This window comes from Aeribacillus sp. JST-2, assembly GCF_056032925.1.
In genome coordinates, this window is the sequence record NZ_JBVVUU010000003.1 from 105,925 (window position 1) to 188,675 (window position 82,751).

At 40.4% G+C, this 82,751-nt stretch carries 87 protein-coding genes, 1 tRNA gene, 1 pseudogene and 1 riboswitch; of the genes and pseudogenes, 14 read left to right on the forward strand and 75 right to left on the reverse strand.

The features are described from left to right. The 9 genes and pseudogenes from AC0KTX_RS02790 to AC0KTX_RS02830 form a co-directional block, all read right to left on the reverse strand. Positions 1–359, reverse strand: a 359-nt coding sequence (locus tag AC0KTX_RS02790) for an ATP-binding cassette domain-containing protein (protein ID WP_474250711.1), incomplete at its 3' end; no start/stop codon positions are given. A 31-nt stretch (positions 360–390) separates the two neighbouring features. Further along, on the reverse strand, positions 391–1,269 hold the full coding sequence (gene pstA / locus AC0KTX_RS02795; protein ID WP_474250712.1) for a phosphate ABC transporter permease PstA: 879 nt from the start codon (positions 1,267–1,269) through the stop codon (positions 391–393). Then, complete coding sequence (pstC, locus tag AC0KTX_RS02800; RefSeq protein WP_474250713.1) at positions 1,270–2,211, reverse strand: phosphate ABC transporter permease subunit PstC; 942 nt, start codon at positions 2,209–2,211, stop codon at positions 1,270–1,272. A gap of 67 nt (positions 2,212–2,278) precedes the next feature. Beyond that, the gene (locus AC0KTX_RS02805) at positions 2,279–3,265 is read right to left on the reverse strand and encodes a PstS family phosphate ABC transporter substrate-binding protein (protein WP_474250714.1); all 987 of its coding nucleotides are present in this window, start codon (positions 3,263–3,265) and stop codon (positions 2,279–2,281) included. A 153-nt stretch (positions 3,266–3,418) separates the two neighbouring features. Then, the gene (locus AC0KTX_RS02810; RefSeq protein ID WP_474250715.1) at positions 3,419–4,693 is read right to left on the reverse strand and encodes an MFS transporter; all 1,275 of its coding nucleotides are present in this window, start codon (positions 4,691–4,693) and stop codon (positions 3,419–3,421) included. A gap of 108 nt (positions 4,694–4,801) precedes the next feature. Beyond that, entirely contained in the window at positions 4,802–5,410 is a 609-nt protein-coding gene (gene sodA, locus AC0KTX_RS02815; RefSeq protein ID WP_474250716.1) for a superoxide dismutase SodA, read from the reverse strand. 143 nt (positions 5,411–5,553) lie between these two features. Beyond that, a tRNA-Ile gene (locus tag AC0KTX_RS02820) sits at positions 5,554–5,627 on the reverse strand. A 62-nt stretch (positions 5,628–5,689) separates the two neighbouring features. Next, positions 5,690–6,172: pseudogene (locus AC0KTX_RS02825) on the reverse strand (DUF456 domain-containing protein). An 83-nt stretch (positions 6,173–6,255) separates the two neighbouring features. Beyond that, positions 6,256–7,881 (reverse strand): Na/Pi cotransporter family protein, encoded by a 1,626-nt coding sequence (locus AC0KTX_RS02830; protein ID WP_474250717.1) that lies wholly within the window; start codon positions 7,879–7,881, stop codon positions 6,256–6,258. A 213-nt stretch (positions 7,882–8,094) separates the two neighbouring features. On the opposite strand from AC0KTX_RS02830, the gene AC0KTX_RS02835 reads away from it, so the two are divergent. Next, a complete protein-coding gene (locus AC0KTX_RS02835) occupies positions 8,095–8,895 on the forward strand; it encodes a DUF1189 domain-containing protein (protein ID WP_474250718.1) in 801 nt (266 codons plus the stop codon). Here the strand turns inward: AC0KTX_RS02835 and AC0KTX_RS02840 are convergent. Then, a complete protein-coding gene (locus AC0KTX_RS02840; RefSeq protein ID WP_474250719.1) occupies positions 8,890–10,596 on the reverse strand; it encodes a methyl-accepting chemotaxis protein in 1,707 nt (568 codons plus the stop codon). The two genes, AC0KTX_RS02835 and AC0KTX_RS02840, sit on opposite strands and share 6 nt — an antisense overlap. A 54-nt stretch (positions 10,597–10,650) precedes the next feature. Further along, positions 10,651–11,886: an MFS transporter gene (locus AC0KTX_RS02845; protein WP_474250720.1), complete on the reverse strand. Its 1,236-nt coding sequence runs from the start codon at positions 11,884–11,886 to the stop codon at positions 10,651–10,653. An 80-nt stretch (positions 11,887–11,966) separates the two neighbouring features. On the opposite strand from AC0KTX_RS02845, the gene AC0KTX_RS02850 reads away from it, so the two are divergent. Together AC0KTX_RS02850 and ispG are read left to right on the forward strand one after the other, a co-directional pair. Further along, entirely contained in the window at positions 11,967–12,287 is a 321-nt protein-coding gene (locus AC0KTX_RS02850; RefSeq protein ID WP_474250721.1) for a hypothetical protein, read from the forward strand. A 105-nt stretch (positions 12,288–12,392) separates the two neighbouring features. Continuing rightward, positions 12,393–13,505, forward strand: coding sequence for a flavodoxin-dependent (E)-4-hydroxy-3-methylbut-2-enyl-diphosphate synthase (gene ispG, locus AC0KTX_RS02855; RefSeq protein ID WP_474250722.1), 1,113 nt, complete (start codon positions 12,393–12,395; stop codon positions 13,503–13,505). 35 nt (positions 13,506–13,540) lie between these two features. On the opposite strand, the gene AC0KTX_RS02860 is transcribed toward ispG, so the two are convergent. The 5 genes from AC0KTX_RS02860 to AC0KTX_RS02880 form a co-directional block, all read right to left on the reverse strand. Next, on the reverse strand, positions 13,541–13,894 hold the full coding sequence (locus AC0KTX_RS02860) for a DUF4190 domain-containing protein (RefSeq protein ID WP_474250723.1): 354 nt from the start codon (positions 13,892–13,894) through the stop codon (positions 13,541–13,543). A 107-nt stretch (positions 13,895–14,001) separates the two neighbouring features. Then, positions 14,002–14,424 (reverse strand): zinc uptake transcriptional repressor Zur, encoded by a 423-nt coding sequence (zur, locus tag AC0KTX_RS02865; protein ID WP_474250724.1) that lies wholly within the window; start codon positions 14,422–14,424, stop codon positions 14,002–14,004. Further along, positions 14,421–15,260, reverse strand: a complete 840-nt coding sequence (locus tag AC0KTX_RS02870) for a metal ABC transporter permease (RefSeq protein ID WP_474250725.1) — start codon at positions 15,258–15,260, stop codon at positions 14,421–14,423. Before AC0KTX_RS02870 ends, zur begins: the two co-directional genes overlap by 4 nt. Before the next feature lie 16 nt (positions 15,261–15,276). Continuing rightward, complete coding sequence (locus AC0KTX_RS02875) at positions 15,277–16,032, reverse strand: metal ABC transporter ATP-binding protein (RefSeq protein ID WP_474250726.1); 756 nt, start codon at positions 16,030–16,032, stop codon at positions 15,277–15,279. 93 nt (positions 16,033–16,125) lie between these two features. Then, the gene (locus AC0KTX_RS02880) at positions 16,126–17,007 is read right to left on the reverse strand and encodes a YitT family protein (protein ID WP_474250727.1); all 882 of its coding nucleotides are present in this window, start codon (positions 17,005–17,007) and stop codon (positions 16,126–16,128) included. 128 nt (positions 17,008–17,135) lie between these two features. On the opposite strand from AC0KTX_RS02880, the gene AC0KTX_RS02885 reads away from it, so the two are divergent. Beyond that, a complete protein-coding gene (locus AC0KTX_RS02885) occupies positions 17,136–17,402 on the forward strand; it encodes a DUF2624 domain-containing protein (protein WP_474250728.1) in 267 nt (88 codons plus the stop codon). Between the two features lie 43 nt (positions 17,403–17,445). On the opposite strand, the gene AC0KTX_RS02890 is transcribed toward AC0KTX_RS02885, so the two are convergent. Beyond that, positions 17,446–18,339 carry a deoxyribonuclease IV gene (locus AC0KTX_RS02890; protein WP_474250729.1) on the reverse strand — a complete coding sequence of 298 codons (894 nt, stop codon included), beginning with the start codon at positions 18,337–18,339 and terminating at the stop codon, positions 17,446–17,448. Between the two features lie 26 nt (positions 18,340–18,365). Then, positions 18,366–19,655 (reverse strand): DEAD/DEAH box helicase, encoded by a 1,290-nt coding sequence (locus AC0KTX_RS02895; RefSeq protein WP_474250730.1) that lies wholly within the window; start codon positions 19,653–19,655, stop codon positions 18,366–18,368. A gap of 141 nt (positions 19,656–19,796) precedes the next feature. Between AC0KTX_RS02895 and vrrA the strand changes: the two genes are divergently transcribed. Together vrrA and AC0KTX_RS02905 are read left to right on the forward strand one after the other, a co-directional pair. Next, on the forward strand, positions 19,797–20,291 hold the full coding sequence (gene vrrA / locus AC0KTX_RS02900) for a VrrA/YqfQ family protein (RefSeq protein ID WP_474250731.1): 495 nt from the start codon (positions 19,797–19,799) through the stop codon (positions 20,289–20,291). A gap of 102 nt (positions 20,292–20,393) precedes the next feature. Further along, a complete protein-coding gene (locus AC0KTX_RS02905) occupies positions 20,394–21,341 on the forward strand; it encodes a 4-hydroxy-3-methylbut-2-enyl diphosphate reductase (RefSeq protein ID WP_474250732.1) in 948 nt (315 codons plus the stop codon). 57 nt (positions 21,342–21,398) lie between these two features. On the opposite strand, the gene AC0KTX_RS02910 is transcribed toward AC0KTX_RS02905, so the two are convergent. From AC0KTX_RS02910 to AC0KTX_RS03020, 23 genes are all read right to left on the reverse strand, one after another. Then, positions 21,399–22,520, reverse strand: coding sequence for a Nif3-like dinuclear metal center hexameric protein (locus tag AC0KTX_RS02910; RefSeq protein WP_474250733.1), 1,122 nt, complete (start codon positions 22,518–22,520; stop codon positions 21,399–21,401). Further along, positions 22,521–23,228 (reverse strand): tRNA (adenine(22)-N(1))-methyltransferase, encoded by a 708-nt coding sequence (locus AC0KTX_RS02915; RefSeq protein WP_474250734.1) that lies wholly within the window; start codon positions 23,226–23,228, stop codon positions 22,521–22,523. Between the two features lie 85 nt (positions 23,229–23,313). Next, entirely contained in the window at positions 23,314–23,679 is a 366-nt protein-coding gene (gene cccA / locus AC0KTX_RS02920) for a cytochrome c550 (protein ID WP_474250735.1), read from the reverse strand. 327 nt (positions 23,680–24,006) lie between these two features. Beyond that, positions 24,007–25,137, reverse strand: coding sequence for an RNA polymerase sigma factor RpoD (rpoD, locus tag AC0KTX_RS02925; RefSeq protein WP_474250736.1), 1,131 nt, complete (start codon positions 25,135–25,137; stop codon positions 24,007–24,009). A gap of 39 nt (positions 25,138–25,176) precedes the next feature. After that, positions 25,177–26,973 (reverse strand): DNA primase, encoded by a 1,797-nt coding sequence (gene dnaG / locus AC0KTX_RS02930; protein ID WP_474250737.1) that lies wholly within the window; start codon positions 26,971–26,973, stop codon positions 25,177–25,179. Positions 26,974–26,993: 20 nt separating this feature from the next. Continuing rightward, positions 26,994–27,410, reverse strand: a complete 417-nt coding sequence (locus AC0KTX_RS02935) for a DUF188 domain-containing protein (RefSeq protein WP_474250738.1) — start codon at positions 27,408–27,410, stop codon at positions 26,994–26,996. Between the two features lie 325 nt (positions 27,411–27,735). Continuing rightward, positions 27,736–28,545, reverse strand: a complete 810-nt coding sequence (locus AC0KTX_RS02940) for a pyruvate, water dikinase regulatory protein (RefSeq protein ID WP_474250739.1) — start codon at positions 28,543–28,545, stop codon at positions 27,736–27,738. A 17-nt stretch (positions 28,546–28,562) separates the two neighbouring features. Then, positions 28,563–29,204: a transcriptional regulator CcpN gene (ccpN, locus tag AC0KTX_RS02945; protein ID WP_474250740.1), complete on the reverse strand. Its 642-nt coding sequence runs from the start codon at positions 29,202–29,204 to the stop codon at positions 28,563–28,565. Between the two features lie 128 nt (positions 29,205–29,332). Next, complete coding sequence (gene glyS, locus AC0KTX_RS02950; protein WP_474250741.1) at positions 29,333–31,396, reverse strand: glycine--tRNA ligase subunit beta; 2,064 nt, start codon at positions 31,394–31,396, stop codon at positions 29,333–29,335. Then, the gene (gene glyQ / locus AC0KTX_RS02955) at positions 31,389–32,279 is read right to left on the reverse strand and encodes a glycine--tRNA ligase subunit alpha (protein WP_474250742.1); all 891 of its coding nucleotides are present in this window, start codon (positions 32,277–32,279) and stop codon (positions 31,389–31,391) included. The genes glyS and glyQ overlap by 8 nt, the downstream gene beginning before the upstream one ends. A 471-nt stretch (positions 32,280–32,750) precedes the next feature. Beyond that, a complete protein-coding gene (recO, locus tag AC0KTX_RS02960) occupies positions 32,751–33,503 on the reverse strand; it encodes a DNA repair protein RecO (protein ID WP_474250743.1) in 753 nt (250 codons plus the stop codon). A 27-nt stretch (positions 33,504–33,530) separates the two neighbouring features. After that, positions 33,531–33,674: a YqzL family protein gene (locus AC0KTX_RS02965; RefSeq protein ID WP_474250744.1), complete on the reverse strand. Its 144-nt coding sequence runs from the start codon at positions 33,672–33,674 to the stop codon at positions 33,531–33,533. A 99-nt stretch (positions 33,675–33,773) separates the two neighbouring features. After that, entirely contained in the window at positions 33,774–34,679 is a 906-nt protein-coding gene (gene era, locus AC0KTX_RS02970) for a GTPase Era (RefSeq protein WP_474250745.1), read from the reverse strand. Further along, a complete protein-coding gene (locus tag AC0KTX_RS02975) occupies positions 34,672–35,070 on the reverse strand; it encodes a cytidine deaminase (RefSeq protein ID WP_474250746.1) in 399 nt (132 codons plus the stop codon). The genes era and AC0KTX_RS02975 overlap by 8 nt, the downstream gene beginning before the upstream one ends. A gap of 88 nt (positions 35,071–35,158) precedes the next feature. Next, positions 35,159–35,518 carry a diacylglycerol kinase family protein gene (locus tag AC0KTX_RS02980; RefSeq protein WP_474250747.1) on the reverse strand — a complete coding sequence of 120 codons (360 nt, stop codon included), beginning with the start codon at positions 35,516–35,518 and terminating at the stop codon, positions 35,159–35,161. Between the two features lies 1 nt (position 35,519). Then, positions 35,520–35,996 (reverse strand): rRNA maturation RNase YbeY, encoded by a 477-nt coding sequence (gene ybeY, locus AC0KTX_RS02985; protein WP_474250748.1) that lies wholly within the window; start codon positions 35,994–35,996, stop codon positions 35,520–35,522. Continuing rightward, positions 35,993–38,170 (reverse strand): HD family phosphohydrolase, encoded by a 2,178-nt coding sequence (locus tag AC0KTX_RS02990; protein WP_474250797.1) that lies wholly within the window; start codon positions 38,168–38,170, stop codon positions 35,993–35,995. Before AC0KTX_RS02990 ends, ybeY begins: the two co-directional genes overlap by 4 nt. Before the next feature lie 41 nt (positions 38,171–38,211). Beyond that, entirely contained in the window at positions 38,212–39,165 is a 954-nt protein-coding gene (locus tag AC0KTX_RS02995; protein WP_474250749.1) for a PhoH family protein, read from the reverse strand. Between the two features lie 3 nt (positions 39,166–39,168). After that, positions 39,169–40,362: a sporulation protein YqfD gene (yqfD, locus tag AC0KTX_RS03000; protein WP_474250750.1), complete on the reverse strand. Its 1,194-nt coding sequence runs from the start codon at positions 40,360–40,362 to the stop codon at positions 39,169–39,171. Positions 40,363–40,372: 10 nt separating this feature from the next. After that, complete coding sequence (gene yqfC, locus AC0KTX_RS03005) at positions 40,373–40,657, reverse strand: sporulation protein YqfC (RefSeq protein ID WP_474250751.1); 285 nt, start codon at positions 40,655–40,657, stop codon at positions 40,373–40,375. 54 nt (positions 40,658–40,711) lie between these two features. Next, the gene (locus AC0KTX_RS03010; protein ID WP_474250752.1) at positions 40,712–41,125 is read right to left on the reverse strand and encodes a hypothetical protein; all 414 of its coding nucleotides are present in this window, start codon (positions 41,123–41,125) and stop codon (positions 40,712–40,714) included. Positions 41,126–41,153: 28 nt separating this feature from the next. Beyond that, a complete protein-coding gene (gene floA / locus AC0KTX_RS03015) occupies positions 41,154–42,146 on the reverse strand; it encodes a flotillin-like protein FloA (RefSeq protein WP_474250753.1) in 993 nt (330 codons plus the stop codon). An 18-nt stretch (positions 42,147–42,164) separates the two neighbouring features. Further along, positions 42,165–42,869 (reverse strand): NfeD family protein, encoded by a 705-nt coding sequence (locus AC0KTX_RS03020; RefSeq protein WP_474250754.1) that lies wholly within the window; start codon positions 42,867–42,869, stop codon positions 42,165–42,167. Positions 42,870–43,126: 257 nt separating this feature from the next. Continuing rightward, positions 43,127–43,242: riboswitch (TPP riboswitch) on the forward strand. 129 nt (positions 43,243–43,371) lie between these two features. On the opposite strand from AC0KTX_RS03020, the gene thiC reads away from it, so the two are divergent. After that, positions 43,372–45,114: a phosphomethylpyrimidine synthase ThiC gene (thiC, locus tag AC0KTX_RS03025; protein WP_474250755.1), complete on the forward strand. Its 1,743-nt coding sequence runs from the start codon at positions 43,372–43,374 to the stop codon at positions 45,112–45,114. Between the two features lie 49 nt (positions 45,115–45,163). Here the strand turns inward: thiC and AC0KTX_RS03030 are convergent, their stop codons facing one another. Then, positions 45,164–46,270, reverse strand: a complete 1,107-nt coding sequence (locus AC0KTX_RS03030) for an MGDG synthase family glycosyltransferase (RefSeq protein WP_474250756.1) — start codon at positions 46,268–46,270, stop codon at positions 45,164–45,166. 152 nt (positions 46,271–46,422) lie between these two features. Between AC0KTX_RS03030 and AC0KTX_RS03035 the strand changes: the two genes are divergently transcribed. After that, on the forward strand, positions 46,423–46,977 hold the full coding sequence (locus tag AC0KTX_RS03035) for a YkoP family protein (protein ID WP_474250757.1): 555 nt from the start codon (positions 46,423–46,425) through the stop codon (positions 46,975–46,977). A gap of 58 nt (positions 46,978–47,035) precedes the next feature. Here AC0KTX_RS03035 and AC0KTX_RS03040 read toward each other — a convergent pair whose 3' ends face one another. Together AC0KTX_RS03040 and rpsU are read right to left on the reverse strand one after the other, a co-directional pair. Beyond that, entirely contained in the window at positions 47,036–47,482 is a 447-nt protein-coding gene (locus AC0KTX_RS03040) for a GatB/YqeY domain-containing protein (protein WP_474250758.1), read from the reverse strand. A gap of 14 nt (positions 47,483–47,496) precedes the next feature. Continuing rightward, positions 47,497–47,670 (reverse strand): 30S ribosomal protein S21, encoded by a 174-nt coding sequence (gene rpsU, locus AC0KTX_RS03045; RefSeq protein ID WP_063388032.1) that lies wholly within the window; start codon positions 47,668–47,670, stop codon positions 47,497–47,499. A 185-nt stretch (positions 47,671–47,855) separates the two neighbouring features. Here rpsU and AC0KTX_RS03050 point away from each other — a divergent pair, with 185 nt between their 5' ends. Next, a complete protein-coding gene (locus AC0KTX_RS03050; protein WP_474250759.1) occupies positions 47,856–48,803 on the forward strand; it encodes a Na/Pi symporter in 948 nt (315 codons plus the stop codon). Between the two features lie 22 nt (positions 48,804–48,825). Here the strand turns inward: AC0KTX_RS03050 and deoC are convergent, their stop codons facing one another. The 13 genes from deoC to gpr form a co-directional block, all read right to left on the reverse strand. After that, positions 48,826–49,494: a deoxyribose-phosphate aldolase gene (gene deoC, locus AC0KTX_RS03055; RefSeq protein WP_474250760.1), complete on the reverse strand. Its 669-nt coding sequence runs from the start codon at positions 49,492–49,494 to the stop codon at positions 48,826–48,828. An 89-nt stretch (positions 49,495–49,583) separates the two neighbouring features. After that, positions 49,584–50,942, reverse strand: a complete 1,359-nt coding sequence (gene mtaB, locus AC0KTX_RS03060) for a tRNA (N(6)-L-threonylcarbamoyladenosine(37)-C(2))-methylthiotransferase MtaB (protein ID WP_474250761.1) — start codon at positions 50,940–50,942, stop codon at positions 49,584–49,586. 6 nt (positions 50,943–50,948) lie between these two features. After that, positions 50,949–51,704 (reverse strand): 16S rRNA (uracil(1498)-N(3))-methyltransferase, encoded by a 756-nt coding sequence (locus tag AC0KTX_RS03065; protein WP_474250762.1) that lies wholly within the window; start codon positions 51,702–51,704, stop codon positions 50,949–50,951. A 12-nt stretch (positions 51,705–51,716) separates the two neighbouring features. Further along, positions 51,717–52,652 (reverse strand): 50S ribosomal protein L11 methyltransferase, encoded by a 936-nt coding sequence (prmA, locus tag AC0KTX_RS03070; protein WP_474250763.1) that lies wholly within the window; start codon positions 52,650–52,652, stop codon positions 51,717–51,719. Between the two features lie 17 nt (positions 52,653–52,669). Continuing rightward, positions 52,670–53,800, reverse strand: a complete 1,131-nt coding sequence (dnaJ, locus tag AC0KTX_RS03075; RefSeq protein ID WP_474250764.1) for a molecular chaperone DnaJ — start codon at positions 53,798–53,800, stop codon at positions 52,670–52,672. A 148-nt stretch (positions 53,801–53,948) separates the two neighbouring features. Continuing rightward, positions 53,949–55,778 carry a molecular chaperone DnaK gene (gene dnaK / locus AC0KTX_RS03080; RefSeq protein WP_474250765.1) on the reverse strand — a complete coding sequence of 610 codons (1,830 nt, stop codon included), beginning with the start codon at positions 55,776–55,778 and terminating at the stop codon, positions 53,949–53,951. 30 nt (positions 55,779–55,808) lie between these two features. Next, on the reverse strand, positions 55,809–56,456 hold the full coding sequence (gene grpE / locus AC0KTX_RS03085) for a nucleotide exchange factor GrpE (RefSeq protein ID WP_474250766.1): 648 nt from the start codon (positions 56,454–56,456) through the stop codon (positions 55,809–55,811). 58 nt (positions 56,457–56,514) lie between these two features. Then, the gene (hrcA, locus tag AC0KTX_RS03090; RefSeq protein WP_474250767.1) at positions 56,515–57,537 is read right to left on the reverse strand and encodes a heat-inducible transcriptional repressor HrcA; all 1,023 of its coding nucleotides are present in this window, start codon (positions 57,535–57,537) and stop codon (positions 56,515–56,517) included. An 81-nt stretch (positions 57,538–57,618) separates the two neighbouring features. After that, positions 57,619–58,764: a radical SAM family heme chaperone HemW gene (gene hemW, locus AC0KTX_RS03095; RefSeq protein ID WP_474250768.1), complete on the reverse strand. Its 1,146-nt coding sequence runs from the start codon at positions 58,762–58,764 to the stop codon at positions 57,619–57,621. 74 nt (positions 58,765–58,838) lie between these two features. Further along, positions 58,839–60,668: a translation elongation factor 4 gene (gene lepA, locus AC0KTX_RS03100; RefSeq protein WP_474250769.1), complete on the reverse strand. Its 1,830-nt coding sequence runs from the start codon at positions 60,666–60,668 to the stop codon at positions 58,839–58,841. Between the two features lie 157 nt (positions 60,669–60,825). Beyond that, positions 60,826–61,176, reverse strand: a complete 351-nt coding sequence (locus tag AC0KTX_RS03105; RefSeq protein ID WP_474250770.1) for a DUF3679 domain-containing protein — start codon at positions 61,174–61,176, stop codon at positions 60,826–60,828. A gap of 184 nt (positions 61,177–61,360) precedes the next feature. Beyond that, positions 61,361–62,536 (reverse strand): stage II sporulation protein P, encoded by a 1,176-nt coding sequence (gene spoIIP, locus AC0KTX_RS03110; protein ID WP_474250771.1) that lies wholly within the window; start codon positions 62,534–62,536, stop codon positions 61,361–61,363. A gap of 70 nt (positions 62,537–62,606) precedes the next feature. Then, on the reverse strand, positions 62,607–63,716 hold the full coding sequence (gene gpr / locus AC0KTX_RS03115; protein WP_474250772.1) for a GPR endopeptidase: 1,110 nt from the start codon (positions 63,714–63,716) through the stop codon (positions 62,607–62,609). A 199-nt stretch (positions 63,717–63,915) separates the two neighbouring features. Here gpr and rpsT point away from each other — a divergent pair, with 199 nt between their 5' ends. After that, a complete protein-coding gene (rpsT, locus tag AC0KTX_RS03120) occupies positions 63,916–64,182 on the forward strand; it encodes a 30S ribosomal protein S20 (RefSeq protein ID WP_474250773.1) in 267 nt (88 codons plus the stop codon). A 60-nt stretch (positions 64,183–64,242) separates the two neighbouring features. Here rpsT and holA read toward each other — a convergent pair whose 3' ends face one another. Next, complete coding sequence (gene holA / locus AC0KTX_RS03125) at positions 64,243–65,259, reverse strand: DNA polymerase III subunit delta (RefSeq protein WP_474250774.1); 1,017 nt, start codon at positions 65,257–65,259, stop codon at positions 64,243–64,245. A 334-nt stretch (positions 65,260–65,593) separates the two neighbouring features. On the opposite strand from holA, the gene AC0KTX_RS03130 reads away from it, so the two are divergent. Continuing rightward, a complete protein-coding gene (locus AC0KTX_RS03130) occupies positions 65,594–65,728 on the forward strand; it encodes a YqzM family protein (RefSeq protein ID WP_474250775.1) in 135 nt (44 codons plus the stop codon). A 38-nt stretch (positions 65,729–65,766) separates the two neighbouring features. Here the strand turns inward: AC0KTX_RS03130 and AC0KTX_RS03135 are convergent, their stop codons facing one another. Genes AC0KTX_RS03135 through AC0KTX_RS03145 form a run of 3 tightly spaced genes read right to left on the reverse strand, consistent with a single transcriptional unit; the run spans position 65,767 to position 69,349 of the window. Further along, positions 65,767–68,067 (reverse strand): DNA internalization-related competence protein ComEC/Rec2, encoded by a 2,301-nt coding sequence (locus tag AC0KTX_RS03135; protein ID WP_474250776.1) that lies wholly within the window; start codon positions 68,065–68,067, stop codon positions 65,767–65,769. Positions 68,068–68,088: 21 nt separating this feature from the next. Next, positions 68,089–68,649, reverse strand: a complete 561-nt coding sequence (locus tag AC0KTX_RS03140; protein WP_474250777.1) for a ComE operon protein 2 — start codon at positions 68,647–68,649, stop codon at positions 68,089–68,091. A 46-nt stretch (positions 68,650–68,695) separates the two neighbouring features. Beyond that, positions 68,696–69,349, reverse strand: coding sequence for a helix-hairpin-helix domain-containing protein (locus AC0KTX_RS03145; RefSeq protein WP_474250778.1), 654 nt, complete (start codon positions 69,347–69,349; stop codon positions 68,696–68,698). Between the two features lie 94 nt (positions 69,350–69,443). Between AC0KTX_RS03145 and comER the strand changes: the two genes are divergently transcribed. Further along, positions 69,444–70,271 carry a late competence protein ComER gene (gene comER, locus AC0KTX_RS03150; RefSeq protein WP_474250779.1) on the forward strand — a complete coding sequence of 276 codons (828 nt, stop codon included), beginning with the start codon at positions 69,444–69,446 and terminating at the stop codon, positions 70,269–70,271. A gap of 69 nt (positions 70,272–70,340) precedes the next feature. Here the strand turns inward: comER and AC0KTX_RS03155 are convergent, their stop codons facing one another. The 8 genes from AC0KTX_RS03155 to AC0KTX_RS03190 are packed head-to-tail and all read right to left on the reverse strand — an operon-like array spanning position 70,341 to position 75,371. Beyond that, the gene (locus AC0KTX_RS03155; RefSeq protein WP_474250780.1) at positions 70,341–71,084 is read right to left on the reverse strand and encodes a class I SAM-dependent DNA methyltransferase; all 744 of its coding nucleotides are present in this window, start codon (positions 71,082–71,084) and stop codon (positions 70,341–70,343) included. Beyond that, the gene (gene rsfS / locus AC0KTX_RS03160) at positions 71,081–71,434 is read right to left on the reverse strand and encodes a ribosome silencing factor (protein WP_474250781.1); all 354 of its coding nucleotides are present in this window, start codon (positions 71,432–71,434) and stop codon (positions 71,081–71,083) included. Before rsfS ends, AC0KTX_RS03155 begins: the two co-directional genes overlap by 4 nt. Beyond that, the gene (gene yqeK, locus AC0KTX_RS03165) at positions 71,431–72,009 is read right to left on the reverse strand and encodes a bis(5'-nucleosyl)-tetraphosphatase (symmetrical) YqeK (RefSeq protein ID WP_474250782.1); all 579 of its coding nucleotides are present in this window, start codon (positions 72,007–72,009) and stop codon (positions 71,431–71,433) included. Before yqeK ends, rsfS begins: the two co-directional genes overlap by 4 nt. After that, positions 71,999–72,568, reverse strand: coding sequence for a nicotinate-nucleotide adenylyltransferase (locus tag AC0KTX_RS03170; RefSeq protein WP_474250783.1), 570 nt, complete (start codon positions 72,566–72,568; stop codon positions 71,999–72,001). Before AC0KTX_RS03170 ends, yqeK begins: the two co-directional genes overlap by 11 nt. Before the next feature lie 20 nt (positions 72,569–72,588). Then, positions 72,589–72,882: a ribosome assembly RNA-binding protein YhbY gene (gene yhbY, locus AC0KTX_RS03175; protein ID WP_474250784.1), complete on the reverse strand. Its 294-nt coding sequence runs from the start codon at positions 72,880–72,882 to the stop codon at positions 72,589–72,591. Next, positions 72,882–73,724 (reverse strand): shikimate dehydrogenase, encoded by an 843-nt coding sequence (gene aroE, locus AC0KTX_RS03180; protein ID WP_474250785.1) that lies wholly within the window; start codon positions 73,722–73,724, stop codon positions 72,882–72,884. The genes yhbY and aroE overlap by 1 nt, the downstream gene beginning before the upstream one ends. A 23-nt stretch (positions 73,725–73,747) precedes the next feature. Then, a complete protein-coding gene (gene yqeH, locus AC0KTX_RS03185) occupies positions 73,748–74,848 on the reverse strand; it encodes a ribosome biogenesis GTPase YqeH (RefSeq protein ID WP_474250786.1) in 1,101 nt (366 codons plus the stop codon). 4 nt (positions 74,849–74,852) lie between these two features. Continuing rightward, positions 74,853–75,371 carry a YqeG family HAD IIIA-type phosphatase gene (locus tag AC0KTX_RS03190; protein ID WP_474250798.1) on the reverse strand — a complete coding sequence of 173 codons (519 nt, stop codon included), beginning with the start codon at positions 75,369–75,371 and terminating at the stop codon, positions 74,853–74,855. Positions 75,372–75,680: 309 nt separating this feature from the next. Between AC0KTX_RS03190 and sda the strand changes: the two genes are divergently transcribed. Further along, a complete protein-coding gene (gene sda / locus AC0KTX_RS03195; RefSeq protein WP_474250799.1) occupies positions 75,681–75,821 on the forward strand; it encodes a sporulation histidine kinase inhibitor Sda in 141 nt (46 codons plus the stop codon). 312 nt (positions 75,822–76,133) lie between these two features. After that, on the forward strand, positions 76,134–76,856 hold the full coding sequence (sigK, locus tag AC0KTX_RS03200) for an RNA polymerase sporulation sigma factor SigK (protein ID WP_474250787.1): 723 nt from the start codon (positions 76,134–76,136) through the stop codon (positions 76,854–76,856). 48 nt (positions 76,857–76,904) lie between these two features. Here the strand turns inward: sigK and AC0KTX_RS03205 are convergent, their stop codons facing one another. From AC0KTX_RS03205 to AC0KTX_RS03230, 6 genes are all read right to left on the reverse strand, one after another. Beyond that, on the reverse strand, positions 76,905–77,138 hold the full coding sequence (locus AC0KTX_RS03205; RefSeq protein ID WP_474250788.1) for a YrhC family protein: 234 nt from the start codon (positions 77,136–77,138) through the stop codon (positions 76,905–76,907). Between the two features lie 92 nt (positions 77,139–77,230). Then, positions 77,231–77,938 (reverse strand): 5'-methylthioadenosine/S-adenosylhomocysteine nucleosidase, encoded by a 708-nt coding sequence (gene mtnN / locus AC0KTX_RS03210; RefSeq protein ID WP_474250789.1) that lies wholly within the window; start codon positions 77,936–77,938, stop codon positions 77,231–77,233. 185 nt (positions 77,939–78,123) lie between these two features. Next, positions 78,124–78,780, reverse strand: coding sequence for a YrrS family protein (locus AC0KTX_RS03215; protein ID WP_474250800.1), 657 nt, complete (start codon positions 78,778–78,780; stop codon positions 78,124–78,126). 40 nt (positions 78,781–78,820) lie between these two features. Beyond that, complete coding sequence (locus AC0KTX_RS03220) at positions 78,821–80,593, reverse strand: peptidoglycan D,D-transpeptidase FtsI family protein (protein ID WP_474250790.1); 1,773 nt, start codon at positions 80,591–80,593, stop codon at positions 78,821–78,823. Between the two features lie 65 nt (positions 80,594–80,658). Further along, entirely contained in the window at positions 80,659–81,135 is a 477-nt protein-coding gene (gene greA / locus AC0KTX_RS03225) for a transcription elongation factor GreA (protein WP_474250791.1), read from the reverse strand. 198 nt (positions 81,136–81,333) lie between these two features. Continuing rightward, positions 81,334–82,605 carry a peptidase U32 family protein gene (locus tag AC0KTX_RS03230; RefSeq protein ID WP_474250792.1) on the reverse strand — a complete coding sequence of 424 codons (1,272 nt, stop codon included), beginning with the start codon at positions 82,603–82,605 and terminating at the stop codon, positions 81,334–81,336. Positions 82,606–82,751: the final 146 nt, after the last annotated feature.

The window sequence follows — 82,751 nt, forward strand, 5'->3', positions numbered from 1 at the left end:
GATTTCGGGAACGGATTTGGTTTTTGGAACACCATACCGACTTGCGTGCGCAGTTCTTCGACACGATAAGATTTGTCAAAGATATTTTTTCCTCTATATAATATTTCCCCTGAAGTCCGAACGGAAGGGATTAACTCGACCATACGGTTTAATGTTTTGATATAAGTAGATTTACCGCATCCGGAAGGTCCGATGATGGCAGTCACTTCATTTTCATTAATGGTTAAATCAATGTTTTTTAATGCTTGGTCATCCCCGTACCATAAATTCAAGCCTTTTGTTTCATAAACGACTTTTTTTTCTTTTTTGACATCTTTTTTGGACTCGACATTTTTTTCCTTTTCTAATTGAGTGATCATAATTTGAAAACCTCCTTCATCCTAAAAAACTTTAATAGCGCTTTTGAAATTTATTTCGGATGAAAACTGCCACTGAATTCATCACAATCAAGAATAGAAACAGAACAATGATTCCCGCCGCAGCGACATTTTGAAATTCCGCTTGAGGACGTGAAGCCCAATTGTAAATTTGAATTGGAATCACTGTATAGGAACTTAACAAATTCTCAGGCAAATAATTTACAAAGACAAAGGCACCGGCAACTAAAAGTGGAGCTGTTTCGCCGATGGCTCTCGAAAAAGCCAAAATGCTCCCCGTCAAAATTCCTGGAATGGCCGCCGGAAGAACGATTCGATAGATTGTTTGCCATTTGGTAGCCCCCATTCCGTATGAAGCTTCTCGAAGCTCATTCGGAACGGAACGGATCGCTTCTTGAGCCGCCACAACAATAACAGGCAAAATCAATAAACTCATTGTTAAACCTCCGGCTAAAATACTGCGGCCAAGATCTAATGCGCGGACGAATACAGTAAGACCCAATAAACCGAAAACAATGGAAGGAACGCCAGCTAAATTGGATATATTGGCCTGAATGAAGTTTGTCAGTTTATTTTTCTTTGCGTATTCCTCCAAGTATATGGCTGTCCCGACACCAAGTATGAGAGAGATCGGAATAACAACCGCCATAAGCCAAATTGACCCGATTAACGCCGCTTTGATTCCGGAAGCTGAAGGCCTTCTGGAAGCAAAATTTTGAAAAAATTCAGGTGTCAAGTAACTAATTCCTTGAGTGAATATGCGATACAAAAGAACCGCAAGAACAACTAGCGCAAAGACGGTTGCAAGAAAAAACAGAAACCGAAAAAAATTGTTTTTTATTGTTCTTTTCCCCATCATCTTTTGAACAACGCTTTGATCAATATATTTCATTTAGTATTCCTCCCTGAAACGGCGCGAAATGAATTGAGCAAGCAAATTCATCAACATCGTGAAGACAAACAGTGTAGCCCCAACCGCATAAATGCTGTAATAAATCGTTGTGCCGTAACCTGCATCACCTGTGCTCACTTGGACGATGTATGCCGTCATCGTTTGAATTGATTCCGTAGGATCAAATGTTAATTTCGGTGTTGCTCCGCCGGCCAATGTCACAATCATCGTTTCGCCGATGGCACGGGAGATTGCCAAAACAAACGACGCAACGACCCCTGAAGTGGCAGCAGGCAAAACGACTTTCATGGCAACTTCAAATTTTGTAGCACCAAGCGCGAGCGCACCTTCACGAATGGAATTTGGCACGGAACTCATCGCATCTTCCGAAAGGGAAGCAATCATCGGGATGATCATGATTCCGACCACGATTCCTGGGCTTAATGCATTGAAAAAGCCGAGATCAGGGATGAGCTTTTGCAAGAGGGGAGTGACAAACGTCAACGCAAAAAAACCATATACAATGGTTGGAATTCCCGCTAAAATCTCCAGAATCGGTTTAATAATTCTTCTTGTCCGATCTGACGCATACTCACTCAAAAAAATAGCTGACGCAAGCCCAACTGGCACCGCCACAATAATTGCAATGACTGTAACTAAAAGCGTGCCGGAAACGAGCGCCATAATTCCATAAGTTGCGTCCTCCTCTAAAAACGGATACCATTCGGTTTCAGTTAAAAAATCAAAAATTGACACTCTTGAAAAAAACGTAATAGTTTCGGTTGCAAGTGTAATAATAATTCCCAGAGTAGTAAGAATAGAAATAAATGCTGTCACAAACAAAATGATTGGAACTGCTTTTTCTACAAACTCCACAGTTGATCTTTTTGATTTTTTTTCTGCGATCATATCCCTTACCGATTTTCCAGTCGATAAAGCCATCTTGAAAACCCCTTTCATGCCAATAGGAAGATGAGAAGCACGATGCTTCTCATCATAATTTTCTTCTTTATTTTAAACTTTCAAGCGTTTTTAGCTGCTCATCATATTGCTCTTGCGGAAGGCTGACATAGCCAACTTCTTCGGCAAGCTGAGCTGCGTTTTCCAAAGTATATTTCACATACTCATACACTTGCGGTTTCTCTTTTAACGATTTGTTGTTGACATAGATGAAAAGCGGACGGGAAAGCGGTTCATAAGTTCCTTTTTCAATCGTTTCATTTGTCGGTTCAATAGCCTCACCTTTTGAATTAACAATTGGCACCACTTTCAATTGATCTTTATTTTCAAGATAATAAGCATAACCGAAATAGCCGATGGCGTTTTTATCGTTTGCCACACCTTTTACGAGCACGTTATCATCTTCAGATAAGGTGGCTTCTTTTACAATCGGCTCTCCTTGCAGGACAACTTCATCAAAATAGTCATATGTTCCTGAATCTGTACCAGGAGAGAAATATTTGATATCTTCTTTTGGCCAATCCGGGTTGATATCAGACCATTTTTTCGGTTCACCTTTCCATATTTTTGCCAAATCTTCGATGGAAAGTTTGTCAACCCAGTCATTCTCTTTGTTTACAACAACGGACAGACCGTCAAAAGCAATTTTAAATTCTGTATATTCAATCCCATTTTCTTCCGCAGCTTTTTTCTCTTCCTCTTTTATAGGACGGGAAGCGTTGGAAATATCAGTTTCACCGATTGTAAATTTTTCAAAACCGCCGCCGGTTCCGGAGATTCCGATCGGTGCTTTTACATCAGGATGCTCGGCCGAAAATTCTTCGGATACTGCTTCCATGATCGGACCAACAGTCGATGAACCGTCAATGGCAATTTCGCCTTCCAATTTTTTCTCTTCAGATCCGCTCTCTGATTGTTGTTGCTCAGAGCCTGAGTTTCCGTTCGTGCTTCCTTCTTCTGAACTACCGCATGCTGCCGCAAAAGCCATAAAAGAACCGATCATGATGGAGAGCGCCAAAAATTTGAAGTTTTTCATTTCTTTTAATTCCCCCTATAAATTCGTGTTCTCAACCTTTCGTATATAAGATTAACGTGTGAGTATTAAATGCGTTTTAATAGAATGTAAAGCTTTTGTAAAGCTTGTCTATTCATAGCAACATCTATTTCAAATCGGATCTCCCGTCTTCCATCATCCTCTTTCCCCATCTGCAAGATTGGGCTTCCGAATCCGCCGTTCCTGCTTTAAGGGACGATTGCTTTCTTGAAGCTTAATCTGTTTCACAAATGGATAGATCAGCGCATGTCCTGCACCGATCAGGGCCAATAGATAAGAAAGAGATTGTTTCTCATTTGTGAAAGCAACGGTTGCAATAAAAAAAAGGATTGAAAGAATTCTTCCTATATTTAAAAAAATTTCCCTTACGACGATGTATTCAATTCTCGCTTGTCCAATATTCCACCCTCTTCCAATAACATCATAAGTAATGGACGAATACGGAACAAGCAAAATTGGATAAGCGATGCCGATTGCAAAAGCGTACATTAACAGTTTTGCATAAGTGATCTTAAAAAGGATTAGATAAAGAGAAGCATACAATAAAAGCCCTCCGGCCAAAATCGCTTTTTTCCTCATCTTTTTCGTAATCCATTTGGAAGCAAAAAGATAAGCAAAAAAGGCAACAAGTGAATTTAAAAACCCAAACGTTCCTAACGCCATTTCGCTATTTGTTGAAATGTATACAAATACACCGATCACAAAGGCAAATGTCCCCTCACGGATCCCTTGCATTACATGAGCATTAGTAATCAATTTCCAATTTTTATTTCTTCGCCGCTCCCGAAAAATTTTCAAAAGCATATATTCACCATCGGCCTGTCTTCGCGAAAAAAAGAAACTCAGCAAAACCGCACCGGCAAATAAGATGAGAGAAACAACAAAAATGATTTTATAGCCCGTTGAATTCGTGAAGGAAGAGATAATCCAGCCCGCTAAAATCGGGCCGATCATTCCCGACATAGACGTCAAAATACCTAAATAACCATTGAAAAAATCCCTCGTTTCTGGTTCCGTAATTTCGAAGGTCAGGACATTAAAAGCCAGCCAATAAAATCCATAGCCGATCCCGATAATCGCCCCTAATAGATAAAGAAAGTTGATTGCTGACTGATTTAACGAGAGGACAGTTAAGAAAAAAGCGGCCAAAAACGAAACACCTAAACGAAGCACGATCACACGATCGACTTTTTTAGCGATCCTTCCCGCAATGATAAAAGCAAGCGGCTGAAAAATGACGATAAACAAATTGTAAACGCCCAGATCGAGCAATTTTTCGGATTGCTTCCATAAATAAACATTTACAAAAGTATTCGATAGCGCAATGCTCAAAGAATAGAAACCGCCAATAATTAAAAGTAAAATTAAATCCCTATCTACATGTCCTTTTTTCAACACCATTTTGACCATAAAAAACTCCCCTTTAACTTCTGATCTTATTGTTCCTAGTTAAAAGGGAGATATGTATAAGAAAAAAAGCAAGGATGTAACATCCTTGCTTGCTTCCTTTATTTATGATTATTTTGCAGCGCTGTAGCGTTTAGCAACCTCATCCCAATTGACGACATTCCAAAATGCAGCAATATATTCAGGACGGCGGTTTTGATATTTTAAATAATAAGCATGTTCCCAAACGTCAAGCCCTAAAATTGGAGTTTTCCCTTCCATAAGCGGGTTATCTTGGTTCGGAGTGCTGGTGATTTCAAGTTCGCCGTTGTTCACAACTAACCAAGCCCAACCGGAACCGAAACGGCCTGCAGCGGCTTTTGAAAATTCTTCTTTAAAAGCAGCAAAGCTTCCAAATTTTTTGTTGATGGCTTCCGCTAATTCTCCAGTAGGTTCTCCTCCGCCATTTGGAGAAAGAATTGTCCAGAATAAGCTGTGGTTGGCATGACCGCCTCCATTGTTGCGGACAGCAGTGCGAGCTGACTCAGGAACAGCATCCAAATTGGAAATTAATTCTTCTACACTTTTGCTTAAAAGCTCGCTTTGTCCTTCCAATGCTGCATTTAAATTGGTAACATAAGTATTATGGTGTTTCGTATGATGAATGGTCATCGTTTCTTTGTCGATATGAGGCTCCAAAGCATCATAATCATAAGGCAATTTTGGTAATTCATATGCCATGCTATTCTCCTCCTTAATGGGTCATTATGTATTGAAAGCCGCTGGTCAATCAGCTTTCATATTCAGATTACCAAACTTATGAAAAGGATGCAATTCATGCGCTCAAAAAAAATAACGCTTACAAAAAGCGTTCTTAAATAATATGGACCCTGCAGGATTCGAACCTGCGACCGGACGGTTATGAGCCGTCTGCTCTAACCAGCTGAGCTAAGGGTCCTCAATCCATAACCGACAATATTTAAAATATCATCTTACAGCGCCATACGTCAACAGTTGATTTTAAAAAACTTTAAAAAAGAAAAAGATCATCATGACCAATTGGATCAAGCCTTTGGCAATTGTACTCGACACAAGCCCAAGCAATGACCCTAATCCAACCTGAACGGATTCTTTAAAGGATTTGCGATGTATGAGAAGTTCCGCTAAAACTGCGCCAAAAAACGGACCGAAAATGATGCCGGCATACGGGATGATAAAAGGGCCGGCAATCAAGCCGATTGTACTTCCCCAACCTGCTGCTTTGCTGCCGCCAACGCGTTTTATGCCAATAGCGTTTGCTAAATAATCAGCCAGAAACAAAACGGCCAGCAAAATTCCTTCCACGATCCAAAATGACAGCGAAAGCTAGCTGAAGCTGAAATAAAAACCATACAGCAAAATTCCGGCAATGATCAACAGGCTGGACGGCAAAATAGGGTAGATCAGGCCGATAAATGATAAAAGAAATAAAGCTATGATCAGCAGCCAAACAACAAAATCCATTCAGTAATTCCTCCTTTGAATAAAACCGGTCAGCCAAAAGAGCCGTCCCCGGTTTTCATTTTTTAACCATGACATTTTCCCAGTTAATGCCGGTAGCCCAAAACCGATTCTGCGATGTTGACGGAATGATCTCCTATTCTTTCTAAATTGCTGATAATATCAACATAAACAATGCCGCCTTGCCCCGTACAAATCCCCTCATTCATCCGAATGATGTGCTTTTTGCGCAAAACTCGTTCCATTCTGTCTATCTTTTCCTCCGATTTCAAAACTTTTGCCGCAACATCGATGTCGTTATCATCCAAAGCTCTTAAGGCATCTTTTACCGTTTGGAGTGTAAGTTCAAACATCTCCATTAAATCTTTCAACGCCTGCTCAGTTATTATTACTTTATTCGTATTTTTATACTCAATCAGCTCGACAATATTGACAAAATGATCGCCGATTCGTTCAATATCCCGAACGGTATCCATTAATATGGAATGTTGGCGGGAATCGTTGGGCGACATATCTTTTCCAGAAGCAAGAACGAGGTAGTCCGTAATTTTCCGGTCAAGGTTGTTGACCGCCTCTTCAAGCTGCAAGGATGTTTGAGCATGTTTTTGCTGGCCGGTCAACAAAAATTGTCTCGCTTCTTCAAGACCTAATGACGCCAAATGCCCCATCCGCAGCACTTCTTCTTTAGCCTGCCCCAGCGCGATCGTTGGCGATTGCTCAATAAAAATCGGGTCTAAATGCTGGGCTTTAAAATTAATTTGCAAATCTTCTCCGGGAATGATTTTTGTTACTAGCCAAGCCAGCCCCCCTATAAAAGGAGCTTGAATCAACGTATTGGTAACATTGAAAATACCGTGAGCAAAAGCGATCGCCATTTCACGGTTTAAATTAAAATAAAACTGCAGCGCCTCAATAAATCCTGCAAAAGGCTGCAAAAACATCAAGAATAATGTCGTTCCAATCAAATTAAATAATACATGTGTCAAAGCTGCCCTTCTTGCTGCAATGGAAGCCCCAATGGAAGCCAAAACAGCCGTAACCGTTGTCCCAATATTATCGCCAAATAATACTGGAAGCGCCGCATTCAAATCAATCAGCCTTTGCGAATACAGTTCCTGCAAGATCCCAATCGTTGCGCTCGAGCTCTGAACAATCATGGTAGACAATGTGCCGAGGCCAACTCCAAGCAGCGGATTGGAGCTCATGTTTAAAGTTAAATCGTTAAACTCTTCCAACGTTCTTAAAAGCTTCATGCTGTCTCCTATTAATTCAAGCCCGAAAAATAAAGCGCCAAATCCAAATAAAATGCGTCCAATGCTGTTTATTTTCTTGTGACGAAAGAAAAATAGAAAAACAGATCCCAAACACATAATCGGCAAAGCATATGCTCCGATGTCAAAACCGATGATAAACGCTGTCACAGTTGTGCCAATGTTGGCTCCCATGATCACCCCGATCGCTTGTCTGAGAGTCATAAATCCAGCGGAAACTAGTCCTACTGTTAAAACCGTTGTGGCGCTGCTGGACTGAATAAGCATCGTTACAAACATCCCTGCTAAAATTCCCATAAAAGGATTTGTTGTAAATTTATCTAAAATATCTCTTAATTTGTCTCCTGTCGATTTTTGCAATCCTTCTCCCATGAATTTTATGCCGAATAAAAATATTCCTAATCCGCCAAGAAAGTCGAAAACTATTTTTTGAATGTCCACCCCTTTTCACCCCCTCACCTGTTTTCTGGCGCTGAGAAAATTCCTTGAGATCTTTTTCATTTTTAACATTTTGAATATTTTTTGTAAAGAGCTGAACTGTGATTTAGCTCACATGATTGCATTCATCATGTTGATTTACTTTAATGGCTTGATTAATCGTTCCTTCAAAGTTAAAATCGAAAGGAAATGTTCAAAAAGGAAGTGCAGCAACCAGTGAATATTTTCATCCAGCTTTTAAAAAGTCTTTATTCCCCTAAAACGATTGCGCTGACAAGGTTCCAAAAAATCGGAAAAACCATTCTTTATGCTTTTTTCCTTTCGTTTTTGGCCGCCTTTCCAAACTTTCTATTTATAAGTTCAAGTTTTGTAAGCGCCTTTAGTGGATTAGATGAAATCATTGAAGAAAAAATTCCTTCATTTTCAATCCAAAACGGGAAACTGGTGACGGAAGCACAATCAGTCGTGGAAGTGAAAAAAGGAGAATATGACGTTCTTTTTGATCCAGTAGGAGCTGTTGAGAGGGACAACTTAAAATGGAGGCAAAATGCAATCGGCATTTTGCCGGACAAATTCGTTATTGTTTCAAACGGAAACATACAACAACTCGAGTACGATGATTGGATGGATGCGGATTTTTCAAAAAAAGATGTTACAGGCTGGATCCATCAAATTTCGGAGCTAACTCCAATCATTGTTCCAGTTCTGTTGATTGTTTTATTCATCATGTCTGCAGCGGCAAAATTCATGGAAATTACCTTGTTGGCTGTTATTGGCCTTTTGTTTAAACAGATGATGAAGAAGAGGTTAAACTTTCAACAGCTCTGGAATATTTCCGCATACAGCGTCACTTTGTCGACCGTATTTTTTGCCATTATGAATGTTCTTCAAATAAACGTCTCTTTTGCTGTTTTGATTAACTGGTTTGTTCATACAACTGTTCTTTACATGGCTTTAAAAGAAATTCCCAAACCGAAAACACCTATAAAATCGATTCAAAAAGCCAAGCCGTTATGATGCTTGGCCTTTTGAAACCGAAAATTTGCTGGTGGTTGATTTTAATGATTCCGATAATTCCATTAACGTTAACCCAATGGAGTGATTTTCGCGAATTTGTTCCATTTGCACATTGGCGATTGAATACATTTGTTCTGCACTAGAAAACGTTTCCTGCGAGACAAATAAATAATTTTCGGCTGCCTTTTCCATGCTCGGCAATAAATTTTGCAATGTATGCAAGCTGTTTGTTGTTTCCGATAAAATTTGGTTGACTTTCCCTACTTCAGCCACCAGCTGGTCAAAGGAAAGCCTTGATTCACCGGCAACCCTCAAATGCTGTTGAACAAGATGTAAAATGGATTCAAACTCCTTAAAGGCGCTGAGCGATATTCCATCCATCATTTTCACCGAATTTGATATTTCTTCCGTCGCTTTAGACGACTGCTCCGCAAGTTTTCTGACCTCTTGGGCAACAATGGAAAAACCTTTTCCTTCCTCGCCTGCTCTGGCCGCTTCGATGGCTGCATTTAATGATAATAATTTTGTTTTCTCTGCTAGAGCATGTATGATTTCCACAACTTTTTCAATCTGCTTGGAATGATCGCGGACACTTTTCATAATCGCCGACATGCTTTTACACTCTTTTTCAAATTTATTTAATGTTTCGACCATTTCCCGCATTTTCCACTCGCCGACGTTAGCGGATTGATTCATGCCTTCAGCACTTGTTATTAGGTATTCAATTTTTTCAAGGACTGATTCAATTGTCTCCTTCATCGAATGAAATGCGGCGACGCTTTTTTCAGAACTTGAAGCGGTTTCTTCCGCTCCATTTTTCACAATTGAAATGGATTCAACGAGATTCGTATGGAGCTTTATAACGTCATCGGAAGAATTTTTTAATTTTCTCCCCGTATCTGATAAATCTTCCGTCGTTGCATTAATTCTTTGGATAATGTCGCTTAAATAACCTGCTAATTGCTTAAAGCTTTTCATCAATGAAAGAATTTCCGGAACTTTTGTTTCAATATTCAAATCAAGCTGTATGTTCCCTTTTCGCATGATCCTCATTTTATTTTGCAAAGCTGTTAAAGGTTTGGTAATACTTCTGACCATAATCAATAAAATAATCATCATAATCAATATGCTAATCATTCCGATCCAAATCGTATTAGTTGCGAGTTCATAAACGGGAGCCATAAAGTTTTCCGAGGGAACAGCAAGCAAAAAAATTCCTTTTAATTCCTGCATTTCTTTAAATGCGAACGTATAAGATTTTCCTTCAATTTTTTCATGAAGAATTCCCTCGTTTTTGTGCGTGATTTTGTTTAGAAGCGGCTGTGAAATATTAATGTCCGATTTTCGGCTGACGGAAAAAGGTTCAACTTTGTTGTTATGTATTAAAAAAAAATCTGCCGGCAAACCATCTTGAATAAGTTGTGAAGATTGTTTCTGAATAACCTCTTTGTCAAAACGCTTTAGAAAATCATCATCACGGTCTACATAGGCAAACATGAGATTGTTCGCCACAACCTCCGCCATGTACACTTCTCTCAATAAACGGTCTTCTGTCAAATGAATGGCCGTTTCACTTGCCTTTTGATAAGCGCTAAATCCAACAACGGCAATGGAACTGATAAGCAAAACTAATGTAAATACGCTCAATCTTACCGACAGCGGAATTCGCAGTCCGGTGAAGCTCTTTTTTTTCAATTTCACAATGATCGTATCCCCCTTTTTATGAACATTATGAACAAGAAATGTTAAGGGAAATTAAAACTTCTTTTTTAATTTTGTAAATTCATTGAAGGCTCTCCCATATTTATTGAATTTTTCCCATTCGCCGCGAAAAACAAAAAGAAAAATGCTTTGCGAAATCAATAACAGCAAGAAACAAAACGAAAATAAAAACTGTCGGTTGTAGATCAAGAGCCCAAAAACAACCGGCCCCAACGCCACTCCCAAAAAACGGGCCATTCCATATAAGCTGACAACAATCCCTCTCTCCATATCGTTTACGCTTGATGTTATCAATGTATTAATGGGCGGCAGCATAAACCCTAAACCGCCAACGGCAATGGTCAAGAAAAATAGAAAGAACGGAAAGCTTTGAAAAATCAACAAACCAATAAAAGAGCAAAACATAAGCACCATTCCTGCCATCAAATAATGCAAATTGCTTTTCAAACTCTTCAGCCTTTTTCCTGCCCAAGAAGAGGAAATGGTCAGCGCCCCTAAAGGGAAGGAATACACAAACCCTTTAAAACCGTCAATTTGGTATAAATCTTCAATAAAATACGCTAAATCGTACAACATCCCGAAAAGCAAAAACATGCCTGTTCCGCCTAAAAGGTAAAGCGGGAAAAGATAAGCTTTTTGCTGATCGAATACATGGAAAACCCTTTTGGCGTATTGGCAAAATGATAAGGCATCTTTACCGGAAGGGGCTGTTTTAACAAAGGTCAAAATGAATAGAAACAATGCTGCGCCCAAAATCGGAAATAAACTAAACGGAGCAAACCAAGCCGCCAAAGCCATGAAAGCTCCTAATACCGGAGCGACAATTTTTGCCGTTCCATTAAACACTTCCAGAACCGCCAACGTTTTTGCCCTCATTTCTCCTTGAAAAAGATCGCCAGCAAGCGACATTGCCAGAGGCGATGTTCCCCCTGCTCCAATTCCCTGCAAGATTCTTCCGAACAATAATCCCTCATAAGCATAACGGTTTGCTAGATAGCCGCTGGCAAAACAGATGGATCCGCCTGCGATCATGAAAGCAAGCGACCATAAAATGATGGTTTTCCTACCAAATCGGTCTGAAAGAAAACCGGCAATGGGAATCACAAGCGCCGCAGGTATATTGAAGAAGCTTAAAAGCAAACTCGTTTGCGTTGCAGAAATTTGCAATGCATTGCTAAACTCCGGCAATATCGGAATGAACATTGAATTTCCCAGCACCATGATAAAAGGCAGCATTCCTAATGATAGGATAATGAAACGATTTTTCATTTTGATCCCCTTTTAGTTGGCATGATTGGACAAGCACATGCGTATATATTTACAAAAACAAAGCGGAGGAATGATTCATTGTGAAGCGCTTAGCTGCTATTCTGCTCCTCATTTTTGTTGCCTATATTGTTTATTATGACTTGAGAATCGGCACTTTACCCGTTTTTCCAAATGGTTCGTTTATAAAAGCGGTCAATGCAAAGGAACAAACAGAAAACGAATATGTTGAAGTGAAAGTAAAGAAAGGCGATACTGTCCTTTCCATTGTCAAATCGCTTCATAATCACACGATCCCTGTTCCGGTCGAAAAAATCGTTGCTGACTTCCAATTGCTAAACAAGAAAGAAGATGTATACGAAATGAAAGCGGGTAAAACGTATAAATTTCCTTTATATCCGTAAGTCTTCAAGTTTTATTCCTTGTCAATGATCAACAGCAATTGTTAAAATATTTAAGATGGCTTTCAAGCCTTTTAAAAAAGTTTGTAAAACGATTTTTAAGGAGCGATGAACGTGGGCGAAATCACACATCGTACAAAAACACGTCCAGTCAAAGTAGGCAACATACAAATTGGCGGAAACAATGAGGTCATAATTCAAAGCATGACAACGACCAAAACCCATGATGTTGAGGCAACGGTTAAAGAAATCCATAGATTAGAGGAAGCAGGTTGTCAAATTGTCAGGGTCGCTTGCCCGGATGAACGGGCGGCTAATGCGATTCCCGAAATAAAAAAACGCATTAACATTCCGCTTGTTGTCGATATACATTTTGATTACCGCTTGGCTCTGAAAGCGATTGAAGGCGGGGCTGATAAAATTCGCATCAATCCCGGGAATATCGGCCGGCGCGAAAAAGTAGAAGCTGTCGTAAAGGCAGCAAAGGAACGGAACATACCAATCCGAATTGGCGTCAATGCCGGCTCCCTTGAAAAGCGGATTTTAGAAAAATATGGATACCCGACAGCAGATGGCATGGTGGAAAGTGCTTTGCATCATATAAAAATATTGGAAGATTTAGATTTCCACGATATCATTGTTTCTTTAAAAGCATCCGATGTGCGTCTTGCCATTGAAGCATATGAAAAAGCGGCAAGAACTTTTGATTATCCGCTCCATTTAGGGATTACCGAATCGGGAACTCTGTTTGCAGGAACCATTAAAAGTGCTGCCGGTCTCGGGGCTATTTTAAGCAAAGGCATCGGAAATACGATTCGTATTTCATTAAGCGCCGATCCTGTAGAAGAGGTAAAGGTGGCGCGTGAATTATTAAAAACGTTTGGGCTTGCTTCCAACGCAGCAACTCTTATTTCCTGCCCCACATGCGGAAGGATCGAGATCGATCTTATCAAGATCGCTAATGAAGTGGAAGAATATATCTCTAAAATCAAAGCACCCATTAAAGTGTCCGTTTTGGGCTGCGCTGTAAACGGTCCTGGCGAAGCAAGAGAAGCGGATATAGGCATTGCTGGTGCACGTGGTGAAGGCTTGCTGTTCAGGAAAGGAAAAGTTGTTCGCAAAGTACCGGAAGAGACAATGGTAGAAGAATTGAAAAAAGAAATTGATCAACTTGCTAAGGAATATTTTGAGAAACAGAAGAAAGAAAGGGAAAACGTATAAAAAGCTTGGGACTTGCAGCCCAAGCTTTTTATAACCTAAAAAAACGGCAGAACAAATAATCCAAGCAGTACGGAAACGATTCCGATCCCGATTGCCCAAGACCCTAAACTTTCTGATCCGCGGCGGCGGGCAATAAATCCAACGATGATCCCTACTGCTCCTAAGAAAACAGGCAATACAAAAAGAGAAATAATCGATAATGCTAAAGCGAGCCAGCCTAAATTGCGCCCGCTGTCATCATTGACATCGCTTTTGAAATCTTCATCATCTTTTTTTCGTTCAAATGCTCCAACTTCAGCCGCAGCTTCTTCTCGGTAACTGCGTTCTTTATCAATGGCTTCTGTTTCCACATTGCGATGGTCTCTGTTTTGTTTTCGGTTATTCGCCATCATAAATCCCTCACTTTCATAAAGTAGGAGCATTTATAGTATAAGCAGAACAGCACCCATTATAATGGGAATTGTTTACACACCAAAAGCCTTGCGAGCATTTATTCTCACAAGGCTTTTTCATTGCATTCAGGACAAACGCCATAAACTTCAAATTTATGTCCGCTGATCGTACATCCATCTAAATGTTTTTCAATCATGTTCATTGGACAGGAGTCAATTTCTTTCGTTTTTCCGCATTCCATGCAAATAAAATGATGGTGGTGATGTTTCGATTCACAGTGAAACCGAAAACGCTTTTCGCCTGAAAGTTCAGTTGTTTCCAAAATCGATAATTCAGCAAACAAAGATAAATTGCGGTAAATGGTGTCAAAGCTTAATCCGGGATATTGATCCTTCATTTTTTCCAGTACTTCTTTGGCTGTTAAATATTTGTCAGTGCTGGCTAACAGCTGCAGCATTTCTTCCCTCTTCGATGTATATTTATAGCCCCTTTCCTTTAAATAATTTAATGCTTGTTGGACGTTCATATTGTTCTCCCCCTAGTTTTTGACCAGAATATTGCCAATAGCAAAATGATGATATTCAAAATCACAATCGTTCCACCTGGTGCAATATCCAAATAGTAAGACAAAAAAAGGCCGAACAAAACAGAAAATTCACCAATCAGGACCGATGCAAACATCGTCTGTTTAAATCCTTTTGCAATCCGGATGCTTGCAGCAACAGGAAGGGTCATTAAAGACGAAACAAGCAAAATTCCAACTACACGCATTGCAACACTAATAACGAGGGCAACGGTTAAAATAAATAAAAGGTGAAGAGCTTTTGCGGGAAGCCCAGAAGCTGTCGCATATTCCTCATCAAAAGACAATAAAAACAGTTCCTTTAAAAATAAAACAATCACTAACAAGGCAAAGACGCTGACAAAAAAGATCACGTATAAATCGATCCTCGAAACAGCGCTGACGCTGCCAAATAAATAACTAAAAAGATCGGTATTTAAGCCGTCGGCTAATGAAATAAAAACGACACTCAAACCAATGCCGGCTGATAGTAGGATCGGAATAGCCAGTTCTTCATAATGCTTATAAACAGTGCGTAGCTTTTCAATCAAAAGCGATCCTAAAACGGAAAAACCCATTCCCAAATAAATCGGGCTGATCGTTGCCAGCGCTTGAATTTTTGATGATAAAAGAAGGCCAGCTGCAATCCCTGCCAACGTTACATGGCTCAAAGCATCGGCAATTAAAGATAGCCTCCTGACCACAACAAAAACCCCTAACAAGGGGGCAGCAATACCGATTAGAGCACCTGAAAGAAAAGCATTTTGCAGAAATTCAAATTGCAAAAAATTATAAAACATTCCTTTTTCCTCCATTTTAATGATTGTGTATTAACAATTGCACAGGATGCTCATAAATAGCCGTTAATCCCTTTTCTTTCAGATGTTCAAATTCATCAGTATTTCCGTGGAAATATAATCTTCTGTTTAAACAAGCAACATGAGATACTTTATCAGTGATGGCTCCAATATCATGGGTGACTAAAATTAAGGTGATGCCTAAATCTTTATTTAAATGCTCCAATAGTTCATAAAAATGGCGAACCGTTTGTTGGTCAACCCCAACAGTCGGCTCATCTAATATAAACAATTGCGGTTCGCTGACAAGAGCTCTTGCTATAAACACCCGCTGCTGCTGTCCGCCTGACAACTCGCCGATATTTCGATGGACAAACTCCTCCATTCCAACAATGCGAATGGCCTCCAAAACCTTCTCCCGATCGGATTTTTTCATCTTTTTCAATAAGCCGATTTTAGCCGTCAACCCGCTTGCCACAACTTCAAAGACATTGGCCGGAAAAGCTGAATTAAAACTGTTTGCTTTTTGCGAGACAAAGCCTATTTTAGACCGATCACGAAAATTCTGTATATCTTCTCCAAAAAGTTTGATTGAACCCTTCATCGGCTTCAGCAGGCCTAAAAGGCATTTTAATAATGTCGATTTCCCTGATCCGTTGGGTCCCACTAGTCCTAAAAAAGCTCCTCTTTCGATGGACAAATCAATGTTTTCCAAAACCGTCTTTTTATCATATTGAAAGTAAAGATTTTTGACCTCAACGATTTTTTCTTTCATTTCATTCACCTTATTCTTTTTAAGAATGATTACGATTTATTTGTTCATCAAAAGAGTATACATGAGCCAAAAATATTTGTAAAGCAAATTTTGTTAATGAATGGCAGATTTAAATTTTCCGCCTTTTGTTTCCTGTGTATTCATGATGGTAATAAACGCATTCGGATCGATTTCCTGAACAATTGATTTTAATTTTGTCACTTCAAGTCTTGTGACAACGGCATAAATCACATCTTTTTCCGTATCGGAAAATCCGCCTTTTCCTTTCAGCTTGGTTGTTCCCCGGCCCAACCTTGACAAGATCGCATCAGATACATCTTCATAATAATCAGAAACAATAATGACAGCTTTTGTTTCGTCAAGTCCTTGAATGACTGCATCAATCGTTTTAAAAGCAATATAATATGTAAAAATCGAATATAATGCTTGCTCCACTCCAAAAACAAAGGCGGCCCAGCCAAAGATAAACAGGTTTAAAAACATCACAATCTCCCCAACAGAAAACGGGAGCTTTTTCGTAAACAGAAGCCCTAAAATCTCTGTGCCGTCTAAAGATCCTCCGTGGCGGATGACAATCCCGACACCCGCTCCTAAAAGAAGCCCTCCAAAAACGGTTGCCAATAGCGGTTCAGTGGTAAATGCCTCAAAATGATGAAATAACCTTTCGATGATCGCTAAGCAAAGGATGGCGAAAATCGAAGAAAAAGTAAAAGTTTTTCCAATTTGCTTATAACCCGAATACATAAAAGGCAAGTTTAAAATAACGACAAGTGACGCAAAATTCAGAAACGGCACCCTGTCTGCCAATAAGTGATCCAAAATGAGCGAAATTCCGATAATCCCGCCATCGATCATATGATTGGGAACTAAAAACAATTCAATGCTCACTGCGGCTAAACCTGCTCCAATGACAATCATGATCAATCGATAAATTAAATGTTTTAAGCTTTCTTTTTTATGTTGTTTTTGTTTCATTCTTCTCCTCCCATTATTTTCATTGATGTTTTTATTTTATTAAAAATCAAAGAATTTGTCGAAAATACCATTTACTTGGAAACTTTTCGCTCATCCGCCATAAAAATAAAAAAGAGGAGGCGAGATTTTTGATTTTATTTCAAAAAATTATTCATCAGAAGATCAATCATTTAAAACCGGAGGAACTTGTCGCTTATGCAAAACAATACGACATATCCATCACCCGCAAACAGGCAGAAAAACTTTTGCAGCTAGTCAAAGGGAAAAAAATTGATGTCTTTAATGATCAGGAAAGGATTGCCTTGTTGAGGCAAGTGGCCAAAATCACATCAAAAGAAACGGCACATAAAGCAAACGAGCTGTTTTGGCAATTCATGAACGGAAACCGAAAATAAAAAATTGGACATGTTCCGATACAGGGAGCATGTCCAACTATTGTTATTGATTCATTATTTTATCCAAAAGCTGATCGTCAAACGATTTGTTTTTCAACATTTCAATTTCAAATTTATAAGGCGGTTTTTTATTATTTTTATCTTGGCCGACGTATGGAGTTTCTAATATTTTCGGCAAGTTTTCAAGCTGCGGATGGTGAACAATATAGCAGATGGCTTCAAACCCAATATGTCCAAAGCCGATATTTTCATGACGGTCTTTTTGCGCGCCGCGAGGGTTTTTGCTGTCATTAATATGCACGACTTTTAACCGATCAATGCCAATGATTTTATCAAATTCATTCAACACTCCATCAAAGTCGTTCACAATATCATAACCGGCATCGTGGGTATGGCAAGTATCGAAACAGACTGATAAATACTCGTTAAAGGCGACGCCATCAATAATTGCTGCAAGTTCTTCAAAAGTTCGGCCGCATTCGGAGCCTTTCCCAGCCATTGTTTCAAGGGCTATTTGCACCTTCTGGCCTCTTTCCAGCACTTCGTTCAAACCTTCAATGATTTTTTTGATCCCTGCTTCCGATCCTGCACCGACATGAGCGCCAGGATGAAGGACAATTTGTTTTGCGCCGATCGCTTCTGTTCGTTCTATTTCTGATTTAAGAAAATCAACCCCTAATTGAAAAGTAGCCAAATTCGTCGTATTTCCGATATTGATAATATACGGTGCATGGACGACGATTTCCTCGATTCCATGCTCCTTCATATGCGCCAACCCTGCTTCAATGTTCAAATCTTCAATTTTTTTTCTTCTTGTGTTTTGGGGAGCGCCAGTATAAATCATAAATGTGTTCGCACCATATGAAACTGCCTCTTCACTGGCCGCCAGAAGCATTTTTTTCCCGCTCATCGAAACATGTGAACCAATTTTCAGCATTGTTCTTCCTCTCCTTTATCTCCCTTTTATTTGTATCTCTTGTCAAATTTTCTTCTTTTTTGCATTTGCTCTCTCATTTTCTTTTTGTAGCCGGGTTTGATCTTTTTGACAGGAATGTTTATCACTGTTGCCTCTTTAACATGCTTTTTGCGGTTTTCCCTCCTGTTTCGATCTTCAATGGTATGCAACCGTCCGTTCACAATATCTTGATGATTAAAAGAAATTCCCAATTTTTCTAGTTTTCTTAAAGCTCGTTCATCCTTCTCTTCGTATATCGTATAAGCAACCCCTGAATAATTCGCCCTAGCTGTTCTGCCGACACGATGAATGTAAAAATCAAGATCTTTCGGCATTTCCGCATTAATAACATGAGAAACGCCTTCAATATCGATTCCTCTTGCGGCTAAATCTGTTGCAACAACATATTGATACTCTAAATCCCTTATTTGCCTCATCACTTTTTTCCGCTCACGCGGGGAAAGTCCGCCATGGATTCTCCCAACTTTTAAACCCTTTTCAGCGAGACCTTCGGCGATTTCTTCCGCCTTTGTTTTCGTGTTTGTAAAAATCATCGCTAAATAAGGATTTAAGGAGACGGCTATTTCATAAACAAGATCGATTCGGCTGCGATGCCTTAACGGTACAAGAACATGCGTGATCTTTTGGGCAGGAACGCTCTTTGGTGATACTTGGACAAATTCAGGATTTTCCATATATTTTTTTAAGAACGGTATCAGTTTTTCTGGAATCGTTGCAGAAAAAACGAGCATTTGCAACTCCTTGGACATGCGGCTGGCAACTTGGTCGACTTCGTAAATGAAGCCTAAATCGATCATTAAATCGGCTTCATCGACTACTATGCTTTTTGCCGTATGGACATCCAGCGCCCCTTCCTTTACTAAATCAAGAATTCTGCCCGGTGTTCCGACAATGACATGCGGTTGAGTTTTCAGTTTCTCCATTGTCCGCCATTTATCGGTGCCGCCGATAAAAAGCCTTGCAGTCAATGGTTGTTGGTCAGGCGCATGCTCTATGATTTTCAACACCTCTTGGTAAATTTGTGAGGCAAGTTCTCTAGTAGGCGCTAAAATAACCACTTGCACCCGTTTTTCGCTCCCATCAAGGTTGTTGATTAACGGAAGCAAATAGGCATGGGTTTTTCCAGTGCCTGTTTGCGATTGGCCGATGACGCTTTCACCCTTTAAAATTTTCGGAATTATTCTCGCTTGAATGTCTGTCGGCTCTTGAAATCCAAGCGAATCAATAGCATCTATAATGAAGGATTTAAACGCGAACCCTTGAAATTTTGCTTTCATGAACAATCCACCCCTTTTCAACAGCAGCTCATTTTTTGATTATAAACAATCTGAGGAAAAAACTCCAATTTCATTAAACATATCTTGATTCATTCGCATAATGTATTGTAGTAAAAATGGAAAAAGGAAGGAGGCTGTGTTATGCATCCTATTCGCTTTGTCCCTCCGTACCGCGGGCAGCCATTTTTTCACTTTTATCCAATGAGCTATCATCATCCTTTCGGGAATGGTTCGTACTTCTTTGGACAGCCGCCTTATGCAAGAGGAGGGATGCAAACGTTATTTTCCCGTTTTTTCCCAGCAAGTAGAGGAGCAGCAAGAGCCGCAGCTGGCGGAATTCCAAACATTACTAATCCTGCAAATCTGTCAAATATGTTGACAAATATTCAGAAAGCACTTGGCGTCGCCCAGCAAATCACCCCAATGGTTCAGCAATACGGTCCGTTGATCCGCAACCTTCCGGCTATGCTGAAAATTTACAGAGAATTAAAAAACACGGATGAAAACGATACGAATAAAACTGACGAAGTTGATCAACGCCGTTCCGCCAACAAAACAGAACCATCGGATAGCGGGGAAGAAGATTCAGCACCCGAAAAAACGCCAAGGGAATCAAAACCAAAGCTGTATATTTAATTATTTTGTTTTCCTCCTTAATCTCCGATATAATAATGATAGAGTTTTGTGCCGCTTGCCGGCATTTTTCATTTTCCTTAAAAACCTTCAGGAGGAAAAAAGATGGAAGTCATTAAAATTTCCCCGCGCGGATATTGTTACGGTGTAGTTGATGCAATGGTTATCGCCAAAAATGCGGCAATGGATAAAACCTTGCCAAGACCGATCTACATTTTAGGCATGATCGTTCATAATAAACATGTGACAGATGCGTTTGAACAAGAAGGAATCATCACCCTTGACGGAAAAAATCGTCTTGAAATTTTAAAGAAAGTTGATAAAGGAACGGTTATTTTTACGGCACACGGCGTTTCGCCCGAGGTAAGGAGAATCGCAAAGGAAAAAGGGCTTGTAACCATTGATGCAACATGCCCTGATGTCACAAAAACTCATGAACTGATAAAACAAAAGAAAGAAGAAGGGTACGAAGTCATTTATATCGGAAAAAAGGGACATCCTGAACCTGAAGGAGCGGTCGGTGTTGCTCCAGATGTTGTTCATCTTGTTGAGACTATTAAAGATGTCGAAGCGCTGGACATTCGCACTGACAAGATTATTGTAACGAATCAAACGACGATGAGCCAGTGGGATGTCGCTGATATTATGGAAAAAGTGAAAGAGAAATATCCTCATGTTGAATTTCATAAAGAAATTTGCCTAGCTACACAAGTTCGCCAAGAAGCGGTCGCTGAACAGGCAAAAGAAGCGGACTTAACAATCGTTGTCGGTGATCCTCGCAGCAACAATTCCAATCGTCTGGCACAAGTATCCGAAGAAATTGCCGGTACAAAGGCATATCGGGTAGCCAATGTTAGCGAAATCAAGCTTGAATGGCTTGAAGGTGTTGAAAAAGTGGCAGTGACTGCAGGAGCCTCAACGCCAACACCAATTGTCAAAGAAGTCATCCAATTTTTAGAAAACTATGACCCAAATGATCCAACTACTTGGGACTTAACTTCCAATGTTCCTCTTGAAAAAATATTGCCGAAAGTAAAAACAAAAAAACTTTAACCAAAAATGAAGACGGGATCAGCCATTTCTTGCAGGAAATGCCTGATCCGTTTTTTCTTATACAAATTTAAACGGATCGGTATTGATCAGTGAAGGGAAGATCTCCACATCCAGTTTTTCTTTTTCACACCGTTTTTTCAATTTTTCTGCTACTCCCTCTTTCATCACTTTTTCGACATTATGCCCTGGATCTACTACATTTAAACCGATCATTAAGGCATCATGGGCTGTATGATAGTATAAATCCCCTGTTACAAACACATCGGCACCTTGTCTTTTTGCCTGATGGATATACTTGTTCCCGTCACCGCCTAAAACGGCCACTTTTTTCACGGTCGATTGCAAATTTCCAACCACCCGGACTTTTTTTACTTCGAGCGTTTTCTTTACGTGTTCGGCAAATTGTTCCAATGTCATCTTCTTTTCCAATTCGCCAATTTTCCCTAACCCGAGCATTTCACCCTCGTTTTCCAAGGGATAAATGTCATAAGCAACTTCTTCATATGGATGGGCGGCAAGCATTGCCCGCACCACTTGCTTTTGAATCGATTTCGGAAAAATCGTTTCAATTCTCACTTCCTCGACAAATTCAAGCTTCCCCTGCTTTCCAATGAAAGGATTCGCTTGTTCAAGCGGCAGGAAGGAACCTGTTCCAGTTGAAGAAAATGCACAATGGCTGTAATTTCCAATAAATCCTGCTCCTGCCTTTCCTAGCGCCTCACGAACTTGGTGTTCATATTTTTTCGGCACGAAAACGACAAGCTTTTTTAAAGAATTTTGATAAGTCGGAACTAGAATCCGCTGTTGAACCAATTGCAGCCGCTCAGCTAAAAGATCATTGACACCTCCTTTTGCGACATCCAAATTCGTATGTGCTGCATAAACCGCAATGTCGTGTTTGAGACATTTTTCAATGATCTTGCCTGCAGCATCATCTGTTCGAATGTGCTTGCGCGGATGAAAGATCGGGGGATGATGGGCAATGATGAGATCAACATTTTTTTCGATTGCTTCATCAACAACTTCTTCCAAAACATCCAAGGCGATCATCACTTTTCGAACAGATTTGTTTAATGTACCGATTTGCAGTCCTATTTTATCCCCTTCCAAGGCATAGCTTTTTGGCGCAAATTCTTCAAACAGTTGTACGATCTGTTGACCGTTTGCCGTTTTCAGCATTTAGATAACCTCCTTGATAGCCAAAATCGTTTGTTGAATTTCTTCCTTTTTATCGAAAATTTGTTTCGTTTCCTCTGCATTTTCAAGTTGTTTTAAAACGCTTTGCCAATGCTTTAATTCGTGATTCCATTTTTTTCGGAACACTGGACTTTTTTCTTTCATCAAAAATGGCCCCATCAACAATGCGGACGCCATCGGCATGTTTTCATATGGTTTTCGGCCGTCTCCTCTTTTCGCTGCCAACACTTCATAAATTTTCCCATCTTCTTCTAAAATCGATTCATGATCCAATTCCCAATCATGTTGAAGCAGCCATTTGCGAACTTCTATCGAATGAATATTTGGCTGCAGTACCAGCCGTTCTGCTTTTTTTAATTTCTCTTTTCCTTCTTCAAGAATTTTTTGGATTAAGGAGCCTCCCATCCCCGCAATAACAACACATGTAGGCTCGTCGTTTTCTATAATAGATAACCCGTCTCCCTTGCGAACGGAAATCAAATGCTGCAATCCGCATTTTTCCACCTGCCTTTTAGCCGTTTGATAAGGCCCTTCATTGATCTCGCCGGCAATCGCTTTTTTTGCAATTTTTTGTTGTATTAAATAACATGGCAATAAAGCATGGTCTGAACCTATATCGGCTGTTATAGAGTTTTCCGGAACGTATTTGGCAACCTCTAGCAGCCTTTTGGAAAGCTGGATCTTCTCCATTTTTTTCACCTTTCATTTCATTATCGATAAGAGAATAGGTAAGAAAAAAGTCCTCCGCTTAGGAAGACTTTTTTAACCATTTGCGTTATTTAATTTTTGATACCCATTCCGCCATTTCATCAAGCTTTTCTTCCGGGACCAATCCACCAGGCATCATGCCTCGTCCGTTTTGAATGGTTGTTTTAATCTCATCTACGGACAATTTGTCGCCAATTCCTTTTAAGGAAGGGCCAGCTCCGCCTTCAAAATTTTGTCCGTGGCAAGAGGCGCAATTTTGTTTAAAAATATCTTCCGGCTTCGCATTGGCGACCTCTTCTGTCTTTTGTCCGCCACCTTTTTCTTTTTCCGCCATCTCTTTTTGATTGTCTAAGCCGATGAACGAAAATACAATCATTAGTCCAATTCCGAAAATAAAGATTAATACAAATGGAATAAGCGGATTACGATTCATTTTGTAACCTCCCCTATGTACCGTACATTTGCTTTCTCTTTTTTCAGTGCATGTCGAAAATGCGAATATCATTGGAAAAACTGATATCCAAAGAAAGCGCAAAAATATCTAAACAACCTCTATTTTACTTTAATTTTCCGTGCAGGAAAACCCTTTAAATGAAGTTCTTCTTTATGTTCACGAATTAGACAAAAAATTCGCCAAAAAAAATCCATCAAAAGCCATTTGCAAACTGAAAGAAGATTCAGTAAAATATAGTGTAAGCTGATAACGTTTACACAACGTGAAAGGAAGGCAGACAAAAGTCTGCCATGTCATAATCATTGATTATTCCAAAAAGTCTTTCAAACGTTTGCTTCGGCTAGGATGACGCAATTTTCTAAGTGCTTTCGCTTCAATTTGCCGAATTCTTTCACGGGTGACGCCGAAAACTTTGCCAACTTCTTCTAAAGTTCGGGTTCTGCCGTCATCAAGGCCAAAACGAAGGCGAAGCACGTTTTCTTCTCTGTCTGTCAAAGTATCTAATACATCTTCAAGCTGTTCCTTTAATAATTCATATGCAGCATGTTCCGACGGCGAAGTGGCTTCCTGATCTTCAATAAAATCTCCGAGATGCGAATCATCTTCTTCGCCAATCGGTGTTTCAAGCGATACAGGCTCTTGGGCAATTTTTAAGATTTCTCTAACTTTTTCCGGTGTTAAATCCATATCTTCGGCGATTTCTTCCGGTGTTGGTTCCCTTCCAAGATCTTGCAGCAGTTGCCGCTGAACCCGGATCAGTTTATTGATCGTCTCCACCATGTGAACAGGGATGCGAATTGTTCTAGCCTGGTCAGCTATTGCACGCGTAATCGCTTGGCGGATCCACCACGTTGCATAGGTACTGAACTTATAACCTTTGCGGTAGTCAAATTTTTCGACAGCCTTCATGAGGCCCATGTTCCCTTCTTGAATCAAATCAAGAAAAAGCATCCCGCGGCCGACATACCGCTTGGCAATGCTGACGACAAGACGCAGATTGGCTTCCGCAAGCCTTCTTTTTGCATCTTCGTCTCCTTGCTCAATGCGTTTGGCAAGTTCAATTTCTTCATCAGCCGATAAAAGGTCGACGCGGCCGATTTCTTTCAAATACATCCTTACTGGGTCATTGATCTTCACACCTGGCGGCACGCTTAAATCATTTAAATCGAATTCTTCTTCATCTTCTTTTTCCAAATCAGGCAAATCAGAATCATCTACATCTTCATTTTCGCTGATTAGTTCGATTCCCTGTTCGCTGATGTATTCATAAAATTCATCCATTTGGTCTGAATCAAGATCTAAATTTGCCATCTTCTCTGCAATTTCCTCGTATGTTAAGACGCCGCGCTTCTTGCCAATTTGAATGAGCTGATTTTTTACTTCTTCTAAAGTTCCTTCCGTCTCAAGTTCTTTTGAGTGAACTTGTTTTTTAGCCATCGGATCCCCTCCTTCCAGAGTTAAACAGTTGACGTAAATTTAGGATAATGCTCTTTTCAGCTTAATCAGTTCCATCGCAATTTCAGCGGCTTTTATATAATCTTTCCGCTTTTCGGCATCTCGCTTCTCAGCTTCCTTTTCTTTTAGCTTAAGCAATTTCTGCTGGTTTAAGACGCATTTTATATAATCTTTGAGTTCTTGTTCTGCTACTTCTTCCCCAACGGTCATCATGGCAATCTCCGATACAATTCTGCTTAGCGTCCGATCGGAAAGTTTGCTTAAAAACAGGCTGATATCCGGGCTGTTGCCATCCTCATAAAACGCATAAAGATAGGAGGCAATTGCCCGATGCTCTTCAATATTAAAATTCATTCCAAGCTGATGCAAAACCTTTTCAGCTACATCCTTATTCTTCAGCATATGGGCAATGAGTAAGCGCTCCGCATTATGGTATGCGGGCAAAAGTGCTTTCTGTTGAATAAATGCCGGCTGAACGTCAAATTGGCTGGAGCGATGTATTTTCTTTTTCTTTTTTTTATGAAGCACCGATTTCAAAGCTTCTTTTGATATGGCAAATTCATCAGCAAGTTGAGCGAGATAAAGCTCCTCCTCAATTTCGCTTTCAAGGCTGCTCAGTTCCTCGATCACCTGCTCGATATATTGCTTTTGTTCGTCTTCGTCCTGTAAATTTTTTCCTTTTCGAAAATAATTCATTTTAAAAGCCATAAGCGAAACGCTTGCCCCTATTACATCATCTCTAAATTTTTCCTTCCCGTGCGTTCTGATGTAGTCATCAGGGTCATAGCCGTCAGGTAGCATAGCAACCTTTACGTGACAGTTCGCTTCCTGCAGCATATTGGCTGCTCTGAAAGTTGCTTCAACACCGGCTGAATCTGAGTCATAGCAAATAACCACCGTTGCTCCGCTTCTGCCTAGTAGTTTTGCCTGCTCTTCTGTCAATGATGTTCCCATCGTAGCAATGCTGTTTTCAACGCCTGCATGAACGGAAGAAATGACATCGGCAAACCCTTCAAACAGTACCGCTTTTTGGTGTTTCCGAATATAAGGCCTTGCTTGATGAAAATTGTAAAGAATACGGCCTTTATGAAAAATATCGGTTTCTGGACTGTTCAAATATTTCGGCTGTTCGCCCCCAAGAGCCCTTCCGGAAAACGCAACCGTCTTTCCTTGATGGTTTTTAATCGGAAACATAATCCTGTTTCGGAATCGATCAAAATAGGAACCATCAGATTCTTTGCGGATCAAAAGCCCGGCTCTCTCCAATAATGATGGATGAAACCCCTTTTGTGATAAATATTTGAAAGCAAAATCCCAAGAATTCAATGAATAGCCAATCTCGAATTTTTCGATCAGTTCTATCGTAAACCCTCTTTGCAGCAAATAATCTAAAGCTTTTTGACCATCCTTTGTATTGACAAGCAAATGATGGTAAAATTTTTTTAAAAGCTCATGCGCGTTAATCATTGCTTCCGCATGGCTGTTTTTTATCGTCTTTTGTTCTTGCAAGAGGGAAGAGTCTTCCGGCAGTTCAACACCTGCTTTTTGAGCCACAACTTGGACGGCTTCAATAAAACTGTATCCTTCTATTTGCATAAGAAATGAAAAAACATTGCCGCCAGCCCCGCATCCGAAACAATGGAAAATTTGTTTTTCAGGCGAAACGGAAAATGAAGGTGTATTTTCGCCATGAAAAGGGCAAAGCCCGAAATAGTTGCGGCCTTGTTTTTTTAACTGGACATATTCGCTGACAACATCGATGATATCAACAGCATGTTGAACTTTTTCAATTAATTCTTCGGGAATTTTGTTTCCCATATGAACATCTCCGTACATATTTATTCTATATAAATTTTAAAATCCCCTGCATAATTCGACAATATTTTTTCTAACAAAATGATAAAATGATGTTGATGTTTTTGTTGAAATTGTTTTGGTCCTTTGACATAATGGCCGTTTTTTCTAGCCTTTGCCGAAACATATCGAAGATAAAGATGAGCATTTATTGTCTCTTCTGTAAAGAGAATTCCTCTCGGCGAGAGAACGTGTGCACACTTTTGAAGCAAGATGCTGGCCAAGCCGATATCATGGGTGATGACGATATCGTTTTTTCGTACATGATTTAAAATATACATGTCAACAGATTCCTTCTCAATATCGACAAAAACCCAGCAATTTTGATTCCTGTCTTTTTTCACGTGGGCGTATGAGGCAATAAACAATACCGGAACGGCAAACTTTTTGGCTGTCGACACAATTTCTTCTTTTACCGGGCATGAATCGGCATCAACGAAAACAGTGATATTTTTTTCGCCATTATTCTCTATTCTTCATCACCTCAAAGATTCCTTCTTGTAAATCAATAAAATCTTTCAAGTGTTTGTCGAATTTTCTTTTTACAACCCCCTTGACAATATCTTATAAATAGTTTATTCGTATTTTTTCTAGTCTAAACCTAAAAAGAGTAATTTTATCACAATTTTTTATTATAATACAATGTATTTCAATATTCCATTCTTTTTTCTCACGGTGAAAAAAAACCTACTCTTCTTGCTGAAAGTAGGCATGTTGTTTCATTCTTTATCTTTTCATCATTAAATTTTGAATATAATTGGCCGTCTCTTCAACCGCCTTGTTGGAGACATCAATTACCGAACAATTAATTTTCTTTACAATTTTTTCGAAATAGGCAAGTTCTTCTTTGATCCGGTCTATATTGGCATAAACTGCTTGATCATTCAAACCGAGCTGTTTCAACCGTTCCTTCCGTATATAGTTCAGCTTCTCGGGACTGATTTTCAGACCGATGCATTTATCTTTTGAAACCTGGAACAGCTCTTCTGGCGGCTCCACTTCCGGAACGATCGGAACATTGGCCACTTTATATCTTTTTAGTGCTAAATATTGCGACAAAGGTGTTTTGGAAGTTCTTGAAACCCCGATAAGAACAATGTCAGCCTTCAAAATACCGCGCGGATCGCGGCCGTCATCGTATTTTACAGCAAACTCGATGGCTTCCACCTTCTTAAAGTAATCTTCATCAAGCTTTCGGACCGTTCCCGGCTCATACTTGGCCTTCATACCATAGGATGTCTCCATTTTATCAATTAACGGTCCAATAATATCATGGTAAATAACGCCTTCTTTATTTGCTTCTTCAATTAAATATTGCCGGAGTTCAGGAACTACTAATGTAAAACAAATGATCGCTTTTTCCATTTTTGCCGATTCAATGACTTCTTTAATTGTGCTTTTATCTTCAACATAAGGAATCCTTCTTACAATTGTTTCATATTGAGAGCCATTGAATTGGCTGATTGCTGCTTTTGCGACAAGATCTGCTGTTTCTCCAACGGAATCCGATACAACGTAAATCGTTCGAATGGCCATTTTCCTCCCCCGCTTTTTTAAATGATTTCATCGTCCACTAATTGCACCAATATTTTCGTCATGTTTGTTTTCGTAATCCTTCCGATCACTTCATATCCCCCAGAAGCTTCCCTTACAACCGGCAGTGCGTCAATCTGCTTATCAATTAACGTTCTGGCTACATCAATAATTGAATCATCTTTATGACAAACTGTTATGTTCGGCATTCTCGTCATAATAATATTAACCGGGATCTGCGTTAATTCTTGTTTTCCAATGCTTGCCCTTAAAAGGTCTTTTCTTGACAGAACGCCGACTAATAAAGACTGGCTGTCTAAAACAAATAAAGTGCCGACATCCTCTAAAAACATCGTGCAAATTGCATCATAAACAGATACTTGATCACTCACCACAACAGGCAGTGATTGAAAGTCTTTTACCTTTAATTTATGAAATTTTTCAGCCAGCAAATGCGCCCCTGATTTACCTGTATAAAAATAGCCGACTCTCGGTCTGGCATCAAGATAACCAGCCATCGTTAAAATCGCCAAATCAGGCCGAAGCGTGGCCCGCGTTAATTTTAACCGCTCTGCGATATGTTCGCCGGTTATCGGACCATGATCTTTCACAATTTGCAATATTTGCTTCTGTCGATTATTCAGCTCTATTGTCCTCACCACCTTGGAAAACGCTCTGTCCTACAAACATTATATATAATTTCCATGATTTTAAAAGGTCTGAAGCCTCAAGCTTAATGGAAAAGATGAAAGAAAGACGATTACCCATAAGGATAATCGCCCGGTTTCATTTATTTTACAATGATGTCATTCATTTTCGCAAAAGATGTGATCACATCAGCGAGCTGAACCATTTGCGAAAGCCGATTTTGTTTTATTGTTTCGTCTTCGGCCATAACCATAATATGTTCAAAATAATTGTTAATAACAGGCTTTAATTGTTTCAGCTTCAAAAAGGCTTCTTTAAAGCTGCCTTCTTGTTTCAGCTTTGGCATCGTTTCCTTCAGCTGCATGTATGCTTGATACAGTGCAGTTTCTTCCTCTTTTTGGAACAGTTCTTCCTTGATTTCCCCCGCTTGTCCTTTGGCGGATATATTGACAACACGGGACAATGCTTCAATCGTTTCTTTAAAATCGGCTGTTTTGCTTTCCTCTGCCAAAACGGCTGATCGATCAAAATAGGAATTGATTTCATGATAGGTTGATTGAAGAACAGCATCAATAAGATCGTGGCGAATATGTTCCTCCTGCAAAACATATTTCACTCTCATTTGGAAAAATGACTTCAATTCCTCTTTTAAAGAGCCATCCTCTTCTAATTCATATTCATCAATGGCCAAATCAAACAATTCTTCTAAGGGCAGTCTCCATTTTTTGGCCCGCAATATTTGCACAATTCCGCTTGCTTGTCTCCTTAATGCATATGGGTCTTGGGAACCTGTTGGGATCAAGCCGATCGAGAAAAAGCCGACAATTGTATCAAGCTTGTCGGCGATCCCGACAATCGCACCAGCTGTCGTATCAGGCGTTTTGTCAGTTGCATGCCGCGGCATATAATGTTCATTGATCCCCTTGGCCACCACTTCGGGCTCTCCTTTTAACTGCGCATACTTTTCGCCCATGATTCCTTGAAGTTCAGGAAATTCATAAACCATTTGCGTAACGAGATCAAATTTGCAAATGGAAGCTGTTCGTTCGATCAATTCCTTTTCTTCTTTCGAACAGTCGAGTTTTTCAGCAAGTTTCCGCGCCAATGCCACAATTCTTTTAACCTTGTCACCGATTGTGCCTAATTCCTCATGGAAAACGATCCTTTTCAATTTCTCCAACGCTTCCTCAATGGAAAGTTTTTGATCTTCTTCATAAAAGAAATTGGCATCTGAAAGTCTTGCCCGAAGCACCTTTTCATTGCCTTTGGCAATGATGTCTAAATGTTGGTGATCGCCATTTCTCACTGTTACAAAATAAGGGAGAAGTTTCCCTTCCTTGTTTTTTACTGGAAAGTAGCGCTGATGTTCTTTCATTGTTGTGACAAGCACTTCTTCCGGCAATTTTAAAAACTCCTCCGCAAACGAGCCAAATAAGACAGTCGGGTATTCAACCAAATTGGTTACTTCTTCTAACAGTTCTTGATCAACAGGAATGGTCCAATTTTGCCTTTCTTCCATTTGCTTTAATTGAGCCAAGATCATTTGTTTTCGTTTGTCATAATCAGCAATGACATATTGGTCGCCAAGAATTTTTTCATATTGCTTCGGTTCTGCGATGGTCAAATGAGAGCCTAAAAATCGATGCCCATTTGTTGTATTGCCGGCTTGCACATCCGTAATAGAAATCGGGACAACTTCTTCGCCAAACAAAACAACGAGCCATTGAACCGGTCGGATGTAGCGAAGATCCCAGTTTCCCCAGCGCATGTTTTTCGGAAAATGGAGCGATTGAATGATGTCCTTTAATCCAAAAAGAAGTTCTTTTGTTTCTTCCCCTTTTTTAAACGTTTGAACAAAAGCGTATTCGACACCGTTTACGTCTTTGAAATAAATTTCGTTGACGGCGGCTCCTTGACTGCGGCAAAAGCCTTCCGCGGCCTTCGTCCAGTTGCCCTTCTCGTCAAGGGCTATTTTTTTCGCCGGCCCTTTGGCTTCTCCTTTTATGTCTTCCTGCTTTTCATCAACATCTTCTACAAGGACGGCAAGGCGTCGTGGCGTCGAATATTTTTTTAGCGTTTTGAATGAAATGCGGTTTTCACGCAGCCAAGTTTCCACTTTTTCTGAAAGCTGTTCGATCGACTGCAAAACGACCCCTGCAGGCATTTCCTCAAGTCCAATTTCGATGAGCAAATCCCGTTTACTCATGGTCTTCTGCCTCCTTTGCCTTTAATAAAGGAAATCCCAGTTTTTCCCGTTCTTCATAAAATGTTTTGGCTACTTTTCTGGCTAAATGTCTCACCCTCCCAATATAGCCAGTTCGTTCTGTAACAGAAATCGCCCCTTTTGCATCAAGCAAATTAAATGTGTGAGAGCATTTCAGCACATAGTCATAAGCCGGATGGACGAGACCTAATTCCATCTGCCTATGTGCTTCTTTTTCATACGTATTAAACAGTTGAAACAGCATCTCTGTATCCGAAGTTTCAAACGTATATTTGGAATGCTCATATTCCGGTTGATAAAAAATATCCCGGTAGAGAACTCCCGTCGTCCATACAAGATCAAATACATTTTCTTTTTCTTGAATGTAGGAGGCTAATCGTTCTATTCCGTAGGTAATTTCGACTGAAACAGGTTTGCATTCCAGCCCCCCTACTTGTTGAAAATAAGTAAACTGCGTTATTTCCATCCCGTCAAGCCACACTTCCCATCCAAGTCCTGCACAGCCTAAAGAAGGGTTTTCCCAATTGTCTTCCACAAAGCGAATGTCATGTTCGAGCGGATTAATTCCTAAAGCTTTTAAAGAATCCAAATAAATTTCTTGAATGTTTTTAGGAGAAGGCTTCATAATGACTTGGAATTGGTGATGCTGATAAAGACGGTTCGGATTTTCTCCATAACGTCCGTCCGCTGGCCTTCTGGACGGCTCTACATAGGCGACATTCCATGGTTCAGGTCCGATGGAACGAAGAAACGTGTAAGGGCTCATCGTGCCAGCCCCCTTTTCTACGTCATAAGCCTGCATTAAAATACATCCGTGATCTGCCCAATGTTTTTGTAAAGCCAAAATCATTTCCTGAACATTCATGAATCGGCACCTCCATTTATTTTGTAAAGAACAAAAGTGAACCATAGACTCGGAATGTTTTGGACGTTGCAACGGCAATGGCCATTCAAACAAATAAACGGGTTCGCTCATGTTCGGCTATTGCCAAACAAAAAACGCCCCTATGCAAAGCAATCCACACTTTGCATAGGGACGGGATATAGCCCGCGGTTCCACCCTACTTGCTGAAAATTGTTCAGCCTCTCAAGCACTTATTGCTCCAGAACGCCGTTCCCTGCACCCCATCCCTTAGCTCGCACCATCCTAAGGTCGCTTTATATGGGAATTGCAAGTACTCCTTTCCTTCACCGCATGATCTTTATATGATTTACTTATAAAATGATTTTATTATGTTCAATTTCATTTCGCAAGACCATTAAAATTCGGATCAAATCTTTGGCGACCCTCATCCCCGTTGGATTTCGCTTTTTGAATGATGCCCATTTATATGATTTACAGTTTTTCTTTCAAACTGTCAAGCTGGTTTAAAAATTTTTTAGATTTTAAATTCAGCCCGGCAAACTCATGATAATATTGATCAAGAATAAACCGCAGTTCTTTTTTTGTTTCGGGTTTTACGGAAATTTGCCCAATGCGCTTTAAATCAATGAAATAAAACAGCCTCAAAAGCTTTAAAGCCCTCTCTGATACTTCCAAACTGTACGGATCTCTGCCTGCGCAGCGATGACAAATCAAACCGTTCTCCCTCAACGAAAAACGAAATTTGCCATCTTTTTTTTGGCAAATGGCACATTGATTTAATTCAGGATATAAACCAAGGACATTCAACATTTTCACTTCAAATATGTTTGTTAATATTTCAGGATCCATTCCCTCGTTTAATAATAAAAGCGTCTGATATAAATGTTCAAACAAAAAAGGATTTCTGTCCCTGTCCTCTGTTCCTTTATCCAGTAATTCCACGATATAAGACGCATATGCTGTTAAAAAAATATCTTCTTTAATGCCCCTGAATGATTCAAGAATGTCTCCCTGATTTAAGCTCCCCAATCCGGACGATTTCTGGTATAAAAAGTTTCCATACGTAAAAAGTTGGGTAACTGCAGAGAGGCGGCTATTCGGCTTATTTGCCCCTCTTGCCATTACTCCAACTTTCCCAAATTCGCGTGTATATATTGTAACTACCTTATTGGTCTCTCCATAATCTGTTGTACGTATGACGATTCCTTCAGATTTGACAAACATTTTTCCACCATCCTATTGGATACAGCACTATAAAACAGGAAAATCTAATTTTGACCGTTCTTTCTCCTTCACATCGGGTTGTTCCATGCGCTCCTTTTCAATTTCTTTAAAAAGGAGATATGTGTCAATATTACCTGTATTTTCGAATAATTTCCAGGTAAAATCTAACATATTACCCCACCTCTCTGTCATAGTTCGCACGCTATATCCAATTTATTGTTATCATAGCCGATTTGACTCCATTTCATGTTACACAAAATTTGTTAATCCTCAATACTCGTCTTCCCTGAATCCGAAATCGCGAAGCTGCGACAAACGATTTCTCCAATCTTTTTGAACTTTCACCCAAAGCTCCAAAAACACTTTTGAACCAAGCAAGTTTTCGATATCAACCCTTGCTCTTTTCCCGATTTCCTTTAGCATTTTTCCTTGTTTTCCAATTATGATTCCTTTTTGGGAATCTCTTTCAACAACAATGGTAGCAGCAACATACACTGCCTTATTTTCCCTTCTTTCAATCGAGTCGATGACAACGGCGACAGAATGCGGGACCTCTTCTCGAGTTAATTGCAGCACTTTTTCACGCACTAATTCGGAAATGATGAACCGTTCCGGATGATCTGTTACTTGATCGCTAGGATAGTACTGCGGACCTTCCGGCAAATAGGATTGAATTTGATCCAATAATGCTTCCACATTGTTGCCTTGCAGGGCAGAAATGGGTACGATTTCTTGAAAATCAAAACGTTCTCTATATTGATCAATCAGCGGGAGCAGATCATCCGGATGAACGCGATCAATTTTATTTATAACTAAAAAGACAGGGGTATCCGTTTCTTTTAGACGCTCCATAATAAATTCGTCACCGCGGCCCAACCGCTCTTCAGCGTTGATCATAAATAAAATCAAGTCGACTTCTTTCAGCGTGTTATGAGCCACTTTCATCATGAAATCGCCCAATTTATGCTTAGGCTTATGAATCCCTGGAGTGTCAATGAATATAATTTGTGCAGATTCTGTCGTATATACCCCTTGAATTTTATTGCGCGTTGTTTGCGGTTTATCGCTCATGATGGCTATTTTTTGGCCAATGACTCTGTTAAGAAAGGTAGATTTGCCGACATTTGGACGCCCGATAATGGAAACGAACCCTGATTTATATCCGCTGTTATTCATGTAAATCCTCCGATGAAAAGGCTCCCGGCAAAAGTTGTTCGACCGTTTTTATGTCAACTGCTCCGTTCAGATTGGCCATTACTACTTTCATATCCTTTGGGCAAAGTTCTGATATTACTTGTCTGCAAGCTCCACAAGGAGTTACGGGGCGATCCGTATCGGCAACTACAGCAATGGCAGCAAATTCTTTGTCCCCTTCTGAAACTGCTTTAAAAATAGCCGTTCTCTCAGCACAATTGCACATGGAATATGCTGCATTTTCAATATTGCAGCCCTTGTATATTTTTCCTTCTTTAGTAAGAAGTGCTGCACCGACTTTGAACCTTGAATAAGGAACATAAGCCAATTCTCTTGCCGCTTTCGCTTCTTCAATTAATTGTTTCAAATCCACGCTATCCATCCTTTCACAACTTTACTATATATTGTACATCATATTTCCATCATTTTCATGGTTATTTTTTCAGAAAATTCTACATTTTTCACTGCAAAAGTTGAACAATTTTTGGAACAAAGATGATGATTCCTATTATAACCGAAACAAAAGCGTAAACTAAAACGGCTCCTGCACCTGCATCTTTTGCTGCTTTGACAAGAGGATGATAGTCTTTCGAGACAAAGTCAGCGATTCGTTCAATGGCGGTGTTGGCAAGTTCAAATGCGAGCATGCCGCCAATGAGCAATAAAACGATCACCCATTCGAACAAACTTATGTTTAGATAAAATCCGGCAATGATGACTAATGCGGCGACCAGCAAATGAATGCGGAAGTTTATTTCCGATTTAACGGTTGAAGCAATCCCTTCCAATGCATAAATAACACTTTTCAAAAAGCGCCTCATTTTAGATCGTTCTTCTTAATCCGTATTTTTCCAGTATTTCCTTTTGTATCGAAAACATTTCTTTTTCATCCTCTTCGGTCATATGATCATAGCCTAACAGATGCAATAAGCCATGGAGAGCTAAAAAACCAATTTCCCGCTGAAAAGAGTGTCCGTAATCTTTGGCCTGCTCTCTTGCCTTTTCAACTGAGATAATAATATCTCCTAAATGAGGGGGAACTTCCGCCCCAACAATTTTCACTTCATCCTCCCCCATTTCCTCCAAAGCAAATGAAATCACATCAGTCGGCTGATCTTTTCCCCGATAATCACGATTAATGACCCGGATATCCTCATTTGTAACAAATGTGACGGATACTTCCGCATTATGGGGAACGCGCTGTTCTTCAGCAGCAAATTGAAGCAAACCTTCCACTGTTTGCAGTTCTTCCATTGTTAATGTTTCGGTCTGATCGACAATATCAATGCAAAGCCTCATGCTTTTTTCACCTTCTTTTCTTGAAAATCTGGATATTCAATTCTTGAATGGAAAATTCCTTTCAACGTCTCACATAAAGATTTTGCAACAAGCTCAAGCTCTTTCAAGGTGAGATCGCATTCATCAAATTGGCCGTCTTGCAGTTTGTCTTTTATGATGGAGCGAACAAGTTTTTCAATTTTGTCAGGCGTAGGATTTTTTAATGACCTTACAGCTGCTTCAACGCTGTCGGCAATGGATATAACGGCAACTTCACGAGTTTGCGGCTTTGGACCGGGATATCTGAATTCGCTTTCCAATACAGGCTGATCGCTGTTTTCCTGAGCTTTGTGGTAAAAAAACTTTAAAAGGGATGTTCCATGATGCTGCTGGGCAATGTCAATAAATTCTTTCGGCATTTTATGCTTCCTTAACATTTCGGCTCCTTCTTCCGCATGTGCGATAATGATGTTTTTGCTAAGCTGCGGCGACAGCTTGTCGTGCGGATTTTCCATGTTCATTTGATTTTCTATAAAATAATGAGGCCGTCTTGTTTTGCCGATATCATGATAATAACTTCCAACTCTTGCTAAAAGCCCATTGGCCCCGATTGCCTCACATGCCGATTCGGCTAAGTTGGCAACCATTACACTGTGATGATACGTTCCAGGTGCCTCTGTTAAAATTTTCCTCAATAAAGGATGATTCGGATTCGACAATTCGATTAACTTCATGGATGATAAAATGCCAAACCCAGATTCAAAAAATGGCAATAAACCGATCGACAAAACGGAAGAGGCAACCCCTGAAACAACGGCCATTAAGAAATAAGAGCCTATTTCCAAACTAGAATAAATTCCATTTTGTATGAATAAAATAGAGGTAATGACAACGATGTTGACAATGGACACAAAGAGACCCGTCTGCAAAATTTTTGAACGGACATTATGTTCCCCCAAAAATAAAATCGCTGCAATACACCCGCATAAATAGTAGAGTCCGATTGTGAAATTAAATGTTCCGGTTACACCTTCGTTAAAAATGAAACTTCCGCACAATGCATAGATGAGGCTGCTCACAAAAGCCAGCTTGTCGCTGATCAATAATTTCGTCAGCATCACCCCAACCACCACGGGAACGATAAACCCAATTTGAGAATAATCCATTTTTTGAAATAAGCCGATGATTTTCATAACGGCTAAAGTAAAGGCTAATATGATGGTAAACAGAAGAAGAGCCTTGTTTTTGTTAATAACAAATAATTTATCATCTTTTTCAAAAAAATAGGCAAGATAAGCAAGCGTTAAAACAATTAAAATGAATAGCCCAAAAAGAGGCTGAAACGTATATTTATTATCCAAAAGACCGAGAAGCTCCAGTTTCCGATACACTTCCCGATCAATTAATTGGCCTTCCTCAACAATGATCTGCCCTTGTTTAATTTGCACTTCCTGTACCTTTTCTTTTGCTTCTTCGCGTTTTTCATCAGTTGCCTGCGGATCGAATACATAGTTGGAAATAATAGCGCCTCTGCCAATTTCCTCAGCTGCGGCCCTGATCTTCTCAGGCAGATTCACGTATTGAAGTTTTTCTTTGACTTTATCTCTAGCTTCATTTAATTTTTCCGACGGGATCGGTTCGTTCATGATTTCGTTTACAGCCGTGACAACCGCATCTTTGGCCAGCGACCGCTGCTGTTCATCAGCGGCTAAAAGAGGCAAATACACATTTTCGGAATATTTTTCGTATGTCTCTCCCAAAATAGTCTTTAATTTGTCAAGCTGCGCCTCATTGCCGGCTTCCTGATTGCTTTGTCCGTCAGCGGAAGAGGCTTCGCCAATAGCGTCAAAAAAAGATTCGACCAAATCGACGCTGTTATCCGCATATTCCTTTTTAAGGACATATTGGTCTTCGACGCTTTCAGCCGCTTCTTCCTTTCTCTTTTCCGTCATTTCCTGATCCACTACTGTGACGGGCGCATAAATCGTCTGATCTGATACGGAAAACAATTTAGCATGGAACGTGTCTGGTTTTACACTGGTAAATAAAACGGAAAACATGATAATCCCGATAATTGGATATAAAAAAAGGTGCAGCGATTGGATTTTCCAAAAAAATGGCCATATTGGCTGTTTTTCTTTTTTTTGCGAGGTTCGCCCTAATTTTTTTCTCACTTTTTGCAGCACCTCCTTCATTGTTGAAGCAAAAACGACCCGATCTTGTGGAACGGGTCCTCTCATTTTTCATAAGCCGCAATAATTTTGGACACTAGCGGATGCCGAACGACATCTGTCTGTTCTAAATATACGAATGATATCCCTTTTATGTTCGATAATTTTTCATTGGCCTCCAGAAGTCCCGATTTGATCCCTTTTGGCAAATCCACTTGGGTAAGATCGCCTGTAATCACCATTTTCGATCCAAACCCTAATCGGGTTAAAAACATTTTCATTTGCTTCGTTGTCGTGTTTTGAGCCTCGTCCAAAATAACGAAAGAGTCTTCAAGGGTTCTTCCCCTCATGTATGCCAAAGGAGCAATCTCTATCGTTCCTCTTTCGATTAATCGTTCTGTATGATCAACGCCCAAAATGTCGTGAAGCGCATCGTAAAGCGGTCTTAAATAAGGGTCCACCTTTTCCTTTAAATCCCCGGGCAAAAATCCTAAATTTTCCCCCGCTTCCACGGCCGGCCTTGTTAAAATGATTTTATGGACATAACCATTTTTTAGAGCATTGACAGCCATAACAACTGCTAAAAATGTTTTACCTGTTCCTGCCGGTCCGATTCCAAAGACCAAATCATGTTTTTTAATGGCATGGATATATTTCCTTTGGCCAAGTGTTTTCACACGAATGGGTTTTCCTTTTGCATTTTTTGCAATTTCTTCATCATAAAGGGAGTCAAACTCATCAATTGTCCCGTTTTTCGCTAATTTAGTCGCATAAAGAACATCTTGTTCCGTAATGGGAATTCCTTTGCGAATGACGGATAGCAGTGCCTTCAAGATGTTTTCCACCAATTCGGCTTTTTCCTTTTCACCGGAAACATAAACTGCCTCGCCGCGTGTTATGATGGATACATTTAATTCTTCTTCAATTCTTTTTAAATGCACATCTTGTATCCCAAATAAGCTAATCGCTTCATGGGGATTTTCTAAACTTTGGCTTATAGTGACTAAATCTTCTGTCATTCTCTAATCTCCCTGAACTCTTTTTGTTTTGACAATGTTTTCAATAACTTGGAAGTGTATTTTCAATCTTACTTTACCATTCTCGACGTTTTCGTGCAAAACTTTTTCGCCCTTTATTTCAATATCTTCGCCAAGTTTTTCGGCTAAATCTCGTTTTCCAGCTGCAATCGCTTTAGATCTTGCCTCATTTATTGTATATTTTCTTTTATAATGTTCGGTTTCCCGGATCGTCTCTCTCTTGTAAAAAACAGGCAATTCCCATTGCAAAATTTTTAATGGGTGTCTGCTTTCCTCGATCACATACTGTTTATACCCTTTTTCCTCATTCCCCCAAAACCCCCAGACCGGAATGGAAATATCTAAAAAGTCAAGAAAATGTTTTGTTTTGGAACGCCCTGTAAACAGTTGAAAAGTGGATGTCAGCGGCACCTCCACTTTTGAAATGTACCAAGTTTCGCCAAATATTTCTCCTTTGGCCGCCACTTTTCGAACAGAGTCTCCTTCTCCTATGATACCGGAAACCAAAATTTGTCCTTTTTTTACAAAATCATGGACATCCACCAATGGTTGTCCTTTTTCAACAAACATTTTTGCGATTACTGCTTTTTTCGCAGCAACCAGATGCTGTGGGCCTGATTGTTTCGTTTTTTCCTCTTGCTTCTTCTCGGCCACTTCCAAATGAAAGGTTGTTCCTTCCGTTTTCACCCCGATCCATGCAATCCCCTCTACTTCGCTTAAAATGCGATTGCGTACCGTTTCATAGCTGGGAGTCAAAAATTGCAATGTTCCTTTTCTTATTCCTATTTTGTCCAATTCTTTTTGAATTAAATGCTTTGTCTTCGGATCTGCTCCTTTTATTTCGATTCCCCAAATCATATTGGATAATAGAAATGTAATGAATACAAAACTTACTGCCCCTGCAACAAAACCGAGATTTTTCCGCGATTTTTTCAAAAGGAACGGCAAACCCTTTCTTTGATGAAAGGTGCATTTACATTCATGTTTCCGAACTGCTTTTCTGAAAGCATGTACATCTTTTAAGCGAATAAAAAATGAAATGGTGCCGTTATCCAGCCTTTTGACATCCAACACCATCATTCCATGCCGCAGGCAATCATTCAGCATCCGTTCGGAATCTCTGCCTTTTGCCAAAACTTGTACAATTCCGGCAAAAAAATAGAACGAGCGATTCTGCATTTTTATCCCCCTACTGATCAAGATAAATGACTTGGTCAATTTTGCCCTCCACAAGCAGCTCTTCGGGCAAAATGGCTTTCATAACAAAATTGCTTCCTTTGATGAGTAGCTGTCCTTGTTTTAGCAAAATTCGAATTTCTTTATCTGTAAATGTCAGCAATCCGCTGTGGTTTTCTATGTAGATGTGCAATGTTCCGATCATCGTAATGCGGGGAAGATCCATCATGACGTCAGCCGGCAGCTGCATTTTTTCTGTCAACAGTCTTTTGATGCGCTGATGCCATTTTTTGCCCATAAGAGAACCCCCCTCATCCTCATATGTATGAGAAAGAAGGGGGGATTAACACCATTATTTTCTGAATTTCGCTTGATACGGCTTTCTGGATCGGGGCTCATCGATAATGACGCTCCATATGATCCCATCTACGGCAGAGCCTTTCGGAAGACGAGAGCGAACGTCCCTTTTAACCATTTTGCCATTCTGTACTTCTCTTGTCGGAACAGCTTTTCTTTCTGTTTTTTCATATAAAGTTTTCGTATTTTTCCATTCTTTTTCTGTTTTCTCTATGATTGTTTTACTTACAGGATGATGGATTATTTTGCGTTTTCCTTGCCGGCTGGATGTTTGTCTATCCTTCGGCTGCTTTTGGGAACGCTTATTTTTTTTGCCCGGGCGTTGTTCTTTTTTGTTTCGTTTTCCGAACAATGTGAAAAGAACAGCGATACTAACTAAAACAACAATAGGATTTTCAAAAAATTCCAACAGTGCACCTCCCTGATCCATTATGCGGTCATTCGTCTTCTTCTCCGGAAGGGTCTTTTGTTATTTTTCCGATTGCATTGCGCATGTTCGTATCAGCAGTAATATTTTTCATATTCATATAATCCATCACTCCGATATTTCCGGATTTTAAAGCTTCGGCCATCGCCAGCGGAACTTTGGCTTCCGCTTCAACTACTTTTGCCCGCATTTCTTCAACGCGTGCGCGCATCTCTTGTTCTCTCGCCACAGCCATCGCCCTGCGCTCTTCTGCTTTAGCTTGCGCAATGTTTTTATCTGCTTCCGCTTGGTCTGTTTGCAAGATGGCGCCAATGTTTTTGCCAATATCAACATCAGCGATGTCAATTGATAAAATTTCAAAAGCTGTTCCAGAATCCAAGCCCTTATTTAATACTGTTTGGGATATCATATCGGGATTTTCAAGCACCTTTTTATGGTCATCGGATGAACCGATTGTGCTGACAATCCCTTCACCAACACGGGCAATGATTGTTTCTTCTCCTGCACCGCCGACCAATCTGTCGATGTTCGCTCTTACCGTAATGCGCGCCTTTGCTTTTACTTCTATTCCATCCATGGCAACACCGGCAATAAATGGAGTCTCAATCACTTTCGGATTCACGCTCATTTGAACCGCTTCCAACACGTCTCTTCCTGCCAAATCAATGGCGGCGCAGCGTTCAAAACTCAGCTCAATGTTTGCCCTTTCGGCAGCGATTAATGCGTTGACAACCCTATCTACATTTCCGCCTGCCAAATAGTGGCTTTCCAATTGATTTGTTGTAACATTTAAACCGGCTTTATGAGCTTTAATCAGCGGATTGATCACTCTGCTTGGAATCACTCTGCGCAGCCTCATGCCAATCAGTGTAAAAATGCTGATTCTCACCCCCGCTGCCAGAGCGGAGATCCAAAGCATAACAGGGACAAAGGAGAATAAAATCGCCAAGAAAATAAGCGCAATCACGATAAGACCCATCATGAGATAAACGGAAGGATCCATTTCTATACCTCCTATTTTTTAGTTGATTTCCCTGACAACAATCCGGGGTCCTTCTGCCTTCACCACTAAAACTTTTTTGCCTTGATCAATATAGGTGCCTTCAGTAACAACATCGAGCCGTTCATTGTCGATCATGACGGTTCCTGAAGGCCGCAATACAGTTAGCGCTACACCTTGTTTGCCGATTAAATCAGTACGGGTTTGATTGGATACATAGCCTTTTTCCGTACTAGTCGAATCTTGTAAAATGATTTTTTTAAACCACTTCATACGTTTTCCTATCACCTTTGACATAATAAATATCGCTAAAAAGGAAACAGATCCCGCAATCAACAAGGAAACGGCCATATGCCCAATGTTTTCAGCTGCAAACAGCAAACTTAAAACCACTAAAATCAACCCGATCGTTCCAGTAATCCCTCCGGGTAAAAAAAATTCCAGGAGAAGGAGCATACTTCCAGCCGCAAACAACATAACAGTTTCCCAGCCTGCCAGACCGGCAATATGATGACCGTAAAAAAACAAAAACAGCGAGGTCAGTCCAATGAAGCCGGGTGCACCGAATCCAGGACGGTATAATTCTAAAATGAGCCCTAAACACCCAAATGATAATAAAACCGGAATGACATATTGGTTTGTTAGAAACTTTGCCATTTTTTCAGAAAGCGTATCATCTGCCTGCAAGTTATTTGCATCCATCAAATCGATGTCGCGATCCGCCATCGCTTCGGCAAAAACAGGCCTTTCGAAGGATTTGACCTCATAAAAAGACGGGAAAACAAAGGACAGAATGAAAAACAGAATGCAAAAAGCAAAAAATTTATTTGGCTTCAGGCCTCTCCCTCCCTTGTTGTGATGAATATTATTACGAGCAAATGTGCAGAAAGTTTCAGAAATCAACGATACTGTAAAAATGCCATGAAACAAAAAAACTATTTTCATTATTTTGACATTATGTTATTATTTAAAAAAACACTATAACCATCTACTAGGGGTGTCCAATTAGCTGGACTGAGAGAAGAACGCGTCTAAAGTTCTTCAACCCTTTGAACCTGATCTGGATGATGCCAGCGTAGGGAAGTAGGTAGCGGGAGTTTTTGTATTGCCTTCTTTGTCTATATTGAATCGATCGGGTTTGCGCTAAAGCGAACCCGTTTTTATTTTTAACATCTCCCCTCCTATTCTCTATGCACATCTTCAGATAAAAAATGGAGGAGGAGAAAAAATGAAACATTATTTCGATGACATGCAGTTCCCAGCAAGCAAAAAAATTTATGTGACTGGATCAAGACCCGACATTCGCGTTCCGATGCGGGAAATTCAATTAACTCCCACGAAAACGGAAGCGGGAACATTTGAAAATGAACCTATAAAAGTTTACGACACGAGCGGCCCCTACACAGATCCTGATTTTCAAGCAGATATTCATAAAGGGTTGCCGGCTGTGCGCAAACAGTGGATTTTAGACCGTCATGATGTTGTGGAATATGATGGGCGCCAGGTAAAGCCGGAAGATAATGGATTCCGCAAGGAGGAAGATCAAAATATTACCACACCTTTTCATCGAAAGCCTTTCAAAGCCAAAAAAGGTGCTGTCGTTACACAAATGCACTATGCAAAAAAAGGGATCATCACCCCTGAGATGGAGTTTGTGGCCATTCGTGAAAACATGGATCCTGAATTTGTTCGTCAAGAAGTTGCCGCCGGCAGGGCCATCATCCCGTCCAATATTAATCACCCGGAAAGTGAACCGATGATCATCGGCCGGAATTTTCATGTAAAAATTAATGCCAACATCGGCAATTCAGCTGTAACATCGTCAATCGAAGAAGAAGTTGAGAAGATGCTTTGGGCCATTCGCTGGGGTGCTGATACGATCATGGATCTCTCAACAGGGAAAAATATTCATGCAACAAGAGAATTTATCATCCGCTACTCGCCCGTACCGGTTGGAACCGTTCCGATTTACCAAGCGCTCGAAAAAGTTAATGGCGTTGCTGAAGAGTTAACATGGGAAATCTACCGCGACACATTAATCGAACAAGCAGAACAAGGCGTCGATTATTTTACCATCCATGCCGGCGTGCTGCTTCATTATATACCTTTGACAGTCAATCGGACGACCGGAATCGTTTCCCGCGGCGGTTCGATCATGGCGCAGTGGTGTCTCGCGCATCATCAAGAAAACTTTTTATACACCCATTTTGAAGAAATTTGCGAAATTTTAAAAACATATGATATTGCCGTTTCATTAGGTGACGGTTTGCGTCCTGGATCTATTCGGGATGCCAATGATGAAGCGCAATTTGCCGAATTGAAAACGCTCGGTGAATTGACGGAAATCGCCTGGAAACATGATGTCCAAGTTATGATTGAAGGTCCTGGACACATTCCAATGCATAAAATTAAGGAAAATGTTGATTTGGAAAATGAAATTTGCAAAGGGGCTCCTTTTTATACCCTCGGTCCGTTGACAACCGATATTGCCCCAGGCTATGATCATATTACTTCGGCCATTGGAGCAGCAATGATCGGCTGGTACGGAACGGCCATGCTATGTTATGTAACTCCGAAAGAGCATTTAGGTCTCCCAAATAAAGAAGATGTGCGCCAAGGTGTTGTTGCCTATAAAATTGCAGCCCATGCCGCAGATTTGGCAAAAGGGCATCCAGGCGCCCAAATAAGGGATGATGCTTTGTCAAAGGCGCGTTTTGAATTTCGCTGGAACGACCAATTTAACCTTTCACTCGATCCGGAACGGGCACGCGATTACCATGACGAAACTTTGCCGGCTGACGGAGCGAAAATCGCCCATTTTTGTTCGATGTGCGGTCCAAAATTTTGCTCCATGAAAATTTCCCACAATTTGAGAAAAATGGCCGGTCAAAGTGATTCTGATATCGTTCAGGAAGGTTTGAAGCAAAAAGCAAAAGAATTTGTAGAGGGCGGATCATCCCTTTATCGATAATTGATTTCCAAACAAATTTTTTCCTGGAAGCTTATTTGGCTTCCAGGAGCTATTCCTTCATTAAACGTTTGATCAATCCAGCCGGTTCGAGAGGAGATAAACTTTTATGATATTCCTCCACTTTTGTTAAAAAGTCTGATAATTGTTTGGAATGCAGCACACGAAGAATGGAAGGAGAAATTTTTGTTTCCTCTTGCCAATGTTTAAAATCAAACACCATTCCAAATTTTTTTAATTTCTCAAAATTGATTTCTTCCTGCCCCGGAAGAGTATGGTACACAAAAATGGGGAGCTTTTTGTACAAACATTCGCTGACTGTCGCGCCCCCCGGTTTCGTCATTATAAAATCGACGCGATTATACAAATCGTTCATCTGCTCTCTTGAAGAAATATATGATAACGGGGTAATTCTCGGGTTGTTTTGTTTGATTAATCGCTCATACAGCTTTTTGTTTTTGCCGCAAAGCACAAAATAATGGATGTCATCATCACGTCTGATTTTTTCCGTAATCATTTCTAAAGAACCGATGCCTGTGCTGCCCCCGGAAATTAACCCGCAGTGAAAACGCATGCCGCGCAAACGATCTTCTTCTTTTGTAAATTTTGGATGGACAGGAATGCCTGTCACAAATATTTGCTCTTCTTTGACCCCTTTTTCCCGTAAATAATCCTTCATATATGAATGAGCGACGAAATGATAGTCAATTTCTTTTTTGCCCCAAAGATGATGAATAAAATAGTCTGTGTACACATTGATCACAGGGATGTTCATTTGAAACGATGCTTTCAGCCTGGCAAGCAAGTAGGAAGGGAGAGCATGTGTGCAAACAATCATTCTCGGATGAAAATCATCAATGATCTTTTTTAAATGTCGGAGAAAAAGTGCCTCATAATGGAAAAACCTCTTTGCGTACTTTCGATCAGCAAGCACAGACCGGCTGTACATATGGCTATATGATTTAGGAAACCGGCCAATCCATTGCAAATAAAAGGAAGAAATCACCCTTTCCATCTTTCCAAATTTTGATGACAGGAGATCCATTTTTTCGCAATGAATGTCTGGGTCAAGCTGTAGCAACCCATCCATTAAAGCATCAGCTGTTTGATGGTGGCCTGAAGGGATATTTAAAAATGGAAGAAACAAAACGTTTTTCATATCGCTCACCTATGTTACAGATCGAATTCTTTAAAAGTTTTTGTTATTTTTCAGCAGCTATTCGGTAAAAATCCTTTTTTTTCTATAAATAAAAGCAATTTTATGCTGAAAACTTAAATTGTAAGGAGTTTCAAAAGAGAAGGGTGGTGCAAATGGGGAGGCTAAGTTATTGTTTTTTTGTATTTTGGAGTCTATTGGATCCTATTTATTACCTTTGTACGCGGCTTGAATATGTCAAAGATAAAGATCATAACCGCAGCATTTTCCGAGTTCGATTAACAAAATATAAGGGAAGGGAAATTCTTCTTTCGGATGGCACAATCATCAAAAAAAATGATCTTCTCTTAAAAATTCATCTTCATAACGTCTGCTTGTTGAAAGAACTGAATCGATTGGAAAGTGAAATTAAGAAAGGGAGATACATTTACAACAAGGTTCAAAAGGATTTGCCTAACATTGTAAAATATTTGCGGGATCATAAAGAATTTGGAAATATAAAAGGAATTATCGGAATTACGATTTTAAATAAAGGTTCGGAACGATTGGGGTTTGAAAAGTTCGATATTAAAAATTCCGTTTATAAGTGGTTTAAACAATTAACATTTGCTCCTATGTATTTGATTATTCAGTTTCGCCTTGAAAGTTTGAAAAAGTCTCCGAAATATTTAATCATGTCAAAAGAAAAACTGCTCAAATTATATGGATAGAAAGCCTTTGTCCTCTATATGCCAAAAAAGCTTACCGTCTTTACGGCAAGCTTTGTATTCATGAAAGCAAATCTTTCACTAATTTATTGACGACTGAACCGTCGGCTTTCCCTTTGACTTTCGGCATGACGGCTCCCATAACTTTACCCATATCAGCTTTTGACGCTGCATTGACTTCTGCTATCGTCGTCTTGATGATTTCCAATAATTCTTCTTCTGATAATTGCTCAGGCATATATTCCGATAATACTTCAATTTCTGCTTTTGCTTTTTCGACTAAATCTGAACGACCTGCATTTTCAAACTCTTGGAGGGAGTCTTTCCGTTGCTTTAACTCTCGAGAAAGAACGGTCAATTCCTCTTCTTCCGTCAATTCGCTTTTGCCGAGTTTAATCGATTCATTTTGCAATGATGCTTTAATCATGCGAATAACAGAGAGGCGGTCTTTCTCTTTATTTTTCATCGCTTGTTTCATATCTTGATTCAAACGCTCAAGAAGACTCATACATACACCCTCTTTTAATATTTGCGTTTTCTTGCAGCTTCAGACTTCTTTTTGCGTCTTACGCTTGGTTTTTCATAAAATTCGCGCTTTCTATATTCCTGTAAAGTACCAGTTTTTGATACTTGACGTCTGAAGCGGCGAAGAGCATCTTCAAGCGATTCGTTTTTTCGTACGATCGTTTTAGACATTTTTTTCCCTCCCTCCGAACAAAACCAAATCGATGCCTCTTTTGAAAAGAGACATTACTAACATAGTATAATATAATCGGTTCGATTGGTCAACGTTCATACGTTGATCTTGCTTAAAGCAGGCAGCTGATAAATTGGTCTTATTTTCCCGCCTTGTCCATACACTGTAGATGAGGTGTTTTTTTATGGGGATTAAGCTGTTGTCTTTATTTATTGCCTGCCTTGTGTTGTTTTTATTCGGCTTGACAATCATGAAATACGGGTTTCAACAACTGTCGGGCAAAAAGTTGGAAAAATGGATTTACCGCTGCACGAATGCTCCAATAAAGGCTTTTTTTACTGGAATAGCTGCCACAGCTCTCGTTCACAGCAGTTCATTGGTTATGATCATTACCATCAGCTTTGTATCAGCAGGTCTGCTAACGTTTAAAGATGCGGTTGGAATCATCTTAGGCTCCAATATCGGAACGACATTTACAACTGAATTCCTCGCTGTGAATATAGATGATGATTTAGGATGGTGGATTGCGATTAGTTTTTGTCTTATGTTATTCCGCAAATCGTTCCTTTTTTCAATTGGATGTTCTCTTTTCGGAATGGCTTGTATTTTTTTATCTTTAAACGGGTTTGAAAAGCTTGCTTCTCCGTTATCCCATTCGCTGATGGCCAGCCGTTTTCTTACGGAGTTTCAACACCATCTTTTGTTAGCGATACTGGCCAGTTCCGTCCTCACAGGAATTATCCAATCGTCCACAGCCATGACGGGCCTCGTCATGAGCTTTATGAACGAACAAATCATGCCGCTGGAAACAGGAATGGCTTTTGTCCTTGGAGCAAATATCGGCACATGCATTACCGCTTTGATCGCATCCATAGGGGCAAATGAAGAGGCGAAAAATACCGCATATGCTCATCTTTTGTTAAATGTTTTTGGCGTATTATTGTTTATTCCTTTGATCCCGATGTTTCCTAATCTATTAAAAACATTGACGAACGAACCTGATTTTCAAATAGCCCATTTCAGTCTCATTTTTAACGCCGTCACATCTTTGATTGTTCTCCCGTTGACTGAACAATATGCGAATTTGATCATATGGTGGACAAAAACTGTATCTAAATTTTATCGAAAATAAATCCCGCCAAAAGCGGGATCTTTTAAACATCACCGATTGATTGCCAACCGCTTACAATCGCTACTCCGGAACTTGTTCCAATTCTTGTAGCTCCTGCGTCGATCATTTTTTTGGCCGTTTCATAATCACGGATTCCTCCGGAGGCTTTCACTCCGAATTCGGGGCCGACAACCGCCCGCATCAATTTGATATCTTCAACTGTTGCACCGCCTCCCGAAAAGCCTGTCGATGTTTTGACAAAGTCCGCACCTGCTTTTACGGCCAGCTCGCAAGCTTTTCTTTTCTCATCATCCGACAGCAAACTCGTTTCAATAATAACCTTCGTTAACGCTTTCCCTTGAGCTGCCTCAACAACTTTCCGAATATCCTTTTCAACGATGTCATATCGTTTGTCTTTCAAGGCACCGATATTGATCACCATGTCGACTTCTTCGGCGCCTTTTTGTATCGCATGTTTTGTTTCGACCGCCTTTACGTCGTCTATTGTCGCTCCTAAAGGAAAACCGATAACGGTACAAACTTTAACGCCAGTGCCTTCTAGTTCGTTTTTGGCTGTTTCAACCCATGCCGGTTGAATGCAAACGGAAAAAAAACGATGCTGGCGCGCTTCTTCACAAAGCTTTTTGATATGTTTAGACGTTAATTCCGGTTTTAGTGCGGTATGGTCAATATACTTGGCCATATCCTTCATGACGTTCACTCCTTTCCTCAACAAATGTTTCCTTTACATTTCGCCATCCTTTTCTTGGTAAAACGAGTCCGCTTTGACTTGGCGGAAACTCATGAAGTTAACCGCACATTTTGACCGAAGAAGTTTTCGTCTACCACTCTCACAATTTGGCCTTCATTATACGGATAGCCCGCTTTTGTTAATTTTACTTTCACAATTTTTCCAACCATGTCACTCGTCGCCGGGAATACGACTTTCAAATAATTGTCTGTATAGCCTTCATATTTTCCGCTTTCCGGATCTTCTTTATACGGTTCTTCCGGAATCACTTCCAAAACTTGCCCTTCAAATTGGGAAGCGTACTCCTTTGCCAATTGATCGCTTAATGTAATTAATCGGTGAACGCGATCATTTTTTATTTCCTCAGACACTTGATTTTCCATCCGGGCCGCAGGGGTTCCTGTACGTTTAGAATAGGGGAAAACATGAAGTTCTGCATATCGATGTTCTTTCACAAAGTTGTAAGTTTCCATAAACTCCTCTTCTGTTTCACCAGGAAAACCGACGATGACATCACTTGTTACAGCCAGTCCAGGCAAAGCTTCGCGCAATTTGTTCAAGCGTTCTGCATAAAATTCCATGGTATATTTGCGCCGCATCCGTTTTAAAACGCTGTCCGATCCTGATTGCAACGGAATATGCAAATGACGGACGATTTTATCGGAGCTTTTCAGTACTTCAATGACTTCATCCGTAATTTGGCTCGCTTCAATCGATGAAATGCGCAGCCGTTTTAATCCTTTGACTTGTTCATCAATGTCTTTCAAAAGCATGGCAAAATTGTAATCTTTTAAGTCTTCACCGTATCCACCAGTATGAATGCCTGTCAACACAATCTCTTTATATCCGGCATCTACTAATTTTTGCGCTTGTCTGATGACTTCTTTCGGATCTCTGCTTCGCATCAATCCTCTTGCCCATGGAATAATGCAAAAAGTACAGAAATTGTTGCAGCCTTCCTGAATTTTCAATGATGCGCGGGTGCGATCCGTAAATGACGGGACGTCCATTTCTTCAAACACACGCGCTTTCATAATATTGGAAACACCGTTGATCGGTTCTCGTTCTTTTTTAAACTGTTCAATGTAATCAAGCATTTTTTTTCGATCTTGTGTTCCAACGACAATATCGACTCCGGGGATGGCCATAACTTCAGCTGGTGCGGTCTGTGCATAGCACCCTGTTACGCAAATGATTCCGTCCGGATTTTTGCGGATGGCTCTGCGGATGACTTGGCGGCTTTTTTTATCCCCCGTATTTGTGACAGTACATGTGTTAACCACGTACACATCCGCTATACTATCAAAATCCCGGCGTTCATAGCCTGCTTCTTTAAACAGCTGCCAAATTGCTTCTGTTTCGTAATGATTGACTTTGCAGCCTAATGTATGAAAAGCAACCGTCGGCATGTTTCATCACCTCATTAATTCAAAATGGTACGATACTGCTGATAATAAATAAAGAGGAGCTGTCTCCGTTCTTAAAATTCTCGGGCCGAATCCGCAAGTTATAAAGCCTTCACGAACCAGCTCCTCTATTTCTTCTTTGGCAAATCCGCCTTCAGGGCCAAAAACAGCAAACAAAGTTTCACCCGTTTTCAAAGAATTTAAGGCTTGATAAAGGCGTTTCGCTTCGCCTGATTTTGCGCTTTCTTCGTATGCGACGATTTTTACGTCGGCTTTTCGAGCGCAGGCAATCATCTCTTGGAAGGAAAATGGTTTTAACACTTCTGGAATTTTGTTGCGATGCGATTGCTCGGCTGCTTCTTTGGCAATCTTGTTCCACCGTTCTATTTTTTTTTGAATTTTTTTCTCATCCCATTTTACAACTGAACGGGCAGCGTTAAAAGGGATAAACTTGGCAGCACCGAGCTCCGTTCCTTTTTGAACAATCATTTCCAATTTATCCCCTTTAGGCAGCCCGTTCGCTAACACGACCGTTACCGGCAGCTCTGAATGAAACTCAATCCATTCTAAAATGCGGCACTGAACTGATTGATCCGTCAACCGGACAATTTCGCAAAGCGCTGAAAAACCATCTTTTGTTACGCAAACGATCCGGTCGTTCGGTTTCATGCGCATGACCCGGGAGATATGACGGGCATCATCTCCGGTAATGGAAATCGTATGATTCATTTTGTCTCTCAAAGTTGGAAGGAAATACTGCTGCATATAGATCCCCCGCTATTTTTTGGCAATAAAGGCGACCCATTCTTCCATCATCATTGTTTCAACAATGGTAAAACCAGCCTTGATTAGCGACTCTTGCACTTCATTTTTTTTGTTTTGAATGATTCCAGACGTTATAAAATAACCGCCGTCTTTTAATATGGCAAAAGCATCATGGATGAACCTTAAAATGACTTCAGCTAAAATGTTTGCCACAATGATATCGCAAGGTGCATTTATATCATCCAACAAATTGTTTTGTCTTACTTCGACAATCTGCTGTACATTGTTTAATTTTACATTCAGGCTCGCGCTGTCTACAGCGACAGGATCCAAATCAAGAGCGACAACTTTTTCGGCTCCCAGTAAAGCGCTGGCGATGCTTAATACTCCTGATCCTGTGCCGACATCGATGACAACATCCCCTTTTTGAACAGTCCGTTCCAGCGCCTGTATAGAGAGAACGGTTGTCGGATGTGTTCCTGTTCCAAACGCCATGCCAGGATCCAGTTCGATGATGAGTTCATCTGTATTGACCGGTTCATAATCTTCCCATGTTGGAACGATCGTGAATTTTTCAGATATTTTGACTGGATGGTAATACTGTTTCCAAGCAGTCGCCCAATCTTCCTCTTGAATTTCGCTGATGGTAATCTGATTGCGTCCGATGTCAATATCATATAATGAAAGGTTATGGATTCTTTCTTTTATTTCCTCAATCGTCTCACCCAAAAAGCTGTTAACAGGCAAATAAGCCTTAATGATCACACCGTCCTTAGGATAATCATCAGGATCGAGTTGGTATATTTCCCCATATTGATCATCTCGTTCTTTCATTAACTCATACGGATCTTCAATGACAACTCCGCCCGCTCCAGCTTCGTGCAAAATATTTGAAACCGCCTCGACAGCTTCTTCCGTTGTATGAATACTTATCTCAGACCATTTCATTCTGCCAACCCCATCCTTTAATCTCCTTTAAACGCCCGTTTCACTTTTTCAAAAAAAGTTTCTTCATGCTCATCAGGCCGATTTCCGCTAATCGCAGCAAATTCCCTTAGCAATTCTTTCTGTTTTTCGGTAAGGTTCGTCGGCGTCACAACGCGAACCGTTACGTATTGATCTCCAATGCCATGACCGTGGACATTTTTGATGCCTTTGCCAGATAATCTGAATTTTCTTCCTGTTTGCGTACCGGCAGGTATTTTTAATTGAACTTTTCCATACAGCGTCGGCACTTCAATTTCATCCCCGAGAGCAGCTTGAGCGAATGTCAGCGGCATTTCGCAATAAAGATCATCTCCGTCACGAACGAAAAACTCATGTTCCTGTACGTGGAAAACAATGTATAAATCACCGGCAGGTCCGCCGTTGATTCCCGGTTCTCCTTTTCCTGCAATTCGAAGCTGCTGTCCGTCATCAACACCTGCTGGAATTTTCACTTGGATTTTTCTCCGTTTTTTCACTTTTCCGCTACCGCCGCATGCTGCGCAGCGATGTCTTATAAATTTGCCTGTTCCGTTACAGTGATAGCAAACACGGCGGTTGACAAAAACGCCAAAAGCTGTTCGCTGCTCTGTGCTTAATTGCCCAGTTCCTCCGCAGTGCGGACAAGTTTCCGGTTTCGTCCCCGGCTTAGCACCTGACCCATGGCAAGTATCACATGTTTCTTCCCTAGGAATTTCAATCGTTGTTTCTTTTCCAAATGCCGCCTCTTCAAAAGAAATGGTCATAGTATATTGAATATCAGCGCCGGCTCTCGGGGCGTTCGGATCTCTTCTTCTTCCACCGCCAAAAATGGAGCTGAATAGATCATCAAAGCCAAATCCCCCGAAATCGGCCTCAAAATCACCGCCGCCGAATCCGCCAAATCCTTGGTTGGCTCCAGCATGACCAAAGCGGTCATATTGAGCCCGCTTTGCATCATCGCTTAACACTTCGTATGCTTCTTTTACTTCTTTAAATTTTTCGGGTGCGTCCGGATCTTTGTTTATATCAGGATGATATTTTTTTGAAAGCTTACGGTAGGCTTTTTTGATCTCATCTTTTGTTGCGTTCTTACTAACTCCGAGCACTTCATAGTAATCACGCTTTGCCATGCCACTCACACTCCCGATTTCTCACATAAAATAAATTTTATCATTGACAAACGGAAGAAAGCAAGCTGGATTCCCCTCCATACCTGAAAAAAGTCAAAGCCAAGGCTTGCCTGACTTTGACTTTATTCGTTGTGGTTGAAATGAAAAATTATTTGTCATCATTAACTTCTTTATATTCTGCATCGATGACATCATCATCTTTTTTGTTGTCGCTGCCCGTATTGTTTTGATTAGCTTGCGCCTGTTTCGCCGCTTCTTCGTATAATTTAACGGATAGATTTTGAATCAGCTGTCCAAGTTCCTCTTTCTTTGCTTTCATTTGTTCAAAATCGTTTTTCTCAATCGCTTCTTTTAATGCGTCTTTTAATTCATTTGCCTTTTTCAAATCAGCTTCATCAGCTTTTCCTTCAAGATCTTTCAGCGTTTTTTCTGTTGTAAAGACGAGCTGATCCGCTTCATTCCGCAGATCTGCTTGTTCTTTGCGTTTTCTGTCGGCCTCTGCATTTTCTTCCGCTTCTTTGATCATACGCTGAATTTCTTCCTCTGACAGTCCAGTAGAGGATTTAATCGTAATTTTTTGTTCTTTTCCAGTTCCTAAATCTTTGGCGCTTACGTTTACAATTCCGTTTTTATCAATATCAAATGTTACTTCAATTTGCGGCACTCCGCGCGGAGCCGGCGGAATATCCGTCAATTGGAAGCGGCCGAGAGTTTTATTATCGGCAGCCATTGGACGCTCACCTTGCAGCACGTGAATATCAACAGCTGTTTGATTATCGGCTGCTGTAGAGAAAATTTGTGATTTGCTTGTCGGAATGGTTGTATTCCGTTCAATCAATTTTGTGAATACACCGCCCAACGTTTCGATTCCCAGCGATAGCGGAGTAACGTCAAGGAGGACAACATCTTTCACGTCGCCTGTGATCACACCGCCTTGAATCGCTGCTCCTAAAGCGACGACTTCATCAGGGTTAACACCTTTATGAGGCTCTTTCCCGATTTCTTTTTTGATAGCCTCTTGAACCGCCGGAATACGTGTTGATCCACCTACTAAAATGACTTTATCAATGTCATTTTTTGTTATGCCTGCATCGCTCAGCGCTTGGCGGACTGGCCCCATTGTTCTTTCAACAAGATGAGCGGAAAGCTCTTCAAATTTCGCGCGTGTCAATGTTACTTCCAAATGAAGCGGTCCTTGTTCTCCAGCCGTGATGAACGGAAGCGAAATTTGTGTGGACGTTACCCCTGATAAATCTTTTTTCGCTTTTTCCGCCGCATCTTTCAACCGTTGCAGCGCCATTTTATCTTTGGAAAGATCAATGCCATTTTCTTTCTTAAATTGATCGACTAAATAGTCGATGATCACTTGGTCAAAATCATCTCCACCAAGATGGTTGTCGCCTGCGGTTGCCCTTACTTCAAATACACCGTCGCCGAGTTCAAGGATCGAGACATCAAATGTACCGCCGCCGAGGTCATAAACTAAAATCGTTTGATCTTCTTCCATTTTGTCAAGACCGTACGCTAATGCTGCAGCTGTAGGTTCATTGATAATCCGCTCAACTTCAAGACCGGCAATTCTTCCGGCATCTTTTGTTGCTTGGCGCTGAGAATCGTTGAAATAAGCTGGAACGGTAATAACAGCTTTTTCTACTTTTTCGCCTAAATATTCTTCCGCATAAGATTTCAAATACTGCAAAATGATTGCTGAAATTTCCTGCGGTGTATATTTTTTGCCTTCTACTTCTACTTTATAGTCAGTCCCCATATGGCGCTTAATGGAAATGATCGTATTAGGATTTGTTATCGCTTGGCGTTTGGCGATTTCCCCCACTTGACGCTCTCCGTTTTTAAATGCAACAACGGAAGGTGTCGTTCGATTTCCTTCAGGATTGGGGATTACTTTCGGTTCCCCGCCTTCCAATACGGCAACACAAGAGTTTGTTGTACCCAAGTCAATTCCGATAATTTTACCCATGTTTACAACCTCCTGCTATCGTTATGTATGTTATTGATTGACTTTCACCATCGATGGGCGGATAACCCGATCCTTAAGTTTATAGCCTTTTTGCAATTCTTCTACAACAACATTTGATTCGAAGTTTTCGTCATTTACTTGCATAACCGCTTGATGAAGATGAGGATCAAAAGGCTTTCCTACCGCTTCTATTACTTCCAATCCTTCTTTTTCCAACGCTTGCTGCAGCTGGCGGTAAACCATTTCCATTCCTTGCAAAATGGATTTTGACTTTTCATCATCCGCCTCGACTTTCAATGCTCTTTCAAAATTGTCAAGAGCAGGCAAGAGATCGGAAATCAAGCTTTGCGCGCGGTATTTTTGCTGTGCTTCCATATCTAACTTGCTGCGGCGGCGGAAATTTTCAAAATCGGCATGCGCCCGAAGCAAGCGGTTTTCCGTTTCTTCAAGCTTTTTTTCGAGCTCAGCAATTAATTCCTTTGCCTTCGAAAGTTCATCCGACTCCATATGTTCTTCCTCCGTCGGTTCGGTTTGTTGCTCTTCCGTTTCTTCCATTTCCTCCGCTTGATCAGCCAGTTCGGAAACACCTTCCTGCTTTTCTTCCTCTTTCACCGCATCCATTTCCTTTTGCTCTTCAACAGATTCATGAGCATTTTTTTCCAGTTGGTCATTTGCCATGATTTCACCTCCCTTAAAAATTGCAAAAGGAAAAGGGATGGAGAGCAGCTCCACCCTATCATCGGTACAGTTTTGTCAACACCTGTGATAAGTCATTTGAAAAATATTTTAATAAGCTGATCACCCTTGAATAGTCCATCCGTTTCGGCCCCAATACCGCAATGGTTCCGATTTGCTTTTCTCCAATGGAGTAAGTGGCGGTGATCAAGCTGCAGTTTTCCATAGCAGTTATTTGATTTTCCGTTCCTATTTTTACGGTTATGCCAGCCGGATTTCTTTTCAGCAAATCGTACAGTTCCTCTTCCTGCTCAATGAAATTTAAATAAGTTTCAATTTGTGCAACATCCCGGAACTCCGGCTGGCTTAAAATATTCGTTTTTCCACCGAAATACATTTTTTCATGCCCCATATTCAGCGTACCGCTGATCAGTTTTAACAACAAATCATAATTTTGTATATGTCTTCTTAATAAACTGGCAACTTCTTTATATATTTTATCTTTTAATTCGCTCAACAATACTCCTGCCAGTTTTTCATTTAAAATATTTACAACTTTTTCCAACTCCCTTACATCAATATGATCAGGAAAGGAAATCAGTTTATTTTCCACATGACCAGTATTTGTGACAATAATGGCCACAGCAGTGTCTTCGCTAATGGGGACAATTTGAATTCTTTTCAAACGATTCTCAGAAACTTTCGGGCCTAAGACAATTGTTGTATAGCTTGTAAGTTCTGACAAAATCTGCGCCGATTTCTGCACGATCGTTTCAAGTTCATAAATTTTTTCGGCAAAAATCGATTTTATGGCAAAAATGTCTTGTTGTGACAATTTTTTTGGCGAAAGCAAATGGTCGACATAATATCGATAGCCTTTTTCAGATGGGATTCGGCCTGAGGACGTATGAGTTTTTTCAATAAATCCCAGTTCTTCAAGATCAGCCATTTCATTTCGGATGGTTGCAGAACTAAATGTAATTAAATCTTTTTTTGATAAGGCGCGTGACCCCACAGGTTGAGCATACCGGATAAAATCATCAATTATAATTTGCAAAATTAATAATTGACGATCCGTTAACAATGAACATCACCTCTGTTAGCACTCCTATGAACTGAGTGCTAATTCTATGATAAAGTTATCAAATGAGAGGAAAAATGTCAATCAACTAAATGCAAGAAAAGCTTGGAACACTTCGTTTCCCAAAAGTTTTCCTTTTTCGGTCAACGCAATATATTCATCGTTTTCCACCAGCAAACCGTTTCCCTTTTGTTCCTCGATTTGCAAACCAAACACATCTTTCATATGGCGGCCGAATTTATCAAAAAAACGCTTTTTCGATACCCCTTTCGTTTTTCTGAGACCGAGAAACATTTCTTCCTCCATTATTTCTTCTTCTGTTAATTCATGTTCAAAAATATAAGGAGCACCATCGTTTTTCGTTATCATTTCCACATATTTTTTCAAAGGACGAAAATTTTCCCTTCGCACCTTTTTTAAATAGCTGTGCGCTCCCGCTCCAAATCCATAATACTGTTCATTGTTCCAATATGTTAAATTATGCTTGCTTTCAAAACCTTTCTTCGCAAAATTGCTGATTTCATATTGGCGGAAGCCGTGCCGTTCCATTTCTTCCATGACAAGCTCGTACATGGAAGCCTCCAAATCTTCTGTCGGAAGGCGAAGCTTTCTTTTCCGCATCATATTATAAAAAACTGTTTTCGGTTCAATGATTAACGAATAAGTTGAAAAATGCTGCACTTCCAAAGAAAAAGCAATGGAAAGCGTCTCCTTCCAATCTTCCAGCGTTTGATCGGGCAGGCCGAACATCATATCAATGCTGATGTTTTCAAATCCTGCTGCTTTCGCATTTTTGATCGATTGAAACACTGCCTCATTTGTATGAGTTCGCCCGATCATTTTCAGCAGGTTTTCTTGAAATGTTTGCACGCCGATCGACAACCGGTTGACTCCGGCATTTTTTAAGACAGACAGCTTCTCCATTGTCAATTGGTCGGGATTCGCTTCCACCGTAAATTCTTCAATCTTGTCGATCGCAAAAGTTTGATGAATGGAAGACATTAATTGATCAAGCTGTTTCGCTGAAAGTGCGGTTGGGGTGCCGCCTCCGATAAAAACGGTTTTAATGCCGTCATGCGGCGGGACTCTCTCCAGCGTTTTTTTCATTTCAATCGCTAGAGAATGCAAATATTCATCAACGGGCTGATTTTTTAAAAAAAATTTATTAAAATCACAATAATGACAGATTTGTTCACAGAATGGAATGTGAATGTAAGCAGCTTCTACCATCTCAATTCACCTGCTTTTTCATAAATTGCTGAATGCCGCAGTTGTTCTGGGCACTGCGGCATTCATAAAAAATATTATTTTTTGTTCTCATCCATTTTTAGCACGGCCATGAAAGCTTCTTGAGGCACTTCAACGGAGCCGACTTGCTTCATCCGTTTTTTTCCTTCTTTTTGTTTTTCAAGAAGTTTTCGTTTGCGGGAAACATCCCCGCCATAACATTTCGCCAGCACGTTCTTCCGCATTGCTTTAATGGTGGAGCGGGCTATGACCTTATTGCCGATAGCGGCTTGAACCGGAACTTCAAATTGTTGTCTTGGAATCAGCTCTTTTAACTTTTCGACGATCACTTTTCCCCGCTCATATGCACTGTCCCGATGGACAATAAAAGACAACGCATCAATCTTATCCCCGTTCAGCAGAATGTCCATTTTTACTAGTTTTGACGGTCTATAACCGATCAATTCGTAATCGAATGAGGCGTACCCTTTCGTGCTCGATTTCAATTGATCGAAGAAATCATAAACGATTTCCGAAAGAGGAATTTCATAAACGATATTCACGCGTGTTTCATCTAAATATTGCATATCGATAAACTGCCCGCGCTTCCCTTGACAAAGCTCCATAACGGATCCGACATAGTCGTTCGGCACCATGATGCTTGCTTTCACATATGGTTCCTCCACCTTGTCAATCTTCTGCGGATCTGGCATGTTGGAAGGATTATCGACCGAAACGACTTCGCCATCTGTCAAATGAACGTGGTAAATTACGCTCGGTGCAGTTGTAATTAAATCGATGTTAAATTCTCGTTCAATTCTCTCCTGTATAATTTCCATATGAAGCATTCCCAGGAAGCCGCAGCGAAAACCAAATCCTAAAGCCTGCGATGTTTCCGGTTCAAATTGCAGAGCCGAATCATTGAGCTGCAATTTTTCAAGAGCATCCCGCAAATCATTATATTTTGCGGTATCAATCGGGTACATTCCGCAAAAAACCATCGGATTCAATTTCCGGTATCCAGGAAGAGGCGCATCAGCAGGGTTCTCTGCACTTGTAATCGTGTCTCCCACCCTCGTGTCGCTCACATTTTTAATGGAAGCCGTTAAGTAGCCGACATCGCCGACGGTCAATTCATCAACAGCTACAGCCTTCGGTTTAAATACGCCTACTTCCGTTACTTCAAACTCTTTTCCTGTCGCCATCATTTTAATTCGGTCGCCGACTTTTACCGAGCCGTCAACCACACGAATATAAGCGACAACTCCCCGATAAGAGTCGTATAGCGAGTCAAAAATAAGAGCTTTAAGCGGCGCCTCCGGATCACCTTGCGGCGCCGGAATATATTTCGCAATTTTTTCCAAAATCTCATCAATTCCAATTCCCGCTTTTGCCGATGCCAAAACCGCTTCGGAAGCATCAAGACCGATGACATCTTCAATTTCCTTGCGGACTCTTTCAGGTTCCGCACTTGGCAAATCAATTTTATTTATAACTGGTAAAATTTCCAGATCATTATCAAGTGCCAAATAAACATTGGCCAATGTTTGCGCTTCAATTCCTTGTGCCGCATCCACAACTAAAATGGCGCCTTCGCAAGCGGCAAGGCTTCTCGAAACCTCATATGTAAAATCGACATGGCCGGGTGTATCAATTAAATGAAAAATATATTCATTTCCGTCAGTTGCTTTATAAGTCAATTGGACTGCATTCAATTTAATAGTAATTCCGCGCTCCCGTTCAAGATCCATTGAATCAAGCAGCTGCTCTTTCATTTCTCTCTGTGTAACAGCTGCCGTCTTTTCAAGAATGCGGTCAGCCAGCGTTGATTTCCCATGATCGATATGGGCAATAATGGAAAAGTTGCGGATTCGTTTTTGTCGATCCAATTTTTCATCTTTGTTCATGTATCAATCACTCCTACCAGCCAACTAAGCTAGCTTTGATTATATCAATTGAAAAATGAAGATTCAATGAAAAGTTCAGGTGGTTTGTAAATCAATGGAAGAATATAAAAATAGGGCTCAGTTCGATTAACTGAACCCTTTTGTAACAGCTGTTTTCTTAATTCCAAACCGTTTCCACAAGCTTTTTAACACCTGCCAACAAGGCGGAAACTCCTTTTTGCACGATATGCGCCAACCCTTTTCCCAATTCGGAGAAAACATTGAATGCTTCAATTTGTTCAAGCTGCTGCTTTCTTTTTGCTAAATCGTGCCCCGTTACCTCATGACCAAGAATCGATGCTTCCATTTCTTTGCCGTCCTTGTAAACTATTTGAAAGGCATCCTCCGTTTCCTCCGTATGGTATCCTCTCATTTGTTGAATCCCGGTGTTTGCCTGTTGGATGCCGACAATGACACCAAAAAACATTGTAAATAACAAAAGAAGAAATTTCAGCATGAACTTGATCATGTTTCCTTCCTCCCATTTCTTTTTCACCTTGAATCGTTTTCTTTCGTACATAAAAGGAAAAAATGCGAATCAAAGCGTTGAATGCATGGCGATTGACAAAAAGGGAGACGGTTGATTTTCAGCAAACAATTGCGCAATGACATGGATTGCTGCTATGTCATGACGGCCTCTGTGGCCTTTTAGACTATTTCTTTTGCGCTTGGTTGACATTGACTTTTTCAGCTTGCCAATAATATTCGCTAAAAACGTTTGCCACTGCTTCAACCGTCCTGCTCAATTCTTCCATGTTGTTGTCAACTCCGCCAAACTCCACCAAAAGGGCGCCCTCCGATAAATCTTGATTGTATATGCCATTGACGCCTTCTCCTTTTTTAGAAAAAACGCCTCTGCTTAATCCTGGATAATGCTTTTCGAATAATTGATGCAAATCCTGTGCAATTTTTTTATTTTTATCGGCATTGGGGTTATTCCCTCCGATGATGAATGCGATTTTGGCATATGGATGGCCGTTTATCGTGGCGGTTGTATGTTCCTTTCTTTGCGAATCACGATGAATGTCAATGATATATTGAAAATCTCTATTTGATGCGATCGCATTTTTCACAACAGGTCTTGATGCATCATAAGACTTGTAATACTTCCACTTTTTTTCGTTTAAAATGGTTTGGATGTTCGTCTTATCGACTTTCGCACCAATTCCTCTTTCTTCCAATTCTTGACCGAGCTTTTCTCCGACCAACGTGACATTGGCTTTTGAATGGAAAGGGGATTTCGCTCCATTTAATAATGGATAGTAAGATTCTGTTGTATGGGTGTGGTAAATAAAGACGACCTTCCTCCCATCTGTTGTGAGATTGGGAGGCACCTCCCGTTTTTCCTCCCCTTCCACATCCTCTAAATGTTCGATTGAAGCTTCTCTTTCTTCAAGAAGAACTTCCGTTGGAGGGGCAGATTCGATCGGCATGTTTGTATAATTCGTTCCTTCCCCTGCCACAATAATATCGCCGTCAAAGAGTGAAAAACCGGGAAGCTCCCTTCCCAGCAAACTTCTCGGATCATCGGGATTAATGCTTGTTGTTATTTGTAAGAGAAGGGAGGAAATTGGAAAGTCATGTTTTGAAAATTCAGGCGCCGCTTGGGAAAAATAATGGTTTTCAAAATTTATGAAATAAAGAAACATTTCTCCGCCCATGTTTCCTGCAATTTCATGAATGGAATTTGATTGCGGCCTATACTCGCTTTGAATGGACGTCAACAACCCTGTTAAGAAAAACAAGAGAATGATGAAAATAAAGGCAAAAGCAATCAGTTTTTTCACGCTTGTCCCGTCAACTGTTACGACCATCCCCCGATGTTTCATGCAAACATCCTCCTCCAAGGCTTGTCTATAGAAAAAATATATGCAAGCTATGGAGGAATAGAACAATCGATTAGTGGGTGTAAGCACCGCTGTTGGTTTCGTCTACTTGGGAATGCAATGCCATATTTAATCCGTTGGCAAGCACGTTTGCCATATCTTCTATAAATATATCCACTTCTTTTGGCGTCACCATTAAATTGTGGCCGAGCGGTGCGAGAACTTCTTGAATGAGCGCCCGCTTTTCATTCTCATTCAAGACGCCTACCATTCCTAAAAACCGCATCCTTTGATCTTTTTCCGGCAAATCTTTATTTGTCAGCTTTTTTTTCTCGCCAAAGCTGAGCCAAGAAGGAGCAAGAGCTTTTTTCGGGCGGCCTGCTTCACGCATTTCCTTGCCTAGATGTTTTAAAATAAAATCGATAGTGTCGCTTGTAATCGATACAGCATCAACTACCGTTGGAATGCCGACTGAGATGACGGGAACACCGATCGTTTCCTTACTCAATTCCTTCCGATTGTTCCCAACGCCTGAGCCCGGATGTATGCCGGTATCAGAAATTTGGATCGTGCTGTTGACCCGTTCAATGGATCGAGCAGCTAATGCATCGATGGCAATGATAAAATCAGGCTTCGATTGCTGAACGACCCCGATAATAATATCTGATGTCTCGATTCCTGTGAGGCCCATTACTCCTGGAGCAAAAGCGCTGACTGAACGGTATCCATCTTGAACGTTTTCCGGTTCAAGCTTGAATAAATGTCTTGTAATCAGCAAATTCTCACATGTCAATGGCCCCAATGCATCCGGGGTCACGTTCCAGTTTCCGAGTCCGACTACTAAACAACTGTCATCTTTTGTAATATCAAGTTGTTCTAAAAAAGAACTGAACTCCTTTGCAAAAACGTTAGCCACATTTTCCTGAAGCTCAGTATCTTTATAGCGGATTCCCTGCACTTCAAGCGTCAAGTACTTTCCCTTCTTTTTTCCAATGTTTGCTTCGCCTTTCTCCGTTATTTCCATATGAACAACATGAATACCATTGTCTTCCTTTTCTTTTGTAATGACTCCATCAACGGAACCATCAGACTTCTTTTCTTTTTCGATCGCCAAATCCCGTGCTTCCAAAGCTAAGTCTGTTCTCACATTATATTTGCTCAAATCGATGGACGATTCATTCATTTATGTCACCTCAAACTGAATTTTTCTCTATTTTTTCCAAATTCAGCCCGTTTCATTCTTTTTCAGCCCTTTCACATCATTTCCTTTACATTAGTATTGCAAAAGAAATGACCGTTTGATAGAATATCATTTGTTCTATATGTATATGAATTTGGCGAGTTGAATAGATCTCGGATGTTGAGTAGGAGGTGGAAGGCAAGTGGCAAATATTAAATCTGCTATTAAACGTGTCAAAACGAACGAAAAGCGCCGTGCTCACAACGCATCGTTCAAATCTGCCATGCGTACAGCTATAAAGAAATTTGAAGCTTATGTGGCAAACAATGATGTTGAGCAAGCAACAGCAGCTTTTAAAGTGGCAACGAAAAAAATTGATAAGGCTGCCTCAAAAGGCATCATTCATAAAAATGCCGCAGCTCGTTTTAAATCTCGCTTAGCTAAAAAATTAAACAGCCTGTCAGCATAAAAAAAGGCAATCATCAAGCATTTTTCTGCTTGTTGATTGCCTTTTTTGTACTTTTTTAGGCTAACGGCACAAATGCAGCAAAAGCAGTTCAAGTGCAAATTTTTTGTCTTTCTTACCGGATTTGATTTCATAATCCGTTTCAGCCAAAGATTTCAGGATGTTCTGCAGTTCTTCTTCTTGGAATGATCTGCTTTTTTGCATCGCCAATTTGATGCGGAACGGATGAACTTTTAAATTTTGGGCGATTTGCGCTTGTCCATAACCGGATTTAGCAAGCTCTTTCACTTGCGATAAGAGTCGGAATTGCTGCGCAAGAAGACTTAAAATTTTCACAGGTTCTTCATTCATTTTTATTAAATCATAATAGATTCTAAATGCTTCTTCCGCATTTTTCTTTACAACCGCATCAATAAGTTCAAAAACATTTTGTTCAAGCGATCGGAAAACGAGTTCATGAACTGTTTGAACAGTGATGATATTGCCGCTGCCAACATATGTACACAATTTATCGATTTCTTTGTTCATGACCATCAAGTTTCCGGCTGTTTTTTTCATCAGTTCCAAAACCGCTTCCTCTTCAATTTCTATATTTTCCTGCTTGGCTTTTTCTTTGATCCAACCAACCGTTTCTTCTTCTGAAAAGGAATTCATTTCCACAACGGTTGCGTTTTTCTTAATTTGTTTCGTTAGTTTTTTTCGTTCATCAAGTTTTTCGTGCGGCAGGAAAAGGACGAAAACGGTAAATGGCGCCGGATTCTTTATATATTGTTCGAATTTTTCAAATCGGTGCTCCACCTTTTCTTTTTTCTTTTCGCTTGTTAAAAAATATGGATTTTTCGCAATCACCACTCTTCGTTCACCAATAAAAGGCATTGTTTCTGCATCCTCAACAGCTGCATCCAATTCTGTTTCTTCTAAGTCATAGACAGAATAACTAAATTCATTTTCACCCTCACGTATTGCTTCTTTAACAAGCAGCCGGATAGTTTCCGTTAATAAAAATGTTTCTTTTCCATAAAATAAATAAAGACGCTGAAACTGCTTCCGTTTAAATGAATTCCATAAATCAGCAATCATCTTCCATTCCCCTAAAATAAATTATGCTTCATTAAGCATAAAAGGAATTGTTCGATTTCGCAAGGGTTCAAAGTGCTGAGTTGGTAAAACCAATCTTATCATGAAAGTGGAAATCCCAGCGCTTAAAGCATAGAGGATTGGCAAAACCAATCCTCCGATCTATTTAAACGTTTTTTTGCAAGCCCCGGGACACCTGCAAAAAAACGATAATCTTAATTTTATGTTGTCCTTCTCTCGAATGAATATAGTTGTTAATCGTTGGACATGGAAAGAGCATATAGATTTTTTCCCTGAAATCGCTTATACTACTAATGATGATGAGGAGGGGTCACAAGTGAACGAATTTGAGCAAAATGTACAAAGCAAACGGAATGATGCAGTGGATTCTGCTGTCGGTTTCATCGTGTCCTTTGGTTTTTTTGCAACGCTGTTCATCATTGCCACAGCGATCAAACTTATTGGCTCATGATTGAAAGAGACTGCTTCGCTGCAGTCTCTTTCCCATTTTTATAATGTATCGTATGGAGGATAAAATAAAAATGTTCCACCTCTTTTCCCTCTAAATTTAAACTGAACCGCTCCCATTTGATCAGTCCGCAATATATGGACCCTGTTTTTCTTTAATCTTTCGATCACTTCCTTGTGAGGATGGCCAAAACGGTTTTTTCTGCCTGCGGAAATGATGCCGTATGTTGGCTTGACTGTTTTTAAAAACGGTTCGGAAGTAGACGTTTTGCTTCCGTGATGGCCAATCTTGAGGACATCTGCAGTAAGATTAGGGAATGTTTCAAGCAGCGCTTTTTCTCCTTGTTCTTCCAGATCACCGGTAAACAGCCATTTCATGCCGCCAAATTCCGCCAACAACACTAACGAGCCGTCATTTTTCGAGTCGGATTGCGCTGTTGGCGAAAGAATATGAAACCCGTTTACAACGTCCCCTGCTTCCGCCTCATAAATATCGATCCCTCTCTTTTGCGCTTCGTAAAGAATTTTTCGTTCCAGTTCATCTCTCATAAAATTAGCGGGAATTACAATTTTATTAATCCGGAAATTGCGTATAATGGCAATCGCTTCTCCAATATGGTCATAATCCCCATGTGTTAAAAATAAAACATCAATTTCATTGATTCCTTTCGAACGGAAATATGGTATGAGCACTTGACGACCAATCGAATATTGCTCCTTTTCCTCTTGCCAGCTTTCTTTTTCAAAGGAAACTGCGCCTCCTGTATCGATTAAATAACTTTTGCCTAAACCAGGCTCTTTTATAAAGATGCTGTCGCCTTGTCCAACATCAAGTACGGTCACTTCCCCCGGCTGAATCATTTTCACGGCCAAGAAAAGAAAAGCCGTTCCACATATTGCCGCCAGCATGGATCTCCACCACTGAACAATTGGTTTTTGTTCCATTTGCATAAACAAAAACAGAATGATCAAGCATAACAGGATCATAACGCTAAAGGGCAATTTCCCGGTGGTTATCACAAAAACATCGAATTCAGCACAGAAATGCGCCAACTTGGCAGAATAAGAAAACATCCAATGAAGGAGCAAAGTGAATAGGCTGCTAAGCTGATTCGGAATGACAGAAACAATGAGTGTAATGAGTACGAAAGGAAGGAATATGAAAGAATAAAGTGGGACAAACAAAATGTTCATCACAATGCTTAACAATGAAAATTGATGAAAATAGTAACAAATAAGAGGCAGAGAAGACGCCTGAGCAATTAAAGAAACAGTTGCTAAAGAACTAAAAGGATTTTCACATTTTTTAAAAATTCGTTCTGATGCAATCAGCGCAAATGTTACAACATAAGACAGCTGAAAACCGATATGAAAGATGTCATACGGACGGAACCATACCATCAGCAAAAAACTTAAGGAAATGGCATCTTCCGGCGGAACAGGCTTCTTGAACAGCCTTCCGATCAATAGGAAGCCAGCCATCAGTGCTGCGCGGACGACAGGTGGGGCACCGCCGGTAAAAACGGCATAAACAGGAAGAAACAATAGGACAATGAAGATCGTTTGTTCTCTTGAAATCCCGATTCTTACAAGAATTCGATACAGGACGAAAATGACGATCCCCACGTGAAGACCCGAAATCGAAAGCAAGTGGACAATCCCGAGCTGTCGATAAACTTCCAGATCTTCTTGCGGTATACTCTCTTGATCACCGACGGTTAAAGCTTTGACAAAGCCAGCTGTTTCTTCAGGAAAATGATCATCCAGCCAGCCAATTATTTTTTGCCGGTAATGATGAATAGAATCCGTCAGCTTCGGTTCGTATGTGCAATGATTTATGCTCGTGATTTCAAAAATCCAGTGGATATGTTGATAAAATAAATATTGTTGATAATTGAAAGCATGTTCATTTGTGTTTTTTTTCGGACGTTCAAGATCGCCCGAAAAATGGCAGACATAACCTGGCTTCCAATTGTATCCGTTTCTCTTTTCTGCTTTTGATTGAAATGTATACCTCGCCATTAGCTTTTCCTGATCTTTTGTTTGCAACGTAAATGTTATTTGATCGCCGTCAATATGCGGTATCGACACAAATCTTCCAACCGTTGTGAAATCGCCTTGACGGTATTTCGTTACATTGCTATGATCATACCACTGAAAATAAATGAACATGGAGGCGAAAGAGAAGATGGCGATAACAGCCGTTTTTGTTTTCCTGTTTGCCTGCAAGAAAAAAAGAAGGGCGAGGAAAGCGCCGAAGGGGAGATAGAAAAAAGAAGAAGCAGGTGTTGAAATAGCGGCAAATAAAACGGACATTGCCGCAAATACCCATTGACCTCTCAAGAACAATAACCTCCTTTTTGGTCAGTCAAAAAGCCTGCTTGCTTGATCTTTCCAATGATTGACTTCCTCCTGATCCAATCCCGTTTTTTCCAACAAATGCAAAAGGTTTTCAACATAATTCCTTTTTTCTTGATGTTTTCGGTCAATGATGCTTTCATCAAATATAACTTGTTCGACACGGACTCCTGCTTGTTCAAACAGTTCAATGGCGTACGGATGGTTTTTGTAGTCTTTCGCATAATAGACGTTTTTGATGCCTGCTTGTATGATGGCTTTTGAACAAGGCAAACATGGGAAGTGCGTTACATATATTTCCGCCCCTGCGGTCGCAACCCCGAATTTAGCGCATTGCAATATGGCGTTGATCTCTGCATGAATCGTGCGGACACAATGGTTATCAATTACATAGCAGCCTTCATCAATGCAATGCACACCCCCGGCGATGGAGCCGTTATACCCGCCGGCAATGATCCGTTTGTCGCGTACGATCGTTGCACCAACGGCCAGCCTTGTACAAGTGCTTCTAAGCGCTAACAAATGGCTTTGCGCCATAAAATATTGATGCCAAGAGATTCTTTCCATTTCAGCCCCTCCTCACAAACATTCTTTTTCAGTTTAGCGGCAAACATCAGTTTCCGTCAACGGTTATTTCATTTTTGATTTTCTCAAACGTTTTTTCACCAATTCCGGAAACCTCCAGCAAATCCTCAGGTTTTTGAAAAGGCCCGTTTTCTTCTCGGTAGGCGATAATCGCTTCCGCTTTCGAAGGCCCAATTCCTGTTAAATTTTGTAATTCTTCCTTTGCAGCCGTATTGATGTTAATCAACTGTTTGGATTCATTGGATGGAGTTGAGAGATTTTGTCCTTCAGCAGTATTTTCAAAGAAAGCTGCCGTTGTTTCCATTTTTTCGCCAACAGATGGGATATATACAACCATTCCATCCTCCAGTTTTTTGGCAAAATTTATCCGCTTCTCATCCGCTTTCTGATCTAGCCCCCCTGCTTTTTCAACGGCGTCAAAAACCCGGCTTGACGGCTCCAATTGGTAAACACCCGGCTTTTTCACCGCCCCTTTCACATCGACATAAATCGTTTTCAATTTTCCTTCCTCTTCACGTTCCATTGGTTTCTCTTCCTCTACATGTTGCAAAGGAGAAGCGGTCATTAATTCATTTTTTTGTGCTGGTTCATTGGAACGGCTTCCGATTACGTAAAAAATGGCGGCCGCTGGAATCAGCAGCAAAAGCACACCGTATTTCTTCATGAAAAGACGGAAATCCATAAAAAGACATTCCCCTTTCTAAAGATTCATTCATAAATAAAAAGAATGGAACATATCGTGTAGGAGAGTTTTGAAATAAGGAGGGGTGAAAGAAATGAAGATAGGTTTTATAGGGACTGGCAATATGGGGCGGATCCTCATCGAAGCCTTTGATGAAGCAAATGTGTCAACACCCTCTTCCATGTTCATTACAAACCGAACGCTCCAAAAAGCGCTGGCAATAAAGGAAAACATACATGAAATAAATGTATGTTCGTCAAACATCGAAATCATTCAACAAGCTGACATCATTTTTTTGTGTGTTAAACCTTTGGATATGCCCTCTCTATTAGCAGAAATAAAAAACAGCTTGAGAGAGAACCAATGCCTCATCTCGATTACAAGCCCGATATCTGTCGAACAAATTGAAACAATCGTCCCATGCCAAGTTGCCAGAGTCATTCCAAGCATTACAAACAGGGCTAAAGCAGGTATTTCCCTTATTACTTTCGGAAAAAGCTGTCATGATGGTGCAAAAAGAACCATCGAATCCATGTTTTCCAAAATTTCCAAGCCCGTACTGATCGAGAACGACATTACCCGTGTGGCTTCTGACATTGTCAGCTGCGGACCGGCCTTTTTCAGCTTTTTAGTACAAAAATTTGCTGAAGCAGCCGAAGAAGAGACAAATATTTCAAAAGAAACTGCCATGAATTTGGCAACAGAAATGATCATAGGAACGGGCAAATTGCTGGAAAGCGGTTTTTATACTTTGCCGGATTTGCTAGAGAAAGTGAACGTAAAAGGAGGTATAACTGGAGAAGGAATCAAAATACTTGAGAATGAGATAGGCGATATGTTTCATAAACTATTTCAGAAAACCCATGCAAAATTTGCAGATGAATTGCAAAAAGCAGCGGATCAATTTGAATCAATGTTATGATTCGACAAGGCCTAGCAAAAATCCTGCTTGAAATTAAAAAAACCATCGAAAAAAGTTATTCGATGGTTTTTACTCTTTCTTTGCTACAAAAAATAGCCTTTCCGCTTGATCGATCGACGTGTTTGCAAAAAAACCGGTTGTGATGTCGATCAAAACAAAGCCGCACTTTTTGAGCATATTCCTGTACTCGGAAACGGGAAACGTCCGTTGAAGATGATCTTCATCAAAGCGGACGTATCCGGAACGGTCTTTCACAAAAAAAGTTAATTCATGGATGACACTGTGCGGATAAGGACCAGCAAAACATTTCCAAATGTAGCTGACATCCTCGTCATTTTCAGCAAAGACAGCATTTTTCAAAACATGTTCCACTTTGTAAACCGAATGTACATCAAAAACGAGTAAACCGTTCTCATTCAATTGTTTAAAAACCGCTTGAAATGTCCGGATGACATCTTCTTCCGTCAACAAATAATTTAATGAATCGCAATTGATAAATATTGCGTCCATTTTGTCAAATCCGCTGAGATCCCTCATATCTTGCTCCACTAAAAATGCATGGCAGCCATTGTTGATCATTTTTTCATTGGCGACAGCCAACATTTCACCTGAAAGATCAACGCCTGTCAAATTATATTGGCCGAATTGGGCAAGTTTGCACAAAATTTCGCCCGTTCCGCAAGCCAAATCAAGCAGACGATTGCCTCCGTTTCCGTATCGCTGAAACGTTTGATGCAAAAATTGGCTCCATTCGTCATATGGAACATCATCCATCAATCGATCATAAACCGAAGCAAAATCTTTGTAGATCATGCCAACCACTCGCTAACATCTTCTCTTGGAGCATCCCCCCACAATTTTTCCAAGTTGTAATAACTCCTTTCATCGCGATGGAAAACATGGGCAACGACATCTCCAATGTCAATTAAAACCCATTTCGCTTCATCAAAGCCTTCAAGCCGTTTCACCGCAATGCCTTTTTCATCCGCTTTTTCCTTGATTTCATGGCAGATCGCTTGCACCTGCTTAGGATTATTGGCATGGCAAATCACAAAATAATCGGCGATCAGGGAGATTCCTTTCATATTCAGCACGACGATCTCTTCCGCTTTTTTATCATTGCATGCTTTTACTGTTAATTGTAAAAGATCATGAGCATTCATCGAACAATGTCACTCCTCTTTTTCAACAGCAATGCGTTGTATGTTTTAAATGTGTCAGGATAAACCGGCTGTTGTTTTTTCATTAAAAACATAATGGTATTGGCTATTGATTGAATAAGAGCTTGATCTAAGTTTTCCTCCGCCATCTTTCGCACCTCATCTACACCTGGAAAACTTCTCCCTGGTTCGATATAATCAGCTAAATAAATAATTTTATCCAAAAGCGTCATTTCTTCACGACCCGATGTATGATAACGAATGGCAGCCAAAATTTCTTCATCGGTAATGCCGACTTCTTTTTCGACCAAGTACGCTCCTACAGGTGCATGCCAAAGTTCTGAATTGTAAGCCAGTAACTCTTCCGGCATTTTTTGTTCCAAAATGATTTTTTTCATTTCCTCTTTTGGCCGAAATTTTGCATAATCATGAAAGATGGCAGCGATCTCCGCTTTTTTTTCATCAGCACCATACTTGGCCGCCAAATAAACAGCCGTTTCCATCACACCGATTGTATGTTGATAACGATGTTCTGTTAAAGCCTCTCTTACAATTGCCAGCGCTTGATTACGTTCCATATAGATGATTCTCCTCTATATACTGTATTACTTTTTTTGGTAAAAGATAGTCGACCGTATAGGCCTTTTCCAGTCTTTTGCGTATCATGGAAGAGGAAACATTAAATTGCGGGACTTCCACATCAATGATGGGATATTTGCTTTCCATTGAGTAACCGGGACGCTTGATCCCAACAAAACTCACCAATTTCACAAGTTCCTCGATTCGATGCCAATGCGGCAAGTATTCAATCATATCCGCGCCAATAATAAAATAAAAATGGGCGTAATGATATTTTTTTTTCAACAATTTCATCGTGTCATACGTGTAAGAAGGGCCAGGCCGATCCAGTTCGATCGTTTGAATTTGAAAATAAGGATTTTCTTCAATTGCTAATTTTAACATATTTAAACGATGTACAGATGCTGTAATGTGTTCATCCTGTTTGTGAGGCGGAATGTGGTTTGGCATAAACCATACTTGGTCTAAATGGAGCGAATGAAGCACTTCATTTGCCATGATCAAATGTCCGTTATGCGGGGGATCAAATGTTCCGCCAAAAATTCCTATTTTTTTCATTTTTTACACCATCCGAGCAATTATGAAGGCAAAACAATTTGTTTGTTTTCTTTTGATTCCTTATATAATACAATGATATTTCCAATGATTTGCACGATTTCTGCATCGGTTCCTTCGGCGATTTTGGCTGCAACTGATTGCTTATCATCCCCGCAATTTTGCAATATGCTTACTTTGATCAATTCACGGGCTTCTAGGCAATCATTTATCTGTCCGATCATTTCCTCGCCAACCCCGTTTTTCCCCACTTGAAAAACGGGGTCCAGTTGATGGGCGAGTGAACGCAAAAACCGCTTTTGCTTTCCTGTCAGCATCATATAGTCCCCCTTAATTTCTCGTATAAAAGCTGTTTCATTCTTTCTGCATCCGGCTCTTTCCCCGTCCAAAGCTGGAAAGCATATGCCCCTTGGTGCACCAGCATCCCGACACCATCTACAGTTGCCAGTCCAAGGCTTTCGGCTTCTTGTAATAAAGCTGTCTGAATTGGATTATAAATGATATCGGCAACGACGGTCTTTTCATGAACGTGCCCCTTTAAATCAATCGGTTTTTCATTCACATTCGGCTTCATCCCGATGGATGTCGTTTGGATCATGACATCATATGGATCTTTTGATTTTGCAAACTGTTGATATGTGAAAACTTCACCTTTCACCTCAATAGGGCAGTTTTCCTTTAGTGCATGAGCCCGCTCCACCGTTCTGTTCACTAGATCGATATGGGAAAATCCTTCCTTTGCAAGCGTTGTATAAATCGCCCGAGCTGCTCCGCCTGCTCCAATTATCAATACTTTTACATTCTGTGGATGGACATCCACATGCTCTTTCAGCGAACGATAAAATCCGTAACCATCCGTATTATATCCTATCAACTTTCCATTATCATTCACAACGGTATTGACTGCATGAAGCAGCTGCGCCGATTCGTCCAGTTCATCGAGAAAAGGAATGATGGCTACTTTATGCGGAACGGTCACGTTAAAACCTTTTATTCCTAGTGCTTTCATCCCCTTCACTGCGATTTCAAGGTCTTGTTTTTTAACATGGAAAGCGTGGTAGCGCGCCTTGATTCCCAAGTTCATGAACGCATCGTTATGAATGATCGGCGATAAAGAATGTCCGATCGGATCCCCAATGACTCCGAAAACTTGTTCCATTTGTCCTCTCCACCCTTTATTTTTTATATTAGCGAATGGCGAACACCAACATGAACCCCTTCTGGCGCATAAGCGACCACTCGTTTAGAGCCGTCATGTATCGTCACCCAGCCGAGCCCTGAAAAGACGATATCAGTTTTTTTGTCATTTACCGTAAACTCATGTGGGACTAAAGAAGGGAAGGTTTTCATCGTCTCCTTTCGCGGCGGCTGCAAAAGCTCTCCTGCATGAGTTTCATAAAGAGCATCGGCATTCTCCAGCTTTGTTCTGTGAATCTTGATTTCGTTCGGAAGGTAGCAAACAATCGATGAACGGCCTCCTTTGACATAATCGATTCTTGCCAAGCCTCCGAAAAAAAGAGTTTGCCGTTCATTTAATTGAAACACTCTCGGCTTAATTTCCTTTTTCGGCGACAAAACCTTTAAATCCCGTTTATCTACAAAGTGAGCCATCTGATGTTTGTTGATGATTCCGGGTGTGTCGTATAAAATAGCTCCATCACTCAGAGGCACTTCAATCAGGTCAAGAGTTGTGCCTGGGAAATGGGAAGTTGTAATCACATCGCCATCACCGGTCACTTCTTGAATGATCCTGTTGATGAATGTAGATTTGCCGACATTCGTGCAGCCAACTACATAAACGTTTCCGCCATTCCGGCAGCGGTCGATGGCAGAAGCGGCCTCTTTCATTCCCAGTCCTTTATGGGAACTGACTAAAAACACATCAAGAGGCTTTAACCCGTAATCTTTTGCTTCCTTTTTCATCCACCGAATCACTTTTTCTTTTTTCACTGACTTGGGAAGAAGATCGATTTTGTTGCCGATCAATAAAACAGGATTATGTCCCACAAATCGTTGAATGCCTTGAATCCAGCTTCCATTAAAATCAAAGATATCGACGATTTTCACAATAAGCGCTTTTGTTTCTCCGATTGCATGCAAAATTTTCAAAAAATCATCATTTGATAAAGAAACATCCTGAATCTCGTTGTAGTGCTTCAAGCGAAAACACCTTTGGCAAATCGGCATGTCTTTTTCTAACGCAGCTTTTGGTGCATAGCCGATGTCATTAGGATGTTCGGTTTGAATTTTCGCACCGCAGCCGACACAAACCCTCGCTGTCAAAAAATCACTCCTCCCAATGAAGCATACCTTTTCGTTTCAATAAGGACAAGATTTTCCGCTCAATTTGCCGGTTAAATCTTGTCCAAAAACCGTCAGTTGATGCGACGGGTATAACTAAAATAGTATGAAATCCGCAGCGGTTTCCTCCTAGCACATCTGTTAGCAATTGATCTCCGATGACTACTACTTCTTCTTTTTTCAGTTCCATTTGTTTAAGGGCTTTTTTAAATGCTTTGCTTCTAGGTTTTTTCGCTTTTGAAATAAAAGGAATTCCAAGCGGTTCAGAAAAAGATCTTACTCGTTTTTCGTTATTATTCGAAACAATGGTCACTTTAATCCCGTTTTCTTTCATGATTTTAAACCATTCTTTCAATTTTGGGGTCGCGCTTGGCCTGTCCCATTCCACTAGCGTATTATCTAAATCGGTAATAATTCCTTTAATTCCTTTTTCTCTCAATGATTCAGGAGAGATATAAAAAACGCTTTTGACAAAATCTCCAGGCAAAAAATGTTTAAGCAAAATCAACACCTCTTATTTAATCCGGGTAGATGAATGCTAAACCATATCATACCGAATTTCTAGTAGACTTTCAAAACAAACTTTGCTTGCAAAAAAATTTCGACATTTTCAGAAAACAATCAACAGCTGTGAATAATTTTATACACAATATTCACACAAATAAAATCAGCATTAAAAAAAGATATAAACACCATACCCACAGGTTATCCACCAAAAGCTGTGGATAACAGAACGGTTGTTCTCTATCAAAAAACATGATAGATTTAGGTTAAGAAATAAGGGAGGTGTCCATAAATTCCAATGTTGTCATCTATTAGAAGTTTATCGGATGAATTTTTAATCGAATCTTATATTAAAGCGACAGAAATGAATTTAAGCAAAGACTTTATTGAACTGATAGAATTGGAAATGAAACGCCGCTCTTTATCCCGTGAATTAACACCCTCGTCCTAGCGGCGGACTTCCATTTTTTCTTTATTAAACCTTTCAATCGGAATCATTTTTCATCTATACCCCAATAAATGCGTCTTAGCCCAAAAATTGATTTTTTCAACACCAACCTAATCTTTCCGCAATCCTCCTCATCTGTTTTTCACAGCTATTCCGCTGACGTTTTATTCTTTGTTTTTATGATTCACCACGTTGCCAAGGATCTTTTAGCCTCTTTGCATTTTCTTTTTCCGCCCCGCATTTTTCCTAGGTACAAACAAGGACAAGGTGTCCCATTCATACAATTTACTAATATGGTCGTGCGGGGGTGAAAACATGTCGGGGCTTTTAACCGCTTTAAGCTATTTGATGAAAGAATTAGTTTTTCTTGTTTCTTATGTAAAAAACAACGCATTTCCACAACCTCTTTCCCCTGGTGAAGAAAAAAAATATCTTAGTCGGATGGCAAAAGGAGATGAAAAAGCAAGAAACATCCTCATTGAGCATAATTTGCGCCTTGTCGCCCACATTGTTAAAAAATTTGAAAATACTGGTGAAGATTCCGAAGATCTTATTTCCATCGGAACAATCGGGTTGATCAAAGCAATTGAAAGCTACTCTGAAGACAAAGGAACGAAACTTGCAACATACGCCGCAAGATGTATTGAAAATGAAATTTTGATGCATCTACGTTCCTTAAAAAAAACGAAAAAGGATGTTTCGCTTCATGATCCGATTGGCCAAGATAAAGAAGGCAATGAAATCAGCTTAATCGACGTATTAAAATCGGAAAATGAAGACATTATCGATATGATCCAATTAAATATGGAATTGGAAAAAATTAAAAAATATCTTTCCATTTTAGACGAAAGAGAAAGAGAAGTAATCGTCGGTCGTTTCGGGTTAAATATGCAGCAGGAAAAAACCCAGCGTGAAATAGCGAAAGAGCTTGGAATTTCCAGAAGCTATGTTTCAAGAATTGAAAAGAGGGCTCTCATGAAAATGTTTCATGAGTTTTACCGAAATGAAAAAAAACAGAGGTTGTCAGACGGCCGCTAAACAACAAAAGAAAGAGCTTTTCCCTCTTTCTTTTTGTTGTTCCATTTGTTAGGTATCAATATCATCAAGCTTTTTTTGGTATTTGGACGAAAGGATTGAACATACAGCCGAAGCAGTCAGCAAAAAAAAGGAGGCAACGGCTAAAAGCGTTTTTTCAAAAACATCCTGCGGCGCTTTGTTTGGAATCCACAGCCCAATATATAAAAAAGTGGCCACAGCCAGCAAAACAAGGGCATAGTGCTTAAAATCATCAGCCAATTCTTTTAATTTTTTATGATCCAATTCTATCACCTGATCTATAAAAATTCTTTATTAAAAAGATACCATATAAAATCAGGTTTTCGTTCAAGCAATTATTGCCATTGTGAATGCCGCTAAATTTTTTGCTTCGTTAACTCTCCGATCATTTTCATGACCATTTTCGATGAATGAATGGCTGCCTGATCCAAAAATTGCTCAAAGGAAATGTGGGACTCCTTTCCGGCAATATCTGATAAGGCACGGATCACAACAAATGGCGTATTAAATTTATAGCATACTTGAGCAACTGCGGCAGCTTCCATTTCAACCGCATACAAGTGAGCAAATTTGGAGCGGACAAAATCTACTTTATCCGGATCGTTCATAAAAGAATCGCCCGTTGCGATGGCCCCTTTGACAACTTGGACTCCGGAAAGTTCTTTCGCTTTTTTCTCTGCAAGTTCCACCAGTTTTTCATCTGCTTTAAACGCAGGTGGTAAGCCCGGAACTTGTCCGAATTCATAACCAAAAGCCGTAACATCTACATCATGATGGCGGACTTCAGTGGAAATAACGACATCCCCTACATTTAATGATTCATGAAACCCGCCTGCAGAACCAGTGTTGATCACATAATCCGGCTGATAGCGATCCAAGAGAAGCGCAGTGCTTACAGCCGCATTCACTTTTCCTATGCCTGATTTCAGCAAGATGACATCAGCATCATGCATTGTGCCAAACATAAAGGTGCATCCAGCAATTTCTTCTGTTTGGCGATTTTCCATGTTTTCTTGAATAATGCGCACTTCTTCATCCATTGCCCCTATGACAGCAAATTTCATGGCAAGCATTCCTTTCTTATTTTTTTCCATTTAATTTAAAATGTTAGAAAAAGCCTTCATTGTTTCTGCCATCGAACCATAAAAAATCGGCAAACATTATTTTATCACCTTTATCAAACATCCTTCCATAGGATCCAGGCAGTTTATATGCAAATAAAAAGCTGGAGAAACAGCCTCCCTCCAGCTTATTTCAACACTTCCACTTTTGTCGGCTTCCATCCTTCTCCATCTATCCAAGTAATGGATACCCTATATGTTTTTCCGTCTGTTTTGTTTTTTATAGTGCCCTTTGCATCATTAGGGCTTCCGTTATTGCCAATCCATAGTGTGACCATATTTTCCAGCGGAACACCTGTTGCATAACTCAAAGCTTTTTCCATTTCCTTCCAATCCGTAGACGCCTTTTTGTAAGTGGTCACATGATCGCCTGTCTGCACTGTGCCAACAGGCTTCCAATTCGGATTTTCGATAATTTGTTCCACACCGCTGCCCGGTTCTCCTTCTGTCACAGTTGCTCCTTCAAGAGGATTTTCCCCGTTTGCTTCTTCTGATGGTTCTTCCGAATTTGTTTCTATTTCTGTTTGATTCGCATCTTCCTGCACAGCTTTTTCATCTAATTGTTTTGTTTCTTTATCATCAGCTGAAGTTGTTTCATCCTTCTTTTCTTCAGAACTGGCCTGCCGGTTGTCCGGCTCGCTCGAATTGACTTTGTCGGCATTTCCGCCGATAAACAGCTGAGAAGCAATAACGAGGATTAACAAGGCGACAATCCCAATTAAAATATTTAAAATCATATTTGCTTTTCTTTTTTTATCGCGAATTTCATAACGTGAACCCGCCATTTCCCCGTTCACTCCTTTATTCTTGCTTTCTTTTGACTTTTTATTGTAGCATACTTCTTTTCTCTTTTGCATCATAAATAGCTTCCACCATTTCGTAAAACACATCGTTTGTCGCCGCCGACCCGCTTCGATTATACATATCAACGACAACTAGTGCATATTTAGGCTGTTCAGCGGGGAAAAAACCAGCGAACCATTTATGATACAATGGCTCTCCTTTTGCATTCTCCTTTCCCGTCTCTGCCGTCCCTGATTTTCCGGCAACATGGACTGGCAAGTCTTGAAACCTCTGCCCCGTTCCTTCCGGATTTTCAACAACTTCTCTTAAAAGCTTTGTCAATTTCGAAGCTGTTTCAGAAGCAATTGTACTTCCCCTTAACGAATGATCTTTAAACGCAAACATAGTAGTTCCATTTTTATACAATATTTTATTGACCACTTTTACTTCTTTTTTTTCCCCTCCCCGGGCAATCGTTGCCATCATATTCGCCACAGCAAGGGGTGTCACCTTGACGTTTTTTTGCCCGATGGCCGTCTGAGCAACAGCTTTCGCAACTTTTTTATCTCTTTCATCCCCCCAAATAACCCCTTTCTGTTCTCTTGGAAGCTGTTTAAATGGATCGTAATGAAATACACTCCCTTTCCAGCCAGTCATTTTAAGCAGGCCTAACTTATCAGCGTACTCTTCCATTATATTGCTTTTTTTCGAGATTAATTCTTGTCCGATCGCTGCAAATGTATAATTGCAGCTTCTCGCAAAACTGTCTGTAAAACTGAGCATTCCGGCTCTTTTCTCTTCATCCTTCTCGAATTTGCCGTAAACATCACGGTCACAATTAAAACGTTGTTCCAAATCGACCAAGTGAGTGTCTATGGCTGCGGCTGCAATGACCGTTTTAAAGACAGAACCGGGAAAAATAGCTTTAAGCATTCTGTTGTCATATGAATCAGCGTCATTGCGGTTCAGATCCGGTTTCGAAACCATTGCCAAAACTTCGCTGTTTTCGATATCAAGAAGGACAAGGCCTCCTTCTTTTACATGATGCTTGGCTAAAATTTCTTCTCCTTTCATCTGTAAATGTTTATCAATTGTCGTCTGTACAGTGATCGGATAAAACGGATTAGAATCCGCAATATATTTTACGTTAACACCGAAAAGCGGCCGTCCGATTCCATCGACGTGGTATAAAAGCTTGACCTCTTCCTCCGGCTGCAAAAACTCATCAAATGCTTCCTCTAAACCTAACACTCCTACTTTCGGTTTTAAAGACACGCTTTCCTTATCAGGGTATTTTTTTTTCCATACTTTTTCGTTTTCACTAGTTATTCCAAGCAAATGTGAGGCGATTTTGTCCTTTTGCTCGGTTTTTTTAAAAACGCCGAAAACACCCGGAATGTTCAGTTCATTGATGGCTTTAATATCGTCTTTAGTAAGATCAAGCCCTGTTTCTTTATTTAAGATCACTGGTTCATGATCTGTTTTTTCAAGCAAAGATTGAATGTCTTTTTCATGAATCGGGACAATTTTTTTCAGTTTTTCGATCGGCCATTGGTAATTTTTCAAAAAAGGAAACAACACGAGGGACGGTTCATCCTCTGAACCAAGAGGGTTTTGGTTCCGATCGACAAAACGGCCTCTGCCGTCGTCAATGAAAACTTCCTGTGTTCGCTGCTTAACACTTTCTTTCATCAAATTGATATGATGCGAAGAGAAGGACTCCGTATTGATAAGCTGAATGTGCGCAAGCCTGAAAATCAAAAAAGCGATGATGATCATCAAAAAAATGCCGAAGCATTTCATTCTTTTGCTCATAAAAAACACCTCGTCTTCATTTTCGACGAGGTGCTCGTTTCTTAAACAGTTTAAGGCGGTCGTTATCAATCGACGCGCACAATTTTTACTTTCATTTCGCCGCCTGGTGTTTGCACAACAACCTCTTCACCGACTTGGCGGCCTAATAAGCTTTTTGCCATCGGTGAATCATTGGAAATTTTCCCTTCAAACGGATCGGCTTCAGCGCTTCCGACGATTGTATAGGTTTCTTCTTCTCCATCAGGCAATTCAATAAATGTAACCGCTTTACCAAGAGAAACAGTCGTCTTATTCTCTGAGTCTTCTTCAATAATTTTTGCATTGCGAATCATATTTTCAAGGGTTGTGATACGGCCTTCGACAAAAGCCTGTTCCTCTTTTGCCGAATCGTACTCGGAGTTTTCAGATAAGTCTCCGAAGGATCTGGCAACTTTAATACGCTCCACCACTTCTTTTCTTCTGACCGTTTTTAAATACTCCAATTCTTGCTCAAGCTTTTCTTTTCCGGCTTTTGTCATTGGGTATACTTTTTCCTCAGCCAATATACGTCACTCCTTCTCTTACTTTGTATCCCCCTCAAAGATTCCTTAAAAATGAAAAGAACTTTTCTGCCGCAATCCGCAACAGAAAAGAATCTTTTATGACATTTCATATAAAAGGGAATCTTTATCTATGCTATGTTAATACAAAATACACAATTGTTCAAGAAAGGGTTTATTTTTTTGCCATGAATTCTTTCCCTATCTTGTCTCCTTTCTCATCATATTATACGGATGAAGCGGGACTTCGCATTTGAAACGGACAATTTGCAGCGGATGTCTTGCAGCATCCAGTTCATTTCCTTCTTCATCCCAAATTTTTTCAATGACCATTTGGAAATTGTCGATTTGCGGTCCGAAAAATTCCACTTCATCCCCCGGTTTGAAATGGTTTCTTTGCTGCAGCGTGACCATTTTCGTTTCAGGATTCCAGTCAAGCACAAGTCCGACAAAATCGTACGCCGTTTTTTTGCTATGTGTTCCAAAAAGCTGTTCATGATATCCCGGCACACCTTCAAAGAAAGCAGGAGCTGTCTCTCTGTTAGCGCATTTATCCAGTTCATCAAGCCATTCCTGTTTCATGACAAAATGATCAGGATCAGCACAATACGCATCAATCACTTTTCGATAAACACTTACAACCGTTGCCACGTAATGAATGGATTTCATTCGGCCTTCTATTTTCAAGCTGTCGATGCCGAGTTCAATCATTTTCGGAATCGATTCGACCAGTTTTAAATCTTTTGCACTCATGGCAAACGGCGCATCTTTTTCTGTAAACAATGGGACTTCTTTTCCTTTCACATATTCATATAAATCATAATCCCAGCGGCATGACTGGCAGCAGCCGCCTCTGTTCGAGTCTCTTGCTGTCATATGGTTGCTTAACGTGCAGCGGCCGGAATAGGCGATGCACATGGCTCCATGAATAAATGTTTCAATTTCAATATCGACTTTTTCTTTAATTTCTCTTATTTCTTCTGCGCTTGTTTCCCGTGCAAGAACAACCCGTTGCAAACCTTCTTCCTTCCAAAATTGAACGGCTTTCCAATTTGTAAGTGATTGCTGCGTGCTTAAATGAACTTCCAATTTCGGAGCCACTTTTTTACAAGTTTCGATAATAAGCGGATCAGCAACAATTACACCAGACACTCCAGCATTTTCCAGTGCTGCCATATATTCTTCGAGCCCGGGAATGTTTTCATTATGGGCATAAATATTTGTCGTCACATAAATTTTTGCTCCGTACTCATTGGCAAACCGGACTCCCTCTCTGATCTCTTCAATTGAGAAATTGTCGGCATTTGAGCGCAAACCGTACTCTTGTCCGCCGATAAATACCGCATCTGCCCCATACATGACGGCAATTTTTAATTTTTCCAAATTTCCTGCGGGAGCCAGAAGTTCAGGTTTTTTTGTGATGACGCGCTTTCCGTTTATCACTTCAGAAATATTATCTTTGACAGCGGGCATCCGTTTTCCTCCTCGTATACTAAGTTTCAGAAAGTTTTTTTATCGAATTTCCAGTCCGATACGCTCCTTGACAATCGCATATCTTGGGTGGTTGCCTTTGTGGGAGGGGCGCGCCCCTCCCACAAAGGGTTGAGCGTACCGGGGTT

What these genes read in the sequence shown, in the direction of transcription:
- AC0KTX_RS02860 (WP_474250723.1), bottom strand. Translation starts at nt 13,894, where the DNA reads ATGGCGAATAACCGAAAACAAAACAGAGACCATCGCAATGTGGAAACA.
- dnaK (WP_474250765.1), bottom strand. Translation starts at nt 55,778, where the DNA reads ATGGGTAAAATTATCGGAATTGACTTGGGTACAACAAACTCTTGTGTT.
- vrrA (WP_474250731.1), top strand. Translation starts at nt 19,797, where the DNA reads ATGCATCCTATTCGCTTTGTCCCTCCGTACCGCGGGCAGCCATTTTTT.
- AC0KTX_RS03170 (WP_474250783.1), bottom strand. Translation starts at nt 72,568, where the DNA reads ATGAAAAAAATAGGAATTTTTGGCGGAACATTTGATCCCCCGCATAAC.
- AC0KTX_RS03220 (WP_474250790.1), bottom strand. Translation starts at nt 80,593, where the DNA reads ATGAGCAAAAGAATGAAATGCTTCGGCATTTTTTTGATGATCATCATC.
- AC0KTX_RS02875 (WP_474250726.1), bottom strand. Translation starts at nt 16,032, where the DNA reads ATGAAAGAAAAAATCGTTGAGGTCAAAAATCTTTACTTTCAATATGAT.
- AC0KTX_RS03140 (WP_474250777.1), bottom strand. Translation starts at nt 68,649, where the DNA reads ATGGAAAGAATCTCTTGGCATCAATATTTTATGGCGCAAAGCCATTTG.
- AC0KTX_RS03105 (WP_474250770.1), bottom strand. Translation starts at nt 61,176, where the DNA reads ATGATCAAGTTCATGCTGAAATTTCTTCTTTTGTTATTTACAATGTTT.
- AC0KTX_RS02890 (WP_474250729.1), bottom strand. Translation starts at nt 18,339, where the DNA reads ATGCTGAAAATTGGTTCACATGTTTCGATGAGCGGGAAAAAAATGCTT.
- ispG (WP_474250722.1), top strand. Translation starts at nt 12,393, where the DNA reads ATGAACGTGGGCGAAATCACACATCGTACAAAAACACGTCCAGTCAAA.
- AC0KTX_RS03155 (WP_474250780.1), bottom strand. Translation starts at nt 71,084, where the DNA reads ATGATCTACAAAGATTTTGCTTCGGTTTATGATCGATTGATGGATGAT.
- AC0KTX_RS02905 (WP_474250732.1), top strand. Translation starts at nt 20,394, where the DNA reads ATGGAAGTCATTAAAATTTCCCCGCGCGGATATTGTTACGGTGTAGTT.
- sodA (WP_474250716.1), bottom strand. Translation starts at nt 5,410, where the DNA reads ATGGCATATGAATTACCAAAATTGCCTTATGATTATGATGCTTTGGAG.
- yhbY (WP_474250784.1), bottom strand. Translation starts at nt 72,882, where the DNA reads ATGCTGACAGGAAAGCAAAAGCGGTTTTTGCGTTCACTCGCCCATCAA.
- AC0KTX_RS02880 (WP_474250727.1), bottom strand. Translation starts at nt 17,007, where the DNA reads ATGAAACAAAAACAACATAAAAAAGAAAGCTTAAAACATTTAATTTAT.
- mtaB (WP_474250761.1), bottom strand. Translation starts at nt 50,942, where the DNA reads ATGCCGACGGTTGCTTTTCATACATTAGGCTGCAAAGTCAATCATTAC.
- spoIIP (WP_474250771.1), bottom strand. Translation starts at nt 62,536, where the DNA reads ATGAAACATCGGGGGATGGTCGTAACAGTTGACGGGACAAGCGTGAAA.
- lepA (WP_474250769.1), bottom strand. Translation starts at nt 60,668, where the DNA reads ATGAACAAAGATGAAAAATTGGATCGACAAAAACGAATCCGCAACTTT.
- era (WP_474250745.1), bottom strand. Translation starts at nt 34,679, where the DNA reads ATGAATAACAGCGGATATAAATCAGGGTTCGTTTCCATTATCGGGCGT.
- recO (WP_474250743.1), bottom strand. Translation starts at nt 33,503, where the DNA reads ATGTTTGTCAAATCTGAAGGAATCGTCATACGTACAACAGATTATGGA.
- AC0KTX_RS03065 (WP_474250762.1), bottom strand. Translation starts at nt 51,704, where the DNA reads ATGCAGCAGTATTTCCTTCCAACTTTGAGAGACAAAATGAATCATACG.
- AC0KTX_RS03035 (WP_474250757.1), top strand. Translation starts at nt 46,423, where the DNA reads ATGGGGAGGCTAAGTTATTGTTTTTTTGTATTTTGGAGTCTATTGGAT.
- pstC (WP_474250713.1), bottom strand. Translation starts at nt 2,211, where the DNA reads ATGGCTTTATCGACTGGAAAATCGGTAAGGGATATGATCGCAGAAAAA.
- sigK (WP_474250787.1), top strand. Translation starts at nt 76,134, where the DNA reads ATGTCGGGGCTTTTAACCGCTTTAAGCTATTTGATGAAAGAATTAGTT.
- yqeK (WP_474250782.1), bottom strand. Translation starts at nt 72,009, where the DNA reads ATGGAACGTAATCAAGCGCTGGCAATTGTAAGAGAGGCTTTAACAGAA.
- AC0KTX_RS02980 (WP_474250747.1), bottom strand. Translation starts at nt 35,518, where the DNA reads ATGAGGCGCTTTTTGAAAAGTGTTATTTATGCATTGGAAGGGATTGCT.
- AC0KTX_RS02895 (WP_474250730.1), bottom strand. Translation starts at nt 19,655, where the DNA reads ATGAAAGCAAAATTTCAAGGGTTCGCGTTTAAATCCTTCATTATAGAT.
- holA (WP_474250774.1), bottom strand. Translation starts at nt 65,259, where the DNA reads ATGATTGCTGATTTATGGAATTCATTTAAACGGAAGCAGTTTCAGCGT.
- AC0KTX_RS03215 (WP_474250800.1), bottom strand. Translation starts at nt 78,780, where the DNA reads ATGGCGGGTTCACGTTATGAAATTCGCGATAAAAAAAGAAAAGCAAAT.
- yqfD (WP_474250750.1), bottom strand. Translation starts at nt 40,362, where the DNA reads ATGCAGAATCGCTCGTTCTATTTTTTTGCCGGAATTGTACAAGTTTTG.
- glyS (WP_474250741.1), bottom strand. Translation starts at nt 31,396, where the DNA reads ATGAGTAAACGGGATTTGCTCATCGAAATTGGACTTGAGGAAATGCCT.
- dnaG (WP_474250737.1), bottom strand. Translation starts at nt 26,973, where the DNA reads ATGGGAAACAAAATTCCCGAAGAATTAATTGAAAAAGTTCAACATGCT.
- AC0KTX_RS03020 (WP_474250754.1), bottom strand. Translation starts at nt 42,869, where the DNA reads ATGGCGGATCGCGACATCGATTTGATGGATGCAAATAACTTGCAGGCA.
- deoC (WP_474250760.1), bottom strand. Translation starts at nt 49,494, where the DNA reads ATGAAGGATATGGCCAAGTATATTGACCATACCGCACTAAAACCGGAA.
- zur (WP_474250724.1), bottom strand. Translation starts at nt 14,424, where the DNA reads ATGAACGTCCAACAAGCATTAAATTATTTAAAGGAAAGGGGCTATAAA.
- AC0KTX_RS02990 (WP_474250797.1), bottom strand. Translation starts at nt 38,170, where the DNA reads ATGAAGGAGGTGCTGCAAAAAGTGAGAAAAAAATTAGGGCGAACCTCG.
- hemW (WP_474250768.1), bottom strand. Translation starts at nt 58,764, where the DNA reads ATGGTAGAAGCTGCTTACATTCACATTCCATTCTGTGAACAAATCTGT.
- dnaJ (WP_474250764.1), bottom strand. Translation starts at nt 53,800, where the DNA reads ATGGCAAAGCGTGATTACTATGAAGTGCTCGGAGTTAGTAAGAACGCA.
- AC0KTX_RS02810 (WP_474250715.1), bottom strand. Translation starts at nt 4,693, where the DNA reads ATGGTCAAAATGGTGTTGAAAAAAGGACATGTAGATAGGGATTTAATT.
- comER (WP_474250779.1), top strand. Translation starts at nt 69,444, where the DNA reads ATGAAGATAGGTTTTATAGGGACTGGCAATATGGGGCGGATCCTCATC.
- AC0KTX_RS03030 (WP_474250756.1), bottom strand. Translation starts at nt 46,270, where the DNA reads ATGAAAAACGTTTTGTTTCTTCCATTTTTAAATATCCCTTCAGGCCAC.
- prmA (WP_474250763.1), bottom strand. Translation starts at nt 52,652, where the DNA reads ATGAAATGGTCTGAGATAAGTATTCATACAACGGAAGAAGCTGTCGAG.
- glyQ (WP_474250742.1), bottom strand. Translation starts at nt 32,279, where the DNA reads ATGAATGTTCAGGAAATGATTTTGGCTTTACAAAAACATTGGGCAGAT.
- AC0KTX_RS02965 (WP_474250744.1), bottom strand. Translation starts at nt 33,674, where the DNA reads ATGTTAGATTTTACCTGGAAATTATTCGAAAATACAGGTAATATTGAC.
- yqfC (WP_474250751.1), bottom strand. Translation starts at nt 40,657, where the DNA reads ATGGGCAAAAAATGGCATCAGCGCATCAAAAGACTGTTGACAGAAAAA.
- AC0KTX_RS02995 (WP_474250749.1), bottom strand. Translation starts at nt 39,165, where the DNA reads ATGACAGAAGATTTAGTCACTATAAGCCAAAGTTTAGAAAATCCCCAT.
- AC0KTX_RS03145 (WP_474250778.1), bottom strand. Translation starts at nt 69,349, where the DNA reads ATGGATTTCCGTCTTTTCATGAAGAAATACGGTGTGCTTTTGCTGCTG.
- rsfS (WP_474250781.1), bottom strand. Translation starts at nt 71,434, where the DNA reads ATGAATGCTCATGATCTTTTACAATTAACAGTAAAAGCATGCAATGAT.
- ybeY (WP_474250748.1), bottom strand. Translation starts at nt 35,996, where the DNA reads ATGAGGCTTTGCATTGATATTGTCGATCAGACCGAAACATTAACAATG.
- AC0KTX_RS02915 (WP_474250734.1), bottom strand. Translation starts at nt 23,228, where the DNA reads ATGGAGAAGATCCAGCTTTCCAAAAGGCTGCTAGAGGTTGCCAAATAC.
- AC0KTX_RS02870 (WP_474250725.1), bottom strand. Translation starts at nt 15,260, where the DNA reads ATGTTTTATAATTTTTTGCAATTTGAATTTCTGCAAAATGCTTTTCTT.
- aroE (WP_474250785.1), bottom strand. Translation starts at nt 73,724, where the DNA reads ATGGAACAAGTTTTCGGAGTCATTGGGGATCCGATCGGACATTCTTTA.
- AC0KTX_RS03230 (WP_474250792.1), bottom strand. Translation starts at nt 82,605, where the DNA reads ATGCCCGCTGTCAAAGATAATATTTCTGAAGTGATAAACGGAAAGCGC.
- AC0KTX_RS02910 (WP_474250733.1), bottom strand. Translation starts at nt 22,520, where the DNA reads ATGCTGAAAACGGCAAACGGTCAACAGATCGTACAACTGTTTGAAGAA.
- pstA (WP_474250712.1), bottom strand. Translation starts at nt 1,269, where the DNA reads ATGAAATATATTGATCAAAGCGTTGTTCAAAAGATGATGGGGAAAAGA.
- floA (WP_474250753.1), bottom strand. Translation starts at nt 42,146, where the DNA reads ATGGATCCTTCCGTTTATCTCATGATGGGTCTTATCGTGATTGCGCTT.
- cccA (WP_474250735.1), bottom strand. Translation starts at nt 23,679, where the DNA reads ATGAATCGTAATCCGCTTATTCCATTTGTATTAATCTTTATTTTCGGA.
- AC0KTX_RS02805 (WP_474250714.1), bottom strand. Translation starts at nt 3,265, where the DNA reads ATGAAAAACTTCAAATTTTTGGCGCTCTCCATCATGATCGGTTCTTTT.
- mtnN (WP_474250789.1), bottom strand. Translation starts at nt 77,938, where the DNA reads ATGAAATTTGCTGTCATAGGGGCAATGGATGAAGAAGTGCGCATTATT.
- AC0KTX_RS02940 (WP_474250739.1), bottom strand. Translation starts at nt 28,545, where the DNA reads ATGGCCATTCGAACGATTTACGTTGTATCGGATTCCGTTGGAGAAACA.
- AC0KTX_RS02845 (WP_474250720.1), bottom strand. Translation starts at nt 11,886, where the DNA reads ATGAAAAATCGTTTCATTATCCTATCATTAGGAATGCTGCCTTTTATC.
- rpsU (WP_063388032.1), bottom strand. Translation starts at nt 47,670, where the DNA reads ATGTCTAAAACGATCGTACGAAAAAACGAATCGCTTGAAGATGCTCTT.
- rpoD (WP_474250736.1), bottom strand. Translation starts at nt 25,137, where the DNA reads ATGGCTAAAAAACAAGTTCACTCAAAAGAACTTGAGACGGAAGGAACT.
- AC0KTX_RS03040 (WP_474250758.1), bottom strand. Translation starts at nt 47,482, where the DNA reads ATGAGTCTTCTTGAGCGTTTGAATCAAGATATGAAACAAGCGATGAAA.
- grpE (WP_474250766.1), bottom strand. Translation starts at nt 56,456, where the DNA reads ATGGCAAATGACCAACTGGAAAAAAATGCTCATGAATCTGTTGAAGAG.
- thiC (WP_474250755.1), top strand. Translation starts at nt 43,372, where the DNA reads ATGAAACATTATTTCGATGACATGCAGTTCCCAGCAAGCAAAAAAATT.
- AC0KTX_RS03050 (WP_474250759.1), top strand. Translation starts at nt 47,856, where the DNA reads ATGGGGATTAAGCTGTTGTCTTTATTTATTGCCTGCCTTGTGTTGTTT.
- gpr (WP_474250772.1), bottom strand. Translation starts at nt 63,716, where the DNA reads ATGAATGAATCGTCCATCGATTTGAGCAAATATAATGTGAGAACAGAC.